Source organism: Demequina sp. NBRC 110051 (assembly GCF_002090055.1).
Classification (GTDB): domain Bacteria; phylum Actinomycetota; class Actinomycetes; order Actinomycetales; family Demequinaceae; genus Demequina.
Genome location: NZ_BBRH01000011.1, coordinates 115,058 through 199,665 on the forward strand (window position 1 = coordinate 115,058; position 84,608 = coordinate 199,665).

Annotated in this window: 77 protein-coding genes, 3 tRNA genes and 1 other RNA gene (1 of these 81 cut by a window edge); 45 read left to right on the forward strand and 36 right to left on the reverse strand. The window is 69.1% G+C overall.

Features of this window, described 5'->3' with window-relative positions; all coding sequences use genetic code 11:
* The 3 genes in view from B7K20_RS06230 to B7K20_RS06240 are tightly spaced (at most 21 nt apart) and all read left to right on the forward strand, a layout consistent with a single transcriptional unit that may run on beyond the window.
* Positions 1-185, forward strand: the final stretch of a protein-coding gene (locus tag B7K20_RS06230) for a thiamine ABC transporter substrate binding subunit (RefSeq protein WP_084101623.1). It extends 946 nt beyond the left edge of the window; only the last 185 of its 1,131 coding nucleotides appear in the window; the start codon falls outside the window, past its left edge; the stop codon is at positions 183-185.
* 21 nt (positions 186-206) lie between these two features.
* Positions 207-1,844, forward strand: a complete 1,638-nt coding sequence (locus tag B7K20_RS13400; RefSeq protein ID WP_084101625.1) for an iron ABC transporter permease — start codon at positions 207-209, stop codon at positions 1,842-1,844.
* Positions 1,841-2,491, forward strand: a complete 651-nt coding sequence (locus B7K20_RS06240) for an ABC transporter ATP-binding protein (RefSeq protein WP_084101627.1) — start codon at positions 1,841-1,843, stop codon at positions 2,489-2,491. Before B7K20_RS13400 ends, B7K20_RS06240 begins: the two co-directional genes overlap by 4 nt.
* 92 nt (positions 2,492-2,583) lie before the next feature.
* Here the strand turns inward: B7K20_RS06240 and B7K20_RS06245 are convergent, their stop codons facing one another.
* Positions 2,584-3,057 (reverse strand): rhodanese-like domain-containing protein, encoded by a 474-nt coding sequence (locus tag B7K20_RS06245; RefSeq protein WP_084101629.1) that lies wholly within the window; start codon positions 3,055-3,057, stop codon positions 2,584-2,586.
* Positions 3,058-3,289: 232 nt separating this feature from the next.
* Here B7K20_RS06245 and dnaK point away from each other — a divergent pair, with 232 nt between their 5' ends.
* The 4 genes from dnaK (at position 3,290) to B7K20_RS06265 (ending at position 7,232) form a co-directional block, all read left to right on the forward strand.
* Entirely contained in the window at positions 3,290-5,149 is a 1,860-nt protein-coding gene (gene dnaK / locus B7K20_RS06250; protein ID WP_084101631.1) for a molecular chaperone DnaK, read from the forward strand.
* 69 nt (positions 5,150-5,218) lie between these two features.
* A complete protein-coding gene (locus B7K20_RS06255) occupies positions 5,219-5,788 on the forward strand; it encodes a nucleotide exchange factor GrpE (protein WP_084101633.1) in 570 nt (189 codons plus the stop codon).
* Positions 5,789-5,812: 24 nt separating this feature from the next.
* Entirely contained in the window at positions 5,813-6,778 is a 966-nt protein-coding gene (locus B7K20_RS06260) for a DnaJ C-terminal domain-containing protein (protein WP_084101635.1), read from the forward strand.
* A gap of 37 nt (positions 6,779-6,815) precedes the next feature.
* The gene (locus B7K20_RS06265; RefSeq protein ID WP_084101637.1) at positions 6,816-7,232 is read left to right on the forward strand and encodes a heat shock protein transcriptional repressor HspR; all 417 of its coding nucleotides are present in this window, start codon (positions 6,816-6,818) and stop codon (positions 7,230-7,232) included.
* Positions 7,233-7,341: 109 nt separating this feature from the next.
* Here B7K20_RS06265 and B7K20_RS06270 read toward each other — a convergent pair whose 3' ends face one another.
* Positions 7,342-8,109 (reverse strand): hypothetical protein, encoded by a 768-nt coding sequence (locus B7K20_RS06270; protein WP_084101639.1) that lies wholly within the window; start codon positions 8,107-8,109, stop codon positions 7,342-7,344.
* Positions 8,110-8,282: 173 nt separating this feature from the next.
* Here B7K20_RS06270 and B7K20_RS06275 point away from each other — a divergent pair, with 173 nt between their 5' ends.
* On the forward strand, positions 8,283-11,402 hold the full coding sequence (locus tag B7K20_RS06275; protein ID WP_084101641.1) for a sigma-70 family RNA polymerase sigma factor: 3,120 nt from the start codon (positions 8,283-8,285) through the stop codon (positions 11,400-11,402).
* A gap of 23 nt (positions 11,403-11,425) precedes the next feature.
* On the opposite strand, the gene B7K20_RS06280 is transcribed toward B7K20_RS06275, so the two are convergent.
* From B7K20_RS06280 to upp, 8 genes are all read right to left on the reverse strand, one after another.
* Positions 11,426-12,028, reverse strand: a complete 603-nt coding sequence (locus B7K20_RS06280) for a DJ-1/PfpI family protein (protein ID WP_084101643.1) — start codon at positions 12,026-12,028, stop codon at positions 11,426-11,428.
* Positions 12,029-12,049: 21 nt separating this feature from the next.
* Positions 12,050-13,330 carry a multidrug effflux MFS transporter gene (locus B7K20_RS06285; RefSeq protein WP_084101645.1) on the reverse strand — a complete coding sequence of 427 codons (1,281 nt, stop codon included), beginning with the start codon at positions 13,328-13,330 and terminating at the stop codon, positions 12,050-12,052.
* Between the two features lie 389 nt (positions 13,331-13,719).
* Positions 13,720-14,724 (reverse strand): carbohydrate ABC transporter permease, encoded by a 1,005-nt coding sequence (locus tag B7K20_RS06290; protein ID WP_084101647.1) that lies wholly within the window; start codon positions 14,722-14,724, stop codon positions 13,720-13,722.
* A complete protein-coding gene (locus tag B7K20_RS06295; RefSeq protein WP_084101649.1) occupies positions 14,721-15,656 on the reverse strand; it encodes a carbohydrate ABC transporter permease in 936 nt (311 codons plus the stop codon). Before B7K20_RS06295 ends, B7K20_RS06290 begins: the two co-directional genes overlap by 4 nt.
* A 63-nt stretch (positions 15,657-15,719) precedes the next feature.
* Positions 15,720-17,129 carry an ABC transporter substrate-binding protein gene (locus B7K20_RS06300; protein WP_234985736.1) on the reverse strand — a complete coding sequence of 470 codons (1,410 nt, stop codon included), beginning with the start codon at positions 17,127-17,129 and terminating at the stop codon, positions 15,720-15,722.
* A 24-nt stretch (positions 17,130-17,153) separates the two neighbouring features.
* A complete protein-coding gene (locus B7K20_RS06305) occupies positions 17,154-18,803 on the reverse strand; it encodes a glycoside hydrolase family 13 protein (RefSeq protein ID WP_200809039.1) in 1,650 nt (549 codons plus the stop codon).
* Between the two features lie 228 nt (positions 18,804-19,031).
* Complete coding sequence (locus tag B7K20_RS06310; protein ID WP_084101653.1) at positions 19,032-20,042, reverse strand: LacI family DNA-binding transcriptional regulator; 1,011 nt, start codon at positions 20,040-20,042, stop codon at positions 19,032-19,034.
* A gap of 61 nt (positions 20,043-20,103) precedes the next feature.
* Positions 20,104-20,745, reverse strand: coding sequence for a uracil phosphoribosyltransferase (gene upp, locus B7K20_RS06315; RefSeq protein WP_084101655.1), 642 nt, complete (start codon positions 20,743-20,745; stop codon positions 20,104-20,106).
* Between the two features lie 72 nt (positions 20,746-20,817).
* Between upp and B7K20_RS06320 the strand changes: the two genes are divergently transcribed.
* The 5 genes from B7K20_RS06320 (at position 20,818) to B7K20_RS13405 (ending at position 29,303) form a co-directional block, all read left to right on the forward strand.
* The gene (locus tag B7K20_RS06320) at positions 20,818-21,270 is read left to right on the forward strand and encodes a nucleoside deaminase (protein WP_371327866.1); all 453 of its coding nucleotides are present in this window, start codon (positions 20,818-20,820) and stop codon (positions 21,268-21,270) included.
* Positions 21,271-22,383: an FUSC family protein gene (locus B7K20_RS06325; protein WP_084101659.1), complete on the forward strand. Its 1,113-nt coding sequence runs from the start codon at positions 21,271-21,273 to the stop codon at positions 22,381-22,383.
* A 33-nt stretch (positions 22,384-22,416) separates the two neighbouring features.
* Positions 22,417-22,504 (forward strand) — tRNA-Ser (locus B7K20_RS06330).
* Between the two features lie 147 nt (positions 22,505-22,651).
* Positions 22,652-23,164, forward strand: coding sequence for an LURP-one-related/scramblase family protein (locus tag B7K20_RS06335; RefSeq protein WP_159449345.1), 513 nt, complete (start codon positions 22,652-22,654; stop codon positions 23,162-23,164).
* A gap of 397 nt (positions 23,165-23,561) precedes the next feature.
* Positions 23,562-29,303: a fibronectin type III domain-containing protein gene (locus B7K20_RS13405; RefSeq protein ID WP_084101663.1), complete on the forward strand. Its 5,742-nt coding sequence runs from the start codon at positions 23,562-23,564 to the stop codon at positions 29,301-29,303.
* 229 nt (positions 29,304-29,532) lie between these two features.
* Here B7K20_RS13405 and B7K20_RS06345 read toward each other — a convergent pair whose 3' ends face one another.
* On the reverse strand, positions 29,533-29,856 hold the full coding sequence (locus B7K20_RS06345) for a DUF4190 domain-containing protein (protein WP_159449346.1): 324 nt from the start codon (positions 29,854-29,856) through the stop codon (positions 29,533-29,535).
* A 109-nt stretch (positions 29,857-29,965) separates the two neighbouring features.
* On the opposite strand from B7K20_RS06345, the gene B7K20_RS06350 reads away from it, so the two are divergent.
* Both B7K20_RS06350 and B7K20_RS06355 read left to right on the forward strand, forming a co-directional pair.
* Positions 29,966-31,906 (forward strand): glycoside hydrolase family 127 protein, encoded by a 1,941-nt coding sequence (locus B7K20_RS06350; RefSeq protein ID WP_084101667.1) that lies wholly within the window; start codon positions 29,966-29,968, stop codon positions 31,904-31,906.
* Between the two features lie 37 nt (positions 31,907-31,943).
* On the forward strand, positions 31,944-32,936 hold the full coding sequence (locus B7K20_RS06355) for a LacI family DNA-binding transcriptional regulator (RefSeq protein WP_084101738.1): 993 nt from the start codon (positions 31,944-31,946) through the stop codon (positions 32,934-32,936).
* A gap of 10 nt (positions 32,937-32,946) precedes the next feature.
* On the opposite strand, the gene B7K20_RS06360 is transcribed toward B7K20_RS06355, so the two are convergent.
* The 5 genes from B7K20_RS06360 to B7K20_RS06380 form a co-directional block, all read right to left on the reverse strand.
* On the reverse strand, positions 32,947-33,663 hold the full coding sequence (locus tag B7K20_RS06360) for a YesL family protein (protein ID WP_159449347.1): 717 nt from the start codon (positions 33,661-33,663) through the stop codon (positions 32,947-32,949).
* An 8-nt stretch (positions 33,664-33,671) separates the two neighbouring features.
* Positions 33,672-35,108 carry an arabinan endo-1,5-alpha-L-arabinosidase gene (locus B7K20_RS06365; RefSeq protein ID WP_084101671.1) on the reverse strand — a complete coding sequence of 479 codons (1,437 nt, stop codon included), beginning with the start codon at positions 35,106-35,108 and terminating at the stop codon, positions 33,672-33,674.
* 1 nt (position 35,109) lies between these two features.
* Entirely contained in the window at positions 35,110-36,057 is a 948-nt protein-coding gene (locus B7K20_RS06370) for a carbohydrate ABC transporter permease (RefSeq protein ID WP_371327867.1), read from the reverse strand.
* A 16-nt stretch (positions 36,058-36,073) separates the two neighbouring features.
* Positions 36,074-37,027, reverse strand: coding sequence for a carbohydrate ABC transporter permease (locus B7K20_RS06375; RefSeq protein ID WP_084101673.1), 954 nt, complete (start codon positions 37,025-37,027; stop codon positions 36,074-36,076).
* Between the two features lie 71 nt (positions 37,028-37,098).
* Positions 37,099-38,505, reverse strand: a complete 1,407-nt coding sequence (locus tag B7K20_RS06380; RefSeq protein WP_084101675.1) for a sugar ABC transporter substrate-binding protein — start codon at positions 38,503-38,505, stop codon at positions 37,099-37,101.
* 400 nt (positions 38,506-38,905) lie between these two features.
* Between B7K20_RS06380 and B7K20_RS06385 the strand changes: the two genes are divergently transcribed.
* The 3 genes from B7K20_RS06385 (at position 38,906) to B7K20_RS06395 (ending at position 42,868) form a co-directional block, all read left to right on the forward strand.
* The gene (locus tag B7K20_RS06385) at positions 38,906-40,204 is read left to right on the forward strand and encodes a glycoside hydrolase family 27 protein (RefSeq protein ID WP_200809034.1); all 1,299 of its coding nucleotides are present in this window, start codon (positions 38,906-38,908) and stop codon (positions 40,202-40,204) included.
* A complete protein-coding gene (locus B7K20_RS06390) occupies positions 40,201-41,289 on the forward strand; it encodes an arabinan endo-1,5-alpha-L-arabinosidase (protein ID WP_084101679.1) in 1,089 nt (362 codons plus the stop codon). The genes B7K20_RS06385 and B7K20_RS06390 overlap by 4 nt, the downstream gene beginning before the upstream one ends.
* A gap of 76 nt (positions 41,290-41,365) precedes the next feature.
* A complete protein-coding gene (locus B7K20_RS06395) occupies positions 41,366-42,868 on the forward strand; it encodes an alpha-N-arabinofuranosidase (protein WP_084101681.1) in 1,503 nt (500 codons plus the stop codon).
* A 123-nt stretch (positions 42,869-42,991) separates the two neighbouring features.
* Here B7K20_RS06395 and B7K20_RS06400 read toward each other — a convergent pair whose 3' ends face one another.
* Positions 42,992-43,675: a LytR C-terminal domain-containing protein gene (locus B7K20_RS06400; protein ID WP_159449348.1), complete on the reverse strand. Its 684-nt coding sequence runs from the start codon at positions 43,673-43,675 to the stop codon at positions 42,992-42,994.
* Between the two features lie 33 nt (positions 43,676-43,708).
* Positions 43,709-43,796 (reverse strand) — tRNA-Ser (locus B7K20_RS06405).
* A gap of 84 nt (positions 43,797-43,880) precedes the next feature.
* On the opposite strand from B7K20_RS06405, the gene ffs reads away from it, so the two are divergent.
* From ffs to recR, 5 genes are all read left to right on the forward strand, one after another.
* An RNA gene (gene ffs, locus B7K20_RS06410) (signal recognition particle sRNA small type) lies at positions 43,881-43,977 on the forward strand.
* 175 nt (positions 43,978-44,152) lie between these two features.
* Positions 44,153-45,187: an alcohol dehydrogenase AdhP gene (gene adhP, locus B7K20_RS06415; protein WP_084101685.1), complete on the forward strand. Its 1,035-nt coding sequence runs from the start codon at positions 44,153-44,155 to the stop codon at positions 45,185-45,187.
* 90 nt (positions 45,188-45,277) lie between these two features.
* Positions 45,278-47,377 carry a DNA polymerase III subunit gamma and tau gene (locus B7K20_RS06420; protein ID WP_084101687.1) on the forward strand — a complete coding sequence of 700 codons (2,100 nt, stop codon included), beginning with the start codon at positions 45,278-45,280 and terminating at the stop codon, positions 47,375-47,377.
* Between the two features lie 30 nt (positions 47,378-47,407).
* Positions 47,408-48,031, forward strand: a complete 624-nt coding sequence (locus B7K20_RS06425) for a TetR/AcrR family transcriptional regulator (protein WP_084101689.1) — start codon at positions 47,408-47,410, stop codon at positions 48,029-48,031.
* 48 nt (positions 48,032-48,079) lie between these two features.
* Positions 48,080-48,676 carry a recombination mediator RecR gene (recR, locus tag B7K20_RS06430; RefSeq protein ID WP_084101691.1) on the forward strand — a complete coding sequence of 199 codons (597 nt, stop codon included), beginning with the start codon at positions 48,080-48,082 and terminating at the stop codon, positions 48,674-48,676.
* A 70-nt stretch (positions 48,677-48,746) separates the two neighbouring features.
* Here recR and B7K20_RS06435 read toward each other — a convergent pair whose 3' ends face one another.
* Both B7K20_RS06435 and B7K20_RS06440 read right to left on the reverse strand, forming a co-directional pair.
* Positions 48,747-50,012, reverse strand: a complete 1,266-nt coding sequence (locus tag B7K20_RS06435) for an ABC transporter permease (protein ID WP_084101693.1) — start codon at positions 50,010-50,012, stop codon at positions 48,747-48,749.
* A complete protein-coding gene (locus B7K20_RS06440; RefSeq protein WP_084101694.1) occupies positions 50,009-50,950 on the reverse strand; it encodes an ABC transporter ATP-binding protein in 942 nt (313 codons plus the stop codon). The genes B7K20_RS06435 and B7K20_RS06440 overlap by 4 nt, the downstream gene beginning before the upstream one ends.
* Positions 50,951-51,139: 189 nt before the next feature.
* On the opposite strand from B7K20_RS06440, the gene B7K20_RS06445 reads away from it, so the two are divergent.
* The 3 genes from B7K20_RS06445 to B7K20_RS06455 all read left to right on the forward strand — a co-directional run bounded on the left by B7K20_RS06445 (position 51,140) and on the right by B7K20_RS06455 (position 54,140).
* Complete coding sequence (locus tag B7K20_RS06445; RefSeq protein ID WP_084101696.1) at positions 51,140-51,679, forward strand: TetR/AcrR family transcriptional regulator; 540 nt, start codon at positions 51,140-51,142, stop codon at positions 51,677-51,679.
* Between the two features lie 155 nt (positions 51,680-51,834).
* Positions 51,835-53,106, forward strand: coding sequence for an aspartate kinase (locus B7K20_RS06450; protein WP_084101698.1), 1,272 nt, complete (start codon positions 51,835-51,837; stop codon positions 53,104-53,106).
* Positions 53,103-54,140, forward strand: a complete 1,038-nt coding sequence (locus B7K20_RS06455) for an aspartate-semialdehyde dehydrogenase (protein WP_084101700.1) — start codon at positions 53,103-53,105, stop codon at positions 54,138-54,140. Before B7K20_RS06450 ends, B7K20_RS06455 begins: the two co-directional genes overlap by 4 nt.
* Before the next feature lie 102 nt (positions 54,141-54,242).
* Here B7K20_RS06455 and B7K20_RS06460 read toward each other — a convergent pair whose 3' ends face one another.
* Entirely contained in the window at positions 54,243-55,421 is a 1,179-nt protein-coding gene (locus B7K20_RS06460; protein ID WP_084101701.1) for an ROK family transcriptional regulator, read from the reverse strand.
* Between the two features lie 111 nt (positions 55,422-55,532).
* Between B7K20_RS06460 and xylA the strand changes: the two genes are divergently transcribed.
* The 3 genes from xylA (at position 55,533) to B7K20_RS06475 (ending at position 58,875) form a co-directional block, all read left to right on the forward strand.
* Positions 55,533-56,726 (forward strand): xylose isomerase, encoded by a 1,194-nt coding sequence (gene xylA, locus B7K20_RS06465; protein WP_084101702.1) that lies wholly within the window; start codon positions 55,533-55,535, stop codon positions 56,724-56,726.
* Positions 56,727-56,810: 84 nt separating this feature from the next.
* Positions 56,811-58,241: a xylulokinase gene (gene xylB, locus B7K20_RS06470; RefSeq protein ID WP_084101703.1), complete on the forward strand. Its 1,431-nt coding sequence runs from the start codon at positions 56,811-56,813 to the stop codon at positions 58,239-58,241.
* Positions 58,242-58,323: 82 nt separating this feature from the next.
* Positions 58,324-58,875 carry a GNAT family N-acetyltransferase gene (locus B7K20_RS06475; protein WP_234985737.1) on the forward strand — a complete coding sequence of 184 codons (552 nt, stop codon included), beginning with the start codon at positions 58,324-58,326 and terminating at the stop codon, positions 58,873-58,875.
* Between the two features lie 19 nt (positions 58,876-58,894).
* Here the strand turns inward: B7K20_RS06475 and B7K20_RS06480 are convergent, their stop codons facing one another.
* From B7K20_RS06480 to B7K20_RS06495, 4 genes are all read right to left on the reverse strand, one after another.
* Positions 58,895-59,263, reverse strand: coding sequence for a hypothetical protein (locus B7K20_RS06480; protein WP_084101705.1), 369 nt, complete (start codon positions 59,261-59,263; stop codon positions 58,895-58,897).
* Between the two features lie 148 nt (positions 59,264-59,411).
* Positions 59,412-59,488, reverse strand: a tRNA-Pro gene (locus tag B7K20_RS06485).
* 60 nt (positions 59,489-59,548) lie between these two features.
* On the reverse strand, positions 59,549-60,448 hold the full coding sequence (locus B7K20_RS06490) for a metallophosphoesterase (RefSeq protein ID WP_084101706.1): 900 nt from the start codon (positions 60,446-60,448) through the stop codon (positions 59,549-59,551).
* A 42-nt stretch (positions 60,449-60,490) separates the two neighbouring features.
* A complete protein-coding gene (locus B7K20_RS06495) occupies positions 60,491-63,124 on the reverse strand; it encodes a transglycosylase domain-containing protein (protein WP_159449349.1) in 2,634 nt (877 codons plus the stop codon).
* Positions 63,125-63,241: 117 nt separating this feature from the next.
* Between B7K20_RS06495 and B7K20_RS12890 the strand changes: the two genes are divergently transcribed.
* Together B7K20_RS12890 and B7K20_RS06500 are read left to right on the forward strand one after the other, a co-directional pair.
* On the forward strand, positions 63,242-63,394 hold the full coding sequence (locus B7K20_RS12890; RefSeq protein ID WP_144018570.1) for a DUF4177 domain-containing protein: 153 nt from the start codon (positions 63,242-63,244) through the stop codon (positions 63,392-63,394).
* A complete protein-coding gene (locus tag B7K20_RS06500) occupies positions 63,391-63,858 on the forward strand; it encodes a RidA family protein (protein WP_084101708.1) in 468 nt (155 codons plus the stop codon). The genes B7K20_RS12890 and B7K20_RS06500 overlap by 4 nt, the downstream gene beginning before the upstream one ends.
* A gap of 117 nt (positions 63,859-63,975) precedes the next feature.
* On the opposite strand, the gene B7K20_RS06505 is transcribed toward B7K20_RS06500, so the two are convergent.
* Together B7K20_RS06505 and B7K20_RS06510 are read right to left on the reverse strand one after the other, a co-directional pair.
* A complete protein-coding gene (locus B7K20_RS06505; RefSeq protein ID WP_084101709.1) occupies positions 63,976-64,668 on the reverse strand; it encodes a Crp/Fnr family transcriptional regulator in 693 nt (230 codons plus the stop codon).
* Between the two features lie 11 nt (positions 64,669-64,679).
* The gene (locus B7K20_RS06510) at positions 64,680-65,069 is read right to left on the reverse strand and encodes a hypothetical protein (protein WP_084101710.1); all 390 of its coding nucleotides are present in this window, start codon (positions 65,067-65,069) and stop codon (positions 64,680-64,682) included.
* A 104-nt stretch (positions 65,070-65,173) separates the two neighbouring features.
* Here B7K20_RS06510 and nth point away from each other — a divergent pair, with 104 nt between their 5' ends.
* A complete protein-coding gene (gene nth / locus B7K20_RS06515) occupies positions 65,174-65,881 on the forward strand; it encodes an endonuclease III (RefSeq protein WP_234985738.1) in 708 nt (235 codons plus the stop codon).
* Positions 65,882-65,997: 116 nt separating this feature from the next.
* Here nth and nhaA read toward each other — a convergent pair whose 3' ends face one another.
* Positions 65,998-67,341 carry a Na+/H+ antiporter NhaA gene (gene nhaA, locus B7K20_RS06520; RefSeq protein ID WP_084101711.1) on the reverse strand — a complete coding sequence of 448 codons (1,344 nt, stop codon included), beginning with the start codon at positions 67,339-67,341 and terminating at the stop codon, positions 65,998-66,000.
* A 122-nt stretch (positions 67,342-67,463) separates the two neighbouring features.
* The gene (locus B7K20_RS06525; protein ID WP_084101741.1) at positions 67,464-68,171 is read right to left on the reverse strand and encodes a winged helix family transcriptional regulator; all 708 of its coding nucleotides are present in this window, start codon (positions 68,169-68,171) and stop codon (positions 67,464-67,466) included.
* Positions 68,172-68,228: 57 nt separating this feature from the next.
* On the opposite strand from B7K20_RS06525, the gene B7K20_RS06530 reads away from it, so the two are divergent.
* The 10 genes from B7K20_RS06530 to B7K20_RS06575 all read left to right on the forward strand — a co-directional run bounded on the left by B7K20_RS06530 (position 68,229) and on the right by B7K20_RS06575 (position 73,996).
* The gene (locus B7K20_RS06530) at positions 68,229-68,963 is read left to right on the forward strand and encodes a hypothetical protein (RefSeq protein WP_084101712.1); all 735 of its coding nucleotides are present in this window, start codon (positions 68,229-68,231) and stop codon (positions 68,961-68,963) included.
* A 27-nt stretch (positions 68,964-68,990) separates the two neighbouring features.
* On the forward strand, positions 68,991-69,425 hold the full coding sequence (locus tag B7K20_RS06535; protein WP_200809035.1) for a thioredoxin family protein: 435 nt from the start codon (positions 68,991-68,993) through the stop codon (positions 69,423-69,425).
* A gap of 21 nt (positions 69,426-69,446) precedes the next feature.
* Positions 69,447-69,899 (forward strand): DUF4395 domain-containing protein, encoded by a 453-nt coding sequence (locus tag B7K20_RS06540; RefSeq protein WP_084101713.1) that lies wholly within the window; start codon positions 69,447-69,449, stop codon positions 69,897-69,899.
* Positions 69,900-70,056: 157 nt separating this feature from the next.
* Complete coding sequence (locus B7K20_RS06545; RefSeq protein ID WP_084101714.1) at positions 70,057-70,587, forward strand: FABP family protein; 531 nt, start codon at positions 70,057-70,059, stop codon at positions 70,585-70,587.
* A gap of 9 nt (positions 70,588-70,596) precedes the next feature.
* A complete protein-coding gene (locus tag B7K20_RS06550; protein ID WP_234985739.1) occupies positions 70,597-71,766 on the forward strand; it encodes a folate-binding protein YgfZ in 1,170 nt (389 codons plus the stop codon).
* A gap of 181 nt (positions 71,767-71,947) precedes the next feature.
* Complete coding sequence (locus B7K20_RS06555; RefSeq protein ID WP_084101715.1) at positions 71,948-72,208, forward strand: type II toxin-antitoxin system Phd/YefM family antitoxin; 261 nt, start codon at positions 71,948-71,950, stop codon at positions 72,206-72,208.
* A gap of 3 nt (positions 72,209-72,211) precedes the next feature.
* On the forward strand, positions 72,212-72,643 hold the full coding sequence (locus B7K20_RS06560) for a type II toxin-antitoxin system VapC family toxin (protein ID WP_084101716.1): 432 nt from the start codon (positions 72,212-72,214) through the stop codon (positions 72,641-72,643).
* Positions 72,644-72,672: 29 nt separating this feature from the next.
* A complete protein-coding gene (locus B7K20_RS06565) occupies positions 72,673-72,999 on the forward strand; it encodes a DUF2516 family protein (RefSeq protein WP_084101717.1) in 327 nt (108 codons plus the stop codon).
* 10 nt (positions 73,000-73,009) lie between these two features.
* On the forward strand, positions 73,010-73,435 hold the full coding sequence (gene dtd / locus B7K20_RS06570; protein WP_084101718.1) for a D-aminoacyl-tRNA deacylase: 426 nt from the start codon (positions 73,010-73,012) through the stop codon (positions 73,433-73,435).
* 3 nt (positions 73,436-73,438) lie between these two features.
* A complete protein-coding gene (locus tag B7K20_RS06575) occupies positions 73,439-73,996 on the forward strand; it encodes a Clp protease N-terminal domain-containing protein (protein WP_084101719.1) in 558 nt (185 codons plus the stop codon).
* A 2-nt stretch (positions 73,997-73,998) separates the two neighbouring features.
* Here B7K20_RS06575 and B7K20_RS06580 read toward each other — a convergent pair whose 3' ends face one another.
* The 3 genes from B7K20_RS06580 to B7K20_RS06590 all read right to left on the reverse strand — a co-directional run bounded on the left by B7K20_RS06580 (position 73,999) and on the right by B7K20_RS06590 (position 75,854).
* Positions 73,999-74,229 carry a helix-turn-helix transcriptional regulator gene (locus B7K20_RS06580; RefSeq protein WP_084101720.1) on the reverse strand — a complete coding sequence of 77 codons (231 nt, stop codon included), beginning with the start codon at positions 74,227-74,229 and terminating at the stop codon, positions 73,999-74,001.
* Positions 74,226-74,792 carry a hypothetical protein gene (locus B7K20_RS06585; protein ID WP_144018571.1) on the reverse strand — a complete coding sequence of 189 codons (567 nt, stop codon included), beginning with the start codon at positions 74,790-74,792 and terminating at the stop codon, positions 74,226-74,228. The genes B7K20_RS06580 and B7K20_RS06585 overlap by 4 nt, the downstream gene beginning before the upstream one ends.
* A 111-nt stretch (positions 74,793-74,903) precedes the next feature.
* Entirely contained in the window at positions 74,904-75,854 is a 951-nt protein-coding gene (locus B7K20_RS06590) for a zinc-binding dehydrogenase (RefSeq protein ID WP_084101722.1), read from the reverse strand.
* Positions 75,855-76,127: 273 nt separating this feature from the next.
* On the opposite strand from B7K20_RS06590, the gene B7K20_RS06595 reads away from it, so the two are divergent.
* On the forward strand, positions 76,128-78,761 hold the full coding sequence (locus B7K20_RS06595; RefSeq protein ID WP_084101723.1) for an ATP-dependent Clp protease ATP-binding subunit: 2,634 nt from the start codon (positions 76,128-76,130) through the stop codon (positions 78,759-78,761).
* A 161-nt stretch (positions 78,762-78,922) separates the two neighbouring features.
* On the opposite strand, the gene B7K20_RS06600 is transcribed toward B7K20_RS06595, so the two are convergent.
* Together B7K20_RS06600 and B7K20_RS06605 are read right to left on the reverse strand one after the other, a co-directional pair.
* Positions 78,923-79,582 (reverse strand): endonuclease domain-containing protein, encoded by a 660-nt coding sequence (locus tag B7K20_RS06600; protein WP_144018572.1) that lies wholly within the window; start codon positions 79,580-79,582, stop codon positions 78,923-78,925.
* 451 nt (positions 79,583-80,033) lie between these two features.
* Positions 80,034-80,417 carry a DoxX family protein gene (locus tag B7K20_RS06605; protein WP_159449350.1) on the reverse strand — a complete coding sequence of 128 codons (384 nt, stop codon included), beginning with the start codon at positions 80,415-80,417 and terminating at the stop codon, positions 80,034-80,036.
* 127 nt (positions 80,418-80,544) lie between these two features.
* Here B7K20_RS06605 and B7K20_RS06610 point away from each other — a divergent pair, with 127 nt between their 5' ends.
* Positions 80,545-81,561, forward strand: a complete 1,017-nt coding sequence (locus tag B7K20_RS06610) for an aldo/keto reductase (RefSeq protein ID WP_084101726.1) — start codon at positions 80,545-80,547, stop codon at positions 81,559-81,561.
* Positions 81,562-81,625: 64 nt separating this feature from the next.
* Here B7K20_RS06610 and B7K20_RS06615 read toward each other — a convergent pair whose 3' ends face one another.
* Positions 81,626-82,516, reverse strand: coding sequence for an A/G-specific adenine glycosylase (locus tag B7K20_RS06615; protein WP_084101744.1), 891 nt, complete (start codon positions 82,514-82,516; stop codon positions 81,626-81,628).
* 62 nt (positions 82,517-82,578) lie between these two features.
* Here B7K20_RS06615 and B7K20_RS06620 point away from each other — a divergent pair, with 62 nt between their 5' ends.
* Complete coding sequence (locus B7K20_RS06620) at positions 82,579-83,181, forward strand: hypothetical protein (RefSeq protein ID WP_084101727.1); 603 nt, start codon at positions 82,579-82,581, stop codon at positions 83,179-83,181.
* A 35-nt stretch (positions 83,182-83,216) separates the two neighbouring features.
* On the opposite strand, the gene radA is transcribed toward B7K20_RS06620, so the two are convergent.
* The gene (radA, locus tag B7K20_RS06625) at positions 83,217-84,599 is read right to left on the reverse strand and encodes a DNA repair protein RadA (protein ID WP_371327868.1); all 1,383 of its coding nucleotides are present in this window, start codon (positions 84,597-84,599) and stop codon (positions 83,217-83,219) included.
* Positions 84,600-84,608 lie beyond the last annotated feature (9 nt).

The following is an 84,608-nucleotide window of genomic DNA, read 5'->3' on the forward strand; positions in this document are numbered from 1 at the left end:
ACGAGTTCCAGGCAAGCGTGCCGGACAACATGTACGTCTACCCCGTCTCGTCGTCCGTCGACGTGCCCGAGGCCTGGGCCGAGTACGCCCCCCTTGCGGACGAGCCCCACACCATGGACCCCGCCGAGATCTCCGCGCACCGCGACGACTACATCGCCGACTGGACCGCGACGGTCCTCGACTGATCCCAGGCCGAGGAACGCGAGATGAGCCTGGCCGCGCGCCGCAGCCTCGGCTGGTGGCTGCTGGCCGCCGTGCCGCTCGCGTTCCTCGGCCTGTTCTTCCTGTGGCCGCTCGCGTCGGTCCTGGTACACGGTCTCTTCGACGGCGGCTTTGACGCCGCGGGCACCTGGGCGGTGGTCACGTCTTCCCGCACGGCCGATGCCGTGGTCACCACCCTCGGGCTCGCCCTCGCGGGCACTGTGGGTTCGCTCGCGCTGGGCGTCCCCGGTGCGTACGTGCTCTACCGGTTGCGCTGGCGCGGGCAGCGGACGGTGCGCTCGCTCGTGGCGGTGCCGTTCGTCCTGCCGACGGTGGTCGTCGCCGCCGCGTTCTCCGCGCTGTTGGGACGCTCGGGGCCGCTGGGGTTCCTTGAGCTCGACCAGTCCGTCGTCGCGATCGTCGCGGCGCTGGTGTTCTACAACGTCTCCGTCGTGGTGCGCGTGGTGGGCGGCGCGTGGGCGGGGCTGGACCCGTCGCTCGGGGCAGCAGCCGCGACGCTGGGCGCCGACCGCCGGCGAGTGTTCGCCCACGTGACGGTGCCGGCGCTCATGCCAGCCCTCGCATCGGCCGCCTCCGTGGTCTTCTTGTTCTGCGCGACCGCCTTCGGGGTGGTGTTGGTGCTGGGTGGCACGCGGGTGCGCACGCTGGAGACCGAGATCTACCTGCAGGTCAACCAGTTCCTCGACCTGCGCGCGGCCGCGGTGCTGTCGGTCCTCCAGATGGTGTTCGTCGCGCTCGCACTGTGGCTCTCCGCGGCGGCGAGGCGCCGGCGCGAACGCGTGGCCGGCGGGCGCGCCCTCGACGGCACACGCCCCTTCCGGCCGGCCGATGCATGGGTCGCCCTTCCCACCCTTGTGACCCTGGGTCTTTTGCTGGCCCTCCCGTTGTACTCGCTGGTGGAGAGGTCGCTGAGGACCATCGACGGCCATGGGGTCGACCACTATGTGGCGCTGTTCTCCGAGCCTGGTCGCACCGTGCTGCCGGTGTCGGTGGCGCAGGCCGCCGTGAACTCCCTGGTGACGGCGGCGATCGCCGCGGCCGTCGCATGCGTGGTGGGGCAGGTGGTGGCGACGTTGCTGACGCGGCGCACGCGACGCTCCGGCGCGCTCGATGCCGTGGTGATGCTGCCGCTGGGGGTCTCGGCGGTCGTGGTGGGACTCGGCATGCTGCTGACCCTCAACCGCCCGGTGCTCGGGGTCGACCTGCGCGGCTCGTGGTGGCTGGTGCCCATGGCACAGGCGGTGGTGGCGCTACCGCTGGTGGTGCGCACGCTGGTGCCCGCGGCACACGCGATCGACCCGCGGCTGCGGGCGGCGGCGGCGACGCTCGGGGCGTCCCCGTGGCGGGTGTGGGCGGCGGTCGACTGGCCGCTGCTGCGCCGGGCCTTCGGGCTGGCCGTGGGTTTCGCGTTCGCGATCGCGTTGGGTGAGTTCGGCGCCACGACGTTCGTGGCGCGACCCGACCGACCCACGCTGCCCACCGCCATCTATCGGCTCCTGGGGAGGCCCGGCATCGAGAACATCGGCATGGCCTTCGCCGCGGCGGTGGTGCTGGCCCTCATGACGGCGGCCATCATGATGGTGTCCGAGCGCATGCGCACGCAGGTGGGAGCTGATCTATGAGCGGGCTGACGGTCGAGGACCTCAGGGTCGAGTACCCGGGCAAGCCTCCTGTCGTTGCGGTCGAGGGCGCTTCCCTGTCGGTCGCGCCCGGTGAGACGGTGGCGTTGCTGGGCCCCTCGGGATGCGGCAAGTCCTCACTGCTGAGCGCGATCGTGGGGATCGTCGAGCCTGCCGGTGGGCGTGTGATGTGGGACGGCGCCGACGTGACGGACGTGCCCGTGCACCGGCGCGGCTTCGGGCTCGTGTTCCAAGACGGACAGCTCTTCCCCCACCGTTCGGTGGCACGCAACGTGGCCTTTGGGCTCGAGATGGCAGGGGTGGCGCGCGACGAGCGCCGCGAGCGCGTCGAGGAGCTGCTCGAGATCGTGGGCCTGACCGGTTACGGCGAGCGTGCCATCACGGAGCTGTCGGGCGGGCAGCGCCAGCGCGTCGCGCTCGCGCGATCGCTCGCTCCGCGGCCCCGCCTGCTGGCGCTCGACGAGCCGCTGTCCTCGCTCGACGCAGACCTGCGCGCGCGGCTCGCCGTGGAGGTCCGCGACATTCTCGCGGCCACCGGCACCGCGGCGTTGGTGGTCACGCACGACCCTGCCGAGGCCCAGGTCATGGCGTCGCGCGTGCTGCGGATGAGCGCCGGCCGCCTCCAGTAGCGCAGCTGCCGCCCCAGGAGCCATTCAGTGCCCGCTTTCGCGCGAAACCGGGCACTCAGCGGCTCCCAGGACGCGCACCGGAACGGGCGGGCTCAGCAGGCGCAGGCGATCGCCTCACCCGTCGACGACAGCGGCGCCGTCAGCGGGTCCGGCGCCCGCGTCGCGTCGATCGTGACCTCGCGGCCCTCCGCGTCAACCGTCACGGCGTCCACCGGCAACCCCTCGCGCGCCCAGTACTCGAAGCCGCCGATCATCTTCTTCACCTCATAACCAAGCTCGGAGATGATCAATCCGGCGCGGGTCGCGCCGTTGCAGCCGGGGCCCCAGCAGTACACGACGAACCGCGTTCCCGTCGGGTACGCGGGAATGCGCGAAGCCATGAGGGGCTTGGGCATATGGACGGCCCCGCGGGCGTGCCCCTGGCGCCAGGCGCGCTCGTCGCGGCTGTCAATGAGCACAAAATCGCCGGAGGCGACCGCGGGCGCCACGTCGGACGGGTCCGTCTCGAACGCGAGCTTCGCGCGAAAGTGTGCGGCGGCGGCGGAGGTGTCGGGGGCATCGGCCATGGCGCCAACCTAGCCCCGCACCCTGGTGCCTGTCAGCGAGAAACCGGCGCCGGCATCGGCCGCAGCGAAGCAAACCGCAAGAGTTGAGCAGAGTTCACTCAACTTTTGCCGAGCCGGCTTGACATCTACGACGCCGCGAGGATACTTGAGCGTAGGCGGCTCAACTTCGATAGAGCCGGCGACAACTCAGGCCAGGGCCCCGGTCCCGGCCGCATCACAAGGAGGACATCTCATGGCACGAGCAGTCGGTATCGACCTCGGCACCACCAACTCGGTGGTGACCGTCCTGGAGGGCGGCGAGCCCACCGTCATCGCGAACGCCGAGGGCGCCCGCACCACCCCGTCGGTGGTCGCGTTCTCGAAGACCGGCGAGGTCCTGGTGGGCGAGATCGCCAAGCGCCAGGCCGTCACCAACGTCGACCGCACCATCACCTCGGTCAAGCGCCACATGGGCACCGACTGGGCGACGGAGATCGACGACAAGAAGTACACGGCGCAGGAGATCTCGGCCCGCATCCTGGGCAAGCTCAAGCGCGACGCCGAGGAGTACCTGGGCGAGAAGGTGACCGAGGCGGTCATCACGGTCCCCGCGTACTTCAACGACGCCGAGCGCCAGGCGACCAAGGACGCCGGCGAGATCGCGGGCCTCAAGGTCCAGCGCATCGTCAACGAGCCCACCGCCGCGGCCCTCGCCTACGGCCTGGACAAGGGTAAGGAAGACGAGCTCATCCTGGTCTTCGACCTGGGTGGCGGCACGTTCGACGTCTCGCTGCTCGAGGTCGGTAAGGACGAGGACGACTTCTCCACCATCCAGGTGCGCGCCACGGCCGGTGACAACCGCCTGGGCGGCGACGACTGGGACCAGCGCATCGTCGACCACCTCATCAAGGAGGTCAAGAACACCGAGGGCGTGGACCTGTCGAAGGACAAGGCCGCGGTCCAGCGTCTGCGCGAGGCCTCGGAGCAGGCCAAGAAGGAGCTGTCGAGCGCGACGAGCACCAACATCTCGCTGCAGTACCTCAGCATCGGCGAGAACGGCCCGGTCCACCTGGACACGCGCCTCACCCGTGCGCAGTTCCAGCAGATGACCTCGGACCTCATCGAGCGCACCAAGGCGCCGTTCCACCAGGTCATCAAGGACGCCGGCATTCAGCTGTCGCAGATCGACCACGTGGTCCTCGTTGGCGGCTCGACCCGCATGCCCGCGGTCACGGACGTCGTCAAGGAGCTCACGGGCGGCCGCGAGCCCAACAAGGGTGTGAACCCGGACGAGGTCGTCGCCGTCGGCGCCGCCCTGCAGGCCGGTGTCATCTCGGGTGAGCGCAAGGACGTGCTGCTCATCGATGTCACCCCGCTAAGCCTCGGCATCGAGACCAAGGGCGGCGTGATGACCACGCTGATCGAGCGCAACACCGCGATCCCCACCAAGTCGTCGGAGGTCTTCTCGACCGCCGAGGACAACCAGCCCTCCGTGCTGGTGCAGGTCTACCAGGGTGAGCGTCAGTTTGCCCGCGACAACAAGCTGCTGGGCACCTTCGAGCTGGGCGGCATCGCGCCGGCCCCGCGCGGCGTGCCGCAGATCGAGGTCACGTTCGACATCGACGCCAACGGCATTGTGCACGTGGGCGCCAAGGACCGTGGCACCGGCAAGGAGCAGTCCATCACCGTCACCGGTGGATCGGCCCTGTCCAAGGACGACATCGAGCAGATGATCAAGGACGCCGAGGAGCACGAGGCCGAGGACAAGAAGCGTCGCGAGGACCAGGACACCCGCAACAACGCGGAGACCTTCGCCTACTCGACCGAGAAGATCCTGTCGGAGAACGAGGACAAGGTTCCCGCCGAGGTGGCCGACGACGTCAAGACCGCGATCGCCGACGTGAAGACGGCGCTCGAGGGCGACGACGTGGACGACATCAAGGCCAAGCACGACGTGCTGGTCGAGAAGGCGCAGAAGATCGGCGAGGCCGTCTACGCCGCCCAGGCCGCCGAGGCCGAGGCGGGCGACGCCCCCGCCGACGACGCCGCCGAGTCGCAGGACGACGACGTGGTGGATGCCGAGATCGTCGACGACGAGAACGACAAGAAGTAGCGAATCCCGTAGGCGGGCGACTGGCCGATGCGCCGGTCGCCCGCCGCGGTCGCTCACGGAAGGCGTGACATGACTGACACCACCCCCCAGCCCGACCCCGACGACCGCGACCCGCTCGCCGAGGCAGAGTCGATCATCAACGACGAGGCCGCCCGCGCCGAGTCGGAGACGGCCGAGACCGACGCCGAGGGCGACGAGTTCGACACCGACCTCGCCCGCGCCGAGGCCCGCGCGGAGGAAAACTTCGCCGACCTCCAGCGCCTGCAGGCGGAGTTCGTCAACTACCGCAAGCGTGTGGAGCGCGACCGCGAGGCCGCGGCGACCCAGCACACCGCGAAGGTGGTCGAGCAGCTCATCCCCGTGCTCGACGACATCGCCGCGGCGCGCGAGCACGGCGACCTGTCCGAGGGCCCGTTCGCGTCCATCGCCGTGAAGCTCGAGGAGTCCCTGGGACGCCTGGGCTGGTCGAGCTATGGCGCCGTGGGCGACGAGTTCGACCCTCAGCTGCACGAGGCCCTCACCTCGCAGCCCTCGGCCGAGGTGACCGTGCCGACGGTCCAGGTGGTGGCTCAGCCCGGCCACCGCATCGGCGAGCGCGTGGTGCGTCCCGCCCGCGTCGTGGTCGCCCAGCCCGAATAACCCCACTCCAGGAAGGAGACGCCCGTGTCCAGTCAGGACTGGTTCACCAAAGACTTCTACGCGACGCTCGGCGTCTCCAAGGACGCCTCGCCCGAGGACGTCAAGAAGGCGTACCGGCGGCTCGCCCGCGACCTGCACCCCGACCGCAACCCCGGCGACGCCAGCGCCGAGCGGCGGTTCAAGGACGTGGGCGAGGCGTACGGCGTGCTGTCCGACAAGGAGCAGCGCCAGCAGTACGACGCGATCCGCGCGATGGGTGGTGGCGGCCCGCGCTTCCAAGCGGGAGCCGGCGGCGCCGGCAACGGCGGCTTCGAGGACGTGTTCTCCTCGATGTTCGGTGGCGGCGGCGCGAACCGCGCGGGCGGTCAGCAGTACCGCGCGCAGGGATTCGAGGACGTGCTGTCGAACATGTTCGGCGGCGGTGGCTTCCAGCGCGGACCTCAGAAGGGCTCCGACGTGGCCGCGGCCACCGAGGTGTCGTTCCGCCAGGCGGCATTCGGCGACACCATCACGCTGCGCACCTCGACCGGCACGGTCAAGACCCGCCTGCCCGCCGGCGTCACCGACGGCCAAAAGATCCGCATCGCGGGTAAGGGCCGCCAAGGAACGAACGGCGGTCCGTCGGGCGACCTCATCCTCACCGTGCGTGTGGGCAAGCACCCGGTGTTCACGGCCGACGGCAAGAACCTGCGCATGAACCTTCCCGTCAGCTTCGACGAGGCCGCGCTGGGCGCGACCGTCGAGGTCCCCACGCTCGACGGCGACCGCGTCAAGGTCAAGGTCGCGTCCGGCACTAACTCCGGAACCACCCTGCGCGTCAAGGGTCGGGGCATTGCGACCAAGCAGGGCACCGGCGACCTGCTGGTCACGGTCCAGGTGTCGGTGCCGAACAAGCTCAGCCGCAAGGCCAAGGAGGCGCTGCAGGCCTTTGCACTGGCCGATGCCTCATACGACCCGCGCGCCAGCCTCTACGACGACGCGGCCAAGTAGCGAGAGACTCTTACCTCAGAGCCCGAAAGGAGGACGTATGGAACGCCCCGATGTGGACGAGCCCGTCTTCCTCATTTCCGCGGCCGCCGAGCTCGCCGGCATGCACGCACAGACACTGCGTCAATACGACCGCCTGGGCCTCGTGGTGCCACGGCGCCGGCCCGGCGGAGGGCGCCGCTACTCACTGCGTGACGTCGCGACGCTGCGCGAGATTCAGCGCATGAGCCAGGACGAGGGCATCAACCTCGCCGGCATCAAGCGCATCCTGTCGCTCCAGAATCGTGTGGACCGGCTCGAGGCCGAGGTGGAGAAGCTCCGCCCACGCGCCGACGTGGGCTCGCGCATCTTCACCACGGGGCCCACCGGCTCCGTGGTCATCGTGGAGCGAGGACGTCGCGCCTCGCGTGACGAGGGCCGCTCCTTGGTCCTGTGGCGCGGCGGCTTCGGCGAATAGACGGCCGATGCCGTGGCCGGGTTTCGCTCGCGTGGACGGGTTGCGTGGGGAAAAGCGGGGCCCGGTACCGCCCTCAGCTCGGTACCGGGCCCCATCCCCCTGCTTCCCCTCAGCGTTGGAGTGAATCCACCAACTCCCGGGCATACTCGTGGGTGGCCGGAAGCGATTCCACCCACAAGCGCGCCGGCTGGCGCGTGAGATTGCCGACCCGCGTCGCCACGGATCGCTGAATGATGTGGTCGCGCAGCATCGCGAGCGACTGACCCAGCTGGGCGTCGCGGATGATGAGCACCGCGTAGAGTCCGTCGCCCAGGCGGGCGATCGGGTGGCCGGGACCGTAGGCCGAGCGCAGGGCCTCGCCGATGGTGGCGTTGCGCGCCATCCGCTGCCACGGGTCGTCGCAGTCGAGGCTCACGTCGACCATCACGAGCGCGTGCGTGCGGGTCACGGTCGTCCCCAGGCGGATCGCGTCCCCGTACACCTCCGCGAGACGCTGGGTCAGGTACTCGGGGGTGCCGAGCCCGGACTCCGCATCCGTGATCGCGGGCGCGGCATTGGCGACCGAGGCACCCTCGGTCCACCCCTCACACAGCGCGCGCAGGGTGCGGATGGGTGCGGACGCGAAACCGGCGGCCTTGAACAGCACCGCCATGTCATCGATCGCCTCGGTGATGCCCACGCCGGCCGCGGAACGCGCCTGGCCCAGCCGGAACGCGGCGGCCGCGGTGTCGAGCCGCGCATCGAGGGCCTCGACGAGGGCCTCGGTCGCGGGCGTGTACCAGTCACCCGGCCGGCGCCACACGGTCTGCACGCTCGTGGATTGCCACGAGCGCAGCAGCGCCGCGGCGGGGGCGCTGGGGGTGCTGATGTCGGTCATGCCCCATGAGAGGGGTGCGACGCGGCTTCATGACGCGGATTCGGAAGAAATTTCTAGGCGATCCTCAAGGCCGGGCCGATGCAGGGTGTGACGGGCACAACTTTGCGCTTGCTTTTGACCACTGGTCACAGGGACGATAGGGGCCACTATCGCCATGAACGGGACTGAGGGCCATGACAACTGAGGCGATCGCGCTATGGACGGAAACGTCCAGCGATCCGGAGCTGATCGCCGGCGTGCGCGCCGGTGACCCGGCCGCCTTCGGTGTGCTCTACGAGCGTCACGTCGACGCCGCCCGCAAGGTCGCGTTTCAGTACACGAACTCGGTGTCCGACATCGACGACGTGGTCTCGGAGTCCTTCTCCCGGGTCCTGCGCGCGCTCCAGCGCGGTGACGGCCCCGACCTCGCCTTCCGCGCGTACCTCTTCACCATTGTGCGGCGCACCGGCATGGACGTCATCGAGAAGGGCAACCGCACCCGCCCGCGCGACGACATGGAACCGTACGAGGCGGCGCTGGGCTACGAGGCGTCCTCCGATGAACCCGCGCTTCAGGGCTTCGAGCAGGGCATGGTAGCCGACGCCTACCGGTCGCTTCCCGAACGCTGGCAAGCGGTGCTGTGGTACACCGAGATCGAGAAGAAGAGCCCCAAGGACATCGCGCCTCTGCTGGGGCTGAGCGCCAACGGCGTGGCCGCGCTCGCCTATCGCGCACGCGAGGCGCTGCGCCAGGCCTACCTCCAGCAGCACCTGTCCTCGTCGGTCGAGGTCAGCTGCATGGAGGCCAATGCGCAACTCGGATCGTATGTACGCGGGGGCCTGTCCAAGCGCGAGCACACCCGCATCGACGGGCATGTGAAGGGTTGCGAGCGCTGCACCGCGCTGGTGCTGGAGCTCGAGGACGTCAACCGCGGACTGCGCGGCATCATCGCTCCCCTGTTCATGGGTGCGCTGGGGGTGGGAGCGCTCGAGGGCGGCCTGCCCATCGGCGGCGCCCTGGGCCCCGCGGGCGCGACCGGGGCCGCGGGTGCCGGTGGTGCCGGCAGCGCCGCGGCAGGTGCCGGCGCGACGACCGCGAGCGGGGTAGCCGGGGCCGCGGGGACCGGAATCCTCGGGGGCCTCGGGACGCTCGGTGCCGTGGGGTTGCTGACCAAGGTGGCCGTGCCCGCCGCGGCGGCGCTCGGCGCCGTCGCGCTCACCGTCGCAGGCGTCAATTTCATCGGGAACCTGTTCCCTGGCGAGGACCCAGCCGATGCTCAGGGCACCGGCGGCGTCGCGTCGCCGCGGGACAGCGAGCCCGGGGCGGGTTCGACGGATGCCGATTCCGGTGTCGACTCAGGTGTCGACGACGACGCCGATCAGCCTGCGGCCGGCACCCCCGGCTCCGTGGACGAGTCCGACGACGCCACCGGCCCGATCTACTCGGCCCAGACTGGCAGCTCGCCTTCCTCCGTCGCCCCGGTGACGGCACCCGGCGCGGGCACCGCACCGGCCGGCAGCGGCACGGCTCAGACCACTCCCGCGATCGTGGTCGACCCTGGCGCGACGAGCGATGACGGATCGACCTCCGGCGGTTCCGCTGGGGCATCGGGCACGGACGGAACGGGCACCGCGGACGACACGTCCGGGGGAACTACCTCGGGCGACACGGGAAACAACACCGGCTCTGGTAGCGGAACAGATACTGGCTCCGACAGCGGGACCGATAGCGGAACCGACTCAGGCATCGGCACCGGCGGCGACAGCGAGACGCCAGGAGACGGCACCGGTGAGGAACCCGGCACGGATACCGGGACGGATACGGGTACGGATTCCGGCTCGGGCACCGGGACCGATAGCGGAACCGACTCGGGCACCGACACCGACACCGGAACGTCGGGCACCAGCAAGCTGAGCATCGCCCAGTCCCCCACGTCGTACCTTGCTCTCACGCGCTCGGACCCCGAGGTGACACTCGCCCTCAGCAACGACGGCGACGGCGCCGCGGCGGACGTCACGGCGTCTATTGCGCTTCCGGCGGGGCTCACGTTTGCGGCGCCCGGCGGCACCGCGGGCTTCGCAGCCCCACAGGAGGACGTGTGGAGCCAGCAGATGGCTCGCGTCACCCAGGAGCCGTTCACACTCGACGGCTGGGAGTGCACCCTTAGCGCGAACGCCCGCGTCCTGACCTGCGCCATCGACTCCGTCGGCGCGGGCAGCGATGCCAGCTTCGACATGGACGTCACGCTCCTGACGGACCGCCTCGCGGACGACGCGACGACGACCTTTACGGTCGACGCCGGCGCACAGCATGTTTCTTACTCCGTCGCCACCGGCATCACGGACCTGCCGACCGGCTACGGCGCCACGGGCGGGGCGGGAGCCACGCAGGTGGGCGCGACCCTCATGGGGTGCTCCGAAATCTTTGACCCGCACCGATACTGCAAGAACGTCATGGACCAGACGGCGAACGGCGATCAACTCAAGTACAACAACAACGCCTACGCGATGGTGCCGCTGAACGACGCGGGCGGCGAGAACAACTCGGGCACCACCACTGTCGACCTGCCCGCGGGCGCGACGGTGACAAGCGCCACGCTCGAGTGGTCGGCGAACCGCCCGGTCCTGACCCACTGGTCAGGTGACACGGGATCCGCTCGCCTTCGCGTTCCCGGCGGCCACTACGTGGAGGTCACCGCGGACACGACCCGCTCGTTCACTCGCTCACTGTGGCACTACTACCTGTCACGGGCGGACGTCACGGACCTCGTCACCGGCGAGGGCACGTACGGCGTCGCCGACATCGCACTCGCTCAGTCCCCTGGTACGAATCTCTACGGCGGGTTCACGCTGACCGTCATCTACGACGACCCGGCCGCGCCGGAGACCTCGTCCGTCACCGTGTTCGAGGGGCCGCATTGGGCGTCCGAGTCCACGCCGGTGACGCTCCCGTTCCGCCTGGACGAGGGTCGCTATGTGACGGCCTCATGGACCGCCTACGAGACCGACCGCGGCTTCATCAACGACCGCGTGGCTCTCGACTGGTCGCCGCTGAGGCCCGAGCGTGAGCGCGGCAACGGCGACTCCGGCAACGCGGGCGACTCGACCGCGTTCGGCGGCCTCTACGCCAACACCCTCGGGATCGACGCCAAGCCCTTCGAGACCGTGTGGGCACAGCAGGGCGCGCACGCGCTCAAGGTCACAACGACTGCTGCGCACGAGGACGCCGACGACTCGCTCGGCGGCGGCCAACGCTCCACGGGCGACGACTTCCTCATCGGCACCGTGGTGGTGCAGACCTCGACCGAGGGCTGAGCGCACACCGCTTCGGCAAGCGATTAACGCTCGGGCGTGGCCTTCCAGTCCATGTCGAGCTGGCGCGCGGTCGCGTGAGCGAGATTCTCTCCCGCCACGCGGGCCACCACGTGGAGGGCCATGTGAATCCCTGAGGTGAGGCCGCCGCTGGTGACCACATCGCCGGCGTCGACCCAACGGACGCCGGCCACGGCATCGGCCACCGCCTCGCTCGCGAGGTCAGCGACGTCCTCCCAGTGCGTGGTGGCCGGAAGGCCAGCCAGCAGCCCGGCGCGCGCGAGGAGGAAAGATCCGGTGCACACCGACGTGGTGAGGCCGGCCCCCTCGGAAAGGAGGCTCACAGCCCTGGCGAGTGATGCATCGGCCACCGCCTTGCCCACGTCGATCGTGCCGGGGACGACGACCACGTCGCAGGGCCCCACGGCATCGGCCGCCGTCAGGCCGGTGAGCGTCATGCCGCCAAAGGCGGTCGCGTCGGCGCCGTCGGGGCTGATCAGCACGACCTCGAAGCCGGGCGCCTCGCCTGCACGCTCCTGCAGCCGGGCGGCCGTGAGGAAGACCTCGTAGGGTCCGCCCGCGTCAATCAGGTCGAAGTCGTCGAATACCAGGATGCCGATGCGCGTCATGGGCTCACCCTAGGGCAGGGACTAGCGCACGACCTCCGTCGAGGCACGCGGGAACACGATGACCCAGAAGGCCGCCTGGGCGAGCAGCATGGCACCCACGGCCACAATGCCCATGGAGGCCACGGAGATGCCCCCGAGCCCGATCAGCGGGGTCGCGAGGCCCGCGACTCCCATGTTGAGCGCGCCGATAAGGGACGCCGCGGTGCCGGCCTCCTCGGCGTGGCCCGCGAGCGCCGTCACCTGCACCGTCGGCATGATGAGGCCCAGCGGGGCGACCACGAAGAACAGCGAGACGAGCACCCAGACCACACCGGCATCGGTGACGCCGGAGGCGAGCAGCGCGAGCGCACCCAGCGACTGCACCGCGAGGCCCGCGGTGGTCACCGTGCGAGGGGCGAACACGCGCATGAGGCGCGCGGACGCCTGGTTGCACAGGACGAGGCCGATGGAGTTGGCGCCGAAGACCAGGCCGTACTGCTGGGCGGACAGGCCGAACTGCTCCTGCAGGACGAACGACGACGCGGACAGGTACGCGAACAGCGCCGTAAACGACATGGCGCCGACGAGGGCAATACCCACGAAGGCGCGGTCGCGGAACAGGTGACCGTAGCGGCGGGCGACGACGGCGGCCTCGAACTTGCCGCGCTGCTGAGCAGGGCGTGTCTCGATCATGAGGAAGGCGGCCACAAGAATCATCACAATGCCGTAGGCGGCCAGGACGAAGAAGATGCCGCGCCACGGCATCACCGCGAGCAGCTGCGAGCCGATGACGGGGGCCACCACGGGCGCAAGGCCGCTCACGAGCGCCATGTTGGCGAGCATGCGGATCAGGCGCTGGCCGGCGAACAGGTCGCGCACCATGGCCATGGCGACCACACCGGCACCTGCGGCGCCGATGCCCTGGAGAATACGTCCCGCCATGACGAGCTCGACGGTCGGGGCGAAGGCCACCGCGATCGAGGCGAGGATGTGGACGGCAGTCGCGACCAGAAGAGGACGACGGCGGCCGAGAGCGTCGGACAACGGGCCCACGATCAGTTGGCCGAGCGCGAAGCCGATCATGGTCGCGGTCAGCGTGAGCTGGATCGCGGCGTCGTTCGCCTGCAGGTCAGCGGCCACCTCGGGGAAGGCGGGCAGGTACAGGTCGACGGTGAAGGGGCCGAGCGCGACAAGGGCGCCCAGGATCAGGATGTACTTGAGCTTGTCACGACGCGTCAGGGTCTGTCCAAGCGTCTGCGCGACCGAGGGGTCGACAGGGACGGTGGGGGCAACGGTGTTGCGGGCATGGACGTCGGAAGACACGACAAAGACAACTTTCCAAGAGGGGGTCGGCGGTGGCGGGCGTCGAGTGCCGTCTGCGAAGGCAGCTCCGGGGGTGGGCGCCACTCGAGTACAACTCCGACGCCGCCAGTGTATTCCCTACCGGCCGGTAAAAAACACCCCTACGTTGTCTTTGCCTGGTGTTGGGGTGGGGCGCGGGGCCCTCCTCGCGGGGGTCCCGCGGGTCCCGTACCGCTCAACACACGGCTGGGGCCGATGCGACGGCTGGGGCTCGTGTTTATCCCCACCCGCCACACGAGGCACACCGGCACCAGGTGTGTGTTGGGCGGTACGGCGGCGGGGGCTGGCAGGCCCTGGTAGGCGCCGCGTACCACGACACCACAGCTCGCAACGGCCCGGGACGTGGACTGTCAGCCCTTGACCGCGCCTCCCAGGCCCGCCGAGCGCAGGAATACCCTCTGGAACAGCAGGAACATCACTACCGGGATGATGGTCGCTATCGCGAGCGCCGCAAGGAAGACATCGAGCTCGGTCTGCGACTGGACCGCGGGGAGCCGCACCGAGAGCGGTTGCACCGCCGGGTCGGGGAGCACGAGGAGCGGCCAAAGGAAGTCCTTCCAGGCCGCAATCACGGCGAAGACCGACACCACGCCGAGGATGGGCTTCGACATCGGCAGGATGATGGACCAGAACAGCCGGAAAGGTCCCGCGCCGTCAGTCTGCGCCGCCTCGATGACCTCGCGTGGGAGATTGTCGAAGAACCGCTTCACGAGCAGGATGTTGAAGGCGTTCGCGGCCATCGGCAGCCACACCGCAAGGTAGTTGTTCAGGAGCGAGTAGTCGCGCCCGAGGAACGGTGGGCTCACCACGGTGAGGTAGAGCGGCACCAACAGCACGACCGACGGGATGAACAGCGTCGCGAGCACCAGCGAACCCAGCACTCGGTGGTAGCGAGGCTGGAGAACGGACAGCGTGTAGGCACCTGTGGTGGCGACCAGCATCTGGAACACCCACGCGCCCAGCGCGATGACGACCGTGTTGAAGAAGTACTGGTCGATGTGGATGTCATTCCACGCGGTCGAGAGGTTTGCCCAGTCGATGCCGTTCGGCCACAGCGCGAACGGCTCTCGCAGCGTGTCCTGGGTGGGCGTCACCGCCGCCTTGGCGAGCCAGAGGAGGGGTCCGAGCCCCGCGAGCACTAGCGTCACCGACAGGAACACGTGCACCACTCGCATCCCGCGACGCACGCGCGGCTGGCGGAGGTCCGCTTCGGACACGATGCCGCGCGAGTCCTCGATCATCGGGCCTCGACCCTTGCGCCACCGCAGCGGCCGTGAACGCCGCGTGTCGACTCCTCCTGCGAGTGCCGCCGTGCCGGTGCGCTGCGCCGCAGGGGTGGTCGTTTCGGTGGTCATGAGGTACTCCAACGGGCGGTGAGGCGGAAGTAGATCCAGGACAGCAGCGCTAGGAAGATGGCGAGCATCACGGACAGCGCCGTGGCCATGCCGTAGTTGCCGCCGAGCGAGTTTTGGAAGGCATAGCGGTAGATGAGCAGCAGCACCGTGGTGGTGGAGTTGACGGGTCCACCGCCGGTGAAGAGGAAGGGTTCAAGGAAAATCTGCGCGGTGGCGAGAATCTGCAGGATCAGCATCACGAAGATCACTCCGCGCAGCTGCGGCAGCGTCACGTGCCAGGCCTTGCGCCAGATGCTGGCGCCATCGACCTCCGCCGCGTCGTAGAGCTCAGGGGGGACGGCTAGTAGCGCCGCAAGGTAGATGATGATCGAGCCGCCCGCGGCGGCCCAGGTGGCCTCGATGACGAGTGACGGCATGGCCTGGGCCTGACTCTGGAGCCACGGTTGAGGGCCGATGCCCACCCACCCCAGCACGGTATTGAACACGCCGTTGGGCGAGGCGTCGTAGAACACCTTCCACAGCAGCACCGCGACGACGGGCGGCACCACCACGGGCAGGTACGCGAGCGCGGAGTAGATCCCCTTGCCGCGCCGCACCTCGCTCATGAGGACGGCCATGAGGATGGGGATGGGGAAACCCATGACGAGCGCGAGGGCCGCAAAGTAGAGCGTGTTGAGCACCGCGGTGCCGAGCAGAGGGTCGTTCAGGACGGCGATGAAGTTGTCGAAGCCCACGAACTCCGCGGGCTGGAGGAGGTTCGTCTTCTGGAAGCTCATGACGACGGACCGCACGATGGGCCCCCAGCTGAACACGGTGAAGATGAGGATCATCGGCAACGCGAAGGCGAGGGCCGTCAGCCCTCCGCTCTTGACCCAGGTGCGCGGGGTGCGGCGCCGTCGCGCCGTCGCGGCGGGTGCATGCGTGGTGGTCATGCCACTCCTTGAGGTGAGGCCGGACGGCCGGGGCGAGGGAGCGCCCCGGCCGTCCGTGCGGCGTTACTGGTCGAGCAGGGCCTGGGCGTCCTGGTCGGCCTGGGTCAGGAGCGCGTCGATGTCGGCTGACTCGTCGGTCAGGACCGCCTGCACCACGGGGTCGAGCAGCGCGTAGATCTCCTGAGTCTTGCCCTTGGGCTCACCCACGGGGGTCTGGTCCCAGATGTTCTCGGTGAACGGGGTCATCTGCTCCTGGGGCACGTTGACGAACTCGGCGATCCACTGCTGCGACTCGTCGTAGAGCTCGCGGGACAGGACCGGAAGCACGGGAGTGCCCACGGCCTGCCCGGAATCGGCGAGCGCCTGCGCATCGGCCTTGGCGGCGTCCTCGTTCATGAGCTTCTGCATGTAGTACCAGTCGATCCACTTCACGGCGGCAGCCTTGGTGGTCTCGTCGACGGTGGGGCTGACCACGGCGATGTCGCCGCCGCCGAGCGTGCCGGGGTCGTCGCCCTCCAGGGGCATGACGGTCAGTCCGTACTGGTCGGGGTCCATGCCGAAGTCCCGGACGAGGGCCGTGTAGACGTCGGAGCCGGAGGTGAACATGCCGAGGTTGCCCGCGGCGAACTCCTGGTTGATGGTCCCCCAGTCGAGGTCCACCTTGGCGCCGAACGCGTTGTCCTCCCACTTGACGTCGTGGAGGAACTCGAGGGTGGCCTTGGTGCCGGCATTGCTGATGCTCGACGTGTAGGTGCCGTCGCCGTTGTCGACCTGGGTGCGGCCGCCACGCGACACGGTCTGTGCGGTGAGCTGCCAGCCGCCGGTGTTGTTGATCGCCATTTGGGAGTAGCCGGCCTTGCCGGTCTTGTCTGCGATCGCCTTGGCGGCCTCACGGACCTCGTCCCAGGTGGCGGGTGGGTTGTCGGGGTCCAATCCGGCCTCGTCGAACAGGTCCCGGTTGTAGTGAAGGCCCATGGCGTAGGCCTGACGCGGGAAGCCGAAGATGTTGCCGTCCGCGTCGGTCACGCCGTCGAGGATGATCGGGTTGAACTTGTCGGAGTAGCCCAGCGTGTCCACCTCCGCGGTCACATCCATAAGCTGGCCGTTCTCCAGCAGGGTCTTGGAGTCGGTGAAGGGGACGGTGAAGACGTCCGGGAGGCTCCCTCCCGCGAGTTGCACGGCGAAGGTGGGTCCGGTCCATTCGTACTCGACTCCGATGACGTCGATATCCGGGTTCGCTTCCTCGAACTGCGCCTCCTGCGTGGCGAAGGCCTCGTAGGCTGCCTCGTCCGCGCCGGGCGGGAACGTCGCCACGCGCAGTTCGATGGTGCCCGAGGCGGCCTCAGCGGAGCCTCCCGAGGTGGGCGTCGTGTCTGGGTCACCGTCCGATGTGCAGGCGGTGACGAGCATGGCGCTCGCGGCGAGTGTGGCACCCACCGCGGCGGTCCTGCGGCCGATCGACATCATTGTCATTCTCCTTGGGGTTGGTGTGCGCCCTCAGGCGCTGTGGGCGCCGGGCTCAACGTCGAGCCAGACGGTGCAATCGGGTGGCAACTCCCCGTGCTCCAGCGGGTTGCTGGCGAGGACGATGCCGTGATGGTCGGGCAGCGCCACGGGCTCGCTGCCGAGGTTGGTCAGGGACACGAGCCGGTCGCCTCGCCTGAAGGCGATGACGTCGTCGCGCGCATCGACCCACTGCAGGCGGCCGATGCGTAGGTCGGGGTCGGTGCGGCGCCGCGCCAGGGCAGCGCGGTACAGCGTGAGCATGGAGTCCGGCCGGTCGGCCTGCTCGCTCACCGCGCGGTCGCCCCAGCCACGGGGTTGGGGTAGCCATGGCCGGGCGTCCCCGTCGCCGAACCCGTGGGACACGCCGTCCTTGGTCCACGGCAGCGGCACGCGACAGCCATCACGTCCGGGGTCGACTCCATTCGAACGGAAATGCATCGGGTCCTCAATCGCGTCGAGGGGGAGCTCGACCTCCGGCAGACCGAGCTCGTCTCCCTGGTAGATGTAGAGCGAGCCGGGTAGCGCTGCGGTGAGCAGCGCAGCTGCGCGGGCACGGCGCGCGCCGAGGTCGAGGTCGGTGGGCGTGCCGAACCGCTTGCGCTCGAAGGCGAAGCCGGTGTCCTCGCGGCCGTACCTGGTCACCGGGCGCGTGACGTCGTGGTTGGACAGCACCCAGGTGGCAGGTGCACCGACCGGCGCGTGGTCGGCGAGCGTGCGGGTGATGGAGGCCTTCATGGCCACGGCGTCCCACGGCTGGGTCATGAGCGCGAAATTGAAAGCCGTGTGCATCTCATCTGAGCGGAGGTAGCGCGCGAAGCGCGCGGAGTCCTCGAGCCAGACCTCACCGACCAGAACGCGCGGCTCCTCGTACGAGTCCGCGACGGCACGCCACGACCGGTAAATGTCGTGGATCTCGTCGCGGTCGACGTGCGGGTGTTCGCCCGGACGTGGATCGAGCGGGAGCTGCGGGAGGGCGGGGTCCTTGATAGGGAGCGCGGCCGAGTCGATGCGGACGCCCGCGACGCCACGGTCGAACCAGAAGCGCAGCACGTCCTCGTGCTCGGTGCGAACGTCGGGGTGGTTCCAGTTGAGGTCGGGCTGTTCGGGGGTGAACAGGTGGAGGTACCACTGGCCGGGGGTGCCGTCGGGTTCGGTGACCCGGGTCCAGGTGGGACCCTGGAAGCTCGAGACCCAGTCGGTGGGCATCGTTTCGCCATGGGCGCCCCGGCCGTCGTGGAACCAGAAGCGCTCGCGCTCGGGGCTGCCGGGGCCGGCCGCAAGCGCCTCCCGGAACCAGGGGTGCTGGTGGCTGATGTGGTTGGGGACCACGTCGATAATCGTCCGAATCCCCAGGGCGCGGGCCTCACCGATGAGCGCCTCCGCCTCGGCAAGGGACCCGAATATGGGGTGGATGGCGCGGTAGTCCTCCACGTCGTAGCCGCCATCCGCGAGTGGGCTGGGGTACCACGGGTTGAACCAGAGTGCATCGACCCCCAGCTGTGCGAGGTACGGGAGGCGGGACCGTACTCCGGCCAGGTCGCCGGTGCCGTCGCCGGAACCGTCCGCGAACGACCGCACGTACACCTGGTAGATCACGGCGGTACGCCACCAGTCACCGTCGAGCACAGGGTCGATCGCCACGACGGCCGGGGTGCTCCCCTGCGTCGTTGAGATCAGGACGTCGCTGTCCACATCGCTCCTTCGTTGTCACGATTGAATACGAGAGACAGTAACTTTCTTCATTGTCTTACGCAAGAACTTGACACTAAATAGGAAGATCACGATTGCATCACGGACTCCCGCGGGCGCGACACAGCCCTGGGGCACCGCAAGGGGCGCCTCAGGGCGAACGGTGGGAGAGGGTCGCGCTCAGCGCGCGGCGACGGGGCCCGTGGACGCCCGCAGCACCAGTTCGGGTTCGAACAGCAGCTCGTCGCCCGCGCCCATGGTGCCGGCGATCTGACCCAGCAGCATGTCGATCACCGCGCGCCCCATGGCATCGATGGGCTGACGCACGGTGGTCAGCGGGGGCTCCGTAAAGCTCATGAGCGCCGAGTCATCGAAGCCCACCACCGAGACGTCGGCGGGGACCACGAGCCCCGCTCTCTTGGCCGCACGAATGGCGCCCAGCGCCAGGGGATCGGACGCGCACACGATGCCTGTCGCGCCCGCCTGCAGCAGCCGGGTCGCCCCCGCCTGGCCCGACTCGATGGAGTACAGGCCGTTGACGACCAACGCGGGATCGAGGTCGAGGCCGAGCCGCGCGAAGACGCGCTGCGCCGAGGCCAGTTTGCGCACGGAGGGCTGGTGTCCAGCGGGCCCCAGCAGCAGGCCGATCTTGCGGTGCCCCAGCTGATGGAGGTGCTGAATGGCCTGCTCAGCAGCCGAGCCGTCGTCAGTGGAGACCGTCGCGAAGCCCACGGAATCCACCGGCGCGCTCACCAGGACTGTGGGCAGCTTCACCCGTCGCAGGCGCTCATAGTGGCCGTGCGGGGCATCGGCCTCCGTGTAATGACCGCCCAGGAAGATGACGCCGCTGACCTGCTGAGCGAGCAGCAGGTCCACATAGTCGGACTCCGTGATGCCGCCGGCGTTCTGAGTGCACAGCAGCGGCGTGTAGCCATTCTGCGCGAGCGTGCCGCCGACGATCTCGGCGAGCGCAGGGAAGATGGGGTTCTGCAACTCGGGCAGCACCAGGCCCACGAGCCGCGCGCGTTCCCCGCGCAACTTGGTGGGGCGTTCGTAGCCGAGGACGTCGAGCGCGGTCAGCACCGCCTCGCGGGTGGACTCCGAAACACCGGGCTTGTCGTTGAGGACGCGCGACACGGTCGCCTCGGACACACCCACCTTGCGGGCCACCTCGGCCAGACGCTTCGACATGCGACAAGACTATGCAAGAACTTGCAGGATTCTGCAAGCCTTGCAGTGGCCGATGGAAGCGTTAGTCGCCGATGATGCCGTAGAGGCGGTCGCCCGCGTCACCGAGGCCAGGAACGATGTAGCCCTGCTCGTTGAGCTTCTCGTCGACCTGGGCCACGACCACCTTGACGTCGGCGCGCTCGCCGACGGCGTCCTGCACGTTCTCGATGCCCTCGGGTGCCGCCAGCAGGCACACGCAGGTCACGTCGGTGGCGCCGCGCTCGAGCACGTAGTCGATGGCCATGATGAGCGAGCCGCCCGTGGCGAGCATGGGGTCAATCAGGAACACCTGGCGGCCCGTGAGGTCGTCGGGCAGGCGGTTCGCGTACGTGATCGCCTCGAGCGTCTCCTCGTCGCGCTTGAGACCCAGGAAGCCCACCTCCGCACTCGGGATGAGACGCGTCATGCCGTCGAGCATGCCCAGGCCGGCACGCAGGATCGGCACGATGATGGGGGCGGGATCGGCGATACGAGTGCCCGTCGCCGTGGTGAGGGGAGTCTCCACGGTGTGGGGCTCGACGCGCACGTCGCGCGTGGCCTCGTACGCCAGCAGCGTCACCAGCTCGTCGACCAGCTGACGGAACGTCGGCGACGGGGTCTCCTTGTTGCGCAGCACGGTGACCTTGTGGCGGATGAGCGGATGATCGGCGACGTGAAGCTCCATGCCTCAACTCTACGGGCACGGCGCCCGGCTGCGCCGGGACCGACGGGCCGATGCCGCGGGTAGCCTGGCAGCGTGGGTACCTGGGATGAGGCGATGGGCGAGGCTCTCGCCCTGGCGGCCGAGGCATCGGCCGGTCATGACGTCCCCGTCGGCGCCGTGCTCGTGGGCCCCGACGGCGCGATCCTTGGCCGCGGCCGCAACCGCCGCGAGGCCGACGGCGACCCCACCGCCCACGCGGAGGTACTCGCCCTGCGAGCCGCGGCACAGGCCCTCGGAAGGTGGCGCCTGGACAACTGCACGCTCGTCGTCACGCTCGAGCCCTGCCTGATGTGTGCCGGCGCGCTGCTCGCCGCGCGTGTTCCGCGCCTGGTGATCGGCGCATGGGACGACAAGGCGGGCGCGACGGGATCGCAGTGGGATGTGGTGCGCGACGCGCGCATCGGCTCCAAGGTCGAGGTCATCGCGGGGGTGCGCGGCGACGAGTGCGCCACCGTACTGCACGAGTTCTTCGAGGCGAGGCGCTAGATGGCGCGCGACGGGAACTGGGGCGGGGCCGGCAGGAGCGACGTGTGGCGCGGCGGCGTCAAGCGTGCCGTGACCAGTCTCGGAACCATCGCACCGCCGGGACAGCCGCGTTGGCCCATCGGTCTGCAGGCGGCCATCGTCATGGTGGTGCCCATCCTTGTCGGCATCGCCTTCGGCCGCATGGATCTGGGTCTCATCGCCGCCACCGGCGCCTTCACGGTGCCCTACTTCGCGGCGCTGCCGCGGCTGGAGCGGCTACGGCTGCGGCCGCTTGCGGGGCTGGTTCTCGTCGTCACGAGCGTGATCGGCGCGTTCCTCGCGCCCTATCCGTGGCTGTCCGCGCTGGGCCTCGTCGCCGTGACGTCCCTAGTAGGGGTCGCAGTCCACGGATACCGGCTGGGCCCGCCGGGGCCGCTGTTCCCCATCCTCATCTACGGGCTCTCGGGACACGCAGTCGGCGGCGGGATGCCCGCTGGCACGCTGATCGCCACCATCGCCGTGGGGTGCGCGTGGGCCGTCGTCGCCTCGATCGCGCCGCTGATCAGGCGCGCCCACTGGCGCATCACCCCTAGGCCACTGTCGGTGCTGCTGGCCCGTCCCACGTGGGATCGCGGTGCGCGCGAGTTGGTATGGCGCACGGTCATCGTCGCCGTCGTCGGCACGGCGGTGAGCCTGGTGTTCTTTGACGCCGACCGCGCGTACTGGACCGTCGCCGCGGGCGTCGTCGTCATCGGAGTGGTGCCGGGACGCGGGCCCGCGGTCACGCGTGGACTGCATCGCGCGGTCGGCACGGTCGCGGGCATCGCGGTCTATCTGGGCATCGCGGAGCTTGACCCCGCGCCGGTCGCCCTCGCCCTCACGCTCGGGCTGCTGCAGTTCGTCACCGAGGTGGCGATCACGCGCCACTACGCCCTCGCGGTGACCGCGGTGACGCCCATGGCACTCATCATCGTCACGGCCGGCTCAGGATCCTTTGGCGACACGTCCGTGACCGGGGAACGCGTCCTCGACACCATCGTGGGCTGTGCGATCGCGGTCGCGACCGCCCTGCTCCACCCCGCGGCGCCGCCCGACCCCGCGGGCAGGCATGCGCCTCCTCAGGGGCTCGATTAGGTTTCGCGGCCACCCTCTTGTAATCTTTTCCGCGGTGACGTGTCCGAGCGGCCGAAGGTGCAGCACTCGAAATGCTGTGTACGGTACCCCCGTACCGTGGGTTCAAATCCCACCGTCACCGCTCTCGAGCAAGAGCCCGGATCCCCTGATGGATCCGGGCTCTTGCCGCATCTGACGGCCCGGGCGGCGTCCCACGCGGCCCCTCACACCGTGCGCGAGCATGGGACTTGTGGTGAGATTCCTGTATCCCACGAGAGGATCATCACGCATGTCGCTACCTCCAGTTCCCGTCGGCTACCAGCGCTTTCTCATGAAGAGTAAGTTTGGCGCCGGCCGCGACTTCCAGATTCTCGACCCCACCACCGAGGACCAGTTGTTCTTTGTGGACGGCAAGATGGGCCCTCGACCCAAGTGCGAGGTCCGTGGGCCCGATGGCGCGGTGGTCGCCAGCGTGCGGGGCAAGATGCTCGGCATTCCCAAACGCATGGACGTGGTCGACGCGAACGGCGAGCAGGTGGCGCACCTGCACTCGCCGGCCTTCAACTTCATCAAGGACAAGGTGGAGATCACGCTCGCCTCGGGCGAGGAGTGGCTTCTCAAGGGAAACATCATCGAGAAGGACTACGCGGTTCACGACACACAGGGCGCTCTGCGCATACAGATCACCCAGAAGTGGCTCACGGTGCGCGACCGCTACACGATCGACGTCTCCGACGGCACGCCCCCGCCGCTCGCCTTCGCCCTCGTGTGGGCGCTCGACCGCTGGGTCGAGCGCGACTAGCGACCTCGCCGTTGGCCACGGCCCCGTTCGTGGCCTTCCACCGCTGGCACGTGCAGTGCGCACGGCTCGCGGCACCCAGGCATGCCCGCCATGCCTCCACTCCGGTTCGGATCGTCACGCCGTTCATGTGACGAAGTCGACAGACCTGGTGCGGGGCGCCCACCGCACCCCAGGCTCCCGCACCAGGCCGCGCACGCGTAGCATGGAAAGCCCTTTCCCGCATCTTATGGAAAGCGCCTTCCTCGTGCTTGACATCGTTGAACAACCGCCGGTAGGAAAGTGCCACAGCAACCAGCACTTGGGGTAAATCGGACACACGAAATGTGAATCGATTCACCCTTCGCCGGCGCAACGATGCCCCGGCTCACCTCTCAACGACGAGACGAAGGCGCACGGAATGACTGAATCCCCGCGCCGCGCCCATCCTGGGGCGCGGACTCCCATCGCCGCGGCGGCAGGCGCCGCCCTGGCACTGACGACCTTGGCGCTCACACCCTCGGCCGCGAGCGCGGCAGAGGAGGCCGACCTCTTCGCGGCCAAGTTCGACTTCGGCACCCCCACGAGCCCCGTGGCCGACGGCTGGACGGGCATCAACGAGTCCACCGCGTACTCCGCGGAGCTCGGCTACGGCATCGCCCCCGGCAGCGCTCCCGCCTCCCGCGTCCGCGACGCGGCGCGGCCAGTCGAGGGCGACTTCGTACTCGCGGCCGCCTGGACGTTCCTCGTGGACGTCCCGAACGGCAGCTACGACGTCACGCTCACGACAGGAGACCTCCTGTCGGGCACCAGCTCGGTACGCACCACACTCGTGATCGAGGGCGGCGAGGCCGCGAACATCACCGCGGACGCCGAGCAGATCGGCACCGGCACCGTCCAGGCTGAGGTCGCCGACGGCCAACTCACCATCGACATCACGGGCAAGGGCTACGGCTACGTCAACGGGCTCGAGATCACCCAAACCGCCGCCGGCGACGGCACCGATCCCGGTGACGGAGGCGACGGCGGAGACCCGGGCGACGGGGGCGACACCTCGATCGCCGCGCCGGACTCGGTCCGCATGGGCCACGTCACCTCGGACAGCGTCATGCTGCGCTGGGACGAGGTCGCCGGCGCCACCGGTTACGTCGTCAGCAGGGCCGATGCTGTGGACGGCCCCTACACCGTTGTCGCCGAAACGGGCGCCCGCGAGGTGTTCACGACGGACACCGTCGACGCCACGCAGCTGCGCTACTACCGCGTGCAGACCAAGACCGCGGCGGGAATGTCGCCACGATCGGCGGCGGCCGTCACGTCGCTGCCCAACAGCGTCCCGGACTACCCGGCCGACGGCGTGCTCAGCATCGACCTCGGCCCCGGCGAGACCGCGGCAGGTGCCGTCAAGGTCGACGAGACCACGGCCTACTCGGCCAGCCAGCGCATCGGCTTCGTGGACACCTCCGAGGTGACGGGCGCCGACCGGGCGACCGGAGACGCTACCCGTGGCGACCTCGTCACGGTGGGCGATACGGAACTCGTCATCGATGTCCCCAACGGCGACTACACGGTTGACCTCATTGCGGGAGACCCGAGCACGGCATCGGACATCTCCATGACCGTCGAGGAGATGGCGAAGGTCCAGCAGACCGCGATCGACGCCGGCGACACCCTCGAGATGTCGTTCGACCTCGCGGTCGTGGACGGGCAGATCAACATCGAGTTCGGCGGCACCGCCCCCAACCTCGCGTCGCTGATCCTCACGCAGCAGTCACCGCGCGACCCGGGCGCCGAGCCCACCGTGTGGGTCACCGGCGACTCGACCGTGCAGTCCTACACCGCCGACTACCAGCCGCAGGCCGGCTGGGGTCAGATGATCGAGCGCTACCTCAGCGACGATGTCGAGGTCACGAACAAGGCGATCGGTGGGCGTAGCTCGAAGAACTTCATTTCCCAGGGTCGCCTGGACGAGGTGCTGCTGCAGATCCAGCCGGGCGACTACCTGTTCGTCCAGTTTGGCCACAACGACAACTCGTACGGCGTGGACGACCGCTACGCGGCCCCCGACGACTACTACGAGTACCTGCGCACCTTCGTCGACGGCGCCACCCAGCGCGGCGCTCAGCCCATCCTGGTGACCCCCGTGTCGCGCCGCTCGTACGCGGAGGACGGCACCGCCAACGTGTCCTTCCCCGAGTACGTGGACGCCGCGACGGCGCTCGCCGAGGAGACCGGCACACCGCTGGTGGACCTGTCCGCCTCGTCGCGTGCCTACCTCACCGAGATCGGGCCGGAAGCCGCGAAGTCGGTCTTCCTCCACGTCCCCGCGGGGGTCTACCCCAACCGTCCGAGCGGCACGGAGGACGACACTCACTTCCAGGAGTACGGCGCCATCCAGATGGCACGCCTGGTCGCCACCAATGTGGCGGAGTTGGCGATCCCGCTCGCCGACGAGGTAGTCGAGGTCGAGCCGCCGGCCGATGTCCCGCTCGCCCCCGCGGGCGTGGTCGCCGGATCCGTGTCGAACTCGGGTGCCCAGCTCACCTGGACCGAGGTCGAGGGCGCGGACATCTACAAGGTCGAGATCAAGGGCTCGGCTGAGGGCGAGGACGCGTGGGAGCTCACCACGACGTCCACGATTCCGCTGGCGAACGTCACCGGCCTGGCCGAGGGTGAGAGCTACGACCTGCGCGTGCTCGCCACCAACGGTCGCGGTGACTCGGCGCCGTCGGCGGTCGTCACCATCACCACCCGCGCCCCGCTGCACAAGTTCGACATGCAACTTGCGGGCAACGCCACGCTGGCGGGCTACACACCGGTGGACGGCTCGACCGTGTACTCGGGAGAGACGGGCTACGGCTTCACCACCTCCGGTACCGGCGGCCGCGACCGCGGTACCGGGGACGGCGCGCTCGATGACCTTCAGCGCGACTTCACGCTGCCGAGCTCATCCAACCCGTTCCTCGTCGACGTGCCCAACGGCACGTATGCGGTCAAGGTGATCTGGGGCGATCTCATCGGTACGGCCCGCCTGTCCGTGGCGATCGAGGGCGTGGACTACGGCAACTCGAATGCGGGCCGCGGCACCACCTCCTCGAAGATCATTCAGCCCGTCGTCGTCACGGACGGCCAGCTGACGATTGCCGCGAGCGGATGGCTCAACGGTCTCGAGATCACGCCGCTGCTATACGCACCCACGGCGCTCGAGGCGGGCGACGTCACGATCGACGGCACCGACGTGTCTGTGCCGCTGGCGTGGACGGGCACCGAGGACTCGGTGGGCTACCGGGTCTATCGCCAGGCCGAGGGGGCCACCGAGCCCACCGCGCTGGCGGACGTCACGGAGCCGTCGTTCACCGACACGACGGCCGATGTGGGCCTCGCCTACCGCTATCACGTGGTCGCGCTCGACGCGACGGGCAAGGAGTCCGTCGCCTCGAACGTCATCGACCTCACCACGGTCGACGAGTCCATCCCCACCGCGGCCACGCCCACCGGGCTCGCCGTGGACGAGATCCTCAAGAACTCCGTCACCCTCAGCTGGGAGCCCAGCGAGGACGCGCTGTTCTACCACGTCTACCGCTCGGAGCAGGGCGGAGACCTCCGCCTGATCGGACGGGCGGCGGACACGTCGTTCACCGACGAGGACGTCCTCACCACCATCGAGTACACGTACACGGTGGCCGCGGTGAACGCGGGAGGCGTCTCGGAGCAGTCCGATGCCGTGGTGTCCGAGGCGGTCACGACGCTGGTGCGCCAGGCCGAGCGCCTGGATCGCTCCCCCGTTGCGGTCGCCGTCGAGGACGGCGTCTACGTGGGCTGGCGCATGCTGGGACTCGACCCCGAGTCCATCGCGTTCCACGTCTACCGTGACGGCGAGCGCCTCACCGAGGAGCCCGTGACGGACAGCACCAACGTGCTGGATGCCGCCGGAAACGCTGACTCCACGTACCGCGTCTCGACGGTCGTCAACGGCATCGAGCGGTGGGCGACCGGCGAGGTCGACGTCTGGGACACCCAGACCCTCGACATCCCGTTGGACAAGCCCGCGGATGCCTACACGAAGGACGGCCAGCCGTACTCGTACCGCGCCAACGACGCGTCCATTGGCGATGTTGATGGTGACGGACAGTACGAGATCGTCCTCAAGTGGGACCCCTCGAACGCGAAGGACAACTCGCAGGGCGGCTACACGGGCAACGTGTACGTCGACGCCTACGAGATGGACGGCACGCGCCTGTGGCGTATCGACCTGGGCAAGAACATCAGGGCCGGCGCTCACTACACCCAGTTCCAGGTCTTCGACCTGGACGGCGACGGGCGTGCCGAGGTCACCATGAAGACGGCCGATGGCACGGTCGACGGGGCGGGCACCGTCATCGGTGACGCTCGTGCCGACTACCGCAACTCCGGCGGCTATGTCCTCACCGGCCCCGAGTACCTCACGGTGTTCGACGGCCTCACTGGTGTGGCGATCGACACGATCGACTACATCCCGCAGCGCGGCGATGTGGGCGGTTGGGGTGATACCTACGGCAACCGCGTGGACCGCTTCCTCGCGGGAGTGGCCTACCTCGACGGCGAGCACCCCTCGGTGGTGTTCTCCCGCGGCTACTACACGCGCACCGTCATCGCCGCGTTCGACTTCGACGGCTCCTCGCTCACCGAGCGATGGACCTTCGACTCGGACGAGGCAGGCGACCAGTACCGCGGACAGGGCAACCACCAGTTCTCGGTAGCGGACGTCGACGGCGACCAGCTCGACGAGATCGTGTTCGGCGCGATGACCATCGACAACGATGGCTCGCCCCTGTACACGACGGGCCTGTTCCACGGCGACGCGCTACACGTGTCGGACCTGGACCCCTCGCACGAGGGTCTCGAGGTCTTCGGGGTCCACGAGGACATCGCCACCAACGGAGGCGTCATCGCGTCCTTCCGCGATGCGGCCACGGGAGAGGTGCTGTGGTCCATCCCCGGCACCAAGGACACCGGCCGCGGTGCGGCGGGCGACATCGACCCCCGCTACGACGGTGCCGAAGCCTGGAACATCGCCGATGGCGGCGCCTGGAACGACGTGGAGGGCTTCCTCTCGTCGTCGCAGGGCGAGTTGATCAGCAACTCCATCCCGGCCGCCAATGGCGTGATCTGGTGGGACGGGGACGTGCTCCGCGAGATCCAGGACCACGACTACGACGAGTCCATCGGCGCGGGAGTGCCGACCATCGCCAAGTGGGACTGGGAGGCTGAAGAGTCGGTTGAGGTCTACCGGGCCACCGGAACCCTCAGCAACAACAGCACCAAGGGCAACGTCGCACTCCAGGCCGACCTCTTCGGAGACTGGCGTGAGGAGATCATCACCCGCACCGAGGACTCGACGGCGCTGCGCTTGGCCACCACGGTGGACCTGACCGATGTCCGCCTGCGGACCCTGCAGTCGGACTCGCAGTACCGCGCGGCAGTGGCCTGGCAGAACACCAGCTACAACCAGCCCCCGCACCCCTCGTACTTCATCGGCGAGGGCATGGAGCAGCCGGCGGCACCGTCGATCGAGTACACGACGGCCGCCGAGCCCGGTGAGCGCGTGGACGGCCCTGCGGCCGACGTCCCCGGTCGAGGCACGCTGAGCTCGGACAACTGGGACGGCGACGGCGACTACGTCATCACCATGAACCTGTGGTGGGGCGACAACGCTCAGAGCGTCGAGCTGTTCGAGGATGGCGAGTCGCTGGGCTCCGTGGACCTGCCCGACGCCACGCCGTCGCAGCAGACCGCGGCCTGGACCGTGGAGGGCCGCACCAATGGCTCGTACACCTACCAGGCGGTGCTCACCAACCAGCACGGCTCGACCGAGAGCCGTGAACTGACGGTGAGGGTCGCAAACGCGGCTCCTGGCACCCCGGTGCTGACCCACGACAACCACGACAAGGACGGCGAGTACCTCATCACGATGAACATGTGGTGGGGCACCAACGGGTCCGAGTACCGGCTGTACGAGGACGGCGAACTGATCGACACCCAGGCGCTCACCGTCAATGGCCGCGAGGCGCAGTCGGCCACCACCGCCATCACCGGCGCCGAGCCCGGCACCCACACCTACGTGGCGGTGCTCGCGGGCAAGGGCGGCGAGACGAGCTCGAAGGAGATCAAGGTCAAGGTCAACTAGCGGTTGCGCACGACCGGAGGGGGCTCACCGCACGGCGGTGGGCCCCCTTCGGCGTGTCCGGGGCGCGGCGGCGCCGGGGAGCTGCGCGCTGTGAGGAGGTTGGTGCGAGAAGACGCGCGTCCACTCGCACCTACCTCCTCAAGGGACGCAGGTGGGCGGGTCACGTAGGGCCACAGGGCGGCGGCAGGGGCAGGCGGCGGGCGGCGCGAGGCGTCGCCGACCGTCCCTGCTACTGGGGCGCGCTGGCCGTGGCGATCAGCACTGCGACAAACAGGATCACCAGCAGGGCGAGGCTCAGCCCCACCCAGCCCATGATCACGGCGATGCGGGCCATCGAGCCGCCGTCCTGGCCACGTTCGGCGATCTGGCGCTGCGCGATGCGACCGCCAACGATGCCCACGATCGAGCCGATCAGCGGCATGAGCCCGATGAGTCCCAGCACCGACCCCACGATCGCGACGACCGCGAGGGCGTTCATGGTGGGCGCGACGAACTCGGAGGAGTCGCGCGCGGGCCCCCGGCGCTGGAGGTCGTCGTACGGATCGGTGCTCATAGGCGTCGACTGTACCCGCCGATGCACGCGCGAGAGCCGGGATCGGCTACGATTTACAACGTTAGAAAGATTTCCGACGACCGGCACGAGCACTCGACGACGAGGACCCATGACAGCCCCTAGCAGGACCCTGCACGCGCCCGCAGCACCCGCGGCGCGCGCCGCCGCGACATCCGACCTCACCCCCCTGCCCCTGACCGCGGTCACGCTTGACCCGCGCGGCGAGCTGGGCGCGTGGCAGACACTGAACCGTGAGCGCACCATTCCTCACGTGGTCGAGCGGCTCGAGACCAGCGGCGTCATGGACAACCTGCGCCGCATCACGGGCGAGTCCGAGGCCGACTACCGCGGCTTCAACTTCGCCGACTCCGACCTCCACAAGACCCTCGAGGCCCTCGCGTGGGAGGCCGCGCGCGTGCCCGAGGACCAGCCCTGGGAGCAGTTCGTGCGCGACGCGACCGCGCTCCTGGGTCGCGCCCAGCGCGCGGACGGCTACCTGTACTCCCACGTCCAGGGCCACGGCGACCAGCACCCCTGGCGCGACATGCGCTGGGGTCACGAGCTGTACGTCCTGGGCCACCTGATCCAGGCCGCCGTCGCGCGCTCTCGAGCGACCGGCAACGACGACCTCCTGACGGTCGCCCGCCGCTTCGCCGACCTCGCGGTCAAGGAGTTCGGCCCGGCCGCCACCCGCGCGGACGGCTACTGCGGCCACCCCGAGATCGAGACGGCGCTCGTGGAGCTGTACCGCCACACGGGCGAGCAGTCCTACCTGGACACCGTGACCGCGATGGTGGATCGCCGCGGCACGGGCGCGCTCGGCACCGGCCCCTTCGAATCCGCCTACCACCAGGACCACGCCCCCGTCCGCGAGTCGCTCGAGGCGACCGGACATGCCGTCCGTCAGCTCTACTTGAATGCCGGCCTCGCCGACCTTGCCGCGGAGACGGCCGATGCGGCACTCACCTCCGCACTCGAGTCCCAGTGGCGTTCGGCTCACGGCACCAAGGAGTACGTCACCGGCGGCATGGGATCGCGCCACAAGGACGAGGCCTTTGGCGACCCGTTCGAGCTGCCCCCGGACCGCTCGTACGCGGAGACGTGTGCCGCGATCGCGTCCTTCCAGTGGAACTGGCGCATGCTGCTCGACAACGGGCAGTCGCGCCACGCCGACGCGATGGAGCGGGCGCTGTACAACGGCATCGCCTCCTCCACCGGCGTGGACGGCGTGCGCTTCTTCTACTCCAACCCGCTGCAGCTGCGCACCGGCCACGATGGCACCAGCGAGTACCAGCCTTCCGAGCGGCTCGACTGGTTCGCGTGCGCGTGCTGTCCTCCCAACCTGGCCCGCCTGGTGTCCTCCCTTGGCGCGTATGTCGCCTCGGGGACCGAGACCGCCGCCCGCGTCCACCTGTATGGCAGCGGCGTGATCACCCTTGGCGCGACCACGCTGACGGTGACCACCGAGTACCCGTGGGACGGCCGCGTGGAGATCGCGGTGGCCGGGCCCCTCACCGACCTGGCCCTGCGTATCCCCGCGTGGAGCGCGGGTGCCATGCTCGAGATCGACGGAACCACAGCATCGGCCACGCCCGATGCCGACGGCTATGCCAGGGTGAGCGTCCACGACGGCGCGACCGTGGTGCTCGACCTGCCCATGCCCGTGGACCTGCTCGACCCACACCCGCGCGTGGACGCGGTGCGCGGCTGCGTGACGCTGCGACGCGGACCGGTGGTGCACTGCATCGAGCAGGCGGATCTGCCCCCGGGCGTCACGCTCGAGGATGTGCGGCTCGACACGAGCGTGCCTCCCCGGGTGGGCCCGTCGGTCACCTCGCTGCGCGCGGGAGCGACCATCCTGGCCGAGGCTGTGGTGCACCCCAACGACGCGCACGCGACAGGCACGTTCATGGTGAGGTCCTCGCGCACGGCATGGCGATCTGGCATGCTTCCTGGCAGGATCCCGCTGCGTGCGATCCCCTACGCCCGCTGGGCCAATCGCACCCCGGGCGCGATGAGGGTATGGATCCCCACGCACGTAGAGGAGTGACACGGTGAACGGTTCCGGCACACGCGGCGCCGTGACGATGCATGACGTCGCCGCGGCAGCAGGCGTGTCGGTCAAGACCGTCTCGAACGTCGTCAACGACTACCCACACATCCGTCCCGCGACGCGCGAGAAGGTCCAGCGCGCGATCGACGAGCTGGGCTACCGGATGAACCTTTCGGCGCGCAATCTCCGTCAGGGACGCACCGGCATCATCGGCCTCGCGCTGCCAGAGCTGTCGCTGCCGTACTTTGCCGAGCTCGCCGATTCCGTGATTCGTGCCGCCGAGGACCGTGGCCTGGTCGTGCTCATCGAGCAGACCAGCGCAGACCGCCAGCACGAGCTGGATGTGCTCACCTCGGAGCGCCGCCAGCTCACCGACGGGCTCATCTTCTCGCCGCTGGAGCTCGGGCCGGACGACGCCGACGCCCTCAAGGTGCCCTACCCCATCGTGGTGCTCGGTGAGCGCATCTTCGGCGGCGACTGGGACCACGTCACGATGAACAACGTGGATGGCGCCCGCGCCGCGACCCAGCACCTCATCGATCGCGGCAGGCGCCGGATCGCCGTCATCGGTGCTCACGCGGGCGAGGCGATGGGCTCCGCGGCGCTGCGTGTGCTGGGTTATCAGACCGCGCTGGCCGCCAACGGCATCCCGTTTGACCCCGATCTCGTGATCGAGGGTGGCCTGTGGCACCGCGCCACGGGCGCCGACTGTGTGGAACGAGTCATCGCGAGCGGCGTGGAATTCGACGCGGTGTTCGGGCTCAATGACGCGCTCGCGCTCGGCGCGATGCACGCGCTGCATGCGCACCGCATCGATGTGCCAGGCACGGTCGCGGTGGTGGGATTCGACGACATCGAAGATGCCGCATACGCCTCCCCCACGCTCACGACGATCTCGCCCGGTCGCGAGCAGATCGCCGCGACCGCGATCGACGTTCTGATGGCGCGCATCGCAGGTGACACTGAGCCGTTCCGCCGGGTGATTGCGGACTTCTCGCTCATCGAGCGGGAGTCCACCGCGCCGTAGGGACGGCGCCTCACTCCTCGTCGTCGCGCGTGTCCACCTTGTCGAGGAAGCGGTCGACGAGCAGTCCGGTGAGCAGCACGGGCACCGACAGCCCCGCGAGCACCAGCAGGAAGGGCCACCTGAGGCCGATCGCTCCGAACGCGACGGCGGTCACCATGCAGCCGAGCGCCACGAGCGGCGACACGAGCGGCGCCACCAGCAAGAAGCGCGCGGTACGCAGCGGTCCGTCGGTGTAGCGGCGCAGCACCGCCGGCGCATACGTGAGGTAAGCGATCGCATACAGCGCCACCGCGGCCGACGTGCCGGTGAGGATCGCGATGAACGCGCCGTCACCGTTGGCCTGCAGCACCAGGATCTCGTACCAGGCGAGCGCCAGTACCACGATCGCGGGCGCCGTCACGAGAACCGACCGGCGCCACTGAGAGCGATACGTGCCCCAGAAGTCCTTCCACAGCTGGTCGCTCGGATCGCCCGAGACCAGCCGCGCGAGGAGCGCACCGCCCGCGGTGAGCGACGGACCGAGGCCCGCAATGACAAGCCCCAGCGCCGTTCCCGCCACCATCAGCAACTGGATGCCGATGATCTGGGTGATCCAGCGCAGCCAGATCATGATGCGGCCCGACCACCCGGGAACATCCTGCATGTCCGTGGGCGAGCCCTCGAGCGGGGCGAGGCGGCGGCGCGTCTCGCCGCCGTCGCGGCGCGCGTCAGACTGGGGCTTGGCCATGACAGCCATCATTCCACCCGAGCGGCCGCGCCCTCGGTGACCTTTGCCTCAGAGACGTCGGCCTCGATCACCTTCGTACCGACCACCACGAAGCCGTGCGGCGCACGCGCGGCGAAAGACAGCGTGGCCACGCCTCGTACGCCGTCCCATGCGGGGAAGACCACCGCATCGACAGGCTCGTCGCCCTCGCGAGTGAAGCGACCCTGGCCGTGGGCCGTGAGCCCCGCCACGGCATCGGCCGTCACCTCGACGCGACGCGATGGCGCGACCGACTGGGTGGGGGACGCGTAGTCCACGATCTCCCACTCGCCCTCGAGTTCGGCCACCTCGCGCGGCCACGTCGACTCGTCGTCGACCTCGCGGTCGCCGGCCCACGGCTGTGGGGCGACGAGGGGCCAGCCTTGCGCGGTCCACACCAGCCGGCGTGCCTGCACCTCGTGCTGACGCGGCTCGTCGGGGAAGCGGGTGTGGTGGATGAGGATCTGGCGACCTGGCTCGGTGAGCACCGACGCGTGACCGGGTGCAAGGAGCCCCTGGGCGCCCTCGAGGCGGTGGCTCGCGAGGACGGTCAGGCCGGTGACCTCGGGGTCCGCGTCGAGGTCGGCGAGGTCGCGGCCCGCGGGGTCGAGGTAGGGGCCCTCAATGGCATCGGCCACCGCGACCCTCACGTGATAGGTGCTCACCAGCGAGTCGTAGGACACGATGAGAGCCCAACCGCCGCCGGGGCGGGGGATGACGTAGGGGCCTTCGATCGCGGTGTCGACCGAGCGGGGTCGACGTGCAATGAGGGTTCCGGGGGCCGATGCCGGCTCGCCCGGCGCGGGCGCGTCCAGCGCGAAGCCGGTCGCCGGGTCAATCCCGAGGATGTGCAGGCCGCCGAAGAACGACCCGTAGACCAGGTGGTGACGCTCGCCGTCGATGACGAGCTGAGCGTCGATGGCGTTGTGGCCGTCGCGATCGTGCTCGGTCGCGACCACGATGCCGCGGTCACTCCAGGGCCCGGCCGGATGCGGGGCCACCGCGAGACCGATGGCGGACGTGCGCGAGCCGAAGCTCGACGCCGAGTAGTACATGCGCCACTCGTCCCCAGCCGGTGTGACGACGCGCACCACGTCCGGCGCCCATAGCCCCTCCGCATTCGCCCAGGCTCGGGCGGGGGCGGGAACGCCGTCCAGCGCCCACCCGGCGAAGTCCCAAGTGACGAGGTCCGTGGAGCGCCGGATCTGTGCCCCGGCGCCCGGGAGGGGACCGTCAGCATTGGCGTCGGTCGAGAACAGCCAGTAGACGCCGTCGTCGTCGCGCACCGCGGTCGGGTCGTGGGAGTTGCGTGGTCCCCAGCTGCGGACCTCCGCGGGCAGGGCCGTGGGGAGGGCCGCGTCTGCCTGTCCGGACACGTCGGCCCCGGCCCCGCGGGATTCCCGCGGGGCCTCGTCCAGGGTGGTCATCTCAGATCTTCGATCCGGTCAACGCCACCGACTCGATGATCTGGCGCTGGAAGATGAGGAAGACGATGAGGATCGGCAGCACCGAGATCACCGACGCGGTCATGATGAGCGGGTAGTCACGCTGGGTGGCGTACTGCACGTTCATGTTCGCGATGACGACCTGGAGGGTCTGCTTCTCGGGCGAGTTCAGGTAGATGATGGGCGCGAGGTAGTCGTTCCACACCGCCATGAACCACAGGATGAACTGCGCGGCGATCGCGGGCCTAATCAGCGGCACGATGATCGTCCAGAAGATGCGCAGGTAGGACGCGCCGTCGATCTTCGCGGCCTCCACCAGCCCGTCCGGCACATTGTGCAGATACTGGCGCAGGAAGAAGATCATGATGACGTTGCCCAAAATGACGGGCACGATCAGCGGCAGCAGGGTGTCGACCCAGCCGATGTTCGAGAACATCACGAACTGCGGAATCATCAGCGTGGGGAACGGCACCATCATGCCGCTCAGCAGCGCGAGGAAGATCGCGTTCTTTCCGGGCAGACGCAGCTTGGCGAGCGCGAACGCGGCCAGCGACGAGAACACGGTGCCGATGATGGTCACGGTGCCCGCGACGATCAGCGAGTTCTTGATGCCGGACAGGACGAACGTGTCGTCGAACACGCGGATGTAGTTCTCCCACACAAACGGATCGGGGATCCACTGCGGGGGCAGCGAGTAGACGGCTTCCTTGGTCTTCAGCGACGTGGACAGCATCCACACCAGGGGGGCGGCCATGAAGATGGCGCCGATCGACAGGATGCCGAAGAGCGTCCAGTTGAGGGCCTTGTTTTCCTTCGATCCGGACATTCCGGCGAAGGGGTTGCGACGGCCGAGCCGCGGGGCGCGGTTCTCGGTCTCGGTGAGCTGCGCGGCGGTCGTGGCCGCGGCGGCGGTGTTGGTCGTCAGGCTCATGGGTCTCTCCTCACGCCTATTCGATCGAGAATTCGTTGCGCTTGTTGAGGCGGAACTGGATCACCGTGACGATGAGCACCAGGATGCCGAGCACGAGCGCCATGGACGTGGCGTAGCCCATTTGCAGGTTTCTGAAGGCCTTGTTCCAGATGTACCAAACGAGCGAAGCGGTGCTCCATTCGGGTCCACCGGTGGGGGTCATGATGTTGATCTCGGTGAAGATCATCGAGCCGGCGATGATGTTCGTGACCACCAGGAAGAAGGTGACGGGACGCACCATGGGCATGGTGATGGTGCGGAAGCGACGCCAGGCGCCGGCGCCGTCAAGCGCGGCGGCCTCGTACAGCGAGCGCGGCACCGACTGCACGGCGGCGAGGTAGAGGATCGTGGAGTAACCCAGACCCTTCCAGATCGCCATGATGATCAGCGCGGGCTTGGACCACGTGGAGTCCATGAGCCAGTTGGGGCCGTCGATGCCGAAGATCGACAGGAACTGGTTCACCAGGCCGAAGTCGCCGTTGTAGGCCCACTGCCACAGGATCGCGATCGCCGCGAGGGACGAGATCACCGGGATGTAGTAGACCGTGCGGAAGAACGTGCGGCCGGGGATCTTGCGGGCGAGGGCGAGCGCGAGGCCCAGCGACATCGCCAGCCCGATCGGGATACCGATCATGTAGAAGACCGTGTTCCACAGGGCCTTCCAGAAGTACGGGTCCTGCACGAGCAGGACGTAGTTGTCGAACCCGATGAACGTCATGTTCCCCAGGCCGTTCCAGTTCGTCAGCGACGCGTAAACCGAGAAGCCGAGCGGGAACAGCAGGAACGCGAGCCAGCCGATGACGGGCGCTGCCATGAAGGCTGCGGCCCAGATGTACTCCTTGCGATGGAGCTTGCGATTGGCCTTACGTGAGGCCTTGATGTCCGCCTTCGTCCAAGTGGACTGCGGAGCCGATGGTGACGTGACGCTCATCCTCGATCCTTACCTTGTCGGAGAATCCGGGGGGCCGGCGCCTGAGCGCCGACCCCCCAGTCATCCGTTGGTCAGCCTGCGGCCTTGGCCTGCTCGGCCGAGACCCACGACTGGTCGAGCAGCATCTGCATCTCGGGCTGCTTGGCAGCCACGAAGTCAGCAGCGGTCTGCGAGCCGTTGTCGACCACGTTTTCGATGCCGATCCAGAAGTTGTCGTACCACTCCGGGGTGTAGGTCCAGGTACCCGGCAGCGGGCGGCCCTTCTCCATCGCGATGTCGAGGAAGGCCTGCGAGTTGGCGGGCCAGCCCGTCGCCTCGGCGTCCGTCTCGATCCACTCGCCGGTGGCGTAGTCGATCAGGTTCGGGATCTGCACCTTGTTCTCGGCGAGGATCTTCTGCGCCTCGAGGTTGGTGGACAGGAAGGTCGCGAGCTGGGCCGCGAGCTCCTTGTTCTTCGAGTTCTCGGACACGGCGATGCCGAGCGAGCCGAGCCAGGTCGACCAGTCGTCACCCTCGTTCGCGACGGGGTAGGGGATGACGTCGTAGCCGAAGACCTCGGGGTTGTTCGCCGCGACGTCGTTGTAGGTCGCGATGTCCCACGGGGCGACGGGGAAGAAGCCGATCTCACCGGCCATCCAGCGCTGGTAGGTGTCGAGCGTCTGCGCCTGCTCTGCCGAGGGGGTCACACCCTCGACGAGGCCCAGGTCGGCGAACCACTGGAGCGCCTCGGCGAACTCCGGGGTGTCGACCGTGACGGTCTTGTTGTCCTCGGAGATCCAGTCCGCGCCGGCGCCCCAGATGAACGCCTGCGAGTTCCAGGTCACGTTGAGGCCCGTGCCCCACTGGTCCAGCTCGCCGTCACCGTCGGTGTCCTGGGTGAGCTGCTTCGCGATGTCGACGAACTCGTCGAACGTGAGGGGCTCGGTGGGCGAAGGCGGCTCGATGCCGGCCTCCTCGAACATCACGGTGTTGTAGCCGAAGCCGAACGGGCCAACGTCCTTGGGAAGGCCGTAAAGGGCGCCGGTGCCCATCTCGCCCGACTCCTTGTCGAAGCGGTAGGCCGTGGTGCCGAACTCCCAGACGTTGTCGATGGTGGCCTGGTCCACGTACTCCGACAGGTCCGCGAGGACGTTCGCGTAGACGTAGCCCTGCATGCGGCCGGACTCGATGTAGAACACGTCGGGAACCTGGTTGCCGGCGATCGCCGCCTGCAGCTTGGTCGCGTACTGGTCGGCGTCCGTGATGATCATGTTGACCTCGGCGCCGGTCTCCTCCTCGAACGCGGCAATCGCGGTCTCGTAGGCAAGCTTGTCGTACTCGCCACCACGGAACATGAAGGTGAGCTCGTTGGGAGCGTCACCGCCCGAGGTGTCGGGCTCCTCGCTGGCGTTGCCCTCGGAACCGTCCGAGGAGCATGCGGCGAGCAGCAGTGCTCCCGCCACGGTCACGGCTACCGCCGATAGACCCTTCCTTCGCATGATGTATGCCTCTCTCTGATCATCGTTGATGAGTGAGGTCCCGCCCGCCGGTCCGCCGAACTCACACCCGTAAGGATGCCTGCTCGCCGGTCCCCCGGTCCTCCTTGACCCCTGGCTCGGATCCGGCACCGCGCCGGCTCCTTTACAACGATGGAACTGTGACACAGCGGCGGGCGCCGGGTCAAGCCGGGCATGGTCACGATTCGGACAAGGCGGCCGTTATATTTGATCTGCCAGGGATGATGCTGATGTGGCGCCTTGCGGGCCGCCCCCAGCCGCCCACGGAAGGCTCCGCGGAAAGCCATCGCGACCGGCGCGCGAAGCGGGGTAATGTTGACGAATCGGGTGCCCTCAAGGCACCATTTTCCTTACAACGATGTAGAACGAGGATGGCTCAAGGATGCGCGCGACGACACCGCCCATGGGGTGGAACAGCTGGGACAGCTACGGCACCACGGTGACGGAAGATGAGGTGCTCGAGAACGCGCGCTTCATGGCCGAACGCATGCTGCCGCTCGGCTGGGACACCGTCGTCGTCGACATCGCGTGGTACGACCCGACGGCGCGTTCGCACGGCTATAACGCCGATGCGCCCCTCACCTTGGACGCCTTCGGTCGCCAGATGCCCGCGGTCAACCGCTTCCCGTCGGCCGCCGACGGGGCCGGCTTTGCCCCCCTCGCCGCGGCGGTGCACGCGCTCGGACTGAAGTTCGGCCTGCACATCATGCGCGGCATCCCGCGTCTCGCGGTCGACCAGGACCTTCCCATCCACGGGACCGAATGGAGCGCCGCCCAGGTCGCCGACCGTGATCACGTGTGCGCATGGAACCCCGACAACTATGGGCTGAACCACGACCACCCGGGCGCGCAGGCCTACTACGACGCCCAGGTGGCACAGTTCGCCGCATGGGGTGTGGATTTCATCAAGGCCGACGACATGCAGGCGCCCTATTACGAGCGCGAGATCGCCGCCTACGCGCTCGCGATCGAACGCTCGGGCCGCGAGATCTCGCTCTCGCTCTCCCCGGGCACCCACCTCTCGACCGCCCATATCCCCCACCTGCGCGAGCACGCCCAGATGTGGCGAGTGTCGGACGACCTGTGGGACCGCTGGGAGGACGTGCACGCACAGTTCGCCCGCATGGCACGCTGGGCCCCGTTCCAGCAGCCCGGTGGCTGGGCCGATGCTGACATGCTGCCGCTGGGGCGCATCGGCCTGCGCGCCGAGCGCGGCGAGCCTCGCGACAGCCGCCTCACCCTCGACGAGCAGCGCACCCTACTGACGTTGTGGACCATGTCTCGCTCGCCCCTCATGGTGGGCGGCGACCTGCCGTCCTCGCGAGAGGAGACACTCTCGCTGCTGACCAACCCCGCCATCACCGAGGTGCTGCAGACCTCGGTCGACGGCCGGGAAATCGTCCGCGAGCCCCTCGAGGACGGCGACGGCGAACTCATCGTCTGGGCCGCGCGCTCCGCCACCTCCGGCCGCACCTACGCCGCGGTGTTCTGGACCGGCCAGTCGGCTCACCAGGCGAGCGTCGACCTCAGCTCTATCCTCGGCATCGGCCATGCTCGCGTCGCCGCGACGGACCTGTGGCCGGGTCAGGCCACGTCGATCGAGACGAACCGTCTGGTCGCGACCGTGCCCGCTCACGGAGTCGCCTGGGTAGCGTTCGACGCCGAGGAGGCGCAGGCATGAGCGACACGACGACGGCCGATGCGCCGGCACGGCCCGTACGCCGGCGCGCCTGGATCGTGGGCGGTGTCGCGGTCGCAGTCGTCGCTGCGGGCGTCGCAGCCGTACTGATGTGGTCTCCGTGGGGCTCCGGCGAGCCCGCCGCGACCGAACTGGACATTGCCGGCGACATCGCCACCCACGACCCCGCCCTTGTGGTGGGTGACGAGGGCGAGGACTGGTACGTCTACTCGACCGGTGACGTGCGCAAGGGCCTGGGAGCCCCGCAGATTCGCCGTTCCACCGACGAGGGCGCCACGTGGGAGTACGTCGGCACCGCCTGGGACGCCCAGACCCGTCCCGAGTGGGCCTACGAGGAGGTGCCCGGCGTCGAGAACTTCTGGGCGCCCGAGCTCTACGAACACGACGGCACCTGGTATCTGTATTTCTCGGCGTCGACCTTCGGCTCCAACCGGTCGAGCATCGGCCTGATGACGTCCCCCACGCTCGACGTGGACGACCCCGAGTACGGCTGGACCGACCAGGGCCGTGTGTGGGGCTCGGACCCCGCCACCACCAACTACAACGCGATCGATCCGGGCATCGTCGAGGATGCCGACGGCACCCCGTGGATGGCTTTCGGCTCCTTCTGGGGCGGCATCCAGATGATCGAGCTCGAGTGGCCCTCGGGGCTCGCCGCCGCGGACGCCGAGCCGGTCACGCTCGCCACCCGGAACAACGCCCTCAATGCGATCGAGGCGCCCTACGTGGTCGCCCGCGACGGCTGGTTCTACCTGTTCGTCTCGCGCGACAAGTGCTGCTCGGGAGTCGACTCGACATACTCGATCGCGGTGGGCCGCTCCGAGAACGTCACCGGTCCCTACCTCGACTCGTGGGGCAACGACATGCGCTTTAACGGCGGCGACGAACTGCTGAGCACCCGTGGCGACATGGTGGGCCCTGGCGGCCAGTCCGTGTCGCAGGGCTACCTGGGACTTCACTACTACGATGCGTCCAACGGCGGGCAGTTCCGTCTGGACATTCGCGAGCTCGGCTGGACCGACGACGGCTGGCCGGTCGCATGGACCGAGGAGGAACTGGCCGGCTGACGCCGGCCCGCGTCCAGACACGCGCGCTACCCGCACCACCTGCCGCATCGCCGCGGCACCCACGCAAGGAGTTTCAATGGCGACCATCACCCTGCATCCCGACTTCCGCATCGGCCCCGTGGACCGGCGCGTGTTCGGTTCCTTCGTCGAGCACCTAGGACGCTGCGTCTACACGGGCGTGTACGAGCCCGGTCACGACAGCGCCGACGAGTTCGGCTTCCGCGGCGACGTCGCGGAGTTGACCAAGGAGCTGGGCGTCACGCTCGTGCGCTATCCGGGCGGCAACTTCGTGTCCAACTACGTGTGGGAGGACGCGGTGGGCCCGGTCGAGGACCGTAAGCCCTTCCTCGACCTCGCCTGGCGCACCGTCGAGCCGAACCTGGTGGGCACCGACGAGTTCCTGCAGTACTGCGAGCGTCAGGGCCTCGAGCCCATGATGGCCGTCAACCTCGGCACCCGCGGGGTCGCGGAGGCCGTCGCGCTGCTCGAGTATTGCAACGGTGAGGCCGGCACCAAGTGGGCCGATATGCGCATCGCGAACGGCCGCGAGAAGCCCTACGGCGTCAAGCTGTGGTGCCTGGGCAACGAGATGGACGGGCCGTGGCAGATTGGCCACAAGGACGCCCACGAGTACGGCAAGCTCGCCGCCGAGGCTGGCAAGGCCATGCGCCTGACCGACCCGAGCATCGAGCTCGTGGCGTGTGGTTCGTCGTCCATGCAGATGGACACCTTCGGGGCATGGGAGCGCACCGTGCTGTCCTACACGTACGACATCGTCGACCACATCTCCATGCACGCCTATTACGAGGAGGTCGACGGGGACCGCGCGTCCTTCTTGGGCTCGGGCACCGCGATGGAGCGCTTCGTTGAGCGCGTGGTCGCCTCGGCCGACGCCGTCGGGGCCGAGAAGCGCTCGGACAAGCGCATCACCATCTCGTTCGACGAGTGGAACGTCTGGTACCTCACCACACGCTTCCCTGGCGAGACCAATCTGCCCATCCAACGCGACGCGCCGCGCATCATCGAGGACCGCTACTCCGGGCTGGATGCCGTCGTCGTGGGTGACCTCATCACGACGTTGTTGCGACACACGGACCGCATCGCGATCGGCTGCCTCGCGCAGCTGGTCAACGTGATCGCTCCGATCATGACCGACCCCGCCGGGGCCGCGTGGCGCCAGACCACCTTCCACCCCTTTGCCGAGGCCGCGCGCTTGGCCACCGGTGAGGCACTCCAGGTCCAGGTCGACGCCGAGTCGATGGCCACCGCCAAGCACGGCGACGTCCCCACCGTCACGGCAGCGGCGACCGTCGACCCCGCCACCGGCAAGCTGGCCCTGTTCGTGACCAACCGCTCCGACGCCGAGCAGACCGTGACGCTGCGCCACCCCGGCGCAACGGCCCGCATCGATGGCGGTACCGCCGTGCTGGCGGACTTCGAGGGCGCCCGCGAGACCCAGGAGCACGCCGAGGCCTACGCCCCGGTCGACGCCCTGCCGGTCGAGCACGGTGACGGCACCATCACGCTCCGCCTCGCGCCGGAGTCGTGGACAGCGTTCCACGGGACGATGGAGTCCTGAACCTCTCCTCCAGGGGCTCCATCGCCGCCGCGGACGGCACAAAGGACGCGGGGATCTGCCGACGGGCAGGTCCCCGCGTTCGTGCGTCTGCCTTGCACACGGCCGATGCCGTGGCCGGGCTGGCTACTCGCCGTCGCCCTCGGGCTCAGCGGAGGGCTCGGCCGACGGCTCCGCCGTCGCCAGTGGATTCTCCGGCAACACGTTAGGGGCCGGGCGTGCGCGCACGAGGTTGACCGGCAGGCATTCCGCGCCGGCCGACAACGGCAATTCCATGTCCAGCTCGGGCGACAAGGCGTCGCGCAGGCCCTGGTTCTCCACGTAGGCGTCACCCAGGATGAGGTCGACGGTGATGTCTTCGCGGTTGTCGAGGACCAGGTCGACCGTGGATCCCTCGGGCGCCTCAAACTGCGTCGCGAGCGTGTACGCCTGCTGCACACCCTGCTCGCCGAACAGAATCTGCACGTAGTCGTCGTAGCCGCGCGCCCAGTTGGTCGAGCCGCTGATGAGGAAGCCACGCGCCTCGAGCGCCGTGGCCGTGGTCCCGGCCAGCCCCGACTCCTCGGTGCCGTTGTTGACCCTCACCACCACCTCCTCGTACGGCAGCGGCAGGGCGCCATCGGGAGGACACACGAGAGTGGTGTCGGACTGGAACTCGCTCGCTGGCGTCGTGAAGGACGAGGCGAAGGGACCCTCGGCATCGCCACGCACCACGGCGGCAGCCGCGACGGCTACAGCGGCGAGGACGATGGCCAGCACGCCAAAGACGATGATCTGGCGCTCGCGGCGCCTGCGTCGCGCTACTGACACGTAGGTCCCACCTCGCACAGGGCTAGAACTTCTTGGCGGAGGATAGGGGATTCGAACCCCTGAGGGCTTGCACCCAACACGCTTTCCAAGCGTGCGCCATAGGCCACTAGGCGAATCCTCCAGGCGCGTAGATGTTACCCGAGCCGCGGCCGATCTCCTAACCGCCGCCCGGCCACGGGACGCGCCCTATGCCGTTACACTGGTCGGCGACCCCTCACGTGGCGATATCTCGCCCAACTCCCCCAGGGCAGGAATGCAGCAAGGGTAAGCGGGCTCTGTCGGGTGCGTGGGGGGTCCTGTCATGCCCGGGCGAGTGCCGCATCGGCCGCCCGGAAGCCGCGCTGAGCCGACTGTGACCGAGGTCACCCGCGCGCCCCACATGAACGGGGACTTTCTTCCCGAGCGCCGCGCGGATCGCCGTCCTACCGTGAAATCAGGCAGTCAAAGACGGCTGCGATTCACTGGAAGGAAACCATCATGGCTGATACGTTCCGCGCTGCGGTAGTCCGTAGCTTCGATGCCCCTCTCGACGTCAGTGACGTCGAACTGCCCACCCCCGGCCCCCTCGAGGCGCTGGTGAAGGTGCTCTACTCCGGCGTGTGCCACACGGACCTGCACGCCGCCGAAGGCGACTGGCCCGTGAAGCCCTCTCCCCCGTTCATTCCCGGCCACGAAGGCGTCGGCACCGTCGTCGCCGTCGGCGAGGACGTCACCCGCGTGAAGGTCGGCGACACCGTCGGCAACGCGTGGCTGTGGAGCGCGTGTGGCGAGTGCGAGTTCTGCGAGTCGGGCTGGGAGACCCTGTGCCTCAGCCAGAAGAACGGCGGCTACGCCGTCGATGGCTCGTTCGGCCAGTACATGCTGGTCGACTCGCGTTACGCCCCGATCCTGCCGGAAGGCGTGGACCTCGCGGCCGCCGCACCTATTCTCTGTGCCGGTGTCACCGTGTACAAGGGCCTCAAGCAGACCGACACCAAGCCGGGTGACTGGGTGCTCATCTCGGGCATCGGTGGCCTGGGCCACATCGCGGTGCAGTACGCCGTCGCGATGGGGCGCCGCGTGGTCGCGGTCGACGTCGATGACGCCAAGCTTGAGCTCGCCAAGAAGCACGGTGCCGAGGTGGTCGTGAACGCCGCGACCGTCGAGGACGCCGCTGCGACCATTGCGGAGGCGACCGGTGGCGGCGTTCACGGCGCGCTCGTCACCGCCGTGAACGGCAAGGCGTTCCCGCAGGCGGTCAGCTCGCTGCGCCGCGGCGGCACCGTCTCGCTCGTGGGCCTGCCGCCCGAGCAGTTCCCGCTCGACATCTTCTCGGTGGTGCTCAACGGCTGGACCGTGCGCGGTTCGATCGTGGGTACGCGTCGCGACATGGAAGAGGCCATCGACTTCTTCGCCCGCGGCAAGGTCACTCCCACCTACGCTGTCGAGCCGCTCGACAACATCAACGACATTTTCTCGCGCATGCACGCCGGCAAGATTGACGGCCGCATCGTCATGGACATGGGGCACTAACCCTCACCCCAGCAGCAACGCATCGGCCCTCCGCAGCGACCCTGTGGAGGGCCGATGCGCGTGTCACCGGGGGCGGTTAGGCTCGGTCCCGTGAGCCAAGCCCTGTATCGCCGCTACCGCCCCGACTCGTTCGCCGACGTCGTGGGCCAGGAGCATGTCACCACGCCCCTGATGCAGGCGCTGCGCGCCGACAAGGTCAACCACGCCTACCTGTTCTCCGGACCGCGCGGCTGCGGCAAGACCACCTCGGCCCGCATCCTGGCGCGCTGCCTGAATTGCGCCGAGGGCCCCACCGACACCCCGTGCGGCACGTGCGAGTCCTGCGTGGAACTCGCGCGCGGCGGCTCCGGCTCGGTCGACGTCGTCGAGATCGACGCCGCCAGCCACAACGGTGTGGACGACGCGCGCGAGCTGCGCGAGCGCGCGGCCTTCGCGCCCGCGCGCGACCGCTACAAGATCTTCATCCTCGACGAGGCGCACATGGTGACGCCGCAGGGATTCAACGCGCTGCTCAAGCTCGTCGAGGAGCCGCCGCCTCACATCCGCTTCATCTTCGCGACCACGGAGCCGGACAAGGTCATCGGCACCATCCGCTCGCGCACTCACCACTACCCGTTCCGCCTGGTGCCGCCCTCGGTGCTGACCGACTACCTCGCGCAGCTGTGCGAGGCGGAGTCGGTGACGGTCGCGGCCGGGGTGCTCGACCTCGTGGTGCGCGCGGGCGGCGGGTCCGTCCGCGACACCCTGTCCGTGCTCGACCAGCTCATTGCCGGCTCCGACGAGGGCGGCGTGACGTACGACCGCGCGATCGCCCTGCTGGGCTTCACCGACGCCACCTTGCTCGATGACGCCGTCGACGCCATCGCGGCGGCGGACGGCGCCTCCCTGTTCGACGTGGTGGGCCGCGTCATCCAGACCGGGCACGAGCCCCGCCGCTTTGTCGAGGACCTGCTCGAGCGCGTCCGCGATCTCCTGGTGATCGCGGCCTCGGGCGCGGCCGGGGCCCAGGCCCTGGGCGAGGTGCCCGCGGACCAGCTCGAGCGCATGACCGACCAGGCGCGGCGCCTGGGACTGGCGCGCGCCTCGCGCGCGGGCGACCTCATCAACGACGCACTCACGCACATGGTGGGGGCCACCTCGCCCCGCCTGCACCTCGAGCTGCTGTGCGCGCGCCTGCTCGCGGCGGACACCGCCCCGGCGGGGACAGCGGCGGCGCCACCCTCCGGGGCCGCTCAGCACGTCCCTGCTCCTTCGGCACCCGCGTCGACCTCGTCCGCACCCGCGGCCGGAGGGTCGGATGCCCGCTCCGCCATCCAGGCTGCCAAGGACGCCATGGCGGCCGCCCGCGCGGGCGCAGGGTCTGCTGGGGCGGCTCCCTCCACACCCGCGCCGCGACCGGAACCCTCAGCCCCGGCGGAGCCGCCCGCCTCCGAGCCCTCGCGCGGACCAGCGCCATGGGAGGAGCCAGAGGAGATCGAGCCTCCGCTGACCGCGAGCGCCGCGGCGGCCAACGCGGCGGCGGCTCGCACCGCAGCACCCACGTCGTCGCCGGAAGCCTCCGCCGCGCCCGCGCCCGCGCCTGGGCCCGCGCCTGAGCCCGAGCCTGAGCCCGACTGGGGCGCACCCTCGGCACACACCCGCGCACCGGCTCCGACCGAGCCGGCCGCGCCACAGGCCCCCGCGACCGACACGGTTCCCGCCGCCTCCGCAGGGGGTGCCGGGGACGCCGAACTGCTGCGACGGCGCTGGAGCGAGGTGCTCGGCACGCTCGAACGCCGCCGCGTGACGTGGTCCATGGTGAGCCAAAGCGCCCAGGTGGCCTCCGTCGAGGGCGGCGTCCTCACGCTGGCCTTCGACAACTCCGCCCTCGCCGGGCGCTTCACGGGATCGTCGCACGCGGAAAACGTCGCCCTTGCCGTGCGCGAGACGCTGGGCCTCCAACTCAGGGTCGAGGCCACCACCGGGCCCGTCGCGCCGTCGGCTCGCGCGGCGATGCCGGCCGCTGGTGCGGCCGCCGGCGCGGTCGCGGGTGCTGCCGCGACCATGAGCGCTCCCGCCTACGACGAGGTGCCGCCAGAGCCCGACGAGGAGGAAGTCATCTCCGCCGACGACGCGCAGGCACCCGACTCCCAGCTCACCGGCGCGGACGTCGTCGCGCAGATGCTCGGCGGCACCATCATCGAGCCCTGAGTGCCCCCGCTCGGCTGATAGATTCGCGCCATGACGGCGCAGACGGATGGAACGGTCCAACGACCCCCGTCCAAGTTTCAGGTCCGGCGCGAGAAGACCCGCGCGGACCTGCTGGCGCTCGGCATCGAGCGCTTTCCGGTGAAGGGCTACGCGGGCACGTCGATTGAGGATGTGGTGCGCGACTCGGGGTACACGCGCGGAGCCTTCTACTTCCACTTCGACTCCAAGGAAGAGTTCTTCCTGGAGGTGCTGCGCGCCCGGCGTGATTGCAGAGGCCAGTGGTGGACCGTCGTCGAGGCCGCGGCGCCCACGTCGCTGCTGTCCGCGCTCGCCGCCGCACAGGCCGAGTTCGCGCGCACCGACCCGGCCGGCGAACGCTGGACCATGCTGATCGCCGAGTTCACCAACGCGAACCGCGACAACGACGCCCTCATGAGGCCGCTGCGAACCCTGCACCTGGAGTGGTGCGAGGAGCTCTCGTGGCTCCTTACTTACACCCAGGAGCACGGGTGGTGCCGCACGGACCGCTCAGCGATGGCGCTTGCCCAGGACCTCCTCGCCATCACCACCGGCTACGGCGTTTCCTTCGAGTTGTACGGGCTGATTCCCGACGGGCTCATGGACGTCTACACGCGCCTGCTCGAGCCACGCTGACGCGCGCCTGGTCGGACCATGTCGCCGCCCGCGCCTACGCTTAACCCCATGTATGACGGCGCGGTGCAGGATCTGATCGACGAGCTGGGACATCTTCCCGGCGTGGGCCCCAAGAGCGCCCAGCGCATCGCCTTCCACCTGCTCGCCGCGGACCCCACCGACGTGCGCCGTCTGGCCGACGCCATCACCACCGTCAAGGAGAAGGTGCGCTTCTGCGACACCTGCGGCAATGTCGCCGAATCCGAGCAGTGCCGCATCTGCGCCGACCCGCGTCGCGCCGAGGACGTGCTGTGTGTGGTCGAGGAGCCCAAGGACGTGGTCGTCATCGAACGCACCCGCGAGTACCGGGGCCGCTACCACGTGCTCGGCGGCGCCATCGATCCCATGAACGGCGTGGGGCCCGACGACCTGCGCATCCGCGAGCTCCTCACGCGCCTGGGCGACGGCAAGATCGAGGAGGTCATCATCGCGACCGACCCCAACATCGAGGGCGAGGCCACCGCGACGTACCTCACGCGCATGCTGTCGCCCATGGGCGTGACCGTCTCACGCCTGGCCTCCGGCCTGCCGGTGGGAGGCGACCTCGAGTACGCGGACGAGGTCACGCTGGGGCGCGCCTTCGAGGGCCGCCGCACGGTTTCTTAACGACGCCGCCTCCCGGCCCGGCCGTAGCATCGGCCGCCCGTCAATACAGACGGCCGATGCCATGGCTGGCTTAAGCGACGCGCGTTCCCGAGCGCAGCTTCTTGTAGGGCACGCGCAGGCGCCTCACGACGATGAGCATCGAGCCGGCGAGCAGCACGGCCTGGACCGCGAGGCCGAGCCACGGCGCACGCGGGAGGTTGGCGAGCTCCTGCTGGTACGCGTCCCATTCGGCCTGATCGGCCTCCCACTGCGCTTCTTGCTCCTCGGGTGTGAGCTCCTCGTCCGAGGCGTCAGACGCGGTCGTGCCGAAGAGTTGCTCGCACTCGTTGTAGGGCTCGTAGTCGATCTCGTCGTCCTGCGGCCCTAGGCGCGCGCTGGAGACCATGCTGTGCATCTGGGCAAAGACGCCGGGTTGTGCGCGTCCATCCTCTCGCCAGGTCTCGGGATCGACGATGGGGGCGGTCTCACCGATGGTCACGACGGGGTTGGCGAGCAGCAGCCATGCGATGCGGTCGGTGTGGGTGACGCCGGTGGTCCACTCGTTCTCGATGCACTGGTAGTCGGCGGGGTCCAGCTCGGAGAAGTCTCCAGACATATACGCCTCGTCGAGCGCGTCCTCCTCCTCGGCGCTGAGAGCTCCCCAGTCGATGTAGTACTCGGTCACCGTCTTGGTGTCGGTGACGAGGGTGCCCGCCACCGCAAACAGCACGAGCGTTCCCACGGCGAAGAAGCCCGTGGTGAGGTGCGCGAGCGAGACCGAGGCCACCGCACGGGCGGCGATCGACGACCATGCGAGGCCCACTGCCGTGAACGCGAGCACCATGAACAGGATCGCGCCCAGGGTGATCGCCAGCTCGTCCAGGTGCCAGCCCGACTTCGTAAACGCGTAGACGAGGAACGGCGACAGCGCCAACAACGCGATCACCGAGACGAGCCAGGAGGCGATGAGCTTGCCGAACGCAATGTCGCCCGCGGTCAGGTGCGACATCTGCAGCGGCGCGAGGACTCCCTCGCCCGAGTCGCCGTTGATGGACGTCGCCGACAGCGACGGCGCGATCAGCATGCCGACGCCGAGCACCATGATCAGGACCAGCTCGAGATTGGTCGATGACAGGTCGGAGGTCGACAGCACCGCCGCGAGGATGCAGATGCCGATGACGGCGGCGAAGAGGATGCCGTAGAGGATGTAGCCCTTGGTGCTGGGCCGGCGCCGGCGCAGCTCGATCGACGTCATGAGCGCCACACCGCGCAGCGTGGGATGCCACGGGTTGCCGCGGCGTGCGGGCGGGTGAACGGTGGAGTCCTGGGGCGGTGCCACCACGGGTGTGTCGGTCATCGTCGCTCCTCGTTCATCGCCATGTATGTCTGTTCCAGCGCGCTTCCGACCGGGCCGAACCGGTACACGCGCACCCCCTGATTCACCATCCACGCGAGCGCCTCGGCGGCCTTCTCTTCACCGTCAATGCTGAGGATCGCGCCGGTGCCCGAGGGCTCCGCTGCGATGCCGAAGCGGGCAAGGACCTCGAGCAGGTTGTCGCGGTCGAGCGCGTCCACGCGGTAGCGCGTACGGGCGTGGGCGACCATGGTGGCGGCCTCGTCGCCCAGGGTGCGGCCCTTCGACATGAAGACGGCGTCGTCGACCATCTCGTCGAGCTCGGCGAGCACGTGGCTCGAGATCAACACCGCACGGCCCTCCGCCGCGAGTTCGCGGACCAGGTCGCGCAACTCGACACGGGAGCGGGGGTCAAGCCCGTTGGCGGGCTCGTCCAAGAGCAGCACCTGCGGGTCGTGAACCAGGGCGCGCGCCAGCGAGAGCCGCTGCTTCTGACCTCGCGACAGCACCCGCGAGGGGCGGTCGGCAAACTCCTCGAGGTGGACGCGGGTGAGCAGCTGAGCACCACGCTCGCGGGCGGCCTCCTTGGGGATGCGGTAGGCGCGGCCCATGAGCGTGAGCGTCTGCAGGCAGGTCATGTTGTCCCACGAGCCCAGCTGGTCGGGCATCCAGCCGATCGCGGCGCGCACCGCCGCGGCGTCCGTCTTGGGGTCGTGCCCCGCGATGGCGATGTCCCCGTGGTGTGGCCTGAGCAGGCCGGACAGCATGAGCATCAGGGTCGTTTTGCCGCAGCCATTGGGCCCGATCAGCGCGGTCACCGAGCCGGCCGGCACGGTGAGCGTCGCATCCTCGACGGCACGTACCGAGCCGAAGCTGCGTGCCACCCCCCTGGCGACGATGGCCTCGCGCACGCCGGCGGAGGCCTCGATCGTGGTCGTCATCTCACTCCCTCGTGTGGTCGCGGCGCCGAATGCGCGGCGAGCCACCTTCACTCTGGCACCCGCATCGCTTGAAAGACATGAGGTAATCCCCCGATCTTTGGGCGTGTCGGCTCAGGGGGGAGGGCAGGGCAGCGGGATAGTGAGTGAACCGACTGCTTAACGCGTTAACTATCGGCGAGGAGACCGCCCATGCCCCGTCCTGCCACCAACAAGCGTGAACGCCTCACCGCCGCCGCGATCCATATGGCGCGCGAGAGCGGGCTCGAATCCGCCACCATCGCGGCGATCGCCGCCGCGGCGGAAGTCCCTGCTGGCAGCGTGTACTACTACTTCAAGACGAAGGACGACGTGGCGGCGGCCGTCGCCGACGGCATCGCGGCGGTGCTCGCAGACGGGCGCGAGGGCCTGGACAGCGCAGACGACCGCGCGGCCCTCACGGGCTTTCTGCGCGCCTACCTCGACGACAGCACCGCCGTCGTCAGTTACGGCACCCTGCTCTCGACGGCGGCGACCGTCGGCGGGGCCGATGCACATCGCGAGGCGCTCGGATGGCTCACCTCCCGTTTTGCGGGCCTGGGTTTCGCGGACGGTGCCGCCCGAGCACGCGCGCTGCACCTGTTGGCGGGCGTCGAGGGCGGGGCCGCGCTCGCTCACGCGCTGGGCGAGGCCGAGCCCCTCGAGCGCGAGGTGGCCCACCTGGAAAGGTGGGTGGCGAACGCGGGCGGCTGACGCATCGGCCGTCATCGGAACCGCGAACCCGACGTGTCCACATAGTGGACACCTCTGTCCACCCCTCGAATAGGCGTACGGGCGTCCGTTCACTAGAATGAGGAGCCGTGCCCGGTGCCGGGCGCTCCAACCGTCGCTTTTCCGGGAGTTCCCGCATGCCACTCGTGGTGCAAAAGTACGGAGGCTCCTCAGTCTCCGATGCCGAGGCGATTCAGCGCGTCGCGCGCCGGATCGTCGAGACGAGGCGCGCCGGCAACGACGTCGTCGTCGCCGTCAGCGCGATGGGCGACACGACGGACGAGCTCATCGACCTCGCCAACGCGGTCACGTCCGACCCCGCGCCGCGCGAGATGGACATTCTCCTGACGGCCGGCGAGCGCATCTCGATGGCGCTGCTCGCGATGGCCATCCGTGAGCTCGGCGTGGGCGCCCAGGCGTTCACCGGCCCGCAGGCCGGCGTCATCACCACCGAGCATCACGGCCGCGCGCGCATCATCGACGTCGCCCCCGGGCGCCTGCAGAAGGCGGTCGCCGACGGAGATGTGGCGATCGTCGCGGGCTTCCAGGGACTGCACCCCGAGACCCAGGACGTGACCACGCTGGGCCGCGGAGGATCGGACACCACCGCCGTCGCGCTGGCCGCCGCCTTGCAGGCCGATGTGTGCGAGATCTATACGGACGTCGACGGCGTGTTCACCGCCGACCCCCGTATCGTCCCCAGCGCACGCAAGCTCGACCGCGTCTCCTACGAGGAGATGCTCGACCTTGCCGCCTCCGGTGCCAAGGTGCTCATGCCGCGCTGCGTCGAGTACGCGCGCCGCTTTGATGTGCCGATCCACGTGCGCTCCTCGTTCTCGGGTCTTGAAGGAACCTGGGTCACGGGCGACACTCAAGAAGGAGAAGACATGGAAGACCCGATCATCGCCGGCGTCGCGCACGACCGCTCCGAGGCCAAGATCACGGTCATCGGCGTTCCCGACGTGCCCGGCTCCGCCGCACGCCTCTTCGAGGCGGTCGCGAAGTCCGACGTCAACATCGACATGATTGTCCAGAACGTCTCGGCCGTCGTGACCGGGTACACGGACATCTCCTTCACGCTGCCGGCCGACTCGGTGCCGCGCGCGATCGAGTCGATCGAGTCCGACCACGACGCGATCGGCTACAAGGAACTGCGCACCGACGACACGATCGGCAAGATCTCACTCGTGGGCGCGGGCATGCGCGCCAACTCCGGAGTCTCGGCACGCTTCTTCTCCGCCCTGCGCGACGCGGGTGTCAACATCGAGATGATCTCGACGTCCGACATTCGCATCTCGGTCGTGACCCGCGCCGAGAAGCTCGACGACGCCGTGCGCGCTGTGCACACCGCATTTGACCTGGACATCGAGGGCGGCGAGGCCGTCGTGTACGGAGGGACCGGACGATGACACTGACTGTTGCTGTGGTCGGCGCGACCGGCCAGGTCGGGACCGTCATGCGCGAACTGGTGGCGTCGCGCTTCCCTGACGCGACGGTGCGCTTCTTCGCCTCCTCGCGCTCGGCGGGCAAGGTGCTGCCTCACCTCGACGGCGAGATCACCGTCGAGGACATCGCCTCGGGTGACTACGCGGGAATCGACATCGCCATCTTCTCGGCAGGCGGAGGACCGTCGAAGGAGTTCGCACCCCAGTTCGCCGCTGCGGGCGCGATCGTCGTGGACAACTCGAGCGCCTGGCGTCAGGACCCCGAGGTGCCGCTGGTGGTCTCGGAGGTGAACCCCGAGGCGCTGAATGACATCCCCAAGGGCATTGTCGCGAACCCCAACTGCACCACGATGGCGGCCATGCCGACCCTCAAGGCCCTCCACGAGGAGGCCGGTCTCAAGCGCCTCATCGTGTCGACCTACCAGGCCGTGTCCGGCTCCGGTGTGGCCGGCGTCGCGGAACTCGCGACGCAGGCGCGCGCGGTGATCGACGACGCCGAAAAGCTCGCTCTCAACGGCGATGCCGCCGAGTTCCCCGAGCCCGGCGTCTACGTCGAGCCCATCGCCTTCAACGTGCTGCCCTTCGCGGGTGACCTGGTGGGCGACGACTCGAACGAGACCGTCGAGGAACGCAAGCTGATCGACGAGTCGCGCAAGATCCTGGGCCTTCCCGAGCTGCGCGTCTCCGGCACCTGCGTGCGCGTGCCCGTGTTCTCGGGCCACTCGCTGTCGGTCAACGCGGAGTTCGAGCGCCCGCTGTCCCCTGCGCGGGCGTACGAGATCCTGGCGGCCGCCCCCGGCGTGGTCGTCGAGGAGATCCCCACACCGCTCAAGGGCGCCGGGCAGGACCCGACCTACGTGGGTCGCATCCGCCAGGACACCGGCGTGGACGATGGCCGCGGCCTCGCGCTGTTCATCGTGGGCGACAACCTGCGCAAGGGCGCCGCACTCAACGCGATTCAGGTGGCGGAGCTCGTCGCGGCGAAGATCTCGGCCTGACGCGTCCGCTCCGCACCCATTTTCGGCCGCTTTCCCGCCCGAGGAAGGCGGCCGAAGGTGTTTCTGGGTGCTGAGCGGACACTGCCAGCCGTGCCCGCCGCGCTACTCGCCTAGCGGGTCCGCGAGCAGCGAGCGAAACGCCAGCTCGCCCGCCCCGATGAGCACCTGATCCTCGACGAGTGCCGCCCGCGTGAGCGTCAGCGAGTCCGCCAGCGGTGCGAACGTGTGGCGCACCACAAGCTCGCGGATGAGGTCGCCCCGGCGGTCCAGGATCAACCCCAGAAATCCACCCAGGATGACGGTGCGGGGGTTGAAGGCCGAGGTCACGTTGGCAATGCCTCGCGCCAGCACCCGCGCCTGACGCGTGAGTTCGTCCTCCACCGCCGCCGATGACCCCAGCGACTCCTCGAGCCGCGAGTGATCGAGGGGCCCGCCAGCGGCCGCCTCGAGCCGCTGCAGGTTGACCTCGGTCTCGAGGCACCCCTGGCGACCGCAGTGGCACGCAAGGCCGTCGGGATCGGCGAGGATGTGACCCAGCTCGCCGGCGAAACCGTCGGCGCCGCGCAGCACCGAGCCGGTGACACCCACCGCACCACCGATGCCCGAGGTCGAGCCGTTGAGATAGATCAGGTGGCTGACCCCCTGGCCGGCGCCGTAGAGCGACTCGGCGATGAGGCCGGCGTTGGCGTCGTTGTCGACGTCGACGGGGACGTCGAGCGCCTCCGCGAGCTCCTCCCCCAGCGGCTCGTCATTCCACTCCAGGTGCGGCGCACGCACCACGAGCCCGTCCTCGGCGCGCACCAGCCCAGGCACCGCCACCCCGGCGCCCACCACGCGAGGCGAGCCCTCCTCGACCCACCCGGCCACGGCATCGGCCGCCAGTTCGACCACCATCGCGGGAGACGGCGACTGGGGCAGCTCGATGCGCTCGCGCGCGACGATCCGGTGACCCAGCGCCACGAGCGCCAGCGAGACGGCGTCGACGTCCGGGTAGACCGCGAGCGCCACGACGTCGCGCCGCGGCTGGACCACGGGAGACGGGCGTCCCACGCCGGTGGTCTCGGGGTGCTCCTCGGTCACCAAACCCGCGTCTACCAGGTCGCCTACGAGCGCGCCGATGGTGGAGCGATTGAGGCCCGTGGCGCGCGTGAGGTCGGCTCGGGAGAGCCCGTCCGCGCGGTGCACGAGCGTGAGGAGGCTCGACAGGTTGTGCCGGCGCGTGGCCTCGTTGCGCGTGCCCAACGCCTCGCCCGCGCGCGGCCGGTTGACCCGTGATGCCATGGAAGCCTCCTCGCTTTGACACTACCGCCCGCTGGACTTATGTTGTGTCTTACAACCTAATCTGTCAAACGCAGATTTCACGCGTCAGTCAACGCCGACAAGGAGACCGCCATGGCACCCACCCCCACCCGCGAGGACAAGTTCTCGTTCGGACTCTGGACCCTCGGATGGGAGGCGCAGGACCCGTTCGGCTCCGCGACCCGTCCGCGCCTGGACACCGTCGAGGCCATCCATGGCCTGGCCGAGGCCGGCGCGTGGGGCATCACGTTCCACGACAACGACGTCTTCGACTTCGACGCCACCGACGCCGAGCGCCAGAAGGCCATTGACGCACTCAAGGGTGCCTGCGACGACACCGGCCTCGTGGTCGAGATGGTCACCACCAACCTCTTCAGCCACCCCGTCTTCAAGGACGGCGGCTTCACCTCGAACGACCGCGGCGTGCGTCGCTTCGCGCTGCGTAAGGTCCTGCGCAACATCGACCTGGCGGCCGAGCTGGGCGCCACCACCTTCGTCATGTGGGGCGGCCGCGAGGGCGCCGAGTACGACTCCGCGAAGGACGTGGGTGCCGCCCTCGAGCGTTACCGCGAAGCCGTCAACCTGCTGGGCGACTACGTCACCGACAAGGGTTACGACATCAAGTTCGCGATCGAGCCCAAGCCCAACGAGCCCCGCGGCGACATCCTGCTGCCCACCGTGGGCCACGCCCTCGCCTTCATCAATTCCCTCGAGCGCCCCGAGCTGGTGGGCCTCAACCCCGAGACGGGCCACGAGCAGATGGCGGGCCTCAACTTCACCGCGGGCATCGCGCAGGCGCTGTTCCACGGCAAGTTGTTCCACATCGACCTCAACGGCCAACGCGGCATCAAGTACGACCAGGACCTGGTCTTCGGCCACGGCGACCTACACAACGCCTTCTCGCTGGTTGATCTGCTGGAGCACGGCGGCCCCAACGGCGGCCCCACCTACGACGGCCCGCGCCACTTCGACTACAAGCCCTCGCGTACCGAGGACTTCGACGGCGTGTGGGAGTCGGTGCGCGCCAACATGGCGATGTACCTGCTGCTCAAGGAGCGCGCGCAGGCGTTCCGCGCCGACCCCGAGGTGCAGGAGGCCCTCGAGGCCGCCCGCGTCTTCGAGCTCGGCCAGCCCACGCTGAACGAGGGCGAGTCCTACGACGACCTGCTCGCCGACCGCTCGGCGTTCGAGGACTTCGACGCCAACGCGTACTTCGGCGGCAAGGGCTTCGGCTTCGTGCGCCTCCAGCAGCTCGCCTCAGAGCACCTCATGGGTGCCCGCGGCTAGTTTTCATCCGGCCGATGCCGTGGCTGGGCTCCGTACGGGGGCCCGCCACGGCGTCGGCCATCCCTACGTGCGAAAGGACGCGCGATGACGCTCGTCGCCGGAGTCGACTCCTCCACCCAAAGCTGCAAGGTGGTCGTGCGCGACCTCGACACGGGCGCCGTGGTGCGCTCGGGCAAGGCCCCCCACCCCGAGGGCACCTCCGTGGATCCGGCGGCGTGGTGGGACGCGCTGCTGGCGGCCGTCGATGCGGCCGGTGGGTTCGACGATGTCGCCGCGGTGTCGATCGGCGGGCAGCAGCACGGCATGGTGGTGCTGGATTCCTCCGGGGCCGTCATTCGTGACGCGCTGCTGTGGAATGACACGCGCTCGGCGGGAGCGGCCGCGGATCTGATTGCGGAGTTTGGGGCTGAGGAGTTGGTGTCGCGCACGGGCCTGGTGCCCGTCGCGTCCTTCACGTCCACCAAACTGCGCTGGCTGCGCGACGCCGAGCCGGACAACGCCGCGCGGGTCGCGGCCGTGGCGCTGCCGCACGACTGGTTGACGTGGCGGATGAGGGGCTATGGGCCGGAGGGGGCGTCAGTCTTGGGCCCGGTGCTGTCGGAGCTGACGACGGATCGGTCCGATGCGTCGGGCACCGGCTACTTCTCGGCCGCGACGGGCGCATACGACCGCGAGTTGCTGGTCGCGGCGCTGGGGCACGACGCGGTGCTGCCGCGCGTCCTGGGGCCGGGCGAGGCGGCGGGACGCGGGGCTGTAGGGGTGGGGACCGACCTGACCGACGTGGTGGTGGGCCCCGGCGCGGGCGACAACGCGGGCGCGGCGTTGGGCCTGGGCGCGGCCGAGGGCGATGTGGTGATCTCGATCGGCACGTCCGGGACCGTCTTTGGCGTCTCGCCGGTGGCGGCAGCAGACGTCAGCGGCGCAGTGGCGGGGTTCGCGGACGCATCCGGGGAGTTTCTGCCGCTCGTGGCGACGCTCAATGCCGCGCGCGTGCTCGACTCCTTTGTCCGGGTGCTGGGCGTATCTCACGACGAGCTGGGGGCGCTTGCGCTTGAGGCCGCACCCGGCGCGGGTGGCGCCGTGCTGGTGCCGTATTTCGAGGGCGAACGCACGCCCAACCTGCCCGATGCGACCGCGTCTCTGTCCGGGTTGACGCTGGCATCCACCACGCGCGAGAACCTCGCGAGGGCGGCGATCGAGGGGATGCTGTGTGCGCTGGCCGACGGGCTCGACGCGGTGCGTGCACAGGGCCTCACGCCTCGCCGGCTGCTGCTCGTGGGCGGGGCCGCGCAAAACGCCGCCGTCCAGGCGATCGCGGCGCAGGTGTTCGATGCACCGGTCGAGGTGCCGTCCCCCGCGGAGTACGTGGCGCTGGGCGCCGCGGTCCAGGCGGCGTGGGCGCTGACGGGCTCGCGACCGTCGTGGGAGGTGTCCGTGGTGGCCGCCCCCGCGGTGGACACGCGGCCAGAGATTCGTGCGGCGTACCGCGAGGCGGCGGGGGCGTACCGGGCGTAGGGCTGACGCGCCGGCGCTGGGCGTTGTCCACAGATCGGTCGCGGGAGCCGTCGATGTCGGAGGGTGCGCCTAGATTGGCATCGTGATCGACACCGTTTCCCGCACCGATCGACTCGTGCTTCACCGTCCCTCAGCGGCCGACGTCGACGACGTCTTCGCGCTGTTGTCCGACCCCCTCATGTGGGAGCACTATCCGAGCATGAGGCACCAGGAACGCGCGCAGTCGGAGTCCCTGGTCGACTCGTGGCAGGACAGCTGGGACGAGCACGGGCTGGGCATGTGGATCGCACGGGACGAGGACGGCGCGCTTCACGGCATCGGCGGTAGTGCGGTCAGACATGAGACCTATTGGAACCTCGCGTACCGGCTGAGCCCGGGGTCGCGGGGGCGTGGGCTTGCCGCCGAGCTTGCACGCGCCGGCATCGCCGCGGCACGCCGCACTGATGGCGCCCTCCCCATCGTCGCGACCATGCTCGCTCACAATGCGGGTTCGAGCGCCGTCGCACGCCGGGCAGGGCTCGTCGAGGTGCATCGCGGTCCCGACATCAGCAACCCCACCCCGGGGGTCACGCGGCTGGTGTTTGCGGACCGCGAGCTCTCGCAGGCCACTCTGACAGCCGCGATGACGTGGTGAGCGGCGCGGCGATGAGCCGTCAGGAGCGCGGGGGCTCGTAGACGCTTGCGTCGGCAATCCCGACGGCGTCGCGGCGATCCGACACGGGCACGTCCTCCGCGTGGTGTTGCTGTGGGTCTGCGGCGTCGTCCTCGCGTGTGGCTCCGACGCGCGGCACGAGGACGTTGATGACGACCGCGGCGCCGACGAGAACCGCGGCGAGGGGGAACAGCAACGCGTTCGCAATCCCCGATAAGAGACTCACCACGATGTACCAACCGTCGGACGAGTAGCTATCGGTGACCGTCCACAGCGCAGTCAACCCCCACGGCGCCACCACCTGCAACACCACGGCGCCTACGATGCTCGCTCCAGCCCACCACAGGCACTTCTTTGCTGCCGGTTGCATAGCGTTCCCCCTTGGACAACGGTGAGTGTCCCCTGTGAGATACGAATCTTCCAGACGCGACGACTACTGTCCAATAGGGCGCACCGACGGTGGTGCGAGTCCCACGGGACATGCGAAAGGCCGGCCCTTGCGGACCGGCCTTTCCTGCTGGTCGGGGTGACAGGATTTGAACCTGCGACCTCGTCGTCCCGAACGACGCGCGCTACCAAGCTGCGCCACACCCCGTGAAAACAGCCGTGTCAGGATACCCGATGAAGGCCCTGGAAACCTAACCGGCTCCCGGCGCTAGCGAGGCAGCAGGGTGAGCATGGTCGCTTCGGGCCGGCAGGCCAGGCGCACAGGCGTGTAGGGCGACGTTCCGAGACCCGCCGACACGTGCAGCCAGGCACTCTCCGAGCCGCCCTGTTCGTCGGGACGTGGCCCGGGCCAACCGTGCAGACCGGACGCGCGCGCCGTGTCGAGATCACAGTTGGTGACGAGGGCGCCACGGAAGGGAACGTTGACCTGGCCGCCGTGGGTGTGGCCCGCGAGAATCACATCCGCGCCGTCCTCGCGCAGCTGGCCGAGCGCGCGAAGGTACGGCGCGTGAACCACGCCGATGCGGAGGGCGCCCGGCGCGTCGGCGGCCGGATCCGGCAGCCGATCGCGGCCGATGTGGGGATCGTCGAGCCCCACAAAGTCGACGGTCGTCCCCGCGACCTCGAGCGTGGCCCGCACGTTGTTGAGGTCCGTCCAGCCCCCCGCCGTGAGCCCGGCGGTGAGTGCCTCGGTATCGAGTTCGGTCTTGCCGTCACGAGCCTGGGTGGGCTCCTTCAGGTACTTCAGCGGATTTCGCGGCGTGGGAGCGAAATAGTCGTTCGAGCCGTGGACGAAGACGCCGGGGAACTCCAGCAGCGGCTCGAGCGCCTCGAGCGCGGTCGGCACCGCGTCGACGTGGGCGAGGTTGTCACCCGTGTCGACGACGAGGTCGGGCCGGAAGGAGGCGAGGTGGCGCACCCAGGCAACCTTGCGACGCTGCGACGGCGTCAGGTGCAAGTCCGACAGGTGAAGGATGCGGGTGGGCTTCGACCCAGGCGCCAGCACGGGGGCCGAGATCTGGCGCACCGTAAACGACTGCGCCTCGATCAGGCTCCAGGCGAGCACTCCGGCACCGGCGGCCACGGCCGCCCCAAGCACCTTCTTCATGCCAGGTGGTCCGTGACGCACAGTCCAGGCAGGCTGCGGAGACTAGTCATCTTCATCAGGCTTGTTCCCATTGCCGTTGCCGTTGTTGCCGTCGTTCCCGCCGCCCTGCTCGGATCCGTCGTCAGTGAAACCAGGACATGGCTCATTCTTGTCCTCGTTCCACCAGTCCGCGGGGTCCTCACACTGCTTGGGCTCATCCGTGACCCAACCGTTCGGCGGGTTGGTCTCGAACTCGGCCGGAGGCCAGCTGGAGCCCCAGTAACCCGACGGGGCCGTGTTCTGGTCCCATCCCTCAGGCCAGTTGTACCACCAGCTGGGGAGCTCATCCGTGGCGAGCGACAGGGTGATGGTGGTGCCCGGCGTCGCCATGGCGCCTGCACCCCAGCTCTGCGCCGCGACCTTGCCGGACTCGACTCGTGACGAATAGATGGGCGAGTCGGCGAAGGTGACGCGGAAGCCCAGGTCGAGCAGCTCGTCGCGAGCCATCCACTGGCCCATGCCGATCACGTTGGGCACACGCACTGGCACGCCGTTGAGCACCTCGTCCTCGGGCTCGTCGAAGTCCAGCATCTCCTCGCCCTCGAGGGCTCGGCTCATGAAGTTCGACCAGGTGGGGCCGGCGAGCGTGGAGCCATACACATAGCCGTACCACTGGCCGTTGATGGTGACGTTCTGCTGCGGCGTGTCCTCGTCGGGGTTGCCCAGCCAGAACACCGACAGCAACTGCGGCGTGAAGCCCGCAAACCACGTGTGCTTGTTCATCTGCGAGGTACCCGTCTTGCCGGCCGCAGGGCGGCCGTCGTCCAGGGCCGAGTTGCGGCCACCGGGGGTCTCGAGGACGCCTTCCATGGCGTAGGTCACGCCGTCGGCGACCTCCTTGGAGATGGCCTGGCGGCAATCGGGCTGAGGCACCGCAATGTCGTTGCCGTCGGCGTCCGTGATCGACAGGATCGCGAGCGGCTCGCAGTGCACGCCGCCGTTGGCGAAGGTCTGATACACCTCAGCCATCGTGAGCGGAGAGCCGTTCTGCGATCCGATAATCGATGACGGATACAGCGCGAAGTCGGAACCGTCGGCGTTCTGGTAGCCCATAGCTTCGCCGATGTCGCGAATGCCGCACAGGTCGAGCTGGCTCGCCATGTCCGCATACGCGGTGTTGATCGAGCGCGCCGTCGCCTCCAGCACGGTCATCTGGCCCTGGTTGTCCTCGCCCACGTTGCCAGGCGACCACTCCTGTCCACCGGTGAGCACAGGTCCCTCGCAGGTCTCGGCCCACGTGTCACTCGTCCAGTCGGTCTTGCGGCCGGAGACGTACTCACGCAGCGAGTGGCCCTCCTGCAGCCAGTCGGCGAGGACGATGGTCTTGAAGGTCGAGCCGACCGAGAACCCCTGCGAGCCGCCCCATTCGCGGTCCACGGTGTAGTTCACGGATGTCGAGTTCTCCGCCTCGGCCGACGGGTCGAAGGTGCGGTTCTGGGCCATCGAGAGGATCTCGCCGTTGGAGGGGTCGAGCGCGACCATCGCCATCGCGAAGCCGTCCTCGTTGCCCGCGGGAAGCGTGTTGTAGAGCTCCTCGGTGGCGATCTCCTGCTTCTCCACGTCGAGCGTCGTGACGATGTCGAGTCCACCACGCAGCAGCAGATCGCGGCCATTGAGCCCGTCCGAGTTGAACGCGTCGTTCTTCGCAATGACCTTGGTGACGTAGTCACAGAAGAACGGCGCGATGTCAGACGCCGCGCATGACGAGAGGGGGCGCGAGACGTTGAGCGTGTCCTCCACGGGAGTCGCCTCGTACTCGTCGAACTCCGCCTCGGTGATCATGCCCTGCTCGTACATGGTGCCCAGCACGGTGTCGCGACGGCGCTCGGCGGTCTCGTAGTTGGTCTCACCGTCCTCGAAGGTGCGGGTGGGGTCCCACCGCGAGGGGTTCTGCGTGATGCCGGCGATGGTCGCCGCCTCGATCGCGGTCAACTCCGAGGCGGGCTTGGAGAAGTAATACTGAGCCGCGGTCTCGACACCGTAGATGCGGGGACCGAACTGCGCGATGTTGAGGTACTGCTGGAGCACCTCTTCCTTGCCGCAGTCGACGGCAGGGTCCTCGGCGGAGCAGGTGTCGCCCAGCGTGGTGTTGAGGTTGTCCTCGAGCGCGAGCGCCAGGCGCCATTCGCGAATCTTGCGCGCCATCGACACTTCGGTCGCGTCATCGACCGCCTCATCGTCACCGGCATTTTGGGCAGCCTGGTACAGCGTGTTCTTGACGAGCTGCTGGGTGAGCGTGGAGGCGCCGGGCGACGACTCGGAGGTGAGGTTCGTGTACGCCGCGGACATGAGTCCCTCGCCGTCCACGCCGTTGTGCTCCCAGAAGCGGCGGTCCTCGACCGCGACGATGGCCTTCTGCATCCACGGGCTGATCTCCTCGAGCGGAACCACCACGCGGTTCTGGTCGTAGAAGGTCGCGAGCAGCGTCTTGCCGTCGCGCGCGTAGATGTTCGACTGCTGCGACAGCTGGACGTCCTCGAGTTCGGCGGGCAGGTCCTCGAACAGCTCGGACGTGCCGGAGGCCGCCGACGCCGCCACCGTGGCGGCGGGCAGCGCAATGCCTGCCAAGAGGAAGCCGCCGATGACGGAGAACGCGACGAACGCCACGAGAGCGCCGACGAGCTGCAGCGCGGTCACGCGCCCACCCGGGCGCGCGGAACCAAGGGACCTTGAAGCCATACACCAACCTTACGTTGCTCACTCAACGCGCCACGAACCCTGAGAGTTTCCGCAGCAACGGGATACGCTCATCCCATGACGCAGTGGGAATACTCGACCGTGCCCCTTATCGACCACGTGACCAAGCAGATCCTCGATCAGTGGGGCGAGGACGGCTGGGAACTCGTGCAGGTCGTGACCGGCCCCACCGGCGGCCTTGTCGCCTACATGAAGCGGCCCAAGGCGTGAGCGCTTCGTCGCGTCTCGCAGAGTTCGGGCTGACCCTCCCCGAGGTTGCGGTACCCGTTGGCACGTATGTGCCCGCGCTCCAGCACGGCGACCTCATCTTCACGTCGGGTCAGCTGCCCTTCGTCGACGGTGAGTTGCTCGCCGCGGGCGTGGTGGGCCAGCGCGGCGGCGATGTGACGCCCGAACGTGCCAACGAGTGCGGCCGGATCGCCGTCCTCAACGCGCTCGCCGCAGCCGCGAGCGTCGCCGGAGGGGTCGACAAGATCACCCGCATCGTGAAGCTCACCGGTTTTGTCGCATCGGCCCCCGGGTTCACGGCACAGCCGGCCGTCATCAACGGAGCCTCGGGGATTCTCGCCGACGTCTTCGGCGAGGCGGGGCGTCACGCGCGCTCGGCCGTCGGCGTCGCGGCGCTGCCCCTGGGCGCTCCCGTCGAGATCGAACTCATCGTCTCGGTCGCCTAAGGACATCCCACGCCGTGCGGGAATGTCCTCACGCGCGCCACGAGAGCGCGTTTCGTGGCGCAGATGTCCTCATGTGCGCCACGACGGGCGCGGGTGGGGGGGCGTCGACGTGGGTCACTAGCGTGAGCGGGCGCGCAGGCGCTCGGGCTCGTACACGTCGACGGCGCCGATGTGGACATCGATCCAGCCGCGAGAGGCGAACTCTGCGAGAGCCTTGTTGACCGTCTCGCGCGAGGCGCCCACCAACTGCGCAAGTTCCTCCTGCGTCAGCCCATGACGGACCGTGACGTGGCCACGCTCCATACGACCAAAGCGGTGGCCCAGGTCAAGGATCGCCTTCGCAACACGGCCGGGGACGTCCGAGAACACCAGGTCGGCCATCGAGTTGGACAGGCGACGAATGCGCTGCGCGAGGGCGCGCAGCAGGTGGCGCGACATCTCGAGGTGGTCGTCGAGCCAGCGATCCAGCACTGCCTTGGGCAGCTCGTAGACCACGGAGTCCTCGACCGCGTGTGCGCGGGAGACGCGCGGGCCGGGGTCGAAGACCGACAGCTCGCCCATCATGTCGCCCACACCCAGCAGTCCCAGGAGGTTTTCGCGGCCATCGCGTGCGGTACGGGCGAGCTTCACCTTGCCCTTGACGATGATGTACATGGCCTGACCCTCGTCGCCCTCGTTGAAGACGACCTCGCCGCGATTGAGTTCGATACGCGTCATCTGGTCGATCAGGGACCGGGCGCTGTCGGCGTCCATCCCGCCAAACAGGGGGGACGATCGCAGCAGCTGCACCTCACGGGGCGACTGGGGCATCGCCACCTCCCTTACTGCTGTCCGCGGTGCGCCTGACCCAACGCCCTGACCATCTCTTGCGTCACGGACTCGAGGTTGTCCGCCACGCGCGTCTCGTACGACTCTAGCCGGGCATCGAGCGCTGCAAGTGCCTCCACGCTGGAAGGAAGCGGTTTTGCACCCTCGGGCCACACGGCATCGGCCAGTTCCGTGGCCGTCGGCGCGCCGGCGGCCAGCGCCTCCCACTCGTCGGAGACGCCCAAGCGGTGCAGTTCCTCGGCATCGGCCAACTGGGCGACAACCAAGTCCTGGCGCGCGCGCACGAGCCTGCGCCACCACCGCACCCGCGCCACTTCGCGGCGCAGCTCGCGGCGCCGATGCCTCAGTTCGGCGATGACGGCAGCCACATCGGTCATGGGCATCGCTCCCCCCCTTGGCTCGCAGGGTGCCGGGGCGGGGCGCACACCGGTCACCCGCTCTATCGGCCCCCGGTGGGCACCGCTTAAGGATCGCCTAGGGTGGCGCCATGGCTTCCCGCACTCCCCTGACAGTCGCCGATGCGTCGATGCAGACGCCTCCCGTGTCGCTCACGCGGCGTGCACGCGCGGTGAACAGGGCACTTGCGGAGGTCTATCCGGACGCGCACTGCGAACTCGATTACCAGTCGCCATTTCAGTTGCTCGTCGCCACGGTGCTGAGCGCGCAGTGCACCGACGTGCGCGTCAACCAGGTCACGCCGGCCCTCTTTGCCGCCTATCCCGACCCCGCCGCGATGGCTGGCGCCGATCGGGACGCTCTCGAGGCGCTCATCAAGCCCACCGGGTTCTACCGAGCCAAAGCGGAGTCGCTCCTGGGCCTCAGCCACGACATCGTGGAGCGTTACGACGGCGAGGTGCCGGGCCGCCTCAAGGACCTCGTGACCCTACGCGGCGTGGGCCGCAAGACCGCCAACGTGGTGCTCGGCAACGCGTTCGGGATCCCCGGCATCACGGTCGACACCCACATGGGCCGCCTCGCCCGCCGCCTGGGGCTAACTGTGAACGAGGACCCTGTAGTGGTCGAGAAGGAGCTCATGGCGCTCATCGAGCGCAAGGAGTGGACCCTGTTCTCCCACCGCGTGATCTTCCATGGCAGGCGTCGTTGCAAGGCCCGCAAGCCCGAGTGCGGCGCGTGCGAGATCGCGGCCCTCTGCGCGAGCGCCCCCGGCGCCAAGACCCGCCCGGCCAGAGCGTAGCGCGAGCCGAGTACGCAGGCCAGCCACGGCATCCGCCGTCCTGGCGGTGCGTTTGTCCTGCTCCAGGCGCTGAGAGGGACACCATGGTTCCCACGAGCTCAGGGGAGCCGTCGGGACTAGTGCTTGTCCTCGTCCTTGACCTCGGACGGGTGCGGCAGCTCGTCGGGGTGGACGTGCTCGGCACGTGCGCCGTGGGCCTTCGCGACCTGCTGGTTGATCTCGGTCGACGTCGAGCGCTGCTCGTACAGGCGCTGGTAATGACGGTCGCGCCACATGAGCAAGCCCGCACCGATACCGGCGGCGACGACGGACGCGAGGAGCACCGCCATCTTGACCTCGGCAACCCTCTCGCCATCGAACGAGAGTTCGCCGATCAACAGCGACACGGTAAAGCCGATTCCGGCGAGGAAGCCCACGCCGATGACGTCCCACCACGACAGGCCGCGATCAAGCCCTGCCTTCGAGATCGACGCGACGATGAAGGTCGCTAGCACGATGCCGAGAGGCTTGCCGAGCACCAGACCGATGAAGACACCCTGCGCGACGGGGTCCCCAGCCGCGGTGGTCAGCGACTCCGCGGAGATCGTGATGCCCGCGGCAAACAGCGCGAAGATCGGCACGGCCACGCCAGCCGAGATGGGGCGCCACTTGTGCTCCCAGTGCTCCGCAAGTGCGTGCTTCTCGCCCTTCGCGGCGAGCGCGGGGACCACCATGCCGAGCGCGACACCCGCGATGGTGGCGTGGACACCCGAGGCATGCATGAACGCCCATGCGGCCACGCCCAGCGGGATCAGCAGCCACCAGTGGGTGATGCGCTTGCGGGCCAGGAAGCCGAACACCGCGATGCACAGCGCCGAGGCGATGAGCCACTGGAAGTGGACCTCCTCGGTGAAGAACACCGCGATGATGATGATCGCGAGCAGGTCGTCGACCACGGCGAGCGTGAGCAGGAACGCGCGCAGCGCGTTGGGAAGCCACTTGCCCACCACGGCGAGGACCGCGACGGCGAACGCAATATCGGTGGCCGTCGGCACCGCCCAGCCGCTCGTGGACCCGCCATCCTGCAGCACGTTGGTGAGGACGTACAGACCCGCAGGCACCGCCATGCCGCCCACGGCCGCGACGATCGGCACAATAGCCGTCGAGGGCTTGCGCAGCTCTCCCGCGACAATCTCGCGCTTGAGTTCAAGGCCCACCACGAAGAAGAAGATGGCGAGCAGGCCGTCCTTGGCCCAGTCCCCGACCGACAGGTGCAGGTGCAGCGACTCGGGTCCGAACTCGAAGTCCCTGAGCGACTCGTAGCCTCCCGACCACGCCGAGTTCGCCCACACCAGGGCGATGACGGTACCGAGCAGCAGCAGCAGTCCGCCCGCGCGCTCGGTGCGCAGAATGTCCGCGAGATTGCGCTCTGTGGACGGCGTCAGGCGGGAAAAAAGCCGGGCCGCGGGGTCTTTGGCCATCGAGTCAGTCCATTCAGGTCTGGGTCACGGGGATGGGGTCAGCCTACCGAGCGCCATCCGTCCCCGGGGTCGGCCACAAGAACGACTCACGTCGTTGTAGGCGGCCGATGCCGTGGCTGGCTTTACGCCCCGGCCGCCTCGGCCGCGGCCTGCTTGGGCGACGGCGGGTCGAAGCGGTAACCCACGTTGCGTACCGTGCCGATGAGGTGCTCGTGCTCGGCGCCCAGCTTGGCGCGCAGGCGTCGCACGTGCACGTCCACCGTGCGCGTGCCGCCGTAGTAGTCGAAGCCCCACACCTCTTGGAGCAGCTGGTCGCGCGTGTAGACGCGGCCAGGGTGCTGCATAAGGTACTTGAGGAGCTCGAACTCCTTGTAGGTGAGGTCGAGCGGCACGCCCTTGAGGCGAGCGGTGTAGCCGCCCACGTCCACCGTGAGGTCGCCCGAGGAGAACTCGGCGGCCTTCTCGAGCGGGTCCTGCTGGTTGGCGCGGCCCACGAGCAGGCGGATGCGAGCCTCGACCTCGGCGGGCACGGCATCGGCCAGCACCACGTCGTCGGCGCCCCAGTCGGCGTTCACAATGGACAGCCCGCCCTCGCGCAACACCAGCAGCAGCGGCACCGACACGCCCGTCACCTGGACGAGCTTGCAGTTGTTGCGTGCCTCGGCGAGGTCGTGGCGACCGTCGATGATGATCACGTCCGCATCGAAGGCATCGAGCATCGCCTGCGGGTCCGGGGGCAACGCTCGCGTCCGATGCGCGAGCAGCCCGAGGGCAGGCAACACCTCCGTTGCCCCATCAGGGGACGGGGTGAGGACGAGCAGGTCTGCCACACGCCACCTCCGTTCGGCCATCACTCTAGCGGCGCATTCGATGAGACACTAACCCCCATGAATCCCACGTCACGTGTGTCGATCACGGCCGTGAGCGCCGCCATCGTCGCCGCAACGGGATTTCTGGGACCGCGCTGGCTGGGACTCGGCGTCGCCGCGTGCATCGTCCTGTTCGCCTCTGGGTGGCCCGAGCTCACGCGCGTCCCGCACCGTCGCGTGAGCGCGGGCGTGATCGGCATCGGTGGACTACTCGCCCTCGGCACCGTGGTGATCGGCGAGAACGAGCCGTACCTGCGCTACATGGTGATCGCGATCGCGACCATCGTGATCGCCTCGCTCGCGACGGAGATCTTTGTGCCGTCTCCCGCGGGTCGTGCGGCTGGAGCCGTCGCCTCGACGGCCGCGGGGGGCACCATCGCCGCCACCGGAGCGGCCTGGCTCGCGGCCGGGCGCACCCTGGGCGCGGAGGATCTGGTCGTGGCGTCAGCCGCGGCCGTCGCCCTCGCCGCGGTCGGCTCTGTCCTGACCCACCACTCCACGGTCAACGCCACCTTGGCGTTCGTGCTGGGCATCGGTGCCGGCACGGGGCTGGGATATCTGTTCGGCTCCATGCCCTGGTACGCGGGGACGCTCGTGGGTGGTGTGGGCGCCGCCTCGGTTGTCCTGATGAACGAGCTCGCGCGGCGCGAACCGCCGGCGACATCGCTGTGGGCGGGAATAGCGTCCGGCATCACGCCCGTTCTGGCGGTAGGCGCCCTTGTCTACCTGGGCGGCAAGCTTCTGGTCGGTTAGTTCGGCCCCGCAGATACAAGGACCCCCGTGCTCGTCAAGATTCTTCTCATTGCCGCGCTGCTCGCGCTCACCTCGCTGGCCTATTGGTGGTGGCAGCGCCGCCAGGGCACCGTGCGTGAGGTCAAACGCGCAGGCGCCCTCACCAGCGAGCAGATCGGCGCCCAACGGGGCTATTACGCCACCTTCGTGCAGTTCTCCACACCCATGTGCTCCAAGTGCCCCGGCACCGCGCGGCTGCTGAAGCAGGTCGCGGGCGAACAGGACCACGTCGCCCACGTCGAGGTCGACGCCTCCGTGCGGCTCGACCTGGCCCGCGACCTCAGCGTCATGCGCACCCCCACCACGCTGGTGCTCGACGGCGACGGCACCATCGTCGCCCGCATGGATGGCGCCCCCACGGTGGACCAGGCGCGCGCCGCCCTCGCGACGGTGCGCTCCGAGGGCACCGAGTACACGATCTAGACTCCTGCCAGGAGGAACACCATGACCGCTACCGCCCACGCCCAGGACATTCAGATCGACCCGCGCGGCTACCGCTTTGGCGCCGCCGTCACGCTCGCCGTGGCGCTCATCGCGGTGCTGCTCGGCTCCGACGCCGGCCTCATGCCCATGGCGATCCTGGTGCTGATGTTCCTGCCCGGAGCGATCGTGGGCCCGCAGGCGACCGTGCAGTCGTGGCTGTTCAAGCGGCTCATCCGCGCCCGCCTGACCCCGCCCACCGAGACCGAGTCGTTCCGCCCGCCGCGCTTCGCCCAGCAGATGGGCCTCGCGATGTCCGCGCTCGCGCTCGTCTTCGGGCTGCTCGACGTCGCCGCCGGCTTCTACGTGTTCGGCGTGCTGGTGCTCATTGCGTCATTCCTCAACGCCGTGTTCGGCTTCTGCCTGGGCTGCGAGATCTACCTCGCCGTCAAGAAGGCGACCACGCGCGCGGCGTAGGCCGGGACGTTCAGCCCGGCCGTCGCATCGGCCGTACTAGTATTGCCGCCATGACTGCACTGGAAGCCGTCTTCACCGTCCTCGCCGTGTTGGCCTTCGGCGGTGCCGCCTGGACGTGCGGCATCGTGGGCTGGCGCCTGCTGAAGAGCCCGCAGCGTTGAGTTTCGTCATCCCTGACGACCTCGCGCCCGAGGCCTACCCCCTCGCGTGGCTCGTGGGCCGCTGGACGGGCCACGGCGAGATCGAGTACCCCGGCATCCCCAAGGCGGAGATCGTCCAGGACATCGTCTTCGACCACGACGGCGGGCCCTACCTGACGTACTCGTGCACCACGCGTCTGCGCGGCACCGAGGACGAGCCTGGCGTGGTCTGGGCCGTCGAGTCCGGCTTCTGGCGCGTCGCGCCGTCCGCCCCCGAGGGCGTGACCCTCCAGGACTACCAGCACCCGCTCGAGATCGTCATGTCGGACGCCTCGGGCCTGCTCACTTGCTACATGGGCGCCGTGGGCAACGGCCGCATCGACATGGCGACGCGCTTCGCGGCGGCCACCGAGACGGGCCCCGAGGTCCGCGGCGCCACGCGCATGTACGGGCTGGTCGAGGGCGAGCTGATGTGGGCGTGGGATCTCGCCGCGTTCGGCCAGGAGTTGCAGTCGTACATGAGCGCCCGCCTCAAGCGCGCTCAGTAGGAATCCACGATGGACGCCACGCGTTCCGACACCATGACCTCTCCCCTCTTGTCCCGTCACGGCGCCGTCCCCGACACCGCGGCCGATGCCGCTGTCGCCTGGCACTACGGCGACCCGACCGCCGAGCAGCGCGCCCTCACCGCCGGGCGCGCCGTGGTCGACCAGTCGCACCTGGGCATCGTGACCGTCACCGGCCCCGACCGCCTCACGTGGCTCGACTCGCTGTGCACGCAGGCCGTGGGTCGGCTCGCTCCCGGCGAGTCCAGTGAGCTCATGATCCTGTCCCCCCAGGGACGCATCGAGCACGTCGCGGGCGCTGTCGACGACGGCGAGACCACGTGGCTCATCACCGAGACCGCCCACGAGTTGGCCACCTTCCTCGACCGCATGCGCTTCATGCTGCGCGTCGAGGTGACCAATGCCACGGCCGAGTGGGCCGCGCTCGGCGAGGCCGTCCGCGCCCCCGCTTCCGAGGGTGAACCCGTCACGTGGGTCGACCCGTGGCCCGGGATCGCGGAGGGTGGCACCACCTACGCCGCCGACCCCGCCTCGCACCCCGGTACCGAGCGGGCCTGGCGCCTGGTGCTGGTGCCGCGCGGCTCGCTCGAGGCCGAGGTCGACGCCCGTCTCGAGGCCGGCTGGACTCTTGCGGGCACGTGGGCGAGCGAGGCCGAGCGCATCGCCGCCTACCGTCCCCGCGCCGCCTATGAGGTCGACGCGACCACGCTGCCCCACGAGTTGGACTGGCTGCGCACCGCCGTGCATCTGCACAAGGGTTGCTACCGCGGCCAGGAGACCGTCGCGAAGGTCCACAACGTGGGACGCCCGCCGCGCCGGCTCACCATGCTCCACCTCGACGGCTCGGCGCACACGCTGCCCGAGCGCGGCGCGCCCGTCATGCTCGGAGACGGCGAGGCCGCCAAGGAGGTGGGCCGCGTCACCTCGGTGGCACGCCACCACGAGTACGGCCCGGTGGCGCTCGCGGTGCTCAAGCGCTCCGTCGACCCGTCCGCGACGCTGACCGTCGCCTCCGACGGAGGGGTGCTGGCGGCGAGCCAGGAACTCATCGTCAATTCACACGGCTTCTCCGCCGACCGCCCCGACAAGCCCGGCCCCACCATGAAGGGCCTACTCATGGGCAAGGGCTGCGCCGCCGACGGCGGCGACATGCCCGTCTGACGTCTCTCGCTTAGCCGGCCACGGCATCGGCCCGTCGGTTTGGCCCACGCCTGTGACGGGTGTCACCTCATGTGACTTCTGGGGGCATCACGGGCGTCGCACCCGTCACATCTGCCCCAAGCGTGAGCCAAACCGACGCGGGTTCCCGCGAGCGTGCGGCACACGGCGTTACCGTGATCACATGGAGATGACAGTGACGGAGCTGCGTAAGTCGCTCACGCGCGCGCTGGAGGCGGCCAAGGACGGCGAGGATGTCGTCATCACCGAGCGCGGAGTCCCGGTCGCGCGCCTGGGTGGCGTGGAGTCCGCGTCGCTGTTGGCCAAGCTCGAGGCAGACGGCGTTCTCACCCCGCCCGCCGAGTCCCGCGCCGTGCCCCGCCTGCCACAGGCCGAGGCGGCCAAGGACGCGCTATCGAGCCTGCTCGGCCGGCTCAGGAGGTAGCGCGTGTCCGTCGTCTATTTCGACACGTCCGCGCTCGTGAAGCTGTGCGTGCTCGAGACCGGCACACCCCTCGCGGTCGCGCTGTGGCGGGAGGCCGATGCCGTGGTCACCTCCCGTATCGCCGACGCCGAGGTGAGGTCTGTGTTGGCGGCCGCGGAGCGCATCGGCCGTATCGACGCGGCCCCCGCCGCGCAAGCCCGCGAGCGCTGGGACGAGCTGTGGCCGTCGCTGGCCAAGATCGAGGTCAGCCCGGCGCTGATGGACCACGCGGCTGCGCTGGCGGACCGTCGTCCTCTGCGCGCCGGGGACGCGACGCACCTGGCAAGCGCGCTCACGTTGATGTCGGCTGGGCTGGTGATGGCAGCCTGGGACCGGCGCCTTGTGGCGGCCGCGCGGGCCGAGGGCCTCACTGTCCTGCCCCCTACACTGGCCTGAGCCCCGTTCCCGCGCCTTCCGGAGGACCCGTGCTCGACTCCCTGCAGAACCTGATTCTGATGGTGCTCTCCGTCGCCGTGTTCGCCGCCTCCGTGTGGGGGCTGATCGACGCGCTGCGCTACCCCGACTCGTCGTACCAGGCGGCCGGCAAGCAGTCGCGCATGCTGTGGGGCATCCTGCTGGGGGCCGCAACGCTGGTGTCGTTCCTGTCTCTCGGCGGGGGCGGTGTGCTGGGCTTGCTCGGCATCGCGGCGATCGTGATCGTGCTGCTGTACTTCGTCGACGTGAAGCCGAAATTGCAACAGTACGGGGGACGCGGGCCGCGCCGCCCACGTCAGCAGTCCGGCGGCTGGTGACCGGCTCTCGATGAAGGCCGTGCTGCAGCGCGCCGCGCGCGCGTCCGTGACCGTCGACGGTGCCGTGGTGTCCTCGTTTGAGCGCCAGGGGATCGTCGCACTCGTGGGCGTCACCCACGGCGACGGCGACGCCGAGGTCGAGACGATGGCGCGCAAAATCGCGGAGCTGAGGATCCTCGACGACGAGAAGTCCGTGTCCGATGTTGACGCGCCCGTCATCGTGGTGTCCCAATTCACGCTCTATGCGGACGTGCGCAAGGGGCGGCGGCCGTCGTGGAACGGCGCGGCGCCCGGGCGCGTGGCGGAGCCCCTGGTCGATGCGGTGGTGGCGGCGCTGCGTGCCCGTGGCCTCACGGTGGGCACGGGTGTGTTCGGAGCCATGATGGATGTGTCGCTTGTGAACGACGGGCCGATGACCATCCTCGTGGAGGCGTGAGCCGTGTTCGATCGCTTCACCGAGGCGGCGCGCGAGGGACTCGTCTCCGCTCAGCAGCTGGCGGCACATCTGGGCCGTGGGCAGATCGACGCGGATGCCCTCGTGGTAGGGATGACCGTGCGATCGACGTCCGTGGCCGCGCGGGCCTTCGAGGCGTGCGGGGTGAGCAGGCCGGCCCTCCTCGAGGCCCTTGGCCTGAGCGTGGACGCCGCACCCCACACGCACACCGAGCACCTGCCCTTCGCGAAGGAAGCCAAGGTCGCGTTGGAACGCAGTCTCACCGAGGTCTTTGCGACGGGCGCGGACGACCTCGCCACCGGCCATGTCCTGGCCGCGGCGCTGCGCGAGCCGGGTCCGCACGTCGTCGGTGTGCTCGCCGGCACCGGCACCGACATGACGGCGGTGCGCGCCGCGGTGTTCGCGGTCTTCGCGGACGGGCCCGCGGCGATCACGCCCGAGGGCCCTCACCCGTTCGCCAGCCCCCGCAAAGCACGGGCCTTCCGGCGGATGGCCGCCCAGCGCTCGAGCGAGTCCCGGCGCCGCTTTGGGCTCGGCTTCTGACGCTAACGCCGTATCGCCAGCAGGTCGCCGACGTCGCATCCGAGGGCGTCGCAGATCGCGGTGAGGGTCGAGAATCGGATCGCCTTCGCGCGGTCGTTCTTCAGCACGCTGAGGTTCACCACCGACACCCCGACCGCCTCGCTCAGCGCCGTGAGGGTCATGCCGCGGGCCTCGAGGAGTGCGTCGAGGCGGCAGTGGATGCCGGAGTCGTCGCCCGGGTCAGCGGGGCTCACACCAGCCCCTCGGTGTCGCGTTGGAGCTTCTCTCCCACCTGCAGCGCCGCCCCGATCGCGGCGATGACGAGGACCGCGAGCGCCGGAGCGAGGCTCACCTCGAACGTCATCGACTCGTAGGTGTAGTCGCTCACGGCGGACAGGGCCCCGTTGGTGGTCATGTTCGTCAAGATGGAGTCGCCGAGCCAGCCGACGGTCACGATCGCGGCCGCGATGAAGGCGAGCCGTGCGGCGCCACCGTCAAAGGCCCGCCCGCGGGCAAGGCGCAGGAAGAACAGGGCGGCGACCACGAGTCCCGCGACGACCACGACGGCGATCCACACCGGCTGGGCGTAGAGGGCAAACAGGGTCGCGGGGGCGGGCTCCGCGACCGTCACGGTCGCGGTGTCGACGGCCGCAGTCACCGCCGCGCCGTCCGGGCCCAAGGGCAGCGCGGCCTCCTCGCCCGCGAGCGGCACCAGGACGGGGACATCGCGTCCGTCGCCTACCTCGAGCAATCGGGCCACCGCGGCCACGACCGCGATCACCGCCCCGATCGCCACCATCACGACCGACATATACATGCCAATGCGATCGGACCGGTCTAACTGACGCGTACTGTCCACGACGCACCCCCATATCGTTTTTCGTTGTTATCGAAAAACGATATGGGACGTCGCGGTTCCCGTCAACCGCTACTCGTAGAGCGCGACGAGCCGGCCGGTGACCTCGCCCTTCTCCAAGCGCTCGATCCCCGACGGGATCTCCTCGAACCCGATGGTGGTCAGCTGCGGCTCCACCTCGCCGCTGGCGAAAAGGTCGTAGCACGCGGCAACGTCCTCCATAGTGCCGCCGTTGGAGCCCAGGATGCGCGCCTGCTTGAGGATGACGTCGCGGGTGTTGATCGTGGCCTCGAGACGGCCCATGCCCACGACCACGATGGTCCCGTCGCGCCGGATCGCGTCGACGGCCTGCACCGTCGTGGTGCCGAAACCGGCGTAGTCGACGACAAGATCGAAGTCCTCACCGGCGAGTTCGGACACGTCCTTCACTACGCGCGAGGCGCCGATCTTCTCCGCGAGCGGCCACACGTCCTCGTTGATCTCGCACACGGTGACGTCGGCGCCCTTGACCACGGCAACCCGGGCCCCGATCTGGCCGAGTCCTCCCAGGCCGATGATCGCGACCTTCTGGTCCGCCTCGAGCCCGCCGATGGTGACAACCGCGTGGTACGAGGTCATGCCGGCGTCGGTGCCGGCCGCCGCGAGGGCGAAACTCAGACCCTCGGGCATCGCCACGAGGTCCGATGCTGGCGCGACATGGCGAGGCTGAAAGCCACCATTGCGCCCGTAGCCCGGGGCAACGCCAGACGGCCCCGTCGGACAGACGCCGACTTGGTCGCCGACCTCCACGCCCTCGACACCCTCGCCCACCGCCGACACGACGCCCGCAACCTCGTGGCCCATGGTGACGGGGATCGCCGGCAGCAGCGCGAGCCACCCCTCGTCCTCGAGGACGCCCACGTCGGAGTGGCACAGGCCCGCGGCCTTCACATCGATCACCACCTCGCCCGGACCCGGCACGGGCTCCTCCAGGTCGTTCAGAGCGAGCGGCTCGTGGGTACCGGTGAACTGCCAGGCCTTCATATCCAGTCTCCTTTGCACAGGTGGGGGTGTCCGATGCGTCGAGCGGATCGCGTGGGCGCACCGTCTTCGCCACGCTACGGCTGCGCCCGGGGCGCCCAAGTGACCAAGGTCCCTGGCGCTGGGTGTACAGATGCGAGCCACGGCATCGGCCGCCCGTTCATGCCCCTAGCGAACACGGCAATACGGACCCCCTCCCGCTGGTTAGCCTGGGTGCAATGCCACAGGTGACTGCGGCGACCCGGCACCACGCCGGACGAAGTGAAGGAGGAAATCATGTTCGAACGGTTCACCGATCGGGCCCGTCGAGTGGTCGTGCTCGCGCAGGAAGAGGCGCGCATGCTCAACCACAACTACATCGGGACGGAGCACATCCTCCTTGGCCTTGTCCGCGAGGGCGAGGGCGTCGCCGCCAAGGCCCTGGAGGCCATGGACATCTCCCTCAACGGCGTGCGCGAGCAGGTCCAGGAGATAATCGGCGAGGGCTCGCACGCCCCCTCCGGTCACATCCCCTTCACCCCGCGCGCTAAGAAGGTGCTCGAGCTGTCGCTGCGCGAGGCGCTGCAGCTGGGCCACAACTACATCGGCACCGAGCACATCCTGCTGGGCCTCATCCGCGAGGGCGAGGGCGTGGCGGCACAGGTGCTCGGCAAGCTGGGCGCCGACCTCGGCGGCGTGCGCCAGCAGGTCATCCAGCTGCTGAGCGGCTACGAGGGCAAGGAGCCCGCGACCGCCGGTGCGGGCGGCCCCCAGGAGGGCACCCCGTCGGGCTCGACCGTGCTCGACCAGTTTGGCCGCAACTACACGCAGGCCGCGCGCGAAGGAAAGCTCGACCCGGTCGTGGGACGCGAGATGATCCAGGAGCGCGTCATGCAGGTGCTGTCGCGCCGCACTAAGAACAACCCGGTGCTGATCGGCGAGCCCGGCGTCGGCAAGACCGCCGTCGTCGAGGGCCTCGCCCAGGCGATCGTGCGCGGCGATGTGCCCGAGACGCTGAAGGACAAGCACCTCTACACGCTTGACCTGGGGTCGCTGGTCGCCGGTTCGCGTTACCGCGGTGACTTCGAGGAGCGCCTGAAGAAGGTCCTCAAGGAGATCCGCACCCGCGGCGACATCATCCTGTTCATCGACGAGATCCACACACTCGTGGGTGCGGGTGCCGCCGAGGGTGCCATCGACGCGGCCTCGATCCTCAAGCCGATGCTGGCCCGCGGTGAGCTGCAGACCATCGGCGCGACCACCCTCGACGAGTACCGCAAGCACGTCGAGAAGGACCCCGCGCTTGAGCGCCGCTTCCAGCCCATCCAGGTGCCGGAGCCGGAGCTCGCCCACGCGATCGAGATCCTCAAGGGTCTGCGCGACCGCTACGAGGCGTTCCACCGTGTCACCATCACGGACGACGCGATCGTGGCCGCCGCACAGATGGCCGACCGCTACATCTCCGACCGCTTCCTGCCGGACAAGGCGATCGACCTCATCGATGAGGCGGGAGCGCGCCTGCGCATCCGCCGCATGACGTCCCCGCCGGAGCTCAAGGAGCTCGACGACCGCATCGCGGACGTGCGCCGCGACAAAGAGTCGGCGATCGACGAGCAGGACTTCGAGAAGGCCGCGAACCTCCGCGACGTCGAGCGCCGCCTGTCCGAGGAGCGTTCCGAGAAGGAGCAGGCCTGGAAGTCGGGCGACCTGGACGTGGCCGCGGTCGTGGACGAGGACCTGATCGCCGAGGTGCTCGCGATGTCCACCGGCGTGCCGGTGACCCGCGTGTCCTCCGACGAGTCCTCGCGACTGCTGTCGATGGAGTCCGAGCTGCACAAGCGCGTCATCGGCCAGGAGCAGGCCATCAAGGTGCTGTCCCAGTCGATCCGCCGCACCCGTGCCGGCCTGAAGGACCCCAAGCGCCCCGGTGGCTCGTTCATCTTCGCCGGCCCCACCGGTGTCGGTAAGACCGAGCTGGCCAAGGCGCTCGCCGAGTTCCTGTTCGGCGACGAGGACTCGCTGATCTCGCTCGACATGTCCGAGTACGGCGAGAAGCACACCGTGGCCCGCCTGTTCGGTGCGCCTCCCGGCTACGTGGGCTTCGAGGAGGGCGGCCAGCTCACGGAGAAGGTGCGCCGCAAGCCGTTCTCCGTGGTGCTGTTCGACGAGGTCGAGAAGGCCCACCCCGACATCTTCAACTCGCTGCTCCAGATCCTGGAGGACGGCAAGTTGACCGATGCTCAGGGCCGCGAGGTGAACTTCAAGAACACCATCATCATCATGACCACCAACCTGGGTGCCGACACCATCTCGCGTCGCCAGGCCACCGGCTTCTCGGTGCAGTCCGAGACCGGCCACACCTACGACGAGATGGTCAAGCTGGTCAACGGCAAGCTCAAGGAACACTTCAAGCCTGAGTTCCTGAACCGCGTCGACAACGTGGTGGTCTTCCCCCAGCTCACGCAGGACGAGATCATCCAGATCGTCGACCTCATGGTCGCCCGCCTGGACGAGCGCATGCGCGACAAGGACATGGCCATCGAGCTGTCCGACGCCGCCAAGCGTCTGCTCGCCGAGAAGGGCTACGACCCCGTGCTCGGTGCGCGACCCCTGCGACGCGCCCTGCAGCGCGAGATCGAGGATCCGCTGAGCGAGAAGATCCTGTTCGGCGAGGTCACCTCGGGCCAGATCGTGAAGGTCGACGCTCAGGGCGAGGGCATCCTCGGCGAGTTCACGTTCGAGGGCGTGGACCGCGACGAGCTGCTGGGCGAGGAGGTCGCTCCTGCCGAGCGTCCGTCCGACTCCTCCGGCACCGACGCAGTGCGCGTGGGCGGCGGCACCGATGCGGAGACCGCGGAGGGCGCGGACGTGCCGCGTTCGGGTGGTCCCGAGGGCCCGGCGACTGGTGGCGACGCGCAGGCTGCCAACTAAGGCACTGGGTCGGCCTCACCGCTGACCTTTCCCGAAGGCCCGGTTCCCGTTCGCGGGGGCTGGGCCTTTGGCGTTGGCGGGGCGCGCTGCTTGCTGTGAGGAGGTTGGTGCGAGTCTGGACCGTGAAACTCGCACCAACCTCCTCACAGCATGCAATGCCCTCAGCGCTGGCGTCGCTCCAGCGACTGGATCACCCGCTGCCGGCACCACTCCGGGCGTCCGACAATGTCGGACCACCCGAACCTCAGCGTGAGGTATCCCGCGGCAGCAAGATCCGCGTCTCGCTGATGATCAGCAGTTGTCGCCGCGTACCCGCCATGAGTGCCGGCGCCGTCGAGTTCCACAATGAGCCGCGCCTGACGGTGCACCATGTCGGCACGCGCGGTCCGACCTTCCACCTCGATCACGACCTGCCGCTCGAAATCCGCGAAGGCAGGGCCGACAAACACGTCGCGCAGCGCTCGCACTTCGAGCGGCGAATGCGCCCCGCGCTCGAACCAACTCAGCAGCGCCAGGAGCTCGCGACGCCCCGCGACTCGCGGAGGCTTATCCAGCTCCGCGCGCAGTTGCTTCCACGTACAGATCTTCGCCCATAGCGCCCGATACAAGATGTCCTCGCGACGGCCAGGTTGCGCGCGGTGCCATGCGTCGAGCAGCGCCGTCGCTGGCGGCACACAACGCACGCCGCTAGCCGAGCTCCATCGGCGCATCGGGGCGAGCTGCCGCACGCTGAGCGAGGACGCTGGCCAGCCCTTGTCGCCCCGCGACACCACGATGGCGTCGATTTCGGGCAGCGGCACCCGCTGGTCGTAGAGGTGCAAAGCGAGTTCTCCGCTGACGAGCGCGCGCGGTCGCCAAAGGTTCAGTGCCTCACCGCGTACGACTCCCAAGCCAGCGTGGTCGGCTGATGCGTACACACCGGGACGGACCACTGCGACCAAGGTGGACTGCACGGCGCGGTCCAAGAGCCACCGCGAGTACCAGGCGATGAGTTCGTCGCGGGTATACGCATGACGGGATCGGGCGAGAAAAGGCGCCAAAGCCTCACCTGGCGCGGGACTGTCGAAGCGAAGGGGCACTCCGACATCGCAGCAGGTCCGGTGTTGCCAAGGGTGAGAGACCCGGATTCTGTGGATAGCCGCACAGCGCCATGTGTCCTGTAAGGAGGTTGGTGCGAGTTTCCTGGCCGCCACTCGCACCAGCCTCCTCACAGCGTGCAGAGGCGGCGGAAGGGCGGGCGCGCGATGGGTGTCGGTGCCAGGCCGCCGCGGCTCAGTTACCCAGCGAGAACTCCCCGATCCGGCCCACGAAGACGATCAGCGCGATGACGGCGAGCAGGGCCGGCACCGTGGTGTTGGCCAGCGGGTCGCCGCGGCGGATGTGCACGAACGCCGCGCCCGCGCCGATCACCATCAGGCCGGCCGCAGCGATGGGCACCACCCACGGGATGAAGCCGATGATCGGGAAGACCACGACCGCGAGCGAGCCCACAATCTCTGCGGCTCCGATCAGGCGAATCTGCTGGTCGGTGAAGTCGTTGGCCCATTCCTGGCCCAGCTCGATCGAGCGCTTCTTCCCCCGCACCGCGTGCACAAAGCCCGACGGGATGAACACGGCCGCCAGCGCAATGACGGCCACCCACAATGCTGCATCCACGGCAATACCTCCTGCTTCACGGGTCGATTCGCCCAGCCTAGGGCAGCGGCGCCGCCCGCGGGAGGGGCAAAGCGAAGTGGGCGGCGCGGGCGCACCTACCCCGCCACAACGGCCCTAGGCTGAAGCCATGACTCACGATCCGTATGTGGCCAATGCCGCCCGCTACGACTCCATGCAGTACCGCCGCTCGGGCCGCTCGGGCCTGAAGCTCCCAGGCGTGAGCCTGGGCCTGTGGCACAACTTCGGCGGCGCCAATCACGACGACACCATGCGCGAGATCGTTCGCACGGCGTTCGATCTGGGCGTGACGCATTACGACCTCGCCAACAACTACGGTCCGCCCCCGGGCAGCGCCGAGGAGAACTTCGGCCGCATCTTCGCTCAGGACCTGAAGCCCTATCGCGACGAGATCCTGGTCTCCACGAAGGCCGGCTACGACATGTGGCCCGGTCCCTACGGCGACTTCGGCTCGCGCAAGTACCTGCTCGCGTCGCTCGACCAGTCGCTCGGTCGCATGGGGCTCGACTACGTCGACATCTTCTACCACCACCGACCGGACCCCGAGACGCCCATCGAAGAGTCGATGATGGCCCTCGACCAGGCGGTGCGCTCGGGCAAGGCGCTGTACGCGGGCATCTCGAACTACGGCCCCGAGGCCACCCGCGAGGCCGTGCGCATCCTCCGCGAGCTCGGCACGCCGCTACTCATCCACCAGTTCGCATACTCGATGTACCAGCGCGGACCCGAGGAGGCGCTGATCCCGACGCTCGAGGACGAGGGTGTGGGCTCGATCGTCTTCTCGCCCCTCGCGCAGGGCATGCTCACCGACCGCTACCTCAATGGCGTACCCGAGGGCTCGCGTGCCACCCACTCGCGCTTCCTGTCCGAAAACCAGATCACCGACACCTACCTGGAGCGCACGCGAGCGCTGAACGACATCGCGAAGGCACGCGGCCAGAGCCTCGCCCAACTCGCTGTGCAGTGGGTCCTGCGCGGCGATCACGTCACGTCTGCGCTGGTAGGAGCCTCGAGCGCGCAGCAGCTCCGCACCACGGTCGCCTCGCTCGACTTCGCTGCCCTCACGGACGAGGAGATCGCGGCGATCGAGCCGCTCGCCGTCGACGGCACGCACCGCCAGGGTTAAGACGACGGCCGATGCCGTACATGGGTGGGCTCGTCGTCCCACCTGCGTAGGGGGCACGGCACGGCTATAGCGAGTACAGCCCGCGTTCCTCGTCGGCCACCGTCACGAGTCCGTCGCTCACGAGCGAGGCCAGACAGGAGTCGAGCTGGCCCGGCTCGATGTCCTCGAGCGACGCCTGGCCCGTGATGTTGAGGGGCGCGTGGGACGCCCGCAGTAGGGCCATGATGCGCCCGCGCACCTGGCGGTCCGTTCCGTGCCATGCCTGGGTGCGCCGCGGCGCGGCCTCGAGGCCGGGCGAGCCCGCGGCGAGCCACGCGCAGTCGGAGGCAATGACACAGTCGGCGCACCGCGGTGAGCGGGCCGTGCACACCAAGGCGCCCAACTCCATGGCGCCGGCGTTCCACGCGACCGACGCCACGGCATCGGCCGGAACCAAGCTCTCCGCATGCGAACGCTCGCTGCGCGTGAGGTGAGCGGGCGGCAACGGCTGGGAGCGCCACGCGCGGCCGATCACCCGCCGCACATTCGTGTCGAGCACCACGTCCCGCTCGCCATAGGCGAAGGCCCGGATCGCCGCGGCCGTGTACGCGCCGATGCCGGGCAGCGCCAGCAGCGCATCCTCGGTCCGCGGCACGTCGCCGCCGTGCCGCTCGACGAGGGTGACGGCGCATTCCCACAGCCGCTTGGCCCGACGGGGGTATCCGAGCCGTCCCCAGGCGCGGACGGCATCGGCCTGGGACGCACGCGCGAGATCCGCGGGTGTGGGCCACCGCGCCATCCACTCCCGCCACACCGGCTCCACCCGCGCCACCGGCGTCTGCTGCAGCATGACCTCGGAGACCAGCACGCCCCAGGCGGAGCAGTCGTCGCGGCGCCACGGGAGATCGCGAGCCTCGCGCGCAAACCAGTCGATCACGCTCGCCACACGGGGGTCGAGGGCAGTCACGGGCGGCATGCCCTCCATCATTCCAGCGCCCGGCGGGGCTACCGTGACAGTGACGACGTGAGGAGGACCCCATGGACGGGCTGCGCAAGCCGGTGGGCGATCAACCCGCTGGCGTCTACTGGGTTCGCCGCGTCATGGTCCTCGTCATCGTGGCGGTGATCATCATCGCGGCCTGGTTCATCGTGACGACGCTGATCGGCTCGGGCGACGAGGCCGAAGCTCCGTTCAACGAGACCTCGACCTCCCCCACCGCGACGGCCGAGGCCGCGCCCGATCCCAGCCGAGCATGCGTCGCCGACGATGCGACCTTGTCCCTGGCGGCGACGCCCAACCCTGTCGCGGAGGGCACGACCCCGGCCTTCGAGGTGGTCGTGGAGCTCACCGGAGATTCGCCGTGCACGCTGTCGACGACGGCAGAGGGCACCGAGCTCGCCATTCGCTCGGGGGACCAGCAGTACTACTCGTCGACGTGGTGCGACGACGACCCCGGGTTCGGCGACGCGACCTGGATCCTGCAGCCCGGCGACCGCAAGACGGTGCAGCTCATGTGGTCGGGCGAGCGCTACGACGAGGGGTGCGAGGTCATCGCACCCTGGGATGACGGCACCTACTGGGCGGCGGCGTCGATCGGCGGCATTCCCGCCACCGAGACGCAGTTCCAGCTCACGGCCTAACGCGGTCGCGCAGCAACCGTCGTCTGCACACACGCTCAGTCGCGCGGCAATGCGACCGCCACCGCGTCACGCAGGCTCTGCACGCGATGCACCCTCACGCCCGTCGGCACCTTTGTCTGTCCGGCGGTGTCGGGGACCACGATGTCGCTGAAGCCCAACCGTGCGGCCTCGGCGACACGCTGAGCCATCGCGTTGACGGGGCGCACTGCTCCCGACAGGGCCACCTCCCCGATAGCCGCGAAGCCGCGCTTCACGGGTTTGTCCGCGCGGGCCGAGGCGAGGGCAAGCGCAAGCGCGACGTCCGCCCCCGGCTCCGTGACCCTGGCGCCACCGATGGTCGATACGTATACGTCGTCCGCCGCCACCGCAAGGCCCACGCGGCGATGAAGCACCGCGAGGATCATGGAGACGCGCGCGGAGTCGATGCCGCTGGTCGCGCGGCGTGGATTCGACAGCGCGCTGGGGGCGACCAACGCCTGAATCTCCGCCGGGAGGGGACGCTTGCCGTCGATCGTGATGGTCGCGCACGTGCCCGGCACCTGAATGTCTTCGCGCGACAGGAACAGGCCCGAGGGGTCGGCGACACCCTCGATCCCGCCGTCGTGGAGCTGAAAACACCCCACCTCGTCGACCGAACCAAACCGATTCTTGATGGCCCTCAAGAGCCGCAGCTGCGAGTGCTGTTCGCCCTCGAACTGACACACGACGTCGACCAGGTGCTCGACCAGGCGTGGTCCTGCGACGGTGCCGTCCTTCGTGACGTGGCCCACCAAGACCATGGCCAGTCCCCGGGTCTTGGCGGCCTGGATGAGGGCGGAGGCCACCTCGCGCACCTGACTCACACCGCCCGGGGTGCCGTCGACCTCGCTTGAGGCGATGGTCTGGATGGAGTCCACCATGAGGAGCGCAGGCTCGGCGTGGTCGATCTGACCCAGGACGCGTCCTAGATCCGTCTCCGCCGCCAGCAGCAGCCCCGGCTCGAGGGCGCCGATTCGCTCGGCCCGCAAACGCACCTGGCCCGCCGACTCCTCTCCGGTCACATAGAGGACCTTCTGGCCCTCGCGTGCGGCACGCGCGGCGACATCGAGGAGGAGCGTGGACTTGCCCACGCCGGGCTCGCCCGCGAGCAGGATCGCGGCGCCCGGCACTAGGCCGCCGCCCAGGACCCTGTCGAACTCGCCGACCCCGGTGGAACGACGGGCCGACGCCGTGGCGGAAACCTCTGAAATGGGTGTCGCGGGGCTGTCGACCGTCGTGGCGCGCGTGGCGGGCCCAGCGGGAGCGGCCCCCGCCTCCAGCACCGTGCCCCATGCCTGGCATTCTCCGCAGCGCCCCACCCACTTGGCGGCAGTCCATCCGCACTCGGAGCAGCGGTAGGCGGGACGAGCGGTGCGAGCGGCTGTTGGCATGGAGTTCACGGTACCCGT

What these genes read in the sequence shown, in the direction of transcription:
- B7K20_RS06295 (WP_084101649.1), bottom strand. Translation starts at nt 15,656, where the DNA reads ATGACCACCACGCATGCACCCGCCGCGACGGCGCGACGGCGCCGCACC.
- B7K20_RS06310 (WP_084101653.1), bottom strand. Translation starts at nt 20,042, where the DNA reads ATGTCGAAGCGTCTGGCCGAGGTGGCCCGCAAGGTGGGTGTGTCCGAG.
- B7K20_RS13405 (WP_084101663.1), top strand. Translation starts at nt 23,562, where the DNA reads ATGACTGAATCCCCGCGCCGCGCCCATCCTGGGGCGCGGACTCCCATC.
- B7K20_RS06585 (WP_144018571.1), bottom strand. Translation starts at nt 74,792, where the DNA reads ATGTATATGTCGGTCGTGATGGTGGCGATCGGGGCGGTGATCGCGGTC.
- dtd (WP_084101718.1), top strand. Translation starts at nt 73,010, where the DNA reads ATGAAGGCCGTGCTGCAGCGCGCCGCGCGCGCGTCCGTGACCGTCGAC.
- B7K20_RS06450 (WP_084101698.1), top strand. Translation starts at nt 51,835, where the DNA reads ATGCCACTCGTGGTGCAAAAGTACGGAGGCTCCTCAGTCTCCGATGCC.
- xylB (WP_084101703.1), top strand. Translation starts at nt 56,811, where the DNA reads ATGACGCTCGTCGCCGGAGTCGACTCCTCCACCCAAAGCTGCAAGGTG.
- B7K20_RS06435 (WP_084101693.1), bottom strand. Translation starts at nt 50,012, where the DNA reads ATGACCGACACACCCGTGGTGGCACCGCCCCAGGACTCCACCGTTCAC.
- B7K20_RS06455 (WP_084101700.1), top strand. Translation starts at nt 53,103, where the DNA reads ATGACACTGACTGTTGCTGTGGTCGGCGCGACCGGCCAGGTCGGGACC.
- B7K20_RS06490 (WP_084101706.1), bottom strand. Translation starts at nt 60,448, where the DNA reads ATGAAGAAGGTGCTTGGGGCGGCCGTGGCCGCCGGTGCCGGAGTGCTC.
- B7K20_RS13400 (WP_084101625.1), top strand. Translation starts at nt 207, where the DNA reads ATGAGCCTGGCCGCGCGCCGCAGCCTCGGCTGGTGGCTGCTGGCCGCC.
- B7K20_RS06385 (WP_200809034.1), top strand. Translation starts at nt 38,906, where the DNA reads ATGCGCGCGACGACACCGCCCATGGGGTGGAACAGCTGGGACAGCTAC.
- dnaK (WP_084101631.1), top strand. Translation starts at nt 3,290, where the DNA reads ATGGCACGAGCAGTCGGTATCGACCTCGGCACCACCAACTCGGTGGTG.
- B7K20_RS06610 (WP_084101726.1), top strand. Translation starts at nt 80,545, where the DNA reads ATGACTCACGATCCGTATGTGGCCAATGCCGCCCGCTACGACTCCATG.
- nhaA (WP_084101711.1), bottom strand. Translation starts at nt 67,341, where the DNA reads ATGGCCAAAGACCCCGCGGCCCGGCTTTTTTCCCGCCTGACGCCGTCC.
- B7K20_RS06355 (WP_084101738.1), top strand. Translation starts at nt 31,944, where the DNA reads ATGCATGACGTCGCCGCGGCAGCAGGCGTGTCGGTCAAGACCGTCTCG.
- B7K20_RS06555 (WP_084101715.1), top strand. Translation starts at nt 71,948, where the DNA reads ATGGAGATGACAGTGACGGAGCTGCGTAAGTCGCTCACGCGCGCGCTG.
- B7K20_RS06370 (WP_371327867.1), bottom strand. Translation starts at nt 36,057, where the DNA reads ATGAGCCTGACGACCAACACCGCCGCCGCGGCCACGACCGCCGCGCAG.
- B7K20_RS06325 (WP_084101659.1), top strand. Translation starts at nt 21,271, where the DNA reads ATGGCGCGCGACGGGAACTGGGGCGGGGCCGGCAGGAGCGACGTGTGG.
- B7K20_RS06335 (WP_159449345.1), top strand. Translation starts at nt 22,652, where the DNA reads ATGTCGCTACCTCCAGTTCCCGTCGGCTACCAGCGCTTTCTCATGAAG.
- B7K20_RS06345 (WP_159449346.1), bottom strand. Translation starts at nt 29,856, where the DNA reads ATGAGCACCGATCCGTACGACGACCTCCAGCGCCGGGGGCCCGCGCGC.
- B7K20_RS06380 (WP_084101675.1), bottom strand. Translation starts at nt 38,505, where the DNA reads ATGCGAAGGAAGGGTCTATCGGCGGTAGCCGTGACCGTGGCGGGAGCA.
- B7K20_RS06540 (WP_084101713.1), top strand. Translation starts at nt 69,447, where the DNA reads ATGACCGCTACCGCCCACGCCCAGGACATTCAGATCGACCCGCGCGGC.
- upp (WP_084101655.1), bottom strand. Translation starts at nt 20,745, where the DNA reads ATGGAGCTTCACGTCGCCGATCATCCGCTCATCCGCCACAAGGTCACC.
- B7K20_RS06265 (WP_084101637.1), top strand. Translation starts at nt 6,816, where the DNA reads ATGGAACGCCCCGATGTGGACGAGCCCGTCTTCCTCATTTCCGCGGCC.
- B7K20_RS06390 (WP_084101679.1), top strand. Translation starts at nt 40,201, where the DNA reads ATGAGCGACACGACGACGGCCGATGCGCCGGCACGGCCCGTACGCCGG.
- nth (WP_234985738.1), top strand. Translation starts at nt 65,174, where the DNA reads ATGGCTTCCCGCACTCCCCTGACAGTCGCCGATGCGTCGATGCAGACG.
- B7K20_RS06375 (WP_084101673.1), bottom strand. Translation starts at nt 37,027, where the DNA reads ATGAGCGTCACGTCACCATCGGCTCCGCAGTCCACTTGGACGAAGGCG.
- B7K20_RS06425 (WP_084101689.1), top strand. Translation starts at nt 47,408, where the DNA reads ATGACGGCGCAGACGGATGGAACGGTCCAACGACCCCCGTCCAAGTTT.
- B7K20_RS06360 (WP_159449347.1), bottom strand. Translation starts at nt 33,663, where the DNA reads ATGGCCAAGCCCCAGTCTGACGCGCGCCGCGACGGCGGCGAGACGCGC.
- B7K20_RS06615 (WP_084101744.1), bottom strand. Translation starts at nt 82,516, where the DNA reads ATGCCGCCCGTGACTGCCCTCGACCCCCGTGTGGCGAGCGTGATCGAC.
- B7K20_RS06245 (WP_084101629.1), bottom strand. Translation starts at nt 3,057, where the DNA reads ATGGCCGATGCCCCCGACACCTCCGCCGCCGCCGCACACTTTCGCGCG.
- B7K20_RS06445 (WP_084101696.1), top strand. Translation starts at nt 51,140, where the DNA reads ATGCCCCGTCCTGCCACCAACAAGCGTGAACGCCTCACCGCCGCCGCG.
- B7K20_RS06255 (WP_084101633.1), top strand. Translation starts at nt 5,219, where the DNA reads ATGACTGACACCACCCCCCAGCCCGACCCCGACGACCGCGACCCGCTC.
- B7K20_RS06280 (WP_084101643.1), bottom strand. Translation starts at nt 12,028, where the DNA reads ATGACGCGCATCGGCATCCTGGTATTCGACGACTTCGACCTGATTGAC.
- B7K20_RS06480 (WP_084101705.1), bottom strand. Translation starts at nt 59,263, where the DNA reads ATGCAACCGGCAGCAAAGAAGTGCCTGTGGTGGGCTGGAGCGAGCATC.
- B7K20_RS06440 (WP_084101694.1), bottom strand. Translation starts at nt 50,950, where the DNA reads ATGACGACCACGATCGAGGCCTCCGCCGGCGTGCGCGAGGCCATCGTC.
- B7K20_RS06395 (WP_084101681.1), top strand. Translation starts at nt 41,366, where the DNA reads ATGGCGACCATCACCCTGCATCCCGACTTCCGCATCGGCCCCGTGGAC.
- B7K20_RS06590 (WP_084101722.1), bottom strand. Translation starts at nt 75,854, where the DNA reads ATGAAGGCCTGGCAGTTCACCGGTACCCACGAGCCGCTCGCTCTGAAC.
- B7K20_RS06290 (WP_084101647.1), bottom strand. Translation starts at nt 14,724, where the DNA reads ATGACCACCGAAACGACCACCCCTGCGGCGCAGCGCACCGGCACGGCG.
- B7K20_RS06275 (WP_084101641.1), top strand. Translation starts at nt 8,283, where the DNA reads ATGACAACTGAGGCGATCGCGCTATGGACGGAAACGTCCAGCGATCCG.
- B7K20_RS06350 (WP_084101667.1), top strand. Translation starts at nt 29,966, where the DNA reads ATGACAGCCCCTAGCAGGACCCTGCACGCGCCCGCAGCACCCGCGGCG.
- B7K20_RS06240 (WP_084101627.1), top strand. Translation starts at nt 1,841, where the DNA reads ATGAGCGGGCTGACGGTCGAGGACCTCAGGGTCGAGTACCCGGGCAAG.
- B7K20_RS06510 (WP_084101710.1), bottom strand. Translation starts at nt 65,069, where the DNA reads ATGCCCATGACCGATGTGGCTGCCGTCATCGCCGAACTGAGGCATCGG.
- B7K20_RS06460 (WP_084101701.1), bottom strand. Translation starts at nt 55,421, where the DNA reads ATGGCATCACGGGTCAACCGGCCGCGCGCGGGCGAGGCGTTGGGCACG.
- B7K20_RS06270 (WP_084101639.1), bottom strand. Translation starts at nt 8,109, where the DNA reads ATGACCGACATCAGCACCCCCAGCGCCCCCGCCGCGGCGCTGCTGCGC.
- xylA (WP_084101702.1), top strand. Translation starts at nt 55,533, where the DNA reads ATGGCACCCACCCCCACCCGCGAGGACAAGTTCTCGTTCGGACTCTGG.
- adhP (WP_084101685.1), top strand. Translation starts at nt 44,153, where the DNA reads ATGGCTGATACGTTCCGCGCTGCGGTAGTCCGTAGCTTCGATGCCCCT.
- B7K20_RS06595 (WP_084101723.1), top strand. Translation starts at nt 76,128, where the DNA reads ATGTTCGAACGGTTCACCGATCGGGCCCGTCGAGTGGTCGTGCTCGCG.
- B7K20_RS06620 (WP_084101727.1), top strand. Translation starts at nt 82,579, where the DNA reads ATGGACGGGCTGCGCAAGCCGGTGGGCGATCAACCCGCTGGCGTCTAC.
- B7K20_RS12890 (WP_144018570.1), top strand. Translation starts at nt 63,242, where the DNA reads ATGACGCAGTGGGAATACTCGACCGTGCCCCTTATCGACCACGTGACC.
- B7K20_RS06365 (WP_084101671.1), bottom strand. Translation starts at nt 35,108, where the DNA reads ATGACCACCCTGGACGAGGCCCCGCGGGAATCCCGCGGGGCCGGGGCC.
- recR (WP_084101691.1), top strand. Translation starts at nt 48,080, where the DNA reads ATGTATGACGGCGCGGTGCAGGATCTGATCGACGAGCTGGGACATCTT.
- B7K20_RS06505 (WP_084101709.1), bottom strand. Translation starts at nt 64,668, where the DNA reads ATGCCCCAGTCGCCCCGTGAGGTGCAGCTGCTGCGATCGTCCCCCCTG.
- B7K20_RS06530 (WP_084101712.1), top strand. Translation starts at nt 68,229, where the DNA reads ATGAATCCCACGTCACGTGTGTCGATCACGGCCGTGAGCGCCGCCATC.
- B7K20_RS06550 (WP_234985739.1), top strand. Translation starts at nt 70,597, where the DNA reads ATGGACGCCACGCGTTCCGACACCATGACCTCTCCCCTCTTGTCCCGT.
- B7K20_RS06300 (WP_234985736.1), bottom strand. Translation starts at nt 17,129, where the DNA reads ATGACAATGATGTCGATCGGCCGCAGGACCGCCGCGGTGGGTGCCACA.